Raw genomic sequence first — 115,343 nt, forward strand, 5'->3', positions numbered from 1 at the left:
CACCCAGGCTACCCGAATATAGCACGACTTTATCCGATGGCAGTAAGCCCAGTTCGCTGCGCAACGATTGTGACCCAGGAACTGGTTTCACGTATTCCCCGTCAACCCAATTCGGAAACAAAGCACACTCTGATTGAAGAACGTTTTTCTGCGCAACTTTCCGAACCATACCTTCACTGATCGTAGAAACCACGGTGCATCGCTTTAGGATATACGCTTCTACATTGAACATGATGTTCAGAAACCGTTTGTTCTTAATCATACCCAACTCTTTAGCCATATCGATCTGCAGGTCCTGAATATGGCACCAGAGTGGAATGGTACGCAACTTGCAATACAGTAGCGGAATCAGCCCCAGATGGAACGGTGGCGATACACAGATAACAACGTCATATCGCTTCCCAAAGAAGATCGGCAACCAATAAATTAGGCTACTGACGACGAAGGAAAATTCATGCAGGATACGCTTAGCTGAAGTTACCTTGGCAGGTACATAAAACGGGCAACGATGCACACGTACGCCTTCTAATTTCTCTGTATACCACCATTTACCTTTGTGAGACGGATGAACAGCCCACTCCGGGTAATAAGGCATTGTGGTTATTACATCAACTACTTCACCTTGCTGAGCCAGCCAACTACCCATTTCACCCGTGTATTTGCCAATACCCGTTAATTCCGGCGCGTAATTAATACCGTAAATTAGTATCTTCATCTAGTCAATACTATGTGTCCAATCTAGATTTTATACAAGGTGTACTCACCCTTATGACTCCCTTATTTTTTGGAATCAGCGAGCAGCTCTTTTGTCTTTAAAACAATAAAATATTCGTAAATAGCTTGCAACAATGCGTATGTAACACCTGCTGTTCCATCAAGAAATCCGCGTCGCCAAACTGCCAAGTAGAACCACTTGATCATAGGACGTCCTGGTAACTTATAGAACAATCCCTTTTGATGATAACGACGCTCGCTGAAATCCTTACTAAATAAAGCTTTACGGAATGAAAACTCTGTCCCCCTATTGAGATCTTGAATACGCATAGATGCCTCCATGTCTGCATAGCCTAGATGACGCTGCCACCAATACCGAAAGCCTTTGCTGAACGGGTAATGATCAAGAAACCCTGCTAATCTTGAAACTTTACCGTTAGGAATTGATATTGGATTCACTAAGCGCTCATAGCGCATTTTATCAGGACGAAATAAACGGAGATAATAAGGCGACATTTGAGCGTGTTTCAGCCAAACACCATTCCACGCGAAATCTCTACGCTGAATCTCATAAGCAACAACATCAATATTCGTAGAACTAAAAGATAACAACGTCTTCTTCAATTCTGGTGATACGCGTTCATCAGCATCAATGTACAACACCCAATCATATTTAAAAGGAATGTTAGCTAGTCCCCAGTTTTGGTGAGCCGACCAATTATCAAAGCAACGATGCGTTACGGTTGCACCAGCGGCTTCAGCAATATCTACCGTTTTATCATTGCTGATAGAATCAAACACATGAATGTCATCACACCAAGCAACTGATGATAAACAGGCCGGCAAATCTTGCTCTTCATTCTTAGTTAGTATGAGTACTGAGATCATAGCCATTTTTGAAAATTCTGGTCTTAACAAATTTTGCGGGATTCCCACCTACGACTGTAAAAGATGCTGTATTTTTAACTACAACTGATCTAGCTGCTACAACAGTACATGCACCAATTTCAATTCCTGGTAGTATATAAGCTCCAGTCGCTATCCAACAACAATCATTAATAATAATTGGCTTTGTAACCATATTGAAACCAGTATCTTCAATATCGTGACTCCCAGTTAACAAGTAAACATCCTTGCCTATACAACATCTATCACCGATTGATATTGATGCAAGACAATAGGCCCAAGCTCCATCACCTAAAGATGATAAATGACCCATTTTTAGATTCCATGGATAATCTATGTTAGCAAGCGGGCTTATTGTTACTGTATTGGCTAACTTTGCACCAAAAATTCTTAACAAGAAAATTCTATACGATCTAACCTGTAAAGGCAATAATCTAAAAATAGTTCTATTAATAATTTTCCACAAATGGGCTTTTAATTTTACATTAAAAGTAAAAGGGGTAGTTTGTACTGGATCGAAAGTTGTTGATGTACTACTCATTTATAGATCGATGTTTTAAAAACTTAGCAGGGTTACCACCTACAACAGTCCAAGGCTCTACATTCTTAAAAACTGCAGATCTAGCACCTACTACAGCGCCCTCACCTATCAATACATTCATCATAATGAATGCTTCTGCAGCAACCCAAACGTAATCCTCAATAGTAATTATTCCAGAAATAAATGGCGTATTTAATGAAGAGATTTCGTGAGATGCACTGCACAAATAAACTCTCTGAGAAATAGTCACTTTCGAACCTATAACTGTTTTCCCAAAATGTAATTTAACCTGTGGTCCTATGCAAGATACACTACCAAGTACTAGATTCCAAGGAGCAGGTATATATGCACTCGCATGCACAATAGATCCAGCACCTATTTCAGCGCCAAAAATTTTTAATAAAGTAATTCTCCAAAAGTTAAAAATAGGCATGGTAAAAGGCCTATACAAAAATATATAAATTATAAACCAAAAATATCTGATAAGTTTATCCCTGTATGGAATATTATCGTAATATTCAAAATACGTTTTTTCCTCCCTCATAACTTAGAAGCGTTTTAATAAATCATATATAATGTAAACTCAATTTTAATGAAAGTGGATAATCTCATTTTATCCTAATTGTCAAAAATTTCAAATAAAAGCGAATTTGATTTATATTTCTCAAAGAAAATCATACATCAAACGTACTTGACTTGCAATGAATACATGTTTTATTTGAAATTATGCTTCTCAAAATTTTTTCTTACGTTATTATTAGCCAATTTCCTACCATTGACTAATAAATCCATCCACTGCTGAATTAATCTATCTGTTATATCCTTCATGTTGTCGTAAATCAAATCGTCCCTAAATCTCAAATTTTCACCAAACATTTACCTGTTCAGACACCAAAATAGGCTTGCATTAAAATAATATTTCAACAACACCTACCTAAAATTTTTCTTTTTATGCTTGTAAAACAGTCTCATCACACCGCGTACATTAGATGTACCTGTTATGATTGATATGACATACTTTACAAATCCAACATCTTAATTAAAATGGTTTGCCGTTTTTCATAAATTAAAATAAATGCAGAAATTTAAAAAAATATTCATGAAAGCACTTTTAAATCATATCTTTAGTTTAAAACTTATGCAATAAAACCAGCTTGTATTATCAACAATAATATATCTTAGCCTAAGAAAATTGCTATAACTTTTTTTCAGTGAATATGCCAAATTTTTAGTCATACAATTGCTAAATTAACAATATTTACTAGTGACATTATATTCAACGAGTCTGACTTGTACAGCATAACAAGCAGAGATCCATAAGCTTACACTTTTTAGTAATATCAAAAGCATTAACTATAATACTTTTTTATATTTTTTCACTAAAACTGGCTTGAGCAAATAAAGAACAAATATTACTACTTATTTTAAATGTTTTCTCAAATCTAAGATACTCTCATCAATTATTCTTGAATCAACAGGATAAAACTTAAAAATAATTTTTATCAATTAATAAAAACTCAAACTACAGCACACATATAAAAAACGATTTTTGATACATATTTATACTGTTTTTCATATTACGTATTAATTAATGTATATGTAATATGAAAAACAATATAAATCCGATAATACGCATTCAAAAGTAAAAAACATTACTGTGTCTATTCTTACAAAAAGAGACAGTAGCATTTAAATATTTAAAAACTAAAAAAACGATTTATTTTAGTGTCGATAAAATGCATTTGTGAATAATTAAGAGTCATATACAAAATCTGGCTTATCACCTAATCCATATATCCATTTGTATAGAGTATCGGTAGATTCTGCTACTTTTCTCCAAGTAAACTTATCGTTTACCAATTTATATCCATTATAGCCAATAATATTCAGTTGATCGCTCGATAGAGCAATCAACTTGTTTATCCCTAAAGCGATACTATCAGGATCAGTACCTATTTTTATAGCTGCCCCCTTTTCAAATCCTTCAGGTATGTTACAAAAAGGTGTTGCCAGAACAGGTAACTTATGAGACCAAGCTTCAAGAATAGCCATCGGTAAACCTTCACTATACGAAGGCAACACAAAGGCATCACTTTTTAAAAAACATTTAGATTTTTCATCACCATATTGTCCACCAATAAAATGCACACTACTACGTATATTCAGCATGTCAGTTAGCTGATTTAAATTAGATAAGTATCTGTAGTCTTTCGTATCTCCAGCAATAACTAGTTGCCAATCATGTGAACTAGGTATTGTCTTGCACCATGCGTTAAGCAACACTTCTAAACCTTTTTTCGGATGAATTCTGCTCAGAAATAATAAAGTTTTGCCTTTTCTTGATGGCAAATTCCACTTATTATCATTTATATGGCTAATACTCGGCAATTCCACTCCATTTGGAATTATGGCAACAGGATTTTTCAATCCAAAGTCTCTAATAGCCTTATACTCTTCATCACATAATGCGTATATACATGAGGCATTCTTCAAGTTCTCTTTTTCGTAGAGAGTCAAGACTATCTTCTTTTTTATTCTAGAACTTTTAAGTTGCCAAATATCAAGCATTCCATGAGGTTGCACTATATATGGTTTACGAAACTTTTTATGGTACAAGCTATTTGCATAAGACATATACATCCACATACATTGCGTATGAACAAGATCAGGACTGATTTTATTCATTAGACCGTGTATGTCTGGCGACAAAGCAAGTTTACTCGTACATTTAAATATTTTGTAATTATATACCGGCATTTCACTGTAATGAATTCTATCTTCTTCACTATACTCGTCTTCACATGTCAAGTATTGTACATCGTATCCATGGTTCTTCACCAAATTACGACCCAGTGATGTAGACGTGTTAAAAATACCTCCAGAGCTCCTAGAACTAGTTCCTCCTAAAAATAGCACCTTCATGTTTTCGTAATTTCTGATAATTGTTGTAAACGAAACATAGTAATCCTGAAAGAAGAAAAAATCTAAAATAGTTTCTTAACGGGTATTGCTGATTAGCAATAAAATAGAAGTAGCCAGGAGCACACAATAAATATCCTACTAATTTATTATGTATTAATGATTTATTCATTTGTCTCAATATCACATATAGTAGAAAAAAATATAAACCAATATACATAAGACCAAATTTATATATCTCTGAATTGGCACCGTAAGGAATATATTCGTGTAACCTCTTTTCATACTTTATATAATCTGTAAAATGATCTATTGATGAAGGAAAAGGAGAAAAAGATAGTATTTTATACATTTCAGGATAAAAATCATTAAATCTATCGGCTTCATAAAAAGTCCAAGCTCCTGCAAATACATTACCTATGATAAAATTATCATCAAATACATTACTGTACTTCATATCGTTTATGTTTAATAGAATCTGTCCAATTCCTTGTAGATCGACTCCTCTCCCGTATATTACTACTGTGTATGATAATAAAACTCCAAAAATAAGAATAGTTAATATAATATATTTCGCTAGTGTATGTTTTCTAAAAAGCATTACTGACAAAAACAAGCTTGCTAATATCAAACCAGATGCTCTAGAGTTAGCCCCTAAATTAAATATGAAAGAAAACAGACCAGTTAATAATAACATTATTTTTTTTTGCAGTGTCAAATTCATTTTATCCGAAGATCCAAACAAAAATAAAGAAATCATACCATTTAGAATAAGACTTTTGTGATACATAGATAATAACTCATTGCTTATACCCATTTTCTCAGAATTTACCATCAATAAATATTCATTATTTTTAAAAATAAGTTTAAAATCAATATTCAAGCAAAATATTATAAATAAAACAAAATTCAAAGACGCAAATATATTAGTAAAAACCGACATCGATCTGAAATCAACTTCTGATTTTTTTTTAAGTTTATTAATATTAATATTAATGCTAGATACTATGCTTATTATCAATATACAAGAATAAAATATGTTTGTACTAAATAAATCATAGTACTTTGTTTTACTATCGTATATTAAATAGTAACAATTGAGTAACGAGATAGAATTTATTAAAAAAAAATGATTTGATGGCAAATACCACCAGTATTTTTTATTCAAATGAAACAAAAAGTACAATATCAAAAAAAGAGACAATAACATATCTATTAATATTTCAGAGAAAATGATGCTTTATCTATCATATTTTGCGTCATTAGGTTATCTTTAACATATTTTTTACAATTCAAGCTAAAGTAGTTTAAAGTATATGAGTTTTGGTTATTCATTGATTGAATCAAATCATCAATATCCTTGGCTATGTATCCATTATAATTATGTACAATATAACTATACTCGACGCATTGAGGTATTTCTTTAGATCGCTCAAATGTGAAAATAGGTTTTCCGTAAGCCATAGCTTCCACGATAGACAAGCCTACCCAGCCCGGTTGGAAATAAATATCAGATAGCTGAAACAGATCGTCTTTTAAATTCTGATCATATATGGCACCAAAATCTTTGACATTAATGTAATTAGAAAAGTCTGGTTTAAATCTTCCGTCTCCAATAATTATGTATAAAATATTCATGCTAGCAGTCTTTTCAATTACATCTTTTAACAAATCTGTCCTTCTAGCTTTTTTATCAAATCTAGCACAATATATCACCACCAATGAATCTTCTATATTATGTTTTTTTCTTAGAAGGTCTCTTTCAATAGATGGCTTCTCTAAAAGCGAGGAAATATTGGATATTGTGTTATCCAACGATTTTGCTGAAATACTGGGAATACGACTCTTCCACAATTGCAGCTCTGCATCAGTGTAAAACCACACTTCATCGGCTAAGTATATCATCATTTTCTTTATGATGTTAATTTTATGAGTCTCGTACTCGTAGTTTTCTATTGATATACCATGTCCCCATAAAATTATTTTTTTTCCATGAAGAAACTTAGTTATCAACAATATCCATGTACTTATGTGATATGGAGTTAACATAAGAATTAGTATTTTGTATTTTTTAACTAATAATTTGGTTATACTATAATATATAAATTGCCCAAAAGAAATTTTAAAAATAGGATTAGAACCCATCTTTGACTTATCAAAGATATTCTTTTTTATATAATGCTCGCTTTCATAGCAGTATATATCTATTTTATATATTTTTTTCAATTCAAAAAAAAACGTATGTCTATAAGACGGAATTAGAGGTTGTATTATCGCAATCATTTTTGATTATATTTTTTTCTCGGAAAATCTTTTTAACTTGAAACAAGAGTAGTACTAGCATAATAATATCAATGAATAATATTATATATCCTGTAAAATTTATGCCAATATTTTTTATGTAAAAAAACTGTAAAACAAAACCTAACACACTCACAGCGGGAAAACAGAGCAATATATTTGATTTATTTATTGATAGAGGTAACATACTCATCGTATTCCAGACAGTATGGATAAGGGCACTAATTACCATCGCCATTATAAAACCATCAGATATACTTAAATCTTTGTGAAGCCATAGAACAAATAGTTTTTCGTAGTTAATTATTATAAAAATACTAATTAAGGTTGATAAAAACAGTACTTTATATAAAGTATGTCTAAATATAATCTTTGCTTCTAATAGTTTATTGTTTAACAATAATATATTGTACTTAGACATAGTTGGCAAGTACATGACACTCATTAATGACCGAATAGTGTTGACCATTGTTCTTGTGGTATTAAATTTTACTACCTCGCTAGGTCCCAACACCTTTCCGACAATGAATGTATTACCTTGTATTATCAGACCAAAACCTAAGTTGTATACAGTATGATTCATGGCACTAAAGAACAAAGATTTTTGAAATTTCACCTCTCTTAAAAATCCATATTCATAATTATCATATTTACTTAACTTTGCAATAGTCATAATTAATAATAATATTCTAATAACAATAAATAAACACGACATAAAAATCAAGCTCATATTCAACAATAAAGAAGAAACAGTAACTACTAAGTCTAAAGCGTAATTTATCAGTAAAAACTTCTGATACATATAATATTTATCCAGTACTCTATAAAAAGATATATTAAAATTGAATAGTACAGAAACTACCACATTAGATAATAGTAATAATAGTATCAAATTTACCTCAAAAATATTCATTACTTTAATATTTAGTAGTTTTGAGAAATTAATAAATATTGTACTTACAAAGAAGAGCACAATGACTACTATTCCTACTATCAAAATTATATAATTCGTAGATTTGAAAAGCTTTGACATTTTTTCATATTCTTTTGAAATGTTGTAGGCGGATATTTGGTTGGAAACTGAAGCTGTTAGTCCCATATCGCTTAACATCAGATAATTAGGGATTGTCGTAAGCATTATCCATTCACCATACATTTGTTCTCCCAACACTGAAATAAATAGTGGTATAACCAGTACCTGTGAAAAAATCAGTAGAATTTTTATTAGAATTCCATAAATTAAATCTTTCGAAAATAGACGAGTCAAATTATCTGAAGTAATCATCTACTCAAATCAATAATTACGTATTGAAGTATATTTATGAAGTACACTTACCATGCATTTCTGTCTCTTTTAATCATTGAAACAATTGTGAGCCAGCATACCCATAAATCTAGCATAAATGACTTTTTTCTATTGTAGAAGCGATCATATTTAACTCTATGTTTCATCTTGATCAATAGATCAGTTTCTCCTCGACATCCTCTCACTTGAGCAAGACCAGTTATACCAGGTTTTACTCGGTATCGTTTACGATAGTCTGGCATTGTATTCCAGAATTGAGCGCTGTGTGGTAATGCATGAGGGCGTGGGCCCACAATACTCATTTCCCCTTTTAATACATTTAGGAACTGTGGCATTTCATCCAGATTGGTTCTTCGTAAGAATCGGCCAATAGGTGTCACTCGATCATCGTTCTTAATAGCCTGCCTGAATGACGCAGTAGGATTATGTGTCATGGTCCGAAACTTCAGGCAATTAAAGGCCGCACCCCGATACCCTGTCCGCTTCTGCACATATAGAATAGGGCCTTTTGAGGTTAGCCGGATGATAATCCCCACGAGGGGGATCAACCAAGATAAAATCATCAGCGTAACGAGCAGGGAAAAGCATATATCAAAAATGCGCTTCCCGGTTTGCTGATACGTAAACTCGCTGCGCTTTGACCCTAGCTCAGCGTATACATACAAGGGCTTGTAATGTGAGTCAAGACTAAGCATATCAGTTTAAGAGGCTATGTGGATATAACAGTATTTTACATGCTAGAAACTCAGCCGGCTTCAAGCGCCACTATTCAGTTGGCCTTTTTTACTAGAGCCACCATAGTAGTCACCATAGCTGTAATTGTAGTAGTATGATTCGCCCTCGCCCACACCATTCAGAATGATACTCAGCTTTTGAAAACGGTTTTCCTTATACAGCGTATCGACCATTTTCAGGTGGTTCTTCGGCGTGTGATCATGCCGCACCAGGAACATGGTCGCATCGGCAAAAGGAGCAATCAATTGCGAGTCGGTGACCAAACCTACCGGTGGCGAATCGACGAGGACATAATCGAACCGCTCTTTCAGATCGCTAAATAGTTGAGTCATACGGGGAGAACTTAATAATTCAGCCGGGTTTGGTGGTAGCGGCCCCGCCGTAATGATGTAGTAGTTCTCGTACCCCATGATCGGCTGTAACAACTCGTCGACGGTTGCCTCACCAATCAGATAGTTGCTCAGCCCTACCCGATTTTCCATGTGCAGGCTCTTGTGTAGCTTGGGCTTGCGCAAGTCCATTTCCAAGATCACCGTCGGGCGATCAACCAGCGCCAGACTAGCACCCAGATTCAGCGAGATAAACGATTTACCCTCGCCACTGATGCTCGACGTAAAAAGTAGCACCTGACTTTCGTGCGGGTCGGACCGTAAAAACTGAAGATTCGTCCGGATGGCCCGGATTTGTTCACCAACGACCGATTGTATCCGGGGTCTGAACACCAGGTTGTCGGCCGTCAGTTGACGACTTTTCACCACTTCGCCCACGATGGGAACCTGCGTCGCTTCTTCAACGTCCGACCGACGCAGTACCCGGTTATTCAGGGCATCTTTAGCGGTAATGAATCCGATGGGAATCAGCATCCCAAAAGCAGCAAATAGGGCAAATATCGTCATCTTGACCGGCTTGATGGGTTTGCTACCGGTACGGGCCGTATCCACCGTTCGGCTATCCGATACCGTCGAAGCCGCCGATAGCGCTGTTTCTTCCCGCTTTTGTAGCAGGTAGGTATACAGCCCGTTTTTGATGGCCTGCTGCCGGGTAATGTTCAGGAGCGCACGCTCCTTGCCGGGCACAGTACGAATCATGTTCTCAATCCGCTTGTTGTTGGCAACCAGTTGGCTCTGATTACTGGTCAGCTGCTGCCGAATCGTCTGCACGTTTTCGCCGATGCTGGCCTTCATCGTTTTCAACTGACTATCCAGCGATTGCAACAGCGGGTTGTTCGGCGACATGGTGCGTGATACCTCTTCCCGCTTCAACTCCAGCTCGGCTACTTTCGTCAGTAGACCCGTCAAAATGGGGTCACTAAATCCTAGCGTGGCCGGGGCCAATCCTTTTTCGTTCGATTGGTTTTGAATGTACCGCTCAATATCATTCAGGGCACCGAGCCGCATATTCGTCTCCGTAAGCTGCGTATCATTTTCTTTGACCGTCGTCAGAAACGTTTGTGCCTGAACGCTCAGGTCCGTAATCCCCTGCGTTGATTTATAGAGTTCAACCTCTTTCTCCACGGTCGACAGTTCGCCCGAAATCAGCGCCAGTCGATCTTCGATAAAGTTGAGCGTGTTGTTTGCTTCTTTATTCTTATCAACGATAGCTTCCCGATTGTACTCGCTGATCAATTGGTTCAGAATGGCTTCGCCCTTGTCCGGCACGGTTTCTTCAAGCGTCATCACCAACACTGTCGATTGTTTCGTCGTTGGCTCCACGTTCAAATCAGCCAGATAGCCCTCCACCGCCCCTGCGTGGGCAGTTACAGTTACGATGATAGGTTTCAGGGCACTCGCCAGCGGCTTGCGAGCAAATACGCGCAGTTGGCCGTAGGGTGTCCTGATACTTTGATTGATGGGGTAAGCGGTTCCGTTCAGCTTAACCGTCTTCCCATCCACGAAGGAGATTTCCAGTTCTTCATTATACAGCTCCGACACCGGCTTTTCTACCAGCAAGCGAATCGGCGATTCATTGTAGATCTCTTCGTTAATGGTCTTTGTCGGGTGGTAATAGCGCACGTCCAGCCCCAGGTTCTTAACGACCCGATCCATCAGTGTGAAGGACTTCAGGATTTCCATTTCGTTCTCCACCACCTTGCTGCCGCTGAACAGATCGAGCTCTTTCATCAGACTCTCCTGCCCCATGCCTTTCTTTTCGTCTTTGATCAGCAGGCTCGCCTGTACCTTATAGACAGGTGGCTGGTATAGCGAATACACGTAGCCGGCCCCCAGTGCCAGTAGCAGCGACGCCACAAACCAGGGCCAATTGCGCACATAGCGCATGAGCATGGCCCGCAGATTAACCTGTGGCTCGATCTCGTAAGCCTGGTAAGGAATATATGAGTTTGGATTCGTAACCATATCGTTGGTGTTAGAAGCGGCTGGCAATGATGGCAATAAAGGATAGAGTACTCAGAATAATTGGCAACACCTGATAGGTACGGTCGGCGTTGGCAACGCGTGCTTTACCAGGCTCGATGTACACGACATCGTTGGGATGTAAATAGTAGTAGGGTGATTTGAACAGGTCCCGTTTTGTCAGGTCGACGCGGTTGAACGTCCGCAGTCCATTCTCTTCGCGGATGATCAGCACGTTGTCCCGACGACCGTAAATAGTGATATCACCAGCCAGGCCCAGGGCTGCGGGTAAGGTAATCTGCTCATTAGTAATCGAAAAAAGCGACGGCCGGGCAACCTCACCCGTGACGGATATCTGAAAATTAAGATTTCGTACGTTTACGGTCGGTTCTTTCAAAAAGTCAAGCAGTTTCTGACGGATCTGCGCTGCTGCCTGCGTGTTTGTAAGTCCTGCTACTTTTTGACGCCCGATCAGTGGCAACTCAATCTGACCATCCTCACCAACCAGGTATCCTGGCGTATAAGGCATAGACGCAGTTTGTGAATTTTGTCCAGCCGTCGTTCCCGACATAGCCGTAATGGCAGCGTATGGATTAAAAAAGGCAGTTGCTTCCGGACTTAAACTACTCACCTGCACGGATAAAACATCCCCTACTTTAACGGTCGAAACATAAGGAGTGGCCAGTGCAATCGTGTCTTTGCCCGAAGCATCTTTCTGGTACAGGGCGAGTTCTTTACTGGAAATGCAGCTCGAAAAACTCACGCACAAACCCAAAAACCAACAAACTGCCTGTGCCCGCATGTTGCGCAAATTCATACTATCGCGTCAATTAACTACTGATACTGATTTTGTAAATAATGCTGTTGGTACTGCCGAAGCAGCGCATCCAGTTGATAGCCGACTCGATAACGAGTGGCAATACTATAGCCCCGAGTATACGCATATTCCCAGCGAAACTCTTCGGTAGTCCGAAGACGAACACGGTTGGTCTGTGCGATACGTCCGGGCGGAATTGGAATCGCGAAGTTGAAACCACCCGTTGTTCCATCCCCCGTTTTTACGGCGAAAAAGCCTACTTCTACATTGCCCATTTGCCGAATGACGTCCAGTCGCGCACCCCGGTCCTGGTACATGTATTGCCCCCCCGACAGTTTGATGGTTACATCGCGCGATGGAATGCGGTAGGCTACATCAGCCAGCACGATCAGGTTTTGCAACGACTCATAGTAGAAACCGCTTTGAGGAAAGTAGTAGAACCCGGTATAACCTGATTCAAGGCCAAATGACCAGTTTTTTGTCAGATCAGTATGGCGATACTGTACATTGACACCGTACTGATCATTGTAAAACAGCCCCGCCGACAGACTCATGAAGTTCGCTCCATCCAACGCCAGAAACTGATTCAAAAACGTTGGGGCCGGTCGCACGTTCAGGCTTTGGTTGTCCAGGTGATTCACGATTGGAAACAGCACGCCCCAGTTCAATACCAGCCCACGGCTCAGATACAACTGGCTTTGCAACAACAGATTCGTTTTACTTTCAAGGGGGCGCTCACGAAAACCAAATTGAGCAATGAACTCTGGTTGAAGCCGAAAATCAAGTTTATACCGTCGGCTGTCGAATTTCCGTTCCCTTACCCAGTCTGCTCTCTCTTTTCGGGAAAGAATCGTCGTTGTAATTGTTTCGCCTAATCGATAGCGAGCAATCGGCACGCCCTGGTAAAGCGGTATAAATTCGTTTACACCTAGCGGGGCCAGTAACTCAGACAATTCCAGCAAACCAACCACAGGATTGCGGTACAATCGTTGTTCATAAGCCACCAGATGCCTTGCGCTATCGACCGATACATTTTCAAAATGCTGCAACGTATTACGCTGCTGCGCAAAACCGATCGTGACAAAGCAAAGCCAGACCACCCATAGTATCGATGTCTTTCGCATCCACGCGCCTACCTGATCACGATCACGCCTTCCCATGTTTCCGAATTCGTTTTGGTAGCTGGAATACGTTTAAAGAGTAGGAAGTACTCATGGTAAGCTGATCACCGTTCAATAGCCCGGCCTGCACGGTCCAATGCTTAAAGAGTAAGGCGTAAGCCCCTACGTTCAGATGTTGCGAATCCCACTCGACCATGACGCCCCCCTTACTGGCAAAGTTGATGTTCACGCCACCAAATGGACCAGTTAAATAGTGGTACGGCAAGTCACGCTTGTCTTCCAATGCAAAATCGGACAAGATGTCGTTTGTGTTGGTACGTCGACCTACTGAGTAAGGACTACCCAATCCCACCGTAACGATAGCCGTAATCGATTTCGCGACAGGAAGATGTTTGGTCGCTATGACGGCATGCGTAAGCAATGAATTATCCACCCCGAACGGAGCCGAAAGAATCACTGCTACCGACGGACGTTTTGCCTTCTCCGTGAGAAATACATACTTCAAATCCAACTGTCTATCCCCTATGCCACCTTCCATGAACGGGATCGTTCCGTTAGGACGTAACAGGTTTACATTTACCTCAAACCGAGGCAGCACCACCAAATTCACGAAATAGATACTTTCGGAATTTCGCTTGTTGAACTTGATCGCATAGTTTATGGGGTTATAAATATACCCCGCTGAAAACGTTCGATCATCCTGTACTTCAGCCGTTGGAATGTAGATCAATCCTGACTTACCGGACACGTTTACCTGCGCGCAAAGCCGGGTCGAATACAGACCGCCAAGCAGCAGCAGCCCCACCATAAAAACCTTTTTACCGGCCTTCTGGAGCTGTGCTTTCTTGAACGTGTATGTATATACGTCGTTAGTCACGGTGGGTAATTGCTTGCGCGTCAATCGGAATCAATTCATACGCTGGTTTAGTTGAACTTGAACCGCGCTGAGAGTCCAGCTTCGAGTCCGTTCAGGCTAACCTTCTCCGTCGTGCTGGTCGTTTCCGTCCGAACCGCCTGGCTGTAATTGCCCAGGTGGTAACGCACGTCGAGCGCGAGGTACAGTTTCTTCACTAGTTTCTTCTCGGCCCCAACGAATACCTGTGCGCCGTAGGTGTTACCCGCCTGCGTTTCGTTCAGCGAACCCGTACCGCTGGCAACCTGGCGGGAAAAGTCATTGTTAACAAAATACCGCGCCACGCTTACCCCAATGTAAGGCGTCAGAAAAGGGGCTTTCGCCGTTTCGTCGGTCACTGGCTTGGCGAATGTGTATTTCAGATCCAGCGAAACCGGGATGATCGACAGCTTGAACGTTTCGTTTCGACTGATGCCGCCACTGCTCAGCGCACTAGACACCGACTTCGACCAGTAGCCAACGCGGCCACCTACCGAAAACCCTTTCGCAAGGCCAATTTCAAGCGCGGCAGTCGGCATAACCGCGCCCGATAGTTTAGCGCCTGCTCCGCCATTGTACTCGGTGAGAAACGAACGATTGTTCCAGTAATCCAGCGACGGGCTCCAGTAACTGGCCCCAACACTGACAGATTTTAGATTAACCTGCGCCTGGCTGGTCGCGGGTTGAATGAAGAAGCTAAGCGCTAGTGTAGCAACTGCTAAAGCGGGGTATCTTTTTTTCATGAGGTCGGTTTTCGATTACGTGTGGTGCGAATACGCTTACTAGTTATTCTGGTTCGTCGGCACCTTTCCGACCTCCGTTACCCTGGTTATGGCAACTGGCAATAGCCGTGGCTCTGGCCTTTTGAAGCGAAGCGACAGCCGTCGTATAATTGCTGTTTATCTGACTGAGGTCGGCATCCCGCGCAGCCTGGGCATTGGCGATTTTAGCCGTAGCAACCGCATCACACGTGTTCGTATCGGCCGCCTGAAGTGTATTGATACCGGTTACGGCCTGACTGTAAGCCACGTAGTAGAGTACAGAAAGCAGGTTGTACGTAGACTCGCCCAGTATGGACTTAGCCGCACTCAGCGTGGCGATACCCTGGTTGAGCTGCTGTAACGCAACGGCCCGGTACGCGTCGTAGGTAGCGGGTTTGCTGCTCTTACAGGCAGTAGCATCGGTCTGAATGCTTGTTTGCGCCTGCGTAAACTGTGCGTTTATAGGAGCCGACTGCGTTTGCTTGGCCGCATCGAGTGTGGCAACCGCCGACGCATAAGCCGTATTGGCCGCAACCGTGCAGGCATCATCCATCGTCGCATTGGCAATCGCGACAGGAACTGTTACATCGGTAGCACCTACACGGCCACCAACGGTTTTGCCGTTTACCTGGGGCAGCGTGAAGGTGGGCAGGTAAGCCTGGAGCGCTGGATTGCTCGCAATAGCCGCTACTTCCGTTTTTAGATTCGCCGGCAGCGTACCCGTCGATGCCAGGTTGCTGATTACGGTCGGGGTAAATGCAGCGGCAATGGCGGTGGCTTTTTCGGGCGAAACGGCCTTACTGACATCGGTAGCCGCCTGTTGCACAGACGCAGGTACCTGTCCCGTAGCTGTTATACTCGACAAACCACTGGAAACAGCGGCAGCAACCGTCGACGAATTGACAGAAGCCGCTACTACTGACACGGAAGCCGGCGTCGTTGGCTTGACCTCGGGCAAGGTCACGTTTTCAAGTCCTTTAAATGTGTAGGTGAACGGCGTTACCGATTCTACTTCTTTCGTCTTACAGTTATACAGAGCGGCTACCAGGCATAATCCGTAAGCGAGCAACCTAATGCGGGAATTGATGGTTTTCATAGACAGGTTTGTGTGTGGTAATCGTGGCAGGCGGGATTGATTGGAGAAATTGATGAGGAAAAGCCGTAGTAATTTGTCATCCGCTAAAAAAGACCGGACACAAATTAGCGTAGCTGCATCGGGCTTAACCCGTAGCGGCATCAGAATTGACCATAGCTATCCTCGTTCCCACTATCGCAGGTTTCGTGAATAGAGTAATACCTATGCTGTTGGAAGATCACGCGCAGCCGTTGACTGCGCTAGCTGAATGCTGACCGGCTTCTATCTCGCAAGGATTGATAGTGGCTGTCTCGTCGACTTGATTGACTGAAATCAGGTTCTAAGTACGAGATCAGTTTTCGTTTGTGAGCAGACTACGAGCGGCCTTGACTAAGCGGGTCAGAAGCGAACGTTCTGTTCGTTCTACCGGGGAAGAGAATTGTACTTTTCGGAGTATAGTAGAGGAAAGTCATGGGATGGATAGTTAATTAAGTTACACGTATCGTGGCATCTTTCTTGTACCATCTTGCTTGAACAAACTTAGCTATTACTTCGCCAATAATGCGTTTTTAATAGCACTGACCGCTTAAAAATTTATTATCCGACATACGTTGCTGAGAAGAAAATTATCGTGTGCCGCCATTTCTTATCTATAGATTTATTAAACAAAACAAATATATAAACAATGTATAATATTTTCCTTTTTGGTAAACTAAAGCACTATTGAGGTTCTATAGGCAAACCTAAGACTGGTTGGAAGCAGTTATTGAATGCATTAGCTTTGCATCATACATCCCCTGCCAACCCATGAAGAACATACCTGATAGCCCTCTGACGCGCATCGTCGTTTCGCAACTACCTACATCCACCATTGCGTCAACAGAGCCAGCCCGTACGCTGGTTGCAAGACTACTGTAACGTGTCGTAACAACTGATACGAACTAAGTCTTCAGGGCTTGTCCGTCTGTTGGGGCGGGGCATTAATAAGCACTCATTACGCTGAACAAATTAGTGCTGGGCGATATCCCGTGTGCCTTACCGCCCGTATAACAACAAAGCATACTAGTTTCGCTGTAAAGTCAACGCTATGTCGTTAGCCGCATCCGCTAGTGTAGGGGTCGGGCCTTTACCGGTACAGGCGATTCCGGCTCGGTTTAGCCGCTAACATACAGACCAGTTTATGCGTGCATACCGTCAGCTTAATATTGCCCGATTACTCATCCACACCAAGATCATGTATGAAAACTCGTCCAGAAGCAGGCATACACCATAAGTTCGACATTGAGCAGGTAGTAGCAATCACCGCCGATATAAATTACAGTTACGTTTACTTCTCGAATGGCAGTTGTTTGCACCGCAGCCGTACGCTCAAATGGTACCTGGAACGATGGCCCATTCTACTCCGCATCCATAAGAACGCCCTTATCAACGTAGACCATATCGCTGACTATCAACTCATAAGCGGCAGGCAACCATCGGGTTACGTAGTGATGAAGAATGGTCTGCGCCTGGATGTTTCCCACCGAAATATTAAGAAAGCGGCTGCCTTTCTCGCCCAGCGGAAAGAAGCCTCGGAACGGTAGCTCCGGCCCAGTACCATGTCCGGCTTCGGGTGGAATTCCGCCACACACTTACGGCAAATGAAAAGCCAGCACATTCAGGAGATGAGCGACGACGCTTTGTTTATCTCCTGAAAATGACAACGCTTGTGACAGGTCTACTATCCGCAATGCTAAGGGCATTTCTTCTACCCACCCGATACGGCACCAGGTTCGGAAAAGCCCTGACTGAAAATGCAGTAGCGTTAGTGTCGCTCAGTGCGTCAGCAGCGCACGCTCAGGTTCCACCCGCCAACAAGTACGATACGTCGTCCTATCCCGAAGACCGAAAAGCCATTGAACAGCTAGGTCGGAAAAATGACAGTACCCGGTTCCACAACGACGACGATATCGCCGTCGGGCCGGAAGGGCGCATCTCGTACGGCTTCGACGATTGGAAAAAAGGGTTTGTCGAAGAAGGGGCTACGTTCAAGTCGGTCAAGCCGGTACCAGGCACTGCGATCCTGCGCATCTACAACGGCGATGCAGCGGTGAAAAATATTGTCCTGGACGTCGTTTTCGCGACCACAAAGGGGACTTTCCGATACGCGTTGCCCGAACGGAAACGTACATCAAGCAAAACGGCACCTGGTATTTTGTGGCCGGGCAAGGGACACGAATTCTGTCCAGGGCAGAATACGATGAACACATGAAGCGATGACAGGTAGGTAAACCAAACGCAACTGGTACCCAGCAACTCACTATTCGTACTACGTGGCTCAAGGAAACAAGTAGCCACTCCTCAGCCCTGGCCACCCATTACCCACAAGTACGGTTGACGCATCTGTCAGTGTCCCTTTCGGCTAAAGCGCTTGCGTTGTTTTCGGTCGGTTGGTAATTGTCGGCTTGTCTGGCGATATTGGCCAGGCTATGCAACAGACTACGTTTACCGGTATCCGTCCTGCCACAACCGCAGACCGTCAGGCGGTCATTGCTATCATCAGCAGTTCATTTCAGGACGACCCCTGCTTTGCCTGGTTACTGGAACCGTCAGACCACCCGGAGAAAGTACGTATCCTGACGACTTATCTGGTCGATGAAACGTTTGCCAACGGGCAGGTTTATATCACCGACGATCAGATGGGTGCAGCGTTGTGGCATACGAGCAAAGCCGAGCCGATGAGCTGGCTCTACGTAAAACGCAATCTGTCGCTGCTGTGGCAACTCGGCATCGGTAGCATCCGCCGTTGCCTGCGCATGCAGCACTACAAAACCGATCATTTCCCGACGGAAGGTTCCTATGCTTATCTAGCCTGCATCGGTGTGCTTCCCCAAGCGCAAGGGAAAGGACTGGCCAATCGGCTGTTGACCCCCGTCTTACAACAGTATACGGCCCAGCGCATACCGATCTTTCTGGAAACGGCCAATGCAACGAACGTGGACATTTACGAACGAAAGGGCTTCAGCCTGACCGACACGGTGCAGGAGAACGACTTGTCAATCTATTTCATGCGGCATAACTGAGTACATGCTGGTCGTTCGGCCACCAGTTGAAAAAGCCGGTTCGCTGAATGACCAGACCGGTGTACCAGGTTACTGTCTTGGCCCCCGCCGTTGCCGGCGATAGCCGCGATCCCAGGGCGTCCGAATTACGTAAACAGCCCGTAGGGACAGGATGAAATAACCGTCGTTCTTATCGGCATTACCCCGCTTGGCACCCGGCCGGTTGGGCGGTAACCCAATCTCGGAACGGCGGTCGGACAGGGCCGCTGCCAGCGGACTCATCTGGCTAAAATCCGGGTAAACCGTACTCAGATCATCGAGGTAATCGCTTCGTACGTGCGTGTACGTACCCTCGACGTGCAACTTCCAGCGATCGCGGGCGCAAATTGGGTAGCCGACGCCATATCGGATAATCAGCGGAAACCGGTTATAGTCGACGCCTTCGGTATGCAGCGAAGCCAGATCGTAACTCTTACCCTGGTAATTGGCCCTGGGCGACATATACGTCAGGCCTACCCCCGCCAGCACATACGGGCTGCGCGGACGAGTCCGGTGATCGGTCGGCCAAAAATCGACTTGCGCACCGACCCATACATCGGGGTTCAGGCTGTGAAACGACAGGTTATTGTAGTCGATGCGGGTATATTTGTGACTGCCGTAGATGTAGTACAGTTGCGCTTCGGCCCGCAGCACGACCCGGTTTGACAGGCGATAAGCTCCCGACAGAGCCAGCGATGCCCCCAGTCGCAGGTGTGCCAGATTACCGGGCTCATTCATATCGCCGGTATACCGGGTCGTTCCCAGACTGACGGATGCCAGCCACGTACGGGGCTTTTCCTGATAGATGGCTGTTTTCTGAGCGGTTGCGGGTTCCAGAACAAACAGTCCGGCCAGCCCGATATAAAGCGGGAGTAGATAAGAACGCACTTGCTGATTACTATAATGGTGGGATACTTGCCCATTAATGTAATCATTTAAGTTTGTTCATTCGTACAATGACTTTTTAAACGGTCGTTTTACCTCTTCCCACGTCATAGCCACTTCAACAAACTGACGGTCAGATCATTAATCAATTTGTACAATCAACATACTAGGCTACCAGTGTATCGATCAGCGTCGCCAGCTGTCGGTCGCGCTCCGTAACGGTATTCCCGGCATCGTGCGTCGTCAGTTTGATGGTAACATTGTTATACACGTTCGACCACCAGGGGTGATGGTCCATCTTCTCGGCGGCCAGGGCCACGCGGGTCATAAACGCGAACGCTTCCGAGAAATCGGCAAACGTAAAATCACGCACTAATTGGTTGTTTTCTTCGCGCCACATTGCGGTAGTCGGTTTACGGTTTAGCGTTTTCGGTTCTGCTGTGCGCATTACCTGATGCGGGTAACGCATAGTCAAACCCCTTGTACTACTTACTCCTCTTCTTCACTATTGTTCAACTTGGCCAGCAGGTTGTAGGCACCGTTTACAACGATCGGTGTTTTAGCCACATCGATCGTGGCCGGCAGCGTCACGGCGACATACCCCTTTTCCCGCACGCCGGTCGTCACGGCGACCTGCTGAAATGCATACGAGCCGTTCGTCTTGTTCTCCAGCACGTACACGTAGTGCTTGCCGCCAAAGCTGACGACAGCGGCTTCGGGCAGCGTGGGAAGCGGCCGATTTTTCACATCGACCTGCGCCGATATGTAGCTACCGGGGATGTACTGCTCCGGCGGACCGTCGGGGTGGACGAGTACCGAGATGGTCCGGTCGGGGGCGATCGACTTGCCGATCAGAAACACCTCACCCCGGTGCATCGTCGGACTGCCGCCCAGCGAGAACTGAACGATCTGCCCCAGCCGGATACTGCTGATATCTTTTTCGAATACACTCAACCGGACGTGTGGGTGACTCAGATCCGAAATCTGCACCAGCACATCGGCCGGGTTCAGGTAGCGCCCGTTATTGACGGGAATGTCGGTCACGAAGCCCGACACCGGCGCGGGCACCCGAATCGTACGGGTCAGCGTAGCGGGCGTCAGCGTAGCGGGGTTGATGTGTAGCAGGGCCAGCCGTTGGGTCATTCCGGCGAGTTGCGCCTGTAGGCTCTGCCGGTTGGCGCGGGTCTGCTGAAATACTTTCAGCGCGTTGACATTGTCGCGACTCAGTTCCTGCTGCCGGGCAAAATCCAGATCGGCGTATTCGAGCCGGGCCTTGGTATCGAGGTAGTCCTGCTGCAACTGAATGTAGTCCGGATTTTCGAGTACGACGAGCGTCTGCCCTTTGCGAATCCGCATACCCGGCTCCAGATCGATACTGCGGATATAGCCACCAAACGGCACCGATACCGACACCTGGTTCTGCGCCGGCACATCGAGTACCCCGTTGACTTTCAGGCGCGTACTCATCATTCGCTCGGTCGGTTGCCCCAGCGCGATACCGCCTACGGTATACTGGGCCTGCGTCAGCGACACCCGCACGGGTTCGCCCGGCTTGGGTGCATCTTCTTTGGGTGCGGCCTGCGCCATCTCAACAGCAGAACCGCTTTTTTCGCCCGACTGACAGGCAGTGAGCAGCGTTATACCGACCAGCAACGTGCTTAGGGGCCGGGTTAGATTTATGATCGAAGTAACAGACATGGTATGTAGTTATTGAAAGGGCGGTTACTGGGCATTCCCCGCCAGGTAGTTGATGTAGAGAACGGATTGGTTGTACTGGTTGAGCAGGTCGAGGTAGTTGAGTCGGATGGTGAGCGCCTGCTGGATAGCCAGCGAGAACTCCACGTAACCGATGTCGCCACTGCTAAACGACCGGCGTGCATTGGTCTGAATCAGTTGCGCCTGACTCAGCCCGGTCTGCTCGTAATAGGTCAGCGCATCGCGGTACTGCCGAAACTGTTCGACCGCCTGTATCACCTGCTGACGAAGGGCGAACTGCTGCGACTGCAACTGTTTCTGCGCCAGATCCTCCCCCACCCGCGCCGACTCGATCCGGGCTTTACTGGCCCCCGACAGCAGCGGTAGGGTAAGCCCGAGTTGCCCACCCCAGAATCGGTAGCCGGGGCCGAAATACAACTCCTGCCCGCCAATCAGCTGGTTGCCGATCAGGGTTTGGGAGAATACGCCAACCAGAAAATCGGGTTTGCGCCGGGCCTCTTCAACCGATCGGGTCTGCCGGGCCACGCGGGTTTGTTCGTCGAGCTGGCGCAGCAGTGGGTTCTGCGCGATGGACACGCTGTCAGTCGGGATGAGCAACGGCAATTTGGGCAGGGCCTGCTCGGTAACATCGACGGGATCGGGCCGGTACAGCAGCGTTTGGAGTCGGCTCCGCGTAGCCGTAGCCGTGGCTTCGTTCTGCGCCAGCCGAACCCGCTGATCGGCCAGTTGACTTTCGGCCGTCGCTTTTTCCAGACTGCCCGTCTCCCCCGTTTTGAACCGCAGCGTTGCCGCTCTGACAAAATCCGTCAGCACCGTATCCTGCGCCCGGAACAGCCGCGACTTCTGGTGCAGATACACCAGCTCGTAATAATTCGATTTGACCTGATACACCACGTCGTTGCGCGTGACGAGCGTTTCGGCCTGCCGTACGGCCACCGTCCGGTCGTTCAGATCCGCCAGCCGACGCATCAGGGTGGGGTTCGGAATGACCTGCGTCACCGTCAGGTTGTTGTCGAACCGGCGGCTATTGTATTGCCCCAGCTGTGCCACAACCGACAAGCGTCCGGCGTCGTAGGCCGTTCGGCGGAGGGCCTGCTGCTGACTTACATTTAGTCCGGACAGCTGTATCTGCGCGTTCTGACTCGTCGCCAGTTGCAGTGCCTGATCGACGGTCACGGTTGGCAGCGGCTGCGCCTGACTGAGCAACGTACTCAGCAGCACCAGCCCGGCAATCGTCGCCAGCGTCGATGCCGGTTTCACGGTCGTTTGTCCTTTCTGGCTGGCTTCCCGGTCTACAGCCCCTTTTTCCAGCAGTGCGTACAACACTGGCAGAATGAGCAGTGTCAGCAAGGTTGCCGTGAGTAGCCCACCGATCACGACGGTCGCCAACGGCTTCTGCACCTCCGCTCCCGCCGAGTTCGACACGGCCATCGGGATAAAGCCGAACGACGCCACCAGGGCGGTCATGACGACGGGCCGCAACCGGATTTCAGCGCCCTGCCGGATAATCTCGACCATATCGGTCAGGCCTTCTTCGTGCCGGAGTCGGTTGAACTCAGCAATGAGCACGATACCGTTCAAAACCGCCACGCCGAAGAGGGCAATGAAGCCGACACCGGCCGAAATACTGAACGGCATTCCGCGTAGTAGCAGGGCGAACACCCCGCCGATAGCGGCCATCGGTATCGCCATGAAGATCAGCAGGCTTTGCCGCACCGATCGGAACGTAAAAAACAGCAACGTAAAAATCAGGGCCAGCGCAATCGGCACCGCGATACCCAACCGCTTTTTGGCGTCGACCAGGTTCTGAAACTGACCGCCATACGTGACGTAATAACCCGCCGGAAACTTGATCTGCTGACCGACCTGCTGCTGTAGTTCGGCGACGATGCTTTCCACGTCACGGCCACGTACGTTGAAGCCCAGCGTAATGCGCCGGTGCGTATCGTCGCGCTGAATCTGGTTGGGGGCCTGCTCCATCCGGACCTGCGCGATCTGCGAGAGGGGTATCTGCTGGCCGGTACGGCCCATTGCCGTGGGTATGCCGATGTACAGATTCTGCACATCCTCAATGTCGGCGCGTTTGTTTTCCGCCAGCCGCACCACCAGATCGTAACGCTTTTCACCTTCGAATACCAAGCCCGCCGATTGCCCCGCGAAAGCCGTGTTGATCGTCCGGTTAACGTCCGACACGTTCAGTCCGTAGCGGGCCAGTTGCGCCCGGTCGAGCCGAACGATGATCTGTGGTTGCCCGACAACCTGTTCTACGTACAGGTCCTTTGCCCCGTCGATACGCCGGACGATACCGCCAACCTTGTTGGCCAGTTGCTCCAGCGTCGCGAGGTCTTCTCCGTAAATTTTCAGCGCCACATCCTGCCGCGCACCGGTCATCAGCTCGTTGAATCGCATCTGCACCGGCTGCTGAAAACCGAATGTGACGCCCGGAATTACGGACAGTGCTTCGGCCATTTTCCCCGCCAGTTCGTCGCGGGTAGTCGCCGACGTCCACTGATCTTTTGGTTTGAGAATCACCATCTCGTCGGCCGCTTCGATGGGCATGGGGTCGGTCGGGATCTCCCCCGACCCGATCTTCGCCACCACCTGCTCGACCTCCGGAAACTGCTTCAGCAGAATCTGTTGCGCCTTGGTCGTCGCGTCAACGGTTTCGGACAGCGAACTACCGGTCAGCGTACGCGTATCGACGGCAAAATCGCCCTCGTCAAGTTGCGGTATGAATTCGCCCCCCATCCGGCTGAACAGAAAGCCGGCCACGATCAGCAGCCCAACGGCACTACCCAGCACGATGGCTTTGTGGCGCAGGGCCCACAGCAATACAGGCTCGTACGCCTGCTGAATGCGGGCAATGAGCCGACTGGAGAACGTTTCCTTGTGAACGACTTTCTTGCTCAGCAGCAGCGCCGACACCATGGGTACGTACGTCAGCGACAGGATAAACGCGCCCAGAATGGCAAACGCTACCGTCAGTGCCATGGGCCGGAACATCTTGCCCTCGATACCCGACAGAGCCAGGATCGGCAGATATACGATCAGGATGATAATCTCGCCGAAAGCCGCCGACGAGCGAATCCGACTGGCGGCACCGAATACTTCATCGTCCATCTCTTTCTGGGAGAGCGTCTGGTCTTTGTTGCGCAGCACGATATGGTGCAAGGTTGCCTCGACAATGATCACCGCACCGTCGACAATCAGACCGAAGTCGATGGCTCCCAGACTCATCAGGTTACCCGACACGCCGAACAGGTTCATCATACCCAGCGCGAACAGCAGCGCCAGCGGAATCACCGACGCGACCACCACACCGGCCCGCCAGTTGCCGAGCAGGAGAACCAGCACAAAAATAACGATGAGGGCCCCTTCCAGCAGGTTGCGTTCAACGGTTCCGATCGCACTATCGACCATCTTCGTCCGGTCCAGGAAGGGGATGATCCGAACCCCTTCCGGCAGCGTTTGCTGAATCTCGGCAATCTTGGTTTTCACCCGTTTGATCACTTCCGATGAGTTGCCGCCTTTAATCATCATCACGACGGCCCCGACGGTTTCGCCCTGTCCGTTCCGGGTTACGGCACCGTACCGCACTGCGGAACCGATGCGCACCTGGGCCACGTCACGAACGCGTATGGGCAAATTCTGGTCGTTGAGTTGCACGACGATGTTGGCAATGTCGTCGGGAGAGCCGATTAGCCCGTCGGTGCGGATGAAATAAGCGTTCGGCTTCTTGTCGATGTACGCGCCACCCGTGTTCTGGTTGTTCTGTTGCAGCGCCGTGAACAGGTCCGTAATGGTCAGCCCCATACTCCGCAGCCGGTCGGGGTCGACGGCGATTTCGTACTGTTTGAGCAAGCCCCCGAACCCGCTGACGTCGGCCACGCCGGGCGTTCCGAGCAGCCCCCGCCGGATTACCCAATCCTGTATCGACCGCAGTTCGGTGAGCGAGTATTTGTGTTCGTATCCTTTGGCGGGCGATACGGTGTACTGAAAAATCTCCCCGAGCCCCGTCGTTACGGGGGCCATCGTGGGTGTACCGATCCCCGCCGGTATCTGCGTCGTCACAGTTTGCAGGCGCTCAGCAATCTGTTGCCGTGCCCAGTATACGTCGGTAGCGTCGGAGAAAACGACGGTAACGATCGACAGGCCGAAACGGGAAAACGAGCGGAGTTCGATCAGGCCGGGAATGTTCGACATACCCACTTCGATCGGGAACGTAACGAGCCGCTCGATGTCTTCAGCCGCCAGCGATGGGCTACTGGTAATGACCTGCACCTGGTTGTTGGTGATGTCGGGGACGGCATCGATCGGCAACTGTGTCGCCGACCAGCTTCCCCAGCCGATCAACGCCAGCGTCAGCAAGCCAATGATCAGTTTGTTCTGTATGGAAAATCGGATGATTGCGTTCATTGGACGGTATACGGTTTTACGGTATTCGGTATTTGGTTTCCGTTTTACCGCTTACGGAAGCTGCTTACGGTACTGTATAGAGCAGTATGCTACTCGGAAAAGCATACGGTCTGCCTATACGAGTCATCACACCACGAAATGGCACACGTAGACGGTGCAACCGAGGGGAAATCAGTAGAAAGAGCAAGCCACATGTGTAGCTTGAGCGGCTGTGCTTATGGACTTAGTTACGCGAGGAACTCCAGGGTCTACGTCTTCACCACGCTATTGAGGAAGACCTCGGGCGGTAGTGTTTACAACTCGGTTACGCAACGGGACATTGTCTGAAAACTACGTTCAGAAGCTGTGTCGGGAGTTTAGTCCAAGGTCCGTGAAGACACAGACCCTGGACTCCACCGTAAACTGAATACCGAAAGCTGTAAACTAAGTACCGTAAACCGCCCCCTACCGTCGGGGCGGGTTGATCAGCGAGAAGACGCCCAGAAACGAGTACAGGTTGGCATAGCCAAAGCAGGTTTTCTGCGGCAATCGGATGAAGGAAGAAAGCGGAACGTCGATCAGACGCAGAAAAGTTGGCGCGAACGCGACGATCGAATGGCCGGCGACCGGCAGATTGTGATGGCAATGATTGGGATGCTTCTGGTGCTCGGAATCAGGTCCGTAGTGCATGCCCAGAAAGTCCAGAAACCCCAGACTGGGTTGTTCGATCCGGTGGTGCCCATAATGCTGTATCAGCTCGACCATCCGGGCCGACTGATCGAGGCCGAAGCCGGGAATCAGACTGTTTCCCAGGATCAGGCCAACCAGTAAATAGGCAACAACAGCTTTCATCAGGTTCAACCGGTCGAACGACCTGCCGAAAGTACAACGGAAACCGGTGGTTTGTTCCGACAAAAGGGAATTTAGAACCAGTCCGGGTTACGGGTTACAGTTCACGGTATTCGGTTTACAGGTTTCGGTGGGTCGGCAGTTCGATGGCCACTAGTACGCTCACCACAAAACCGCCCGCCGTATCGCTACAGCGGGCGGCACGACAATCCGCCAGACAGACCACCGTAAACCAAATACCGAATACTGTAAACCGAATACCTACCTATCCATAAACCGGATACTACTGACCGACATCAGCGGCTGCATGGCTTTGGCTTTGTCGTTTTTGAAGACAAAATACAGGTCGTGCACCCCATTGGTTGCTTTAACCGGCAATACGACGGGCGGAGCCGCAAACCGGTTACGGGGTGCTGGCGGGGCCGCTTTGGTTGTTGCCTGCGTGGATACGCCGGTCGTTGAGTTGGGGGCAGCTGTGCCGGGAGTCGCTTTATTACCTGATTCCATTTCGGCCATCAGCTTCGTCATGTCGACTTCGGGAGCGATCTCCAGCACTTTCTCGGCGACAATCGGGCCGGTTGGCGAGTCAAGGTGCAGCTCAATCGTACCACCGGCACTACCCTCCCGCCGTTGCGCCTGCGCGCCCAGACTTACCTGTTTGATACCCGTCAGGTCGATCTTCTTGAAACCCAGGTAGCCATTGTCGTACGGAACAGCGGTAAAATCTTTCCGCATGATCTGGGTTTTCATCTCGACGTTTTTGGTCAGCGGTGCATCCGACGGTTTCACGTCCGGGCTACGCAGCACGATCAGCTCTTCACCCGTCTGCATCGGAACGGCTTTTCCACCCCGGTCGGTATAGGCCGCGCGAATCAGTACCGAACCCCGTCCGTTGTCGCCTTCGGGTAGGCTGACGGTGTACGTTCCCTTGGCGGGCAACGTACTAAACGGTTTGTCGGTGATGTGCAGAATGTAGCGGACAATCGTGCTGGCGTCGGCGGTCGACATGGCCGGGTGGCCCGGCATCGCGACCTCGCCCCAGACGCCCACGCCCCCGGCCTGAATCTTTTTCACCAGCTTCATCGCAGCCGACTCGTCACCTTTGTACTTGGCCGCGATGTCGGTGAACATCGGACCAACCGACTTCGTATTGACCTGGTGACACACCTTGCAATCGCTCTGATTGATCAGCGCCTGCGCCACGGCGTATTGCGTACTGGCGTCGACACTACGGTGCCCCTGCTTGATTTCGGCGTAGTCGAACCCTTCCGACGCGTAGTCGATGCTCATCGCTACCCGCGCCGGGGTGATCTTGCCGTTCGACAAGCTGCCATCTTCCTTGTCATCGACGGATACCGCGTAGTGAATCGGCTGGTCGGGGAAGAAGAACGAGCGGTTGTTTGTCAGGTTAAGGGCTACCGCAGGTGCTTCGTTGCCGGCGATGATCTTCACCGACTGACTGTTGGCGGCCCCTTTCGCATCTTTCACCGTCAACGTAGCCGTATACACGCCCGGCTTCGCGAACGTCACCGACGGGCTGGCGGTGGTGAACGTACGGGGAGCCGCACCAGCACCCGTTACTTTCCACTGATAGGTCAGTGCATCGCCGTCGTAATCTTTGGTGCCGTCGGCCAGCAGATTCAGCGTCAGCGGTACGGCCCCACCGGGTTTACTGGTCGATGCCATGACCACCGGCCGCCGGTTGCCGCCATTGTATTCGATGCGGATCAGCCGGGCGTTGTCGCTTTTGCGGAACCAGTTGCTGCCGTATTCAAGCACGTACATATCGCCCGACGGCCCGAATTTCATATCGATTGGCTCGACAGGATGGTAGTTCGGCGTTACCCGCTCCATCGACTTGTAATTCCCCTGCTCATCCATGGTGATGGCCATAATCCAGCCCCGCGAGAAGTCGGTTACGAGCCATTTATTCTCGTAGTACGCTGGCCACGGGCGGGCCGCACCTTTAAAGTCCGACTGATGATAAACCGGCCCACCCGTCGCGCTGCGTGCCCCGGTACCGACCAGCGGAAACTCCTCCGAGACAGCATACGGATAGTATACGAACGACGGGGCTACGGGCGGCAGTTCTTTTAATCCCGTATTGTTAGGCGACTCATTGACCAGGTGCTTCGGGTCTTTTTTCGCCAGTGGCTTATTCGTCGCGTAATCGAAGACGGGAAACGCCTGATCGTTACCGACAAACCAGGGCCAGCCAAAATTACCCGGCTTCCGGGCCTGATTCAGCTCATCGTAGCCGCGCGGGCCGATCTCCGAATCCGTCGTCGCGTCAGGACCGACTTCACCCCAGTAGACGTAGCCCGTTTTGCTGTCGACGGAAATACGCCAGGGATTGCGGTGGCCCATGCTATAGATTTCGGGACGGGTTTTGTCAGTCCCTTTCGGAAACAGGTTCCCGGCGGGAATGGTGTAGGTCCCGTCGGTTTCAGGGTGAATGCGCAGAATTTTACCGCGCAGGTCGGCCGTATTACCCGCGTGCCCCTGATCGTCCCAACTACTGCGGCCGGGCCGCTCGTCGGTTTGGGCCGCCTGCTGGTTTCCCGTGTTGTTGCCTACGGTCAGATACAGATTCCCCGACCGATCCCAGGTCATCCCCCCGCCCGTGTGGCAGCAGACTTCCCGCTGTGTCGGCACGTCGAGCATTACTTTCTCCGACCCGTCGACCAGCTTATTATCCTTCACCACCCAGCGCGTCAGCCTATGCTTCTTCTCCGTCGGATGTGCGTAGTAGAGGTAGATAAACTGATTTTTGGCGAAGTTCGGATCGAGCGTCATGCCCATCAGCCCTTCTTCTGCTTCACTAACTTTTCCCTCCGCTGAGGTGTATTTCGTGTTGACCGGGATCGTGGCGATCAGGTCGACGGTTTTAGTGGCGGCATCGTATTTCTTGAGCGCGCCTTTTCGTTCGATGATAAAGGCCGACCCATCGGGCAACACCTCAAACGTCATCGGTTCGTCAAGGTCTTCGGCCACCGTCACGGGTGTAAACCGGCTATCGTCGGGCTTCTGATTTGCCGGTCCATCCTGCGCCACAAACGACGCCAGACCAACCACTAAGGCCAGACCGAGGGGGTGGAGTAGGGTATGTTTCATAAAGTTTTCCGTTTACGGTTTTCAGTATTCGGTTTACGGTGGCCTGCGTATGACGGACTGCACCACGATGGCCACCGTGCGATAGACTAGCGCTAGGCCTGTGTCTTCACAGACCTCATATGCGTCAGCTATAGACGGCCTGTCGGGCGTAATGTCTGTGTCTTCACAGACATTGGTGAGGACGCAGACCTTGGTGCAGTAGGGACCGCACTACGATAGCCACTGTAAACTGGATACCGAAAACCGATCTTATGCCTGAATCTTCTTGAGGTTGTCGAAGCTGGTGCGGACGTCGGCGATGCCGTTGGGGGCCATGTCCTGCTCTACGAAGAAATACTTCATGCCCGCGATGTTGGCCGCAGCAAAAATGCGTTTGAAATCAACGACGCCATTGCCCACTTCGGTAATCGTCTGCCGGTCGGCTTTGATGTCTTTGACGTGGAAAAGCGGGAACCGACCGGGGTGCTCTTTGAACAGCGCGACGGGGTCTTTACCGGCTTTGGTCGCCCAGGCCAGGTCCAGCTCCATCTTCACCAGTACCTTGTCGGTCTGCGACAGAATCAGTTCGTAGGGTGTCTTGCCGCCCGCATCAGCAACGGGGTCGAACTCGGTCGCGTGGTTGTGGTAGGCAAACTGAATCCCGGCTTTCTTACAGGCTTCCCCTGTCTTCCGGAATACCTCGATCGACTTGTCGATCTCTTCCTTGGTGCCAACGGGTGTACTGGCGCAAACCAGGTAGGTCAGTCCGCCCTCAGCCGCCTGATCGACCAGTTGCTGGTAGTTGTCGCGCAGGCTGAGCATGGGCGGCATCTTCGAGAAGTCCATGCGCGGACGAGCTGGAGCCGCTGCTCCGGGTGTCGCTGCACCGGAAGCTGGCGCACCGGCCGACGGTTGTGCCGCCTGAGGTCTGGGACCATCCGGTCGGGGACGAAACGGCGCGCCCATCGCGTGGTGTGCCCGCCAGTGCATGCCCAGGCTTTCGACCAGTGCCTTGAACTCTTTCGCGGAGTAGCCGTAGTAGCCCCCGCGCAGGCTGAACGCCGACTCGATTTCCTTGTACCCTACTTTGGCGACCTGTTCGAGCGTCCCTTTCGGATCGTCGTTCATGGGTCCGAAGAGGGTAAACAGCTGGATACCCACCGGACGCGCGGCCTGTGGGGCACTTAACCAATCGGTGGCTTCGGTCAGGCGGGGCAGCATCAGCCCGCCGAGGGCGAGGGTGCCGGAAGTACGTAGAAAGTCTCTGCGCGTGGTCATGCGGGGTTGGGTAAACGGTTTACGGTTTTCAGCAAAACGATTCGATCGGGTGCGGTGAAGCGAAAAGCACGGCACCAAAATTGTCCTTTTTACTGAATATATCGGATTAAACCCGACCGTTCACCCGTTTTTACCGACCGAATCCCTCCCTGAGTCGACCAGTTACTTCACCACCGGAAAGGCAACGACGCGTAACTTGGTACAGCCATACGGAATCAGCATCAGGCTGTCGACTTTCGGGCTGACGTCCCCCTGGTAGATCCCTTCGCGGGTCGAAACCGGCTGCCGGGCCACGCCTTCCACAATTTGCCAGCTGGGTATGGCCCGACCGGTCGTGCGAATTTCAATGGGCGCGTTAGTCTCGTTCCAGATGAACCGCCCCGGCATCGTTTTCTCGATTACCGTCGTTTGCTGCACCGGCGTTTTGACCACTGCCTGCGGCAGGCCGTAATTCCACGCGCTTGCCGGCTTGTATTCGTAATAGATTCCCTCCGTCTTTTCCGTCTCCTTATTGACGTTGGCCTTTACGTTCAGCGCGTACACCAGCGGCCCCCGTTCGATCGCCCGCGAGTTGCGCGCCCAGTTGGTCGTCGTCACGGTCATGGGCAGTTTCAGCGTCAGCCTGTCGCCGGATTTCCAGGTACGCAGCAGCCGGATTACCTGTCCGCCTTTGTCGCTGCGAAGTTTCTGTCCGTTGAGCAGCACGGTCGCTTCGCGGCACCAGCCGGGAATGCGCAGGTCGAACGGAAACGTAGCCGGCTTGGTGAGTGAAATGGCAAAGTCGATCTGATCGGAGAACGGATAGTTCGTCATTTCCTGAATTGTCGCAACAGCGCCACCCGCCACCGGCATCGTTATGGTATTGGGCGCGTACTCCAGAGCCGCGAGTCCCAGACTGGATGGTCCCGGACTGGATGGTTCCCGACTGGATGGTCCCCGACTGGATTGGCTTTTTGTAGCCCCAATCGCATACCAGAGGTGAGACGCGAATTTGGTCCAGCCCTGGTGCATATTGGCCGTGCAGCAGGTGTAGCCCGCGTACGGCCCAAATACGTTGTTCATCCCCCGGCCGAAGGGCAGCGAAAAGTCGAACGTACCACGCGACACCTGCACCTGGTTGGCAATCTGAAAATACTGACGGCTGTTGTAATCGTCGGTGGTCTGCGTAGGCAGCGCATTGTACGTGATTCGCTCCAGGGCATCCATGTACAGCGGATCACCAGTGACGGCAATAGCCTGTTCGAGCGAAAACATTGTTTCTACAATCGCGCACAGCTCCACACCCTGCGTCGGTTCGTTACCGTGCAGGTCTTCGTCGCCCGAAAACATACCGTGGGGCAGCCCATGCAGCGTCATCAAATCCGTCCAGCCGGTTTTGAACGCGACCAACGCCTTCGGGTCGCACTGCCCCTGCACGACGGGCAGTTTCAGCCCCATCCCCACGTTGACGGCGTGGCGATCCATCCAGTGCTCCCCGTTTTGCTGCGCAGCCGCTTCCATCACCCAGTTACGGCCCGCGAAGTGCTGGGTCCAGGGTGTCGTCTGCTGGTTGATGAGCCGGGCCAGTTCGAGCAGAAATTTGTCGCCAGTCTGATTGTAAAGCCAGTAGACGGTCATCAGGTTGTCACCCCCGCGTGCCGTCGACCATTCGCTGAATTGTCCAAGTGGCGCCTTCGTCAGGTTCGCCAGCTGGTAGCGGAAATAGCGGGTCATGAAGGGCACTACCCGCTTGTCGCCCGTAGCCTGGTAATACTGCTGCAACACCTTGAGCATGACCATGCGCGGCCACCAGTCCTCACCCTGCAAACCCGCCACCACGGGCTTACCCGATTCGCGCTCATATTTCGACAGCGGTCCGAAATAACCCGACGGCCGCTGCCGATCGAGCGACCAGTCGACGTATTGTTTCACCTTGGCGATCAATGCTTTGTCGTCGAGCAGATACGCCAGTGGCAGCGCACCGTCGAGCCAGTAGGGCGTTTCTTCCCAGTTGTCGCCTTTACCACCCAGCCAGCCATTGTCGTTTTTCAGCTTCGGGTAGAACTCGTCCAGGTGACCGGTTGTCCCGTCGCGCATGATGGCAAGCTGATCGCGCAGCCAGCCTTCAGGCCGGATGCGTCCGAGCGGTACCTCCAGATAGCGAGCGGGTGCCAGTGGGGCGCGGCTGGCCACAGGACTGGTCGGTTGGCCAACAACAGCACCGACTGTAAGCAAGGTTGTCAGGGCCAGAAACAAGGCAGAAGTAGTACGCATAGCAAGTAACGTCGACTCCGGTAAAGAGACCTGACTGACCGTTCTCTACTGCTGTCGACGTACTAGCAACCCCAGCCTTTTTCGTATCAAAACGGGCGATTCGGTAGTTATACCGTTCGATCAACCCCTGCAAACGAATGCTTGTTGAATTATATGCAGCCCCGGCGGCAGCGCCCCAGCCGACCGAATCGCCCGTTTCCAACGCCGTCGGCGAACTCCCTGAACAGGAACCCAGCCTGTCGCCCGATCAGTTGCTGGGCAGCTTCGACTCGCGCGAAGAAGCAATCACATTCGCCAAAGAACAGCTTGCCGGCAATGGTCAGTCCCTGACCGACACGCAGTTGGGTATGTTCGACGAACACACCCACATCGAATGGCTGACGTTGACCACGACGCAAAATGATGCAGCGACGCACACAACGTACTATCTCGTCACCGACGAGGGGTACTAACTAGTATCGGCGGTGTCTACGCTATAGCAAAAACGGGCGACCTTGACTGGTCGCCCGTTTTGTTGCTTATTGTAGCTTTTGATAAGCCTTTTTAATCATTCAAATACCCCGCCTGTATGCGAACACGACGCGTTACTAGCTACTTACTTTTGGGATTGGTAGTGGCCGCTTGTCCAACACCAAGTGCTTCGGCACAGAACAGATCAGCCGATTCGTTAGACGTACGTTCAGCTAACGAACTCGTTGCTGAGATGGCGAGACTGATTCGAAAAAAGGCCAACTTCCGTGGAGCTACCCTGCCTGACGTGTGTTATCGATTGGCTTATTACCAACAGAACAAAACCTTTCGAACTTTCCAGTCGGATGCCTTGCTTAAATATTCCTAAAAATCTACAGCGAAACCGTTGCGGACTTGATGGTACTTACCATCTTTTTCATATGGCAGACCATTACCCACAAAGCCAAACAGGTATCGTATCAACAGTTAGTTATTCTAATCAACAATCTTAAAGCTTAACCAAGCCTCATTATCCGCATATTCGCTATTCATTGCTTCTCTAAATTGGTCGTATGAAATTATTAAATCCCGCATAGAACTAACTAATTTTCGCTTGCGATCTTTATCGGCATTTGTAACATCTACGCTTTCATTCAAAATTTCCATTTTTGTTATGAAGCTTGACGAATATTGTTTATCATTCCATTTTCTCTTCGAAACCCAATACAGTGCGGCTTGCCTACAGAAGGCTAACAGCAACGTATCTTCTTTATTGTCAATCGTTTCATACAGCGCACTGCTTTTTGTATTTAACTCCCAATTGATAGCCTGCCTGTTAACATAAACTCTGTTAAAGAATTGGGCACACATAACATGATAAACTGATCTGTTGATGTTGGTTTTAGTTCTATTCCACCCATCGACACGTATTCCTTTAGAAACGAGATAAAAAGCGACAGCATCAGTAAAGTTCCTGATAAAATTTGCGTCATTCATCAGGATTTCATGGTAACGCGCATTCGCATCGTCAACACTCATTCCAGCAAACAGCGTATCGCTTATTTTTGTACTAATACCCTCATTGAGAATATAATCCAGATACGGCTGATTATATTTAGTTAAGTCATGGAGTGGGCTATTACTAGCTAGTGTATTTATCGCAGGCAATTTGAAATTGTTGGTTATTGCTTTAATCTCATAAATTTTCCGAATTTGATCGTGAATGTTAGCAACCGTCCAATGTTGAGAAAAGGCAGTAAACGGCATCAGCAAACATTGCAATGCAAAAATTATCGTTTTCATAATTCATTTTTCATTTACAAGTTTGTAGCCGTATGAGTATATGGTTCAGCGACTACCGTGCGGTTCCTGTCGGGAATTAGATCAATCTGTACATCTGAAGCATCTTCAGCCCTGACCCTCAACCGGCACACTATAATCTTTGGCCGACGTCCGGACGCCTTTTTCCCGCAGCATCTCCCCTACTTTCGTGGTTATATAGATGGAGGCTTCGATCTCCGCTTTGCGAATCGCCACGCTTTCGATATTGAAGCCGAACGGGATCGCACGCTCCATACAGAAGGTCGTCAGGTTCGACGCTATATCGAGACACAACTGCACCGATTTTTCCAGCATATCTGCCGACGTTTTAAGCTCTTCTTTCAAGGCTTCCGGCACATGAATGCCCAGCCATTCCATGAAATGAAGCGTCTTTTCCGAGCCGCAGGCAGTAAGCGTGAAAATAATTGTCGGCGGGGCCGTTTGCTGTTTGTCGCAACGGAGCGCCAGGTCGTCGATCACCTGCCGGGCGTAGTCGATGTTAAAGACACACTGGGAGATGAAGTACGATACGCCACAGTTCATCTTATCCAGTATGCGGCTATCCTCGTCGTTCAGCACGTTGTGTCGTTCCGGGATGGTTACCGCGCCAACGACCGATGTTTCCTGGTGGCGACTCCAGAGCTGGTAAGCCTGGGCAAGCGTCGTTTTCACTGGATAGTCAGGGGCTGGGACGCCCACAAAAACGGGATAAAAACGGTGCTGATGGAGTTGGTCCAGCCAATCGGATAGCTCTTCGGGGGGAAATTTACCGGCAGGACGATAAATCAGCTTGGGAATCGCCAACGCAGTCAGGTAGCCGGAGGCAAACACAAACGGATCGAGGGCTGGCAAAAAAGGAAAGGGCCTTTCCTCGGTAGTGCGGGCCGATTCATCCTGCACGTCATAGACCACGAGCGCATCGATATCAAGGCTAGTCAGCCGCTCCAGGGTATTTTGAGCAATCTCGGCTACCCGTTCCGGTTGGGTGCTGGCTTTCGGCGGAGTAATGCCGTACAAGAGTATACCGGATTGTGCGGATTTAATTTTCTCCAGAAACATTGTCAGGTGATTGAATTATACATGGCGGGCGACTACCCAAAACCGGAAGCAGCCAGGACGCTTTCTATACTGAAGCGGTAAAACTAGTCATAACCTGAACCGGACAGGCATCCTGACCACGGAGATTTTTCGTCCGGTCTTCTTCCTGCCCATCCCCGTCAGGGCAATCACCGTGACCCTCTGCTCCCAGGGATACACCTGACAGGTTCGGGTATTTTACAACCCTTCAGCCCGTACAGCACTAACGGGGTGATTAATGTAGTACGTACAGTATTGACAGCCCGGTTAGTGAGTCCATCGACTTTAGCGTATTTTTACCAGCAAAACTGTAACCCGTACCCTGGATGGACACACGTTCGTCGGACGAGGAGATCAAGCGCCTGGCAGCGCTGAATAGCTACGACATTCTAGATTCCTTACCCGAGAAAGACTACGAAGACATTACCTTGCTGGCGTCGCAGATCTGCGGTACGCCGGTAGCCCTGATTAGTCTGGTCGATCAATCCCGGCAGTGGTTCAAATCCAACCGGGGTCTCTCCTTTCGGCAAACGCCCAGGGAGCAGTCGTTCTGTGCCCATAATCTACAGGCACTGAACAGCCCGCTGATTGTCGAAGATGCCCGGCAGGATGCGCGTTTTCAGGACAATCCGCTGGTGACCGACGCGCCGAACATCGTTTTCTACGCGGGTGAACCCCTCGTTGACGAAGACGGGCAAACGCTCGGTTCGCTGTGCGTGATCGATTCGCAGGTGCGTCAGCTCGACGAAGGGCAACTGAGCGCGCTGAAGATCCTGGCCAAGCAGGTGGTTATCTTACTGTCCTACCGCCGGAAGACCCTCCAGGCCATCGCAGCGCAGCGGCAGCTGGCAGCCAGTGAAGCGCAGTATCGGCTACTGATCGAACAGTCGCCCATGGCCATGTGCCTGTTCGTGGGTCGGGACTTGCGCATCAACATTGCAAATGATCGGATGGTGGGCTTTTGGGGACGGGGGCGCTCGGTAATGGGCAAGCCGCTTCAAGAAGCGGTTCCTGAATTGCAGGGGCAACCTTTCCTAGACATTCTGGACCAGGTATACACCACGGGCGTGCCCTACTCAGCCCGGGCGACGCCCGCTGATCTGCTCGTCGATGGGCAGCTAAAAACGTCCTACTTCGACTTTACATACCAGCCAATCCGGAACGCGCAGGATGAGGTGTACGCCATTCTGGAAGTAGCTACGGACGTGACCGACGAGGTGATCCTGCGTTCGCAGCTCCAGGAAACGCAACGGGCGCTGGAAAGCGCGGTGGCCCTAGCGCAACTGGGCATCTGGAAAGTCGACGTGGTCAACCAGACGGCTGAGTTTTCCCAATTGGTGCAGGACTGGGTAGGCAGCCCGGAGCCGCTGACACTGGCAAGCGCCGTCGCGGCCATCGAACCCGCCGACGTTCCCACATTCCAGGCGGCTTTCGCCAAAGCCCATATCGCCGGACTGGGGGGTGGGCTGGACGTGCAGTATCAGCTGCGCAATCAACAGACCGGCCAGGTCTACCTGCTCCACTCGAAGGGGCAGATGCAGTTCGATGCTGCCGGTAAAGCGGTGTCGCTCTACGGCTTCAGTCAGGACATTACCCAGCTCCACGCGGCCCAGCTCGCCCTGGAAACCAAGGTACGGGAGCGCACTGAAGACTTACAGCGGGCAAATCTGGACTTGCAGCGTTCCAACGACAACCTCCAACAGTTCGCGTACGTGGCCAGCCACGACCTACAGGAGCCTTTACGTAAAATTCAGGCGTTCAGCGATTTGCTAACGACGCAGTATGCCAATCAACTGGACCAGTCGGCCAACGATCATCTCCAGCGCATCATGAATGCAGCGGCCCGGATGTCGGCGCTGATACGCGATCTGCTGGCCTATTCCCGTATCGCCACCCATCAACAGGTCTTCGGGCCGGTTTCACTGAACGCAGTTGTGGCGGACGTATTATTAACCCTCGACTGGACGATTCAGCAGACCGGAACGCAGCTTACCCTCGCAGACCTGCCCACGGTCAACGGCGACGAAGCCCAACTAGCGCAGTTGTTTCAGAACCTGCTGACCAACGCCATCAAGTTTGTCGAACCCGACCAGAAACCCTATGTGCAGGTGTCGTATGCCCACCGTTCCGTCAATGAACTGCCCGAAGACGTTCGGCCAACCGCCATCGTTCCGTTCTACCATCAAATCGACGTGACCGACAACGGTATTGGCTTCGATCCAAAATACCTGGACCGCATTTTTCAGGTATTTCAGCGACTGAACAACCGGAAAAATTATCCGGGTACGGGCGTAGGGCTAGCGATCTGTCGGCGGGTCATCGAAAACCACGGCGGGGGACTCAGCGCCCACAGTCAGCCGGGGCACGGCGCTACGTTCAGCGTGTATTTGCCAGCTTGATAGGACCGTGTCGCTCCTGATTCAACAATCCCTTTTTCCTACATCAATCAATGGTTGATTCGCCCAAGCTTATTCCGTTTGATCTAATGCCGATCATTCACATCGAGAACGACGTTGACGATCAATGCCTGGTTGCAGAAGCGCTCAAGGCTTCGTCGATTCACAATCCGGTCCGCTACTTCGCCGACGGTCAGCAGGCGCTCCTCTATTTACAAACAACCGACGAGGTACCGCTGGTGATCCTGTGCGACGTAATCATGCCGGGCATGAGCGGTTTTGCGTTACGCGACCGGATCGACGCGGACCCGGTACTGCGGATGAAGGCCATTCCATTTGTTTATTTCTCGACCTGGGCCAATAAAGAACTCGTTGAACAGGCCTACCAGGGTACCATACAGGGGTATCACCTGAAAGGAAAAAGCTTCGCCGATCTCCAGGCTGAGCTTAGCCTGATCGTGACCTACTGGAAGCATTGCCTGCACCCGCGCAGTTTTCAGTAGATCGTTTGTTTCCGGCAATAGGGTGTTAAGTTATAGTCTGCTCACCCCCCGCTCCCTGAAGGGGGTGTGGCCAGCCAGCACTTAACAACCTATTGCCAACATCCCTGCTACCGGGAACAGGCTGTTCATTTACAGTTCATTACGACAGCGCAACGGCGGGTTCCGAGTGAATCGTTTTCGTGTCCTTCCGGTAGAACAGCCGGTAGATAATCGGGAACACGAGCAGCGTCAGTACGGTGGCCGTGATGAGTCCGCCGATCACGACGATTGCCAGGGGTTTCTGCGTTTCGGAACCGATCCCCGTCGAGACAGCGGCCGGGAGCAGACCGATCGCGGCCATCAGCGCCGTCATGACGACGGGGCGAACGCGGGACTGTACCCCTTCGCGAATAGCCTGGTCGAGGGGCATCCGTTCTTTGCGGTTGTTGTTGAAGACCGTAATCAGGATCACGCCGTTCTGCACACAGATACCGAACAGGGCGATAAAGCCGACACCCGCCGAGATACCGAAATTCATGCCCGTCACGTGCAGCGCCAGTATACCGCCGATCAGCGCGAAGGGCACGTTGAGCAGCACCAGCCCGGCGTCTTTGGCGTTGCCGAACAGGATGAACAGAATCACGAAAATGGCACCGATACTGATGGGCACCACCTGACTCAGCCGGTCGGTCGCCCGTACCTGATTCTCGAACTCCCCAACCCAGTCGACGGAGTACTCACGGGCGGGCTGTAGCTTCTCACGGACGCGCTGCTGGGCTTCGGCAATGGTGCTGCCCAAATCCCGACCGCGCACAGAAAACTTCACCCCGATGAAGCGTTTGTTGAGGTCGCGGTAGATGAAGGCCGGCCCCGTCACCTGCCGGATCGTCGCAATCTCTTTCAACGGAATCTTCCCCCCGGTCATCGTCGGCACCATAAGCCGCATGATGTCGGCTTCGCTTTGCCGGTACTCGGGCAGGAACCGCACCCGGATGTCAAATTTACGTTCGCCCTCGTACAGCACCGACGCCGTTTTACCGCCAATTGCCATTTCGATTACGGCCTGCGCGTCGGCCGTCGACACGCCGTAGAGCGCCATCTGCCGGTCGTGGAGCAGCACGCTGATTTCGGGTTGCCCCACGTTGCGAATGATCCCGAGGTCTTTGATGCCGGGTACATTTTCGATCGCGGCCATGGCCTGCGCTGCGTATTTTTCCAGTTCGTAGACATCGGGGCCGAAGATTTTGATCCCGTTACTGGCTTTATAGCCCGCCACGGCCTCAGCCACATTGTCGACAATCGGTTGCGAATAGTTGTAGAGGACGCCCGCGTAATTTTTCAGTTTGGCGTCCATCTCATCGGTCAACTGTTCGGTGGTGATCGTTCTCGACCACTCCTCCTTCGGCTTCAGATCGACCTGAAACTGGCAGAAGTAGAAACCGTTCGGGTCGGTACCGTCGTTGGAGCGGCCTACCTGCGAGAGCACCTGCCGCACTTCGGGGAATTTTTGCAGGTCGTCCCGAATCGTTCTGGTCATCTTCACGCTTTCGGGCAGCGACATGCTCATCGGCAGTTCAGCCGTTACCCACAACGCGCCTTCGTTCAGTTGGGGCAAAAACTCCGTGCCGAGCAGCGACGCCGAGAAAAACGTAGCGCCCATGAAGCCCAGCGCGGCAACCAGACTTGTACGCTTATGCCGGAAACACCAGCCGAAGCCGCGCATGACAAGCCAGTCGAAGAAGCGGACGAGCGGGTTATTTTTCTCGCGGACGTTCTTTCTGAGCAGGATCGAGCAGAGTACCGGTACCAGCGTCAGCGTGTAGAGAAGGGCACCGAGCAGGGCAAACCCAAGGGTCCAGGCCAGGGGCGAAAACATCTTACCTTCTACTTTCTCAAAGGAGAAAATAGGCAGCAGCGCCGTGATGATGATGAGTTTGGAGAAGAACACGGCCTTACCCATCTCCCCCCCCGTTTTGCGAATCAGGCCCAGCTTGGCAAGTTGGTTGAAGCGCGCCATCCCGACCTTGTGGGCCTTGTGATCGAGGGCGACGAATATCCCCTCGACCATGACGACTGCGCCGTCGATGATAATGCCGAAATCGACCGCGCCCATGCTCAGCAGGTTGGCCGACATACCGCGCAACCGCAGACACATAAAGGCAAACAGCAGCGCCAGCGGGATAATGATCGACACGATGATGGTCGTGCGCCAGTCGGCCATGAACAAAAACACGATCACCGTGACGAGCACGATTCCTTCGGTGAGGTTGTGCAGCACCGTGCGGGTACAGTATTCGATCAGGTTATCGCGGTCGTAGAACGTGGCCATTTTTACGTCCGACGGCAGCACGCTCGTGTTCAATTCCTCGATCTTGGCTTTTACCCGTCCCAGCACTTCCGACGGATTTTCGCCCTTGCGCATCACCACGATTCCTTCGACAACGTCGTCCTGCGCATCGAGTCCGACCTGTCCCACGCGTGGCAGTTCCGATTCGATTACTTCGGCGACGTGTTTGACCAACACCGGGTTACCACCCGCTTCTTCGATCAGGATGTTTTCGATGTCGGGAATCGACGTCAGCAGGCCGATACCGCGTACTACATACGCCTGCCCGTTCCGCTCGATCACGTCGCCCCCGACGTTGACGTTGCTACGGGTCACGGCCTGGTAGACTTCCAGCGGGGTGATGTCGTATTTGGCAAGCTGGGTCGGGTTGACGCGGAGTTCGTAGATTTTGTCGCGCCCCCCAAAGGCGACAATGTCGGCGACGCCGGGTACGCTGCGCAGTTGCCGGTCGATTACCCAGTTTTGCAGCGTCAGCAGTTCGCGGCTGTCCCGGTTTTTGCTTTCGAGCGTGTAGCGGAAAATCTCCCCGGTCGGGCCATAGGGCGGCTGAATTTCGGGGTCGACGCCGTCGGGCAGCGATACGTTTTGCAGGAGGTTATTGACCTGCTGCCGCGCAAAGAAATCCTCGACACCATCGTCGAAAATAATCTTCATCACCGACAGTCCGAACATGGTTGTCGAGCGGACGTTGCTTTTGCGCTGCACCGAGTTCATGGCCACCTCGATGGGCACCGTCACGAACCGCTCCACTTCTTCCGCCGACCGGCCATGCCACTGGGTCACGACCACGATCTGCGTGTTGGTCACGTCGGGAAACGCTTCGAGCGGGGTACGCAGGTAGCTGACCACGCCGGCAATGACCAGCGCCCCCGTCATGAAGAAGACGAAGAAGCGGTTCTTCAGCGAAAAGCCGACGATCGAACGAATGAATTTAGACATGGATTGCGAAAGATTGAATGACTGAGTGATAGAATGATTGAATGAATGAGCGATTGCACCGGGCGGAGCGATTTCGCCTATTCTATCATTCAATCATTCTATCACTCAGTCATTTATTTAGTGCGTTGAAAACCAGCAGCTGATCGCGGGAAATGATCCGTTCACCCGGCTGCACACCCTGTTGTATGTACGCGACGTCGCCCAGCGATTTCAGGACGTTTACTTCGCGCGTTTCGATGTTAGCCCGGTCTCGAAAGACCATGACGTACTGCTTCGACCGTTCGAAAATGACCGACTGCGCCGGCACAGTTGCCAGTCGTCCACCGTCTTCGTAGCGCAGCGTTACGGTCGCGTGCATCTCCGGCTTGAGCTTGCTACCGGGGTTCGGCAGCCGAATCCGTACGGTCATGGCTTTGGTGTTGGGGTCAAGGACGGAATAGATCTTGTCGACCTTGCCCCGGAAGCGTTCATTCGGGTAGCTGAGCGTTTGGATGCTCGCGTCCATGCCGGTACGCACGCGCCCGATGTCGCTTTCGTTGACGTTGGCCAATACCCAGACATCGCTGATCTGCCCGATGGTGAACAGGTTGTCGGCGTTGTCGGAACGGAGCTGTGTGCCCCGGTTCACATTCTTCTCGATCACGTAGCCGTCGATGGGTGCCTTCACCGTGTACATCGACCCTTTGCCGATGCCGTAAATGCGCGACACAGCCGCTACCCGGTCTACCTCGGCCTGCGCTTTCTCGACTTCTTTCTGAGCCGCGACGACTTCACGCTGCGAGTTCAGCTTGGTCTCGAACAGGTCCTGTGCGACCCGCAGGTTTTTTTCGGCCAGCAACAGGTCCGATCGCGCCTGTATGCCCTGCCGTTCCAGATCGGCCACTTCGCCCGACCGGATCGTCGCCAGCGACTGCCCTTTGCGCACGTAGTCGCCCAGTTCGACGCCGACCGCTTCGACGTCGCCCCCGACCAGCGGGAATACCTTGATTACCCGATTTTCGTCGGCCGTCACTTTCCCGACCAGCGTCAGTTCGCTATGCACCGGCCGACTGACGACCGAGTCCAGTTTGATCCGGCGCATCATCGTGTCCGACAGCCGGAACGCTTTCTCACTGTCGGTTTGCGCTTCCTTCTGTTCCGGTGCGCAGGCCGTGAGCAGGGCCAGGCATGCCAGAAAAATTTGACTATTTTTTTTCATGATAAGACGTAAACCAATCTCATAATTAGCACACCCCCAACCCCCTGAAGAGGGCTTAGTTCACTAGCGAGAAAAGCCCCCTTCAGGGGGTTGGGGGTATGTATATCCTGTGTGTATGTCACCCGCCCTAAAACAGCTCCTCCCCGACCAGGTAATTCAGTTCTTCGTACGCACTGACACGGTCGGCTTTGAGCCGGTTGAGCTGCTGCACACTGTTGTTGTAGGCTTCGATCAGGTCGACAAATTCGATCAGGCTCAGATTCCCTTTCTGAAAACTGACAACCACACCCCGGTTGAGTTGGTCAAACTGCTCGCTGAAAGTCGATTCCATCGTCTGCATCCGCCGTTCGACTTCGCGCACTTTCAGCAGGGCCGCATCGACTTCATTAATAATCTGAATAGCCCGTTGCCGGTGCAGCTCCCGCTGATAGCCGATCTGCGATTTAGCCGCCCGGATAGCACCCTGATTTCGGTTGAATACCGGCAGATCGGCCGATACCGATACGCCCACGTAATTCTGCACATAGCTGCCAGCCTGATCGTACAGTCCACCCACCCGTAGGTCGGGTACCGCCAGCGCCCGTTGCAGGTTATGGTTCAGTTCGGCCTGTCGCGTCAACGATTCGGCCGCCCGCAGATCGGGTCGACTACGCAGGGCCTGTTGCCGCAGCGAATCGTCGGGCAGAACCGGCAACCGATAGCGCGTCAGCGTCGCGTCGGTTACGACAGGCCGGACGGGAGTTGTGATCGAGAGTAATGTTTGCAGTTGCTGCTGATCGTCAGCCAGTTGGAAGCGGATGGCGGTGCGCTGATTGTTTAGTTCAAACAGGAGCGCTTTCAGGCGCAGCAATTCCCGCAGCGATACGTTGTTCCGCCCATACTGCACCTCGTAGGCCGACACCGTCGTTTGCAGCGTGTTGATCTGCTGATCGAACCGGCTAAGTGTTTGTTGCTGGAAATAAATCGCGTAGAAGCGGCTGCGCAGGTCGAATCGCAAGCCCCGCAGCAGATCCAGCAACTCGTATTCCGTTAATCGGGTCGCTTCGGAAGCCAGGGCAATCCGTTTGTTTCGCTTTCCTGCCGTATACAGCAACTGCTCGATCGACACGATTTTCTGCCCATGCCGACCGATGTCGAGCGCCCGCCGGGTTTCCGGATTGTAGGTGCTTAACTCGACGCCGACGGTCGGGTTGTCGTACAGACTTGCCTGTAGCACCTGCGCCTGACTCGCATCGATGCGAAAGCGTTCAGCCAGCAACAGCAGGTTGTTCCGCAGAAACAGGCTATCGGCCTGTCGCAGCGTCAAGGCCAGCGAATCGGGGATCGACGTAAATTGAGCATGCCCCGGCCGGGCCATGAGCAGACAAAGGAAAAAGGCAATGAGTAGCCGCATACGGTGAGTACAATACAGCTACAAAGCTCTATCGCCAACCTTGCAGGAGACTTAAAACCAGTTTAGAGGTCGCTTAGAAATCGCTTAGAAAATTATTAGAAGAGTTTCCGGGCGCGTGTGCCAGCGGTCAGTTTGCCTGTCCGTTCAGCTGGTAACTCAGCGCAACCAGCACCAGTAGCAGCGATACGAAGCCCAGCGCGACACTCAGCGAAAACTGCTCGGCGATAAAACCGAGCAGGGCCGGGCCGGTCAGCAAACCGGTATAGCCAATCGTCGTAATGGCAGGGATACTGATTGTCGGTGCAACCCCCGGCAGGCGACCAGCCGCACTAAAGAAAATGGGCACGATATTGGCCACGCCCAGGCCTAGCAGCACAAAGCCCAGCAGGGCACCGTATACACCCGGAATCAGCACCGCCATCGCTATACCGGCCGCTCCCAGCAGGCTACCACCAACGACAACCGCCCTGCCACTCAGCCGGGCCACCAGTTTATCGCCAATCAACCGCATGATGGCCATGGCGACCGAAAAAGCCGCGTATCCGGCCCCCGCCAGGGTTGGGTCCATGCCTTTGGTATCGCGTAGATAGATAGCACTCCAGTCGAGGATAGCGCCTTCCGACAGGAAAACGGCGAAGCACATCAGGCCCAAAAACAGGACACTGCCTTTGAGCCAGCCTAACCGGGTCCGGCCCGCTGTCGGCTGGTCGGTAGTCTCTGCAAAACGGGCCATAATCTGCCGTTCAGTATCGGCGGCAAACAGCTTGTTGTATTGCGTCAGTACGATGAGCACCATCAGCGCGGCAATACTGCCGATGGCGTAGGTCGGGTTGAGTCCCAGCCGGACCAGAAAGCCCAGTCCCAGCGAGCCAAACAGACCGCCCACACTGAACAGCCCGTGCAGCGACGACATGATGGGGCGGCCATACAGGTTCTGCACCTGTACGCCGTGCGCATTCATGGCCACGTCGATCGCGCCGACGCCCGCGCCGAACAGAAACAACGTCACAGCCATAGCTATCGGTGATGACAGTATAATCAACAAGGGTAGCGTCAGCGCCATGAGCAGGGCGGCCCCGGCAATGACCGTACGGCTTCCCAGTCGGCTCACCAGCCAGCCCGACGTGGGCATCATCACCATTGCCCCCGCCCCCAGCATAAGCAACAGCAGGCCCAGATCAGCATCGTCCAGCCCCAGTCGGTCTTTCGCGAACGGAACCATCGGTGCCCAACTCGCCATCCCCAGTCCGCAAACCAGAAAAACCAGTTGCGTTGCGGTGCGTGCTTTTGTTTGCTGATCGGATGGAATGGCGATGGTCATGGCGACGTAGGGCGTACTGGTCGCTAAATGTACGCCTGATTTTGACCCCACCCGCTACAAATTTGTATTCAGCCAACTTAACCGCCCGCTATTCGTTAGTCTAGATGGAGCCATAGCGAACGGAGAGATGATTGCCACCAGTGAACTAAAAGATAAGTCGATTCAGGGGATTGAGTGGCTGGCGCGGGGAAGCTATATAGCGAAAGGGATTCTGTACGGGACCATCAGTCTGTTTACGTTCGAGTTTGCGCTCGGTTCGCGCGGAGCCGATCCCAACCGGGAGGAAGTGCTGCATCAGCTGATGGATAACACGCTGGGACAGATTCTGCTTTGCCTGATGGTGCTGGCACTGGCCGGCCATACGCTGTGGCGCATTGTCGAAATCTGGAATGATCCCTACGAAAAGGGCTGGGGCCCGTGGGGAATTCTGTACCGGATGAATTACCTGCTCAGTGGCATCACCTACGCCGGACTGGGCTACACCGCCCTCCGCCTGCTGACGGGACAGGGCAGCGGCCCTGACGCCAAGAAACTCTGGGTTACCCGCCTGCTCCAGATCGACGGGGGCGACTGGCTGATTATCAGCGTGGGCGTGATTTTCCTGCTGTGGGCGGGTTTGCAGGCTTACAAGGGGTTGTCGGGCAAAGTGTACAAAAGCCTGGAGCTGCCGCAGGAGTCGAATCAGTACCTCTGTAGTTTTCTGCGCTTCTGTAGCCTTGCTGGCTTTCTGACCGTTGCCGCTACCCTATGCATTACCGGCTGGTATCTGATCAAAGGCGCGCTGGAAAAAGACCCCGATTGGGTACGCAGCACCGACGATCTGCTCAAAGCCATGGAACACCTGCCCGGCGGCTGGGGCGTTCAACTGGTTGCGGCCCTCGGCTTTCTGCTGATGAGCCTGTTCATGCTGGCCATGGCCCGCTGGTTTCCTCTCAAAGCCGTGGACTAGTTGGCTACAAATGCGGCAACGACACGGTAAACGTACTTCCCTGCCCCGGCTGGCTCTCGACCCGAAGTGAGCCGTGGTGCAGGTCGATTAGCTTTGCGGTAATCGACAGACCGATGCCGAACCCCTGATAGTCGAGCGCGTTGGGGGCTCGGTAGAACGGCTCAAAAATACGCGCGATGTCAGCTTCGGTCATGCCGATACCCTGATCGCTGACGGCCACGTAGCAGTGCGTATCGTCGGTACTGATGCGTACGCGGGCCGTATGATCCGGTGAATATTTACAGGCGTTGTCGAGCAGGTTGATGAATACCTGTTTGAGCAGTTTTTCGTTACCGGCGACCAGTGTTTCGCGTTCCGATTCGGGGACGTGTTCGTAGTCGATGGCGATTTTGTAGTTCGGCCGGGCGGCTGTCAGTTCGTCGCGGGCGGCAAAGAGCGACTCATCACTACGGATCGGATGCAACGGCAGCAGGTCGATGGTTTCCAGCGTCCGGGCCAGCTGTAACAGACTGTTGGTAAGCCCGATAAGGCGATCCGCATCGGTCAGCAGGTTTTGTAGGATGGCTTCGTGCTCGGGTACCGTCAGCGGGCGCAGCAGGCCCAGTTGTATTTCTGATTTGAGCGCAGCCAGGGGAGTTCGTAACTCGTGCGACGTCTGCGATACGAAGCTACGCTGCTGTTCAAAGGCTTGTTGAAGTCGCCGGAGCAGATCGTTGACGTTGATGGCCAGCCGGGCAATTTCATCCTGCCGGTTACCCTCATCCAGTCGACGTTGCAGGTTACCCGCCGTGATCGTCGTCACCTGTTCGTTTAGCTGACTGATGGGGCGCAGCGACTGTCCGGCGAAGAAAATACCCAACCCGATCGTAATGCTGATTCCGACGAACAGTCCCCAGCCGAGCGTCAGTTGCAGGTTATCCAGTTTACTGCGCCCGAACTGATCGTAGGCGGATGCCAGAATAACCAGATCACGTCCGTTCTGCCGGTACAACAGTCCAATCAGTTCGTTGCGGCCGTTGTGCGTCTCGATGTCTTTTTCCTGGCGCACCCGATTCAGCAGCGACGGTGAATAATTGATCACCTGGTCGTCGACACTGCTATAGATCAGTCGGTTTCGCTCGTCGAAAATCAGTACTTTCTCGTCGAACAGGGCTGTCAGCGTATTCCGGTCGATGATTTTGAGCAGGTCGCGGTCGACTTCCTTGACTTCAACCAGAAACCGTACCGTTGTCCGCCCCTTGTTCTTCAGCCGGTCGTAAAACTCCTCGCGCCGGTACGTGGCCGACACAACGTAGATCACGATGGAAAAGACGATTAGTATCGACGCGACGATCAGCGAGAACTGGAGCGCAATACGGTTGCGAATCGTCATAGCTCTTCCTTTAAGACATAGCCCATACCCGGCCGGGTATGGATCAGCTTCGGCTCGAAGTCCCGGTCGATTTTTTTGCGCAGGTAGTTGATATACACTTCAACGACGTTCGTTCCGGTGTCGAAGTTCAGATCCCAGACGGCTTCGGCGATGTCGGGTTTCGACAGCACACGCCCCCGGTTGCGCAGCAGGTGTTCAAGCAGAGCAAACTCACGCGCCGTCAGATCAATGGTCGTTTCGCCCCGGCAGACTTCTTTTGTCGCCGGATTGACGGTCAGGTTAGCAACCTGAAGCACCGTTTCTATGGGAGCAGGCGTATCGTGGATCAGGGCTGACCGACGCAGGCAGGTAGCGACGCGGGCAATCAGTTCGCGAAAGTCGAAGGGCTTCACCAGATAGTCGTCGGCCCCCAGCGCCAGTCCTTCCACTTTGTCTTCGATTTCGCCCAATGCTGTCAGCAGAATAATGGGCAGTTGGGGTCGTTCGGCCCGTACCGAGCGGCAAACCTCGAAACCGTTGATTCCCGGCAGGTTAATATCCAGAATCACAAGATCAACACCGGGTTGCAGCGCCATCTGTCGCCCGTTGACACCCTCATAAACAACCTCCGTTACGTAGCCCTCCTGCTGAAGCCCCCGGCTGATGTTCTGCGCGATGCGCCGATCGTCTTCGATAATCAGGATTTTTTTCATTGGCGAAGCAAGAGCACAGACAAAAGATGAAAGACGCTGCCTGCACCACGGGCGGCAGCTTATTCCCGGCCCCACCCTCATGTGACCGAAACTTTTCCAGTAACGTTCACTTTTCTTTCTTCTTTCGTCTATCCTCTTTCTTCCTACTAATTCGGAATCCGCCAGGGGCTGCTGGCTCCCGTCGAACCACGACTTTGTCCGCCGGCCCGACGCATACGCACGGTTTTACGCAGGCTGGCGAAAAAGCCGGTTGCGTTATAAAACAGTTTGCCCTGATCGTAAGCAGCCGAAGCCGACAGGTCACAGTCGCCTAGTACGGGCAGCGTCAGCGGTGCACCGGCCGACAGAATTCCCGAAAACTGGTTGGTGTTGGCCGGATATGGCGAATCGTACGTACCCAGGTTTTGGCTGTACGACAGTTTCAGCTGCCATTGTACCCGTTGCGCCAGCCGCCCCGACAAACCACCGTGCCACAGCGCCACCCGGTTGTTGACGATAGCCCGTCCGGTTTGCAGGCCGGGTCGCACATCGGTTTGGGGCGTCAGAAACGGCGTACCGATCGTATGGTTCTGGTAAATCCACCCGTCCTGATACTGACTATGATTGAAGTAGTTGACCTTACCCCGTCGCTGCGGGTCCTCAAGAACGAATTCGGGCCCACCCTGACTTTTTGAATAGAAAAACTCGAACAGCACATTGTCGACGGTTAGCAATCCGTCGCCGGGCTGGTTATTACGCAGCCGGATACCATTCAGGCCGTCGATAATACTGGTCAGGTAAAAAATCGACCCTGACTCGACCAGACTCTGCCGGTACATGAGCAGGTTAAACGAGCCGATGTTGATATCCGCTCCGACATCGATCGAGCCCAAGTGATTACCCACCCGGTTAAGAACGTCAATGGTCGACAGGTTCGGGTCAATGATGAAGTCGGGATACGCCTGCGCCGTCACGACGTATTGATACGCCCGCAGACTCGATGGTAAATCACCATTGTTGGCAAGCCCGGCCGGTAGCGACGGTGCATAGCCGCCCCATTGCACCTGATGGTTTACGCCCCCATACAGCCGAAAGGCCCAGGTGGGCTTGCCGAGCCGCACGTACAACGTTTTCTGATGCAGGTACGAATTGCGGACGATCAACTCCCGGCCCGATGCATCCGTATTGGCGAACCAGCCATGGTTATAGCTGGCGTTGAACGCCAGCACGCCTTTAAAAATAGGCACATAACCGATGGTCCCAAACTGAATCTTGGGCAACGGCAACGCATTCCCTGACCAGATGTACGAACCCGACGTAAGCAGGGTGTCGCACAAACCAACGATCTGCCGACGCCGGCCGGCGAATAGTTCGAATTTACCAAACCGTATTCCGGCGTACGCTTCGGGCAGCAGTACTTTGGGGTTCAGCCCGGAGTTGCCCACCACGTCGAGGCCGTAGCTCCAGCCGAATTTAGAGCCGCTGGCGCTGCTATCAGCCTGTGTACTGCCGGGTCGCCCCCCACCGTTGTAGTCGCCCCAGATACCGGCCCGGACTGTTCCGGCCGAGCCATTTAGCGGCACGGCCCCCCATTGGTTCGAGCGCAGCCAGAACGGCATCTGCGCCCCATTGACGCCGTAACCCCCGATTTCGACACGTACAGTCGTCGCGTTCGGGGTGACGGGTTCGTAGGGCAGGTACGATTGCCCGTACTGCGCCTGCACGGCCGGTGCTGTCAGACTGGCTATCAGCAGCGCGGTGGCCCAGCCCCTTCCTAGTTTCGAATGGCGTCGTACGGTCGACGCGTCGTTGCCTGCGCGTTGGATTTGTGTCTGTCGTGTCAGTGTTTGCATTCGTTTGTCTACCACCTGCCGGGATACACCAGTTAAGGGCGCAAGAAGCATCGGTTCGGCGGAACCATCGATTTCGGCCGGCAATCTACAGCATTAAACGTCAATTAAATCCGATTAATACACGTTCAAACAAAACTCGTTTAAACAAATATCAGTTATACCTTTACGCCACCAAGACGAATCATGCATAAGACCTATCGTAACGAATACCAGCGACTGATCGGAAACATCCATCGAACCGACGGCTACATTTTCAACCATTTTTCGCAGAAACTGGCTCCGTTTGACTTATCGGTGCAGCAATACGTAGTGCTCCGGTTATTGTCGAACGACTACCCCAACAGCCTGTCGGCGGGTGAATTGAAAGAGCGGATGACCGAACTGAACTCCGACGTTACCCGCCTGACCGACCGGCTGGTTGCCAAGAATCTGATTATACGCGAAGTAGACCCGCAGAACCGCCGGCGCGTGAATCTGCGACTGACCGAACACTCGAAGCAGTTTATTGATACCGTAGCTGTCGAGTTCAGCGATTTTGAATCGATTGTCAGTCACCTGACCGACGACGAAGTCCACACGTTGAATACACTCCTGGATAAAATTAGAAACCGTTAGTATGAAGAAGTACCTGATTGGGGCGGGCCTGGGGCTATCGCTGCTGGGCGGGGCAATTGCCCAACCGGCACCGATGCTGATGCCGCTGGACAAGGCCGTTCAGACCGCCCTGCAAAACAACAAAGGCATCCGGCTGGCCGATGTCCGTACGCTGGCGGCCGAAGCCCGGTCGCAGGAAGCCAAAGACCGCAGTTTGCCCACGGCCGCTGCCTCACTGGCTTACTCGCGCTATAGTTTGACCGGTCCGTTTGCGTTCGGTGAAGGCAGCGATGGTAAACCCCTGTTCGGCATCCCGGCCGGTGCGTTCAACGCCACCATCGGCGGGGCTACGATCAGCAAGGAAATCTTCGGTGGCTTTGCCGAAAAGTCGGCAGAGAAGTCAGCGGAGTTGCTCGCGAAAGCCAGCCGGCTCGACGCCCAGCGGAACCGCTCGGAACTGGTCTATACAGTTACCGATGCGTACTACAACATCGTCAAGCTAATCCGGTCGACGGCGGTGATCGAGCAGAATATCCGGCAATTCGACGAGCGGGAACGCGAAGCGCGCAATCTGGAAAAAGAAGGGGTCGTCACGGCCAACGAAGTGCTGAAAATTCAGTTGCAGAAAAATAACCTCAACCTGAGTCGCCTACAGGTCGACAAAGCGCGGCAAACGGCGCTCTACAATTTCAACCTCCTGCTTGGCCTCCCCGACGACCAGTCGGTTACCGTCGATACGACGCTGGCGAACCCGGCGGCTATGACCCAGCAACTGGGTGCGTTGCTGACGCAGGCCCAGCAGGTCCGGCCCGAAGTGGAAGCCAACGCCCTGCGCGTACAATCAGCCCAGGAGCAGCTACGCAATACGAAAAGCGCCATGTACCCGCACCTGGGCGTATCAGCGGGCTATAACTACATCAACCCGTCGGCCCGCCTGATTCCGCAGGCTAATTCGTTTATCAGTGCCTGGAACGTCGGGGCCGGTCTAAGCTATAACATCGGCTCGTTGTACAACATGAAGGGCCGCGTCAACACGGCGAAAACGGCCATCGACCAGGCCACGATTCAGGGGCAGCAGCAGGCCGATCAGATTCGGTCGGAAGTGGTAACGGCTTACAACAACTACCAACTGGCCCTCGAACAGCAAAGCGTGATTCGTACGGCCGTCGGGCAGGCGCAGGAAAACTACCGGCTGACCGAATCGCGGTTCCGCAACGGGCTGGTTGGCTCGACCGATCTGCTCGAAGCCGACAGTTTTCTCTTGCAGGCGCAACTCAATGTCATCAACGCCACCGTCGACGCCCAGCTCGCCTACCAGCGACTCCTGAAAGCCACGGGGACAAATCTATAACTAGTTTGTGGTTTGTAGTTAGTTGTTCGTAGTTCCTCCGGTATCGTGTGGACGCGTCAGCCAACTACAAACCACGAACTACAAACTACAAACCGAATACAACAGTGAACAAGTCAACCATTTTTCGCATTGCGGGCGTCGTCGTCCTGGTCGTCGCGCTCTTCTTTGGGTACAGCGAATTTCGCTACCTGCAACGGCATGAAACTACCGACGATGCACAGATCGACGGGGATGTAAACCCGGTGATTCCGAAAGTCGGCGGCTACGTTAAGACCATTCGTTTCAACGACAACCAGTACGTAAAAGCGGGCGACACGCTGCTCGTAATCGACGATGCCGACTACCGCATTCGGGTCGAGCAGGCCGAAGCCGCCCTGCAAAGTGCCATGGCCGCTGCCGGTGTCAGTCGCTCGCAGGTGGGCGTTGCCTCGGCTACGATCCAGAGTTCACAGGCCAGCGTCCTGACGGCCCGCAATCAGGTCGCTACCGCACAGGCTAACGTCGTGGCGGCTCAGGCCCGCGCCCGGAAATCCGGTCAGGATTTCGAACGCTACAGCCGCCTGCTGACCGAGAAAACCGTACCCCAGCAGCAGTTTGATGCGGTTCAGGCAGAACGCGATGCCGCCAACGCCCAGCTTCAGGCCGCGCAGGCACAGCTTCAGACCGCCCAGGCCCAGGTAGCCGCAGCCGGTACGCAAACCGGCGTTACCAGCTCGCAGCGTCGGGCTACGGAAGGACAGATTTCAGTGGCGCAGGCCGCCGTTAAACAACGGCAGGTTGACCTCGACCTGGCCAAACTCCAGCTTTCCTACACCATTGTTCGCGCACCGATCTCGGGGGTCGTATCGAAACGGGCGGTGCAGTTGGGTCAGCTGGTTCAGGCCGGTCAGGCCGTTTGCTCGGTAGTCGACAACAGCAATATGTGGGTAACGGCCAACTTCAAGGAAACGCAGCTGGCGCAGATGCAGCCCGGTCAGACGGTGACGATCGATGTCGACGCTTTCGACGGTGCCAAACTGACGGGTAACGTTGGTTCGTTTGCCGGTGCCACCGGTGCTAAATTCTCGCTACTACCTCCCGACAACGCAACCGGCAACTATGTAAAAGTCGTGCAACGCATTCCGGTGCGGATCGCCCTCGACAAGAGCAGCGCGCTCTACGCAAAACTCCGCCCCGGCATGAGCGTCAACGTCGCCGTGGATCTGCAGAAATAACAGTCGGTATTCAGTATACGGTTTTCGGTTGGCTGACGCAAGAGGTGCTTTCACGTCAGCTACCGTGTGACGGACCACCGTATACCGTAAACCGTAAACTGAATACCGTAAACCGTCAATCGACTATGAAATTAGGCTTTGATAAATGGATTGTAGTGCTGACGGTAACGACGGCAGCCCTGCTCCAGACAATCGACTCATCGATTGTAAACGTGACCCTGAACCAGATGATGGGTAACCTCGGCGCATCGCTGGGGGACATCAGCTGGGTGGTGACAGGCTATGCAGCGGCCAGTGCCGTAATGATTACCATGTCGGGCTGGCTCAGTGCCAAGCTCGGTCGCCGGAATTACTTTGCGGCTTCGATCGTCGTCTTCACCATTGCATCGGTCCTCTGCGGCCTGTCGACCAATGTGTGGGAGCTGGTTTTTTTCCGGGTGCTACAGGGCATCGGGGGTGGTGGGTTGCTGACAACGGCGCAGTCGATTCTGATTCAGACCTTTCCGAAGGAAGACATTGGTGTTGCCAACGCGATCTTCGGACTGGGGGTCATCATCGGCCCGTCGATTGGCCCGACATTAGGCGGCTACATCACCGACAACCTGTCATGGAACTGGGTGTTCTACATCAACATTCCGTTCGGTATCGTGGCTACGGTGCTGACGTATATGTACATCAAGGAGCCCGCAGAGAAGATCGCGGCCGGGAAGATGGACTGGCTCGCCCTGGTTATGCTCGTTATCGGTATCGGTGGCCTGCAAATCATCCTGGAGAAAGGCGAAGAAAAAGACTGGTTTGAATCGGGCTTCATCACCACCATGACCACGGCTGCGGTGCTCTGTCTGATCGGGTTCATCTGGCGACAACTCACCGTCAGTCAACCCATTCTCGACCTACGGCTGCTGCGCCGTCGCCGGTTTGCCGTCGGCACGCTGTTTAACTTCATCCTGGGCTTTGGGCTGTTCGCGTCGGTCTTTCTGATCCCGGTGTTCTGCCAGACGATTCTGGGCTTTACCGCCAGTCAGACGGGTTTGCTGCTGATGCCCGGTTCGATCATGACGGGCTTTATGATGCCGGTTGTCGGTGGTCTGTTGAAAAAGAACGTGATTTCACCGATCTGGTACGCAGCCGCTGGGTTTCTCCTGTTTTTCGGCTTTAGCTACGGCCTATCGAACATCACCCCCGACGCCGGACCGGATTATTTCTTCTGGCCACTCATCATCCGGGGTATCGGTATGGGCCTGATTTTTATCCCGCTGACGACCGTGACGCTGGCCGACCTGGCCCCCGTCGAGATACCGCAGGGATCGGCCCTGTCGAACACCATCCGGCAGTTGGGTGGTACGTTTGGCACGGCCATCATGACGACCTATATCTCGACCCGGTCAGTATTGCACATCTCGCGCCTGACGGATAACCTGTCGATCTACAATCCGATCTCGGTCGAGCGGATTCGGCAATACACGAATCTGTTTCTCTCGAAAGGCGACGCCCTGGCCGCAGCAACGACCAAGGCCTACCGACTGATACAGGGAGGTGCAATCAAACAGGCGATGGTCATGACCTATGCCGATTCGTTCCTGATTATCGGTGGCTTCTTCCTCGTCTGTATCCCGCTGCTGCTGCTCTTCATCGGCAAGAAGATTGAAGCCCCGGCCCACGCCGAAATGGTCATGGAGTAGTATGTAGCCTGGACGTCCACGTCCGGGTGGGCGCAAAGCGACCTGACAAGCTGCCGCCTGCACAAGTTGCCCTGTCGGGCACCCGGACGTGGACGTCCAGGCTACACGGTTCCAGCCCGATTCTGCACTAGAATCGGGCTGGCGCTTTTTATGACTTTCTACCAATTTCGTCGCATATTGTACGCTTAGCCCGACATCGTATGCACCGACGACTACTCTCCTACTTCATCGCCCTTCTTTCCATTTCGACACTAGCCCCCGCGCAGGACCGACTTAGCGGCAAAACGTTTGCCACACGGGCCGTCGTTATGGCGCGGCATGGTATGGCCTGTACCTCTCACCCACTGTCGACCCAAGCGGCCATCGACGTGCTGCGATCAGGCGGTAACGCGATTGATGCCGCCATTGCCGCCAATGCCATGGAAGGTGTCGTTGAGCCCCACGTCAATGGGATCGGTGGCGATCTGTTTGCCATCGTCTGGGATGCCAAAACCAAAAAGCTGTATGGGCTGAACGCGTCGGGCCGGTCTCCCTACAGCCTGAGTCTGGCCGAGTTCCGAAAACGCGGGCTGACGCACATTCCGTCCGACGGTCCGTTGCCGGTATCGGTGCCGGGCTGCGTCGACGGCTGGTTTGAACTGCACAAACGGTTTGGCAAAACGCCCATGCCGACCATCCTGTCGCACGCGATCCGCTATGCCCGTGAAGGGTATCCCGTCCACGATGAAGCCGCTTTTTACTGGCCGTCGATGGTGGCCCGGTTCGGCAAATATCCCAATGTAAAAGAAGTTTATGCCCCCACCGGCAGCGCGCCCAAACGAGGTGACGTGTTCAAGAATCCGGCCTTGGCCAACACCCTGTCGCTGATCGCCAAGGGGGGACGCGATGCGTTTTATAAAGGCCCCATCGCCCAAACGATCGATGGGTTCATGAAGCGCGTGGGTGGCTTTCTCTCCGCCAAAGACCTGGCCGACCATACCTCCGAATGGGTCGAGCCGGTATCGACCAACTACCGGGGCTACGACGTCTGGGAATTACCACCCAACAGTCAGGGTATTGCGGCACTACAGATGCTGAACCTGCTGGAAGGCTATGATTTTTCGAAGATTCCCTGGGGGAGCGCCGAGCACATTCATACGTTCGTGGAAGCCAAAAAACTGGCGTTTGAAGATCGGGCTAAATACTACGCCGACCCAGCCTTCGCCAAAATTCCGGTTAAGGAACTCATCAGCAAACCTTATGCAGCCGAACGGCGGAAACTGATCGGCGAGCGCGCTGCCACGCGCGTCGATGCGGGGAATCCAGCCTTGAAAGACGGCGATACAATCTACCTGACCGTCGCCGACGATGAGGGCAACATGGTGTCGCTGATTCAAAGCAACTACCGGGGCTTTGGCTCCGGCATGGTTCCCGACGGGCTGGGCTTCACACTGCAAAACCGGGGTGAGCTGTACAACCTGGCGGAAGGCGAAAACAACAGCTACGCGCCCCACAAGCGCCCTTTCCAGACGATCATTCCGGCGTTCGTGACCAAAGACGGACAACCGTTTATGAGCTTTGGCGTGATGGGCGGTAGCTTTCAGCCGCTGGGTCACGTCGAAATTCTGATGAACATGATCGACTACGGCATGAACCCGCAGGAAGCGGGCGACGCCCCCCGCATCGACCATCAGGGGTCGTCGGAACCGACGGGCGAACGAATGGTCGACGCCGGGCAGATTACGCTGGAGTCGGGCTTCCCCTACGAAACCATCCGCGACCTGATGCGCCGGGGCCACCGGGTCGGGTACGGACTGGGTGGGTATGGCGGCTACCAGGCTATTCGGTACGACGCCGTCAACAAGGTCTACCACGGGGCCACCGAGTCGCGGAAGGACGGGCAGGCAGCGGGCTACTAAGCGGCCCGGAGCCGCGCTTCAGGAATGTGAAGCCGGCATAACGCGCCGTCCTGCTGAATGAATTCAACCTGCCCGTCGAGCTGATTGCTCAACGACGTTACCAGTCGCTTTCCGAACGACGGACGGCCACTGCGTAGCACCCAGTCGTCGGGGTTGATACCGGGGCCATTGTCCTGCACCTCCAGCGTTAGACCGTTCTGCGTGTGCAGGCCAATCCGCAGCCGGGGATATTTGCTCTGGGCGTAGGCATATTTAAACGCATTGGTGATTAACTCGTTGGCGATCAGTCCCAGCGGTATCGCCACATCGACGTCCAGCTTCCGGTCTTCGGCATCGATGACCAGATCGAAATCGCGGTCGCTGTAGCCGTAGGCATACATCAGGCTCCGCGCCAGATCGGTCAGGTACGACCGGATGTTGATCGTCGTGATCCCATCGGTCTGGTACAGGCGCTGGTGGATAAGCGCCATGGCCTCGACCCGCTGCTGCCCAACCCGCACCGCCTGTACCGCTTTTTCGTCCTGTAAATTACTGGCCTGTAGCGATAGCAGACTCGACACGATGGCGAGGTTGTTCTTCACACGGTGATGCAGCTCTTTCATCAGCGTTTTCAGCTGCTCGGCCTGCGTCGCCAGTTGCTGACTGTTCGCCGTGATGACACCGTTCTGCGTGGCCAGCTTCCGGTTCGAGCGCCGGATCAGCAGGTATTGGCCGATGAGCAGACTGATTAGCAGCGCCATCAGGCCCAGGCCACCGCTCATGTATTCGACCTGCCGGGTTTTTTCCAGGTTCCGCGATCCCAAATCGGCAATCTGCCGCTGTTTCGCCTGGGTGTCGTACTGCGCCTGTAGTTCGAGGATAGCCCGCGTTTTTTCGATGTCGGCCACCGTCCTGATCTGCGCCAGCCGCTGGGCTTCAGCCGCCTGGATAGCCGCAATTTCCCGTACTTTATTAGCCTCTACCTGCGCGACGGCCTGCGTTTTGGCCAGTTCGGCACTCGCCTTGATACTGGCCAATTCGCTGGCCTGCTGCACGGCATAATGCCCTTCCAACTGGGCAATCGTCCGGGTTTTGGCCTGGTTGACGAGCGAATCGCCAATCTGTTTGTATTGCACGGCGGCATCATAGGCTTTCTGGTACTGCCCCGCAGCGGCATAGGCGCGCGACAGCGTACCGTGCACGGAATACGACAGTGGCGCATCGCCCGACCGTTTGAGCTGCTCCAGCGACTTTTCTGCATACGCAACCGCTTTGTCCGGCTGCTTCAATCCGATATAGGCAGTTGCCAGATTGCGGTAATTGTGCGCCAGACTGCTGTATCGCTTCAGATTCAGATTGATAGCCAGTGCTTTTTCCAGGTATTGAATCGCCAGTGAATACTGCTTCTCGACATTGTAGTTCTTACCCAGGTTGTTGTAGAATATTCGGGCATCTTCGGGCTCTACCTCCGTATTGTTCATTGGCGCCAGTCCTTTCAGGAAGCATTCCCGCCCCTGTCGAATTTCGCCCAGATCTTCGTATAGAATACCCAGATTAATGTAATTACTTCTTAATGAATGGGTCGCTTTCAGTTGCTGATTAAGCGCAATGGCCTGCTGCATGTACGCAATACCCTGCTGTGTGTAGGCCTTAACCCCCTGACTGTTCCCCATCAGCTTATACAGCAGACCCAGGCTATGGTAAATCTTCGCCGTCGAGTGCAGGTTGTTCGCTTTGCCATACTGCTGTATGGCCTGCTGAAAACAGGTTAGTGCTTCTTCGTACTGCCCCTGATGCGTTCGTATCGTTCCCATCAACCGGTTATAGTCACCCAGACCATCCCAGTACTTTTTTTTCGTACTAATTGCCACGACAGGCTTCAGATACGCCAGTGCCGAATCGGTCTGACTTTGCTTGTAAAAGGCGTTGGCAATGTCGTAGTAGGCGTGAACGCGGCTTGTGTCGGGTAGCTTGCGGGTCAGCGCCGTCTTCAGACTATCGATCAATCGCTGCTGGGCCACAGCCGATCGGCAACAGGCGACGGCGACGAGCAGGCCAATAAACCAGCGGTTGCGTAAAGAAGTCATTCAAGGGAGAGATTGATTGGTTGGGATAAAAAACACTGGCAGCAATCAGCATTTTACAACGCGACAGCCTACACTGTTAATGACAGCGACCTTAAAAATAGGCAATTATCGACTATGCTTATTCTATTTTATCTGTATGTATGGCCGGATTAAAAGCAACGATTGCCGTTTGATTCGCTACCGCTGCTGATTAGCTCCTAACCGCCCCCCTGCGCGTATGTTTGCACGTACGGCAAAAACTCGATTCGCCGGTAGTAAAACCGCTCATAGACAGGCTTTCAGGCAAGACACAGCAACAGGTTTTACGCAGCTCTTTCTTTCCTAAATCCGCTTTTATCATGAACGCATCGAGACGTACGTTTCTACACTCACTTGGGGTCGGTGCAGCCAGTTTCGGCACAGCCAACGCAGCCGTCGCAAAGACACTACCGGCTTCAGTACCACCAAAAGCAGTTGCCGACGATCAGGTACTGTTTGTGGGCGACGACATCGCCGTTGTCAACACGCAGTATGGCCGGGTACGGGGCTTCGTCCTGCGTGGTATCAGCCAGTTTCTGGGTATTCCGTACGGTGCCGACACGGCCGGTAAAAACCGGTTTATGCCGCCCCAGAAACCCGAACCCTGGTCCGATATACGACCGGCCTTATGGTGGGGCAACTCGGCTCCGCAGATCATGGAGAAACGCTACGCCAACCCCTACGCGTCGTTTGTCGATCACTGGAATTACGACGATGTATCGGAAGATTGCCTGAAACTAAACGTCTGGACGCCCGCCCTCGACAGACAGAAACGCCCGCAGGATCGCCTGCCGCAGGATCGCCTGCCGGTAGTCGTGTGGTTGCACGGCGGTGGGTTTACCAATGGCAACGGCATCGAGCAGGATGGCTACCACGGCGAAAACCTGGCGCGTAAGGGTAATCTGGTGTTCTGCTCGCTCAACCACCGGCTTGGTCCACTGGGCTATACCGACCTGAAAGCTGCCGGTGGTCAGGACGCCGAACGGTTCGCGGCTTCGGGCAATGTGGGTAACCTGGATATGGTAGCGGCTCTGGAATGGATCAAAAACAACATCGCCAATTTTGGCGGTGATCCGGCTAACGTGACCATTATCGGGCAATCAGGCGGGGGGGCCAAGGTGACGACGCTACTGAATATGCCATCGGCGAAGGGACTGTTTCACAAAGCCGTAGCCCTGAGTGGCAGTTCATTGGCCGGTGTAAACAAGGCATACGCCGAAAAGCTGGGGCAACAGGTGCTGACCGAAGCGGGGCTGCAACCCAGTGAGATCGACAAACTCCAGCAGATTCCGTGGCGGCAATACATCGACATTGCCAACCGGGCCGTCGACAAGCTGGCCGACGAAGCGAAGCGGATGAACATACAGCGGGGCGGTTTTTCACCCGTATCCGATGGTACGTACCTGAGCGACAAACCCTTCTTCAGCGATGCGGGCGATTTCTCGGCCGACATTCCGCTACTGATCTGCACGACCTTTCACGAGTGGAATCCTGACCGGACGGAAGCCGAGCTTGAACGCATTTCGCTGGATGGTGTCAAGGAAAAACTGACGCCCCGTTTCGGTGCGAAGACGAATGAGATTGTCGATGCCTATGCGTCGACTTTTCCCAAAGCGCGTCCCGTCGAACTCTGGGCGCTGATCGTGTCGAACCGAAAGAATGCCGTTGCTGCGGCCGATGCCAAAGCCTCACAGCAGAAAGCGCCGGTGTACATGGCTTGGTTTGGCTGGCAGCCGCCCCTGTTCGACAATCGAATGCGGGCCTTTCACTGCGACGACATCTGCTTCTGGTTCTACAACACCGACCTGATGCTGACCCACACGGGCGGGGGCAAGCGGCCACGCGCTTTGTCGGAAAAAATGGCCGGCTCGTTTATCAACTTCGCCAAAACCGGTAATCCCAACGGCGGGGGACTACCGACCTGGAAACCGTACACGACCCAGAACGGCGAAACGATGATTCTCGACGATACCTGCGCCCTCGTCAACGATCCCGACCGCGAAGCCCGCAAATCGCTGGCGTAAGGTGTGGGCAAGCAGCAATTTACACCGCCGACAAGGTCAGCGTTTACCGTTCTACAAATTACAAGCTTCTGTCATCCCGACGGAGGAGGGATCTTCGGAGTTGGCTAGAAAGTCGCATGGTACCGCACCGGCGAACCGGCGAAGATCCCTCCTCCGTCGGGATGACAAAAGGACGACCTTTTAGCCCCCTACTATTTCCCCCAAACGTCCAGCTTCCACGCGTCTGTCCACTGAACGACTGGCTGATTGGCGTCGAAGGATATGGGAAGCCACAGGTATCGGCTGTCCTTGAGGTCTTTGGGATTCCACCGATCAGCAATGAAGATGAATGCGTTTTTCTTGCCCGGCACCGGCTGGATGTAGGTCGACTGACCGTCGAAGGTTTTGTCGGCCATTGGTCCTTTCATTGGATCACCCAAAGGTTGCCACGGACCGAACAGCGAGTCGGCCACATGCAGACTGGCCCGGTTGGGTGCCCAGCCCGTGCAGCCGCTGGTGATCAGAAAGTATTTGCCATCTTTTTTGAACACGGCCGGGGCTTCGCGGTGATCACTGAAGAGTAACGTATCCTGCGAGGTAGCCGAGAGGTAATCGTCGGTCAGTTTCACGATGCGCAGGTCGTAATTCTCGCGGGCTGAATAGATTTCGTAGGCGGAGCCGTCGTCGTCAACGAAAAGCGTCATATCACGCGACATGTGGCCGTTGGGGCGGAAGCTTTTCACGTAAGTATATGGTCCCGTCACGTTCTTGCTGACGGCCACACCGGCACGAGCCGCTTTGTAGCCCTGTCCCGGCAGTTCGAGGTGAAACCACATGACGTACTGCTTCGTACGTGGGTTGTAAATTACCTTGGGTCGCTCCATCAGTCCGTGGGTAGCGATTTCACTGGTCGTATCGGTGGATTTGGCCAGGGCCAGCCCTTCCATTTTCCAGTTGTACAGGTCTTTCGACGAATACACATTGACCCCCTCGGAGGCTGACTTGCCCCGTTTTTCGCCGAACCAGTAGTAGGTACCTTTGTCGAAGAGCAGGCCGCCCCCGTGGGCATTAATGACCTCGCCTTTTGTGTCGAGCCAGACTTCGCCCGGTTTGAAACTGGTTTGGCGTTTGGGAACGTCCTGCGCCTGAACAACCCGTAAAGTAGTCAGGCAGAGAAGCGAAGAAAACAGTAAGAACCGCATGTGATGGCAGTAAGTAGTTGATCGGTTGATTAGCAAGTGGTAGACGAATGTACGTACGATTCGCCGGGTAGGCTAACGCCCGGCATCCATGTTCATTCATGGACACCGGGCGTTGGTTAACTGGCACAAGTTATGGTAAGTACGACTTAATAGCCTGGGTTCTGCGCCAGCACAGCGTCTTTGTTGAGCTGGATTTCGTTCAGCGGAATCGGCATCAGCAGGTGTGTCGTTGTCAGGCTACGGATCGGGTTGACCGGGTTGTTGCTGTTGAGCCGGGTCGCCCGATCGACCAGCGTTTTGGTCCGCATAAGCGTCATCCGCCGGTTTTCTTCGCCAATCAGTTCGCGGGCGCGTTCGTCCAGAATAAAGTCCAGGGTGATGTCAGCCGACGATACCTGCCCGGTGGTCGGGTAGTTCGCGAAGGAACGTTGCCGCAGGGCGTTGATGCTATTGGCGGCATCGCTCAGTTTGCCCTGCCTGAACTGCGCTTCCGCCAGCAGCAGATAGGTTTCGCCCAGCCGCATCAGTATGAAATCTTTAATCATCGCAAAGCCAAACGCATCGGCAGGATTGTACTGATACCACTTGGTCGTATGCGGAGCAATGCTGAACAGCGTGTCGGTACCCGTGTATGGCACCACTTTACCGAAGGTCGCTGGTTTGCTGGGGTCGTTATACACAAACCGGCGACGGATATTGTACTGCGAGTTGCGAATGTCGCCCGATCCGTACAGCCCGTACAGCACCCAGTTGCTGAGCCGCAGCCGGCCGATACCGCGTCCGCCCGTCGAATCCGACAGCGACATACCCGAGATGTTGTAATAAGCAGGTCCCCATACCCGACGCTGCTGCGGGTTGTTGGTAATCCCCCCTACGACGGTGTTGGGGTTCTCCTGTTCCAGCACCCAGATGGCTTCGGTGTTACCCTGCGCCCGGCGCTGATTACCGTAGATAAACATATCGTGGTAGAAGTCACCCGGTTGGCTGGTGCCAACACCGTACCGCTTCTTAATCAGGCTAAATCGGCCACTGCTGACGATACCCTGCAATTGAGTCTCGGCCAGGTCGGGCTTTCCCATTCGCAGATACGCTTCGCCCAGCAATTGCATAGCCATGAACTTGTTGGCCCGGCCGTACAGTTTGGCACCACCCGCATTGGCCCGCACGCTTTCGATATCCGGCAGGTTCGCCACGGCGAATGTCAGGTCGTCGACAATCAATTTGTTGACATCGTCCAGCGTAGCCCGTACGAAATCGGTTTTGGGTGCGGTCAGCGCCTGCGTCAGAATCGGAACACCGCCGAAGCAGGTCGCCAAATTGTTGTATGCATAAGCCCGGAAGAATTTCGCTTCGGCGCTGGCCCGTGCTTTCCCGCCGGTACTCAGCCCAGTCATGGTGGGCGAGTCCATACTGTTGATAATGATGTTGGTCAGGTTGACCAGGATATAGTTCCGGTTCCAGGTAAAGGAAGCTGCGCCATCGGTTGGTGTCAGTAGCGCGTAGTTGTAGTACGGAATCTCAATCCCTTGCTGGTTGGTCGTGGCATTGGCGACATCCGTACCAACCTGCCATACGCTGGGCCACCCCTGCTGATCGGAGTAGGAAAAAATCGTGCTGACATGGGTGTACAGTCCCACCAGCGACGCGTCGGTACCGAGCGAATCGTTGAGCGTAACCGGCGTATAGCTTGAATATGGCTTCTCGGCGAGGAAGTCGCTTTTGCAGGCCGACGCCAGTCCTAGCAACGCCAGCGCACCGAATTTTATGTATGCTTTCATGAATCTAAAGAGCGAAAGAGTACCGCAATGGAATTGAAAGCGCGAAAGAGTGATTCTCCTGGCCCTTTCGCGCCTGATCGTTAGCGGAGGCTGATGTTGATACCACCTACGAACGAGCGCGTAAGCGGGTAGTTATTGGTCCAGTCGCCACTACCGCGCGGGGCCTGAGCCGCTTCGGGGTCCCAGCCGATCCAGTTGGAGAACGTATAGAGATTCCGACCACTGACGTACACAGTCACGCTACCCAGGCCCAGCCGGTTCAGCAGTGGCTGACCAAATACATAACTAAGCGTAACGTCTTTGATGCGGGTGAAGCTGGCATCCGACGCGTAACCGTAGCCGCGTGGGTTGTTATACGCCAGCGACGGCCGGGTCTGACTCATGTTATCGGGCGTCCAGTAACCAACCACCTGTGGCGTGTTGCGCCGGCCGCTTTCGTCGCCGTAGCTCAGGTCGTTATTGTTCCGGGTGATTCCCTGTACTGTCTGGACAAACACGTTCAGGTTGAAGTTACCAAAGTGGAACGTGTTGGTCAGGCCACCCTGCCACTTGGGTGCCGTCTGCCCCAGAATAATCCGGTCGTCGGCGGTGATTTTGCCATCGTTGTTGGTGTCGGCAAATTTCAGGTCACCGGCTTTTGCACCGGGGTCCTGCGACGATGCGTCTTCGCCCCGTTGCCAGACACCCGTCATCTGGTAGTCATACACGACGCCGATTGGAGAGCCGATAAACCAGCGGTTACCCAGGTCGCTTTTCCCGTCACCGTACAGGTCCAGAATGCGGTTTCGGTTCGACGAGAAGACAACGGTACTCTCCCACTTCAGCGGTCCTTTCACCACGTTACGGGTATTCAGCGTTACCTCGATACCCTTGTTAGATGTTTCGCCCAGGTTGTCGAACACACTGCCGTAGCCCGTGATGATCGGCAGGCTCCGCAGCAGCAGCAGCCCTTTCGTGTTGTTCTGGTAGACGTCGATGCTACCGTTGATGCGGTTGTTGATAAAACCGAAATCGACACCCAGGTTACGGCTGAGCGTGGTTTCCCATTGCAGGTTGGCATTACCCAGGTTACCCGCTACGGCACCGATGGTGCTTACCCCGTTGAAGGGCGACCGAACAGTGCTGCTCGTCGTGATGGTCCGGTAAACGCTGATGGCTTCGTTACCCGCCTTGCCGTATGAGAAGCGCAGTTTCAGGTTCGATACACCCCGCATATCTTTCATGAAGCCTTCGTTGCTAATATTCCAGCCGACAGCCACCGATGGGAACAGTCCGTACTTACTCGTGTTCGCGCCGAATACGGACGACCCATCCCGCCGGGCGGTCACGGTCAGTAGGTAGCGGCTGTCGTAGCTGTAGTTGATACGGCCCATCTGCGAGTTCAGTCGGTACAGATCGGCATACGAACCGCTCGTCTGCGTCGCGCCCGCGCCCAGGTTGTCGAAGCCCAGTTCATCGTTGACGAAGCCAACCGCATTGGCCCGCGACTCGCTGTAGCGTCGTTGCTGCGCACTGTACAGTCCGGTGAAATCGACGTGATGCTTACCCCAGTCTTTTGCGTACGACAGGATATTTTCGATGGTATAGCTGTTGGTCTCCGAATAGAACGTGTTGGCGGTACCCAGCAGGTCGTTGGCCGCGCGCCCGACGTAGCTTCCCGAGCGGGCCGGGATAAACGAGTAGCCCATGTTGAGCCGGTATTTCAGCCCGTTCAGTTTACCCGGCAGCTTCAGTTCGAGGTAGCCGTTCCCGTTCAGGTTGGTGTTCCGATCGACGCGCTCCGTCACCAGGCCCAGCATCGGGTTGGTATACAGCAATTCGGGGTACATCGGATAAATAGCGTACGTGCCATTGGGATTGTAGAGTTGCCCGTAGGGACTCATGGCCGTAGCAAACAGGAAGTTCGACCGGCCGCCGTCGCGATTGTTGTTGGCGATGAACAACGAGGTACCCACCGACAGGTAGTCGGTCAGATTCACGTCGAGATTCGAGCGGAAGCTGGCCCGCTTGTACTGGTAGCCTTTGATAACCCCTTTCTGATCGAGGAATTCACCCGAAACGAAATACCGTACCTTATCGGTGCCGCCCGAAATGCTCAGGTTGTGGTCCTGCAAAATACCCGTCTGCGTAGCTTCCTTGAACCAGTCGGTCGTGATACCGGCATTATAGTTCGGTAATTCGCCGAAATTCGGTACCGGGTTTACCTGCTTCTGATTCGTCTGCGACAGCCAGTCCGCATATTTCTGCGCGTATTCAGGGCCGGTACGTGGCGTCAGTACGTTGGCGAAATTTTCAACGCCGACGTAGTTGCTGTAGCGGATGGTTGGTTTGCCAGTCGTTCCGCGTTTGGTCGTGACGAGAATGACCCCGTTGGCCCCGTTGGTTCCGTAAATAGCTACCGCCGATGCATCCTTCAGAATCTCGATACTCTCGATGTCGTTGGGGTTAATGTCAGCCAGGGAGCCCCCCGTTTTACTGATCGGGATACCATCGACGACGACAAACGGACCGGAGTTGGCATTGATCGAGTTCTGGCCCCGCACCGTTACCGACGGCGCGGTTCCCGGCACCGACGACGACTGAGTAATGTTCAGGCCGGCCACTGCCCCCTGGATAGATTGCAGTACGTTGGTGACGGGCAACTGGGCCAGTCGACCCTTCGGCACCGAGGCTACCGCCCCCGTAATGTCAGACCGCTTCTGCGTTCCGTACCCGACGACGACCACCTCGTTGAGTGACTTAGCGTCACCCTGTAGTTGTACGTTTACCGTCGTCTGATTACCGATGGCCACTTCCTTCGCCTGGTAGCCAATAAAGGAGAACACCAGTACGGGGTCATTCGTACCGTCGGGAATTCGAATGGTATAGGCACCATTCGCGTCGGTGTTCGTGCCAATCGACGAGCCTTTGAGCGATACGGTAGCACCCGGCAGGGCACCTCCTTTTTCGTCGGTTACCGTCCCGGTGACAGTAATGGCGGCTGGTGCATCAGCCTCGTTACGTACGCTCCGGACCGATGCGTAGAGCGGAGCCGCAGCCGGGCTCGGCCCCTGCGCCAGAAGCCCCTGAGCAGATAGCATGACACCATATAAAAGTAGCCATTTGTGATTCATAAGCAGGTTTCGGTTCTTTCGTTTTTCAATGATTAACTTGACATCAGCCACTTGACCCAAAAATCAAATGTTTGAATAGTACAAACCTAAGGGTTGTGTTTTGAACCGGTGGGTGACGTTTTCGCCAAAAAAAGGGGCTAAATTCGCCAGATCATGTCCGGTAAAACAGGCATAACATTGGTAAATCGGTGACTCGGGCCGTTTCAAGGGGGTACACAATCAGATAATCGCTACACAGCGTCGATTGTAGCCTGTCAGCACGATACCCGGAAAGTTCAACACTACAGTTACGTAGACTATCGACACCGACGAATACCGCGTCGCCCGGCCTGAACCGATTTACGTATCGCCCCTATGTGGTTTCGCAAATACATACACTGGCTGACACTCGTCTTCGGAACAATCCTTCCCAGCCTGGCGCAGCAAAGCCCGGATCAGTTCCGCTTCGAGCACATCACCATCGACCGGGGGTTGTCACACAGCGATGCCATGTGCGTGGCGCAGGACCGCAGCGGCTTCATCTGGATTGGCACCAACAAAGGCATCAACCGTTACGACGGCTATGCATTGAAAACCTACAACCTGCCCGTCGACACGGCACGGGGCGTATCGGCCAATCGAATTCGGACGCTACACGTCGACAGTTACGGCACTTTGTGGGCCGGGGTCGAACGGGCGGGGCTGTTCTGGTACGACGCCGATACTGATCGCTTCCGCAGCATCACGAACTGGCAGTCGTACCATCCCGGCGGTACCGAATCCGGAACTGCCATTGCGACAGCAGCGCTCGATCTACTTTGGCAGACCAACGTACACGCCATTACCAGCGATCGGCGGGGGCGGTTGTGGGTAGCCACGCAACGTAACGGGGTGGTCATGCTTCAGTTTGGTCCTGGTGGCAGGCTTCTGGCAGCTAGTCGCATTCGACTGACGGGTCAGGCCGACAAGGAACCGACGATCAACAAACTTGCCCTCGACAGTGGGGGCACACTCTGGATCGGTACGCTGGGGCACGGACTCTGGCGATTCAACACAGCCACCGGTCGGCCAGCGATTCCCTTGCAGGCTGTACCCGTTCCAGCCGTTGGGGGACAGAACATCCGGGCCATCCATAGTGACCGGCAAACTGGTCTCTGGGTCGGTACCGACGATCGCGTCTACTGGGCCGCTGCGCCAAATCTCCAGTCAGTCAGCCCTCCCGCTTTTCAACCGCTCCACCGCACGTTCGCCGACGTCGAAAGTTTATTTCTCGATTCGTTTCACCGGCTCTGGGTCAGCACGCACTACGGCCTGCTACTGATGGAAGGCAAACCCCGAACGGCGGATATGCCCCCCATCGATGAAACCCAAGTCCATGCTTTTTTGCCCTCCGATGCCGATCCGTACAGCATCAACTCCGTACGGATACATGACATTCTGGAAGATCAGTTTCATAACCTGTGGCTGGCTACGTCGGCCGGGGGGCTGAATCAGCTGCGGTTACGGGCCAAGCCGTTCCAGGAGCTTCGTCAACCCATCACCGGCCCGGTGACACCGGCCAACGACTACATCAACGCTATCTGCAAAGACGACGCTGCGAACCGACTATGGATTGGCACCCGTAATGGCCTGGCCAGTTACGACCTGTCGACCCAAACCTACCACAACTACCTGATGCGGCCCGGTTTCGCCACCGCAAATGGCCTCGACGTATCGGCACTATTTCTGGCGGCTGACCATACCCTCTGGATCGGCACCCGCTACGGCGGGCTGTACACCTTTCGGCCCGGCCAGGATCGGCCCGGCCAGGATCGGCTCCCCAGGCGGCTTTCCGCTGGCAGACCGGGACTCAACTGGCGGGGCGTCAGTATCGAAAGCATCACCGAAGATCGCTTCGGGACAATCTGGGTGGCAACCTTCAATGCGGGTATGCATCGGTTTAGTCGGCAGGGTCGCTATTTGATGCATTACGATCGAACCAACAATATACTGCCTACTCATCAGCTGACCGCCCTACTCTACGATACCAGCCGAAACGTGCTTTGGGCCAGCACCCGCGACGCCGGGTTGCTCAAACTTCGCCCGCAGGCCGACTCACTACTTGTGCTCAATCAGTTTCTACACCAGCCCGGCAATCCCAATAGCCTGCTGGTCAACTACACCTGGCCCTTGCTCGATGATGGCCGGGGAAACCTATGGATCGGTACGATTGGCGGGGGGCTACACCGGCTGACGACCGGCGCGGGCGGGCAGGAACACGTTGTCCGGTATCAGCAGCGGATTCCCGAAACCGACATCGAAAGCCTGCTCGCCGACAATGCGGGTAATCTCTGGATCGGGGGCGCGGGCCTGTACAAGTTCAGCCCCAAAACGGATCAGCTGCTTCATTTCGACGTGACCGACGGGCTACAAAGCAACTCGTTCAAAGTGGGCGCGGCTTATCGCAGCACCGACGGCACGCTCTATTTCGGCGGCACCAACGGTATCACGGCCTTTCAGCCCCGATCGATTCATCCCAACCCCTATCCGCCACTGGTTCAGATTACGGGCCTTCGTGTCCAGAATCAATCGGTAGCACCCGGCGACACGGTCAACGGGCGGGTACTCATCGCCCAGGCGTTTGCTCAGCATCCAGCGATCCGGTTGAACGCGTCGGAAAATGACTTTGCGATTGACTTCGTCGGGCTCAACTACGCCAACCCACAGAAGCAGCGGTATGCGTACCAGCTCGAAGGGTACAACGATACCTGGGTGTACCCCGCACCGGACCAGCGGGTGGCTACGTTTTCCAACCTCCCCGCCGGTGCGTATACGTTTCGGGTGAAGGCGAGCAACGACGACGGCATCTGGTCGCCGAAAGAAGCCCGTCTGACCCTCACCATCCTGCCTCCCTGGTGGCGCACCTGGTGGGCGTATCTTCTCTATGTCAGCGCCTTTCTGGGCACGCTGTGGTTCTACCGACGAACCGAACTACGTCAGCAGGCACTGCAAAACAAGCTGGCACTGGAGCAGTACAAGGCTGAAAAAGAAAAGGAGATGACCGATAGCCGACTGCGCTTCTTCACGAACGTATCCCACGAACTCCGTACCCCGCTAACGCTGATTCTGGGGCCGATGGATGAACTGGTGTCGACAGCAGGACTGCCGGGAGCACAGGTGCGTGAACGCATCCTGTTGATGCAGCAGCAAACCCGGAAACTCCTCGATCTCGTCAATCAGTTGCTGGATTTCCGCAAGGCTGAAACCGGTCACATCACTCTGCGCGCTTCCCGCGACAACGTGATCCCGTTCCTGACCGAGATCGTCCTGATCTTTAAACTGAAAGCCGAAGAACTACGGCTTGACTACGCGCTACATGCGCCTGCCGAACCCATATGGCTGTATTTCGATCGGAGCAAACTCGAAATCATGCTGACCAACCTGCTGTCGAACGCATTTAAATACACACCGGAAGGAAGTCGGATTCGGGTAACAGTAGCCTGTGTCGGTTCGCCTGACAGTCCGGCGACGTTTCTGAACGACGTTTTGCAGGACAATTACCTACAGATAATCGTGCGCGACTGGGGCATCGGGATGCCGGCCGATCAGGTCGATAAAGTTTTCGATCCGTATTATCAGGCATCGCATACCGAGACGCTGCGCGTAACGGGTACTGGTCTTGGCCTATCACTAGTCAAGCAATTTACGGACGCGCACCGGGGAACCGTGTCGGTCCAAAGTACCATCGGTATGGGTACTACATTCATCATGCGACTTCCCTTCGGTCACGCGCACCTCCCCCCCGATGCCATCCGCGCCGAAAAAACAGCTGATGAAACCGCTATCCCGGCAACGCTGACCGCCAGTATCCCCCTGCCAGACAATGCACCCGTTAGCTCGCCAGTCAGAGCGGCCCATGTGCTGCTGGTAGAAGACAACGACGAACTGCGGCACTATCTGACGAACCTGCTTTCCCCCGCCTTCACCGTTCATTCAGCCGTCGACGGGCTCGATGGTTGGGTCAAAACGCTCGACCTCCTGCCCGATATCGTCGTCAGTGATATCATGATGCCCCGCAGCAACGGTCTTGAGCTGTGCCGTACGATCAAGCAGCACCCTAAAACCAGCCATATTCCGGTGGTGCTGCTAACGGCGCGGGTTGCGGCCGTCCACGAGCTGGAAGGATTAGAAACCGGGGCCGATGAGTACATGGCCAAGCCGTTCAATCCACAGGTGCTATTGACCAAGCTGTCGGTCATGCTGCAAGACCGGTTCCGGCTCCGTGATTACTACCACCAGCAGATCCTGCTCGAACCCACCGACATTGTCATTCCGGATGCGGAACGGCAGCTACTCGAAAAGGCCATGCAGATCGTCGAAGCCAACCTCAGCGACCCCAACTTTTCCGTAGCAGTACTGGTACGGGAAATGGGCATGAGTCAGTCTGTACTCTACCGGCATATCAAAGCGATTACGGGACAAACGGTGATTGAGTTTATCCGGGACGTGCGGATGAAACACGCGGCACAGCTGCTAACATCCAGTTCGCTCCGAATCAGCGAAGTAGCGCAACTGGTGGGATTTGAGGATGTCAAATACTTCCGAAAAGCCTTCCAGCACTTGTTTAAACTGTCGCCCTCAGACTACGCCAAGCAGCACCGCCCATCAGCCGTCGACTCCGGCGAATAAGGCATCCGGCAACAGTGATTCTCGACCACAGTTGCGCGCAGACATAGGTTGTATTTGACAGGATTGGCGGATTGACAGGTTTTTAAACTATTCGGCAAAATCCTGTCAATCCTGTAATCCTGTCCGAAAAAGAAGCGGCTAACTACTCCCAATCGATGCTGAAGACGGTCCAGCCGTCGGATTTGGTCTTCAGGGAGAACGTAAAGCCGTGATTCAGCAGAATGTCGCGGACAACCATCAGGCCAATGCCCTGCCCGGTCGCTTTTGTACTTAGGAACGGGTCGAATAAGCGGTTCGCCAGTTCGGCCGGAATGGGTTGCCCATTGTTACGGACCTGAAGGCGACGCGGGTCCAGTTGGATTTGCACCTGATGACCAGCCGCACAGGCTTCCAGGGCGTTCTTGACAATGTTGACCAATGTCTGCTCCAACTGCGCCACGTCGGCCGACAACCAAACGGGTTGGTCGGGCACATCGACGGAGACCGCTACGCACAGTTTCAACGCTGGTGGTCCCATCAACTGACCCACCTGCTGTACGACATCCCGCAAATCGACCCGCGTTCGGACGGGCGGGGGAATACGCACCACGTCGGCAAACCGGCGCATGAACCCGTTCAGCCGGTCGTTGCGATCGATCGCGACGCGCATGGCTCGCTGCGAATCAGGGTCGGGCAGTTCCGGCGTCAGCGTCTGCATGATGGAATTGACCGCGCCAATGGAATTGTTGACCTCGTGGGCCATCATCCGGATTACCTTACCGTAGGCGTTCTTCTCCGTAGTAATCAGTTCGGCCGTCAGTTCTTCGATCAGCAGAAACTGCCGCGCGAAGCCCCGATCCATAAACGTCGCCCGTAGCACCCGGTACCGCTCGATACCGGTCTGTTGCACCAGTTGGGGCTGTTCAGGCGGCAGGCTCATAAACTGACTCAGCAGCGGATGGGCTACCTCGTCGGGCAGTTGATTAAGCAACGCGTCGAGCGGTCGCCGTAGCAGGGTAATGGCTTTGGGATTGGCGGATGTGATGCGGCCGTCGTAGTCGAAAATCAGCAGGGCGATGGGCGACGCGTCGATCAGTTTATCGAGAAACGACTGTTGTTCAGCCTGATGCGTCCGTTCCTGCCGGAGCTGGTCGATCATCAGGTTGTAGACCCGAATCAGCTCGTCGACGTCCCGATTACCCGTCGGCACGAACTTGATGGTAAAATCCTTGTCGCGAATGGCCTCGATACCCGACCCGATATACTGACCCGGCCGCCGAAAAGTCTGGTACATATCCGCACCCAGAAACAGCGACCCCAGCAGCACGACCTCGCTGCCGACAAGCCAGATCGACTCCGCTTTGAAGGCCGTATACGCCAGCCAGGCTAGAATCAGGTGTAAACCGATCAGGTAGAGCAGGTAACGCGTTAGAAACCTCATTCGTCGGCGGAGTAAGCGATGCCGAATTTATCCAGTCGGCGGTAAAGCGCAAAGCGGGTGATGCCCAAGGACCGGGCTACTTTACCCACCCGATTCTGGTGAAAGGCCATAGCCTGCTGAATCATCTGCTGTTCCATCTGATCGAGCGTCAGGCTCCCGACCTGCGGCAACCGCACGGCGGCTGTCGTCGGTGCAGATGGCGGGACGTATTTTTCGAAGTCGGCGACGGTCAGTTCGTTGCCGGAAACAAGCAGCGCGGTTCGCTCGACCAGATTTTTCAGTTGGCGAATATTACCCGGCAATGGTAACGTTTTCAGCCAGTCGAGAGCCTCGTCGCTGACGCGCAGATCGGGCCGGTTGTACAGTACTTTCAGGTTGTCGAGAAAAAACCGGACCAGCGTGGGAATATCGTTGGGCCGTTGGCGCAGGGCGGGTAATGGTACCGTAATCAGGTTGATCCGGTAAAACAAATCTTCCCGAAACGTCCCCTGCGCGACCATCGCTTCCAGATTGCGGTTCGTCGCGCAGATCACCCGCACGTCGACCGTTTTGGGTTTGCTGCTACCCAGCGGCTCGAACGTCCGGTCCTGCAATACGCGTAGCAGCTTGACCTGCGAGGCCGGGGCCAGATCGCCGATTTCGTCCAGAAAAATACTGCCCTTATTCGCCAGTTCGAAACGCCCGACGCGGTCGGCTTTGGCATCGGTGAAGGCTCCGCGTACGTGACCGAAGAGTTCGCTCTCGAACAGCGTTTCGGAGATGCCACCCAGATTGACCTTGACGAAGGGTTGCCGCTTTCGGCGGCTATTCTGGTGTACGGCCTCGGCAATCAGCTCTTTACCCGTACCACTTTCGCCCGTGATCAGCACCGGCGCATCAGTCGGGGCAATCCGGCCGACGGTCGTCAGCACGTCGAGCAGTTTCGGATCGTTGCCCACGATATTATCGAACTGAAACTGCTCATCGAGTTGCCGTCGGCTGACCGAGCGGGTGTCGGTTCCCGCCAGTTTGATGGCCGTTTCGGCGGCCTGTAGCAGGTAATCGTTCTGCCAGGGCTTGGTGATGAAATCGCTGGCACCGGCTTTCATCCCGTCGACGGCCAGTTCGATCGTCCCCCAGCCCGTCAGCAAAATCACCGGCACGACGGGCAACCGCTCCCGGATACGTCGCAGCAACCGTAAGCCGTCATTGCCCGAGGTGTCGATCGAGAAATTCATGTCCAGCACAATCAGCGCGGGCGTTTCCAGATCCAGCACCTCATTCGTTTCGAAGGGGCCGTCGGCTACGCGCACGCGGTACCCCGCCTTCCTGAACAATAAGGAAAGCGAGGTTTGAATGGCGGTATCGTCATCAATGATGAGAATCATACTGAGTTGGTCAAATTGATTCCCTATTACCCCCCGCCCCCTGAAGGGGGAGAAATTTGTGAGTGGATTTCTCCCCCTTCAGGGGGCGGGGGGTAAACTGGCGATTGTCAAAGTCAATTAAACTTCTAATTTTCAGTCGATTACTCTTCATGCAACGCCGTAGCGGGCTGAATCAGCGCAGCCTGCCGACTGGGGAACAGGGCGCAGAGCGTCACGATCAGGTAGATAATCAGGACAGCAATGCCCATCGCCGTCAGATACACACCCGCCTGTAGGTCGAACACATTCAGCAACGGAAACTGCACCGCCAGCAGCAGCCCGATTAGCATGGCAAAGGTAGCCAATACCCAGGTTTCACCCACAAACTGGGTCGACACCCCGCTGCCGGTAGCCCCGATAGCCCGACGCAAGCCGATCTCACTCCGACGCCGGGTGATGCTCAGGTTGAGCACCCCGAATAGCCCCAGCGCGACGTTGATGAGCAGAAAGCCGCAGACGATCGACGCGATGATGATCGGCACCAGCACCAGGTTGTGCTGGTTCTTGCGCGAGTCGGTCAGGTAATCGACTTCGACACCCCAACCCGGTAGCTGCGACGCGATAGCTTTAACCATCGTTGACTCAAAGGCGGCATCGGTTCCGGGCTTGACCCGAACCAGTATCGTGTTATTGGCTTTGGCTAATTCAAACAGCGCAGGCTGGTTAGCCATGAACTCGCCCTTCGCTTTGAAATTGTCGATCACCCCAACGACTTTGTACTGATCGCTGATAATCTTGCCCAGTGGATTTTCGGTCGCGAACAGTTCTTTTCTCGCCTGTTCATTGATAACGACGGGCCTGTATTTACCCACGCTATCGGCACTGCGGTACCAGTGGCCCGTAGGCACGGCGATACCCAGCGTGTTTGCAAAGTTGTCGTCCGTTGCGTAATAGTCAGCCTGTACGTCATGCTTTTTATACGTAATAGTGCTACCGTTCTGATAAGCCGAAAAGGGGAAATTATCGCCCATACTCGACGCTGATTCGACCGCCGGATATGTTCTGACGCGTTGGATAATACGCTGTAATTTACCGCCTACGTCCGTCGTATCCTGATTGTTGTGCAGTTGAACGGCCCATACGTTGGCATAGGTAAAACCCAGCGGCTCCCGGTACTTACTGACGTTAACCACAATCAGGGTAGCCAGCCCAAAGAGCACCATGAACGACGCCCAGATCTCGACGATCAGCAGCGTGTGCGCCCGCTTTTTATTCCAGATAAGTTTAAACAGATGACGGAGCATAAGATAAAAGAGTGAAAGAGTGAAAGAGTGAGAGAGCGAAAGAGCGAAAGTTACTGGCCGATACGGAGCAGGATGAACGAGTGGACAACTGATACGCTCTTTCATTCTTTCGCTCTTTCGCTCTTTATTGTTTTAGTGCGTCGGCGATAGAGAGTTTCGACATGCGCAGGGCCGGTACGACGCCCGACAGAAAGCCGAACAGCAGGCAAACCAGCAGGCTGATGATGAAGACGCTCAGGTTAATGGTTAGGTCGGCGTAGGCAATCCAGCCACTCTGATTGATGAAGTGAATGACAACCCCGGTCAGCACCAGCGCAATGACGCCACCGATAAACGTGATAAAAATGTTCTCGATGATGAATTGCCAGACCAGCGTTTTGACGGACGCCCCAAAGGCTTTTCGAATGCCGATCTCGGACGCCCGCTCCATAATCCGGCTGACGTTTACGTTTACCAGATTGATGGCGGGCAGACCCAGCAGCATAAACAGCACAAACGCAAGGACGCCGAAGAGAATCGTGCGTAGACCAGTATCTCTTGCCAGTACGGGCCGGAGAAAATTGTTGGTGTAAGTCTCCGCGTTCAATTCCAATGTGGTGTATTTGGCACCATAGTACATGATCGGCTTTGGAATCCGAGCCATTCGCTGCTGGAATTCAGCCTGAACAGCGGGAATATCGGCCCGCTTTTTAGCCAGGATAATGCTGATGTAGTTACCCCGAATGCCGCTCTCCTGGTAGTTACTTTTGGGCGTGGTGTACGGAAAATACACGTCGGCATAAGAGAAAGGCCGGGTAAACGGGCTGCCTTTGACAACGCCAATGACGCGGTAGCGTATGTTTTCAATCTCAATCGGTTTCCCAACGACCGATTCATTCCCCCGACCGAAGTACTGATTCCGCAGGTCATCGTTAATCACTACCACATAGTCACCATTGGCGATGTTCTGCTCCGTATAGGGTTTCCCGTCGATGAACGTAAAGTCCATCACCCGCCAGAAATCAGCGTCGGTGAACTTTGTATTCAGCTTGATCTTTTGCGACCCGACATACGCATTCGAACTATTGACGAAGGTGCAGATCGTCGCCCGTTCGGGCGTCTTAAGGCTTTTGACGTTATCGGTCAGAAACCGGAAACTCATAGGCCCCGAGCTTTGCCCCTGCTGCGCCGAATCCCGCAGCGCCATCTGCATGATGTACAGCGACCGGTCGCGTTTCGTTTCGGGGTAATGCGGCCCGAGCAGGTGGTCGAGAAATGAGGTCAGCACCATCAGGACGGTTAGCGTCAGGCTGATACCGAAGAGTGTAATGAAGGTATACACCGGGTGCCGCATCAGCACCTTCCAGGCAATTTTGATGTAGTTGGTTATCATAAGATTGAATGAGTGAGTGATAGAATGATTGAATGAATGCTTGCGCGCGGCTTTTCTTCTGATCACTGGCTGCCCGTCTGTTTACCCCTAAATCCCCTAAAGGGGACTTAATCCGCCAGTGAGCAAAGTCCCCTTCAGGGGATTTAGGGGTGAAACGAGCATGAAAAAGAGCACTAGATTCCTATAGCACATCCCCCGCGCCAGCCGTTTCGCTCTTTCATTCTTTCGCTCTTTCGCTCTTTAGTACTGCGTCCCCGACCATCGAGCCGTCGAATAGCCGCACGAGCCGGTGCGTTTTTTTGGCCATCGCTTCGTCGTGCGTCACCATCACGATCGTACTGCCGTCGGTGTTGAGCTGCTGGAGGATGCTCATGATCTCGTTGCCCATCACGCTGTCGAGGTTACCCGTCGGTTCATCGGCCAGTACGATGGCGGGGTTGCCGACGATGGCGCGGGCAATGGCGACGCGCTGTTTCTGGCCACCCGACAACTGCCCCGGGAAATGGGTCATGCGGTTGCTCAGGCCTACTTTTTCGAGGGCTTCTTTGGCCAGCGCCCGGCGCGACGCCCCCGCCGGATCACCTTTCCGATACAGCAGCGGAATTTCTACGTTATCGAGTACCGACAGATCGTTGATCAGGTGAAAACTCTGGAAGATGAAGCCGATCTGCTGATTCCGCAGTTGCGCCAGCTCTTTGTCGCGGTACTGCGTAACGAGTTGACCCGCAATCTCGACGGTACCTTTACTGGGTGTATCGAGCAGCCCCATCAGGTTCATCAGCGTCGACTTACCGCAGCCGCTGGGTCCCATAATCGACAGAAATTCACCGGCGGCAACGTGCAGGTTGATGGTGTTCAGGGCCAGCGTTTCGATGCTGCTGGTGCGGTACACTTTTTCGATGTTAGTCAGTTTGATCATCGGGATTGTGTCAGTTTCTGGTTGGTTTCAAAATCGTATAAGGTCAATAGCCGGATGGTATAGTGGGCCTGCCAGTAGTCGCGCAGGGCCAGAATCGCGTCGCGCCGGGCACGGTCTTTATCCTGGGTAGCAATTCCCAGGTCGGTGACGCTCAGGTCGCTGAGTTTAAAGCGGTCCTGCGCAATCTGGTAGCGGTTCTGCGCAATCTGATCGGCTTCGGCGGTGAGCGTTACCTGCTGTCGCAGCATGTCGAGCAAGGTCACCTGCGTGTAAATCTGCTGTTCCATGATCCGCTTGTTCTGCTCGACGGTCTGCACCGTCAGTTGCTGGGTTGCCAGTGCCGTTTCGGTGCGCGCTTTGGCCCGCCCCCAAGTCATGATCGGCAGGACAAACTGAATCTCGACAAACTGACGGTCCTGCGGCTGCACGTACAGATCTGTCGGGCGACTCCCCCGGTTCGACAGGCCGAAGCTGGCGTTCAGCGTGGCATTCAGGCCATTTTCTTTCCGGGCCTTTTCCAGGTCGCGGTCGGCTTCGAGCTGCTGCCGCCGAAAGGTGATCGCCGACGAGCGGTTGGCAAACGCCTGTTCCAGCGCCAGCTTTATGTCGACGGTGAACGGGTTCAGCCGATTGGGAATGGCCAGCGCCAGTGGCCGGTCGTCGCGGGAACCGACGTACGAGCGGAGTTTGAGCGCGGCTACTTCCGCCGTTTGCCGGGCCGACGCGAGGTCTTTCTGCGCGTTCAATACACTGAGTTGCAGTTGAAGCAGGTCGTTGCGGGAGATCCGGCCCAGCGTCAGTTTGTGCTGGGCTATTTTGTAGAGCGTGTCGTTGTTGGCGCGGTTGGTTTCGGCAATCTGGAGATTTACCTGCGCCACCAGCAGGTCGAAGTAGAAGCCCGTTGCATCGAGGGCGACCTGCTCCATGGCTTCGATGTACTGCTGATTGCTTTCGGCGTAACGCAGCGGCTCGGTCAGGCGGTCCCACTTCATCTGGTTGAACCGAAACAGCGGCTGACTCAGGCCGATTTCGAACGGTACGCCGTTGTAGAGCGTGTTTTTCGCCAGAAAATTGTCGAACCGCTGTATCTGCTGCTGCACGTAAATCGACCCGCCCGTCAGGGGAATGTTCTGACTTAGCGACAGGCTTAGAATCGAGTTGTTGTTCGATACGGGCTGAAAGACGATGGTACCGTCGGGCTGGATCACCTGCACGAACGAGCGGGTAAAGCTGGGCAGCGAGCCGCTCAGGCTCAGTTGGGGCCGGAAGCCCGCCATGAATGTTCGGAAGGTCCAGTAATTGGTTTTCTGAAGCGTAGCCGCCTGCTTTCCCGCCAGCGACTGCTCACGGGCCAGCGATACGATGTCGTCGAGCGTCAGCGACACGGGCTGGGCCAGCGTAGCCTGCGCGGTCAGCAGCAGGACCAGTAGCAAGGTAAAACGATGGCTCATGGGTTCGGGTCGATGGTTAGTTCCTGCACGTGTTCAAACTCGCTGAGGTCGGTCAGGATGACGCGCTCACCCGGCTGCACCCCGCTTTTCAGTTCGACCCAGTCGATGTTCGACAGCCCGACGTCGACGTCTCGCCGAATAGCTTTGGTCGGGCTGGTCAGCACCCAGACGAACTGCTGCCGCTTTCCCTTAAACGTCGGTCCGTTGGGCACCCGTACTGTCCTGGCCCGGCGGTTGGTCACGACAAACACGTCGACTTTCTGGTTGGGTCGCAGCGAGGCATGTCGGTTGTTTTCGAGGTCGATGCTGAACTGCACCGTACCGTTCTGTACGGCTGGTTTGACCTGCGTAATCTGTCCCCGCAGGTCCGTTTCGTTGACCCGCACAATGACCGTCTGCCCCGTTTTAAGCTGGTCGGCATACACGTCGGCGCAGGAACCATCGACCCGGAAGCTACCCAGATCGGCCAGTTTCGCCAGCATATCGCCTTCGTTGACGGCCGAACCGATGCGTTCGTTGACCCAGGTCAGCACCCCCGCCCGGTCGGTCAGGATGTCGGCCTGCCGGAGTTTGTGCGCCATCACCCGCAGATTGGTAGCCTCGACCTGCGCCTGTAGCTGCGACTCGCGCAGGCTGGCCCGCATCGATTGTCGGTTGTACGTCAGGCTGTTTTCGAGTTGTTTCTTTTCCAGCCGGGCGATGTTCAGTGCGTTTTCAGCCTGTACGACGTCTTCGGGCGTTTGTCCGCCGACCTGCACCAGCCGACGGGCGTGGTCGAGGTCAGCCTGTAGCTTGTTGATGTTGAGCGACTTGATCTGATCGTTGATATCCGCATCGGCCAGGTCTTTATCCAGTTTGAGCCGGAGCTGATCCATGCCGTTATGCCGGAGGGCGAGCTGATCGTTGATCTTGTCGTATTCGATCTGGGTGAGCGACTTGTCGAGTTCGAGAATCGGCTGCCCCGCCCGGACGCGGGTGCCGGGGGTCAGCAGCACCCGTTTGATACTGGCCTGAATCGGGCTGGTGATGATCTGTTCGTAGGCAGGCATCACTTCTCCCGTCGCCGACAGCGTATTCTCGACCGGCCCGATTTCCGCTACCGCCGAGCGAATTTTACCGGCGTCGACCGACGTATTTAGTAACTGCCGGAAGCCGATGCCGACGGCCAGCAGCACGGCCAGGACGACCACGATCAGCCCCGTTTTCTTTCGGCGGGATTGACTTACGTATTCAGGGGCTAGTTCACGATCCATCTTTGTGCGTTTTCCCTATTACTACGCCAAAGACGGTGCCAGCCAATAACTGATTATTTATCAATCAGTTAACTAAAAGACAACTAGTTCAACCTGTGCGAAATCGCACAAACTGTGCGCTGTTATACTACGAATCGTTGCGATTTTCTGTCATTCCTAGTCTATGAGGGATGGTCTGGGACGCCAGCCCGGCCTTCGTGGTCCGACCTAGATTTGACGGTGGTGTCAGGTCCCTGACCTGACACATTCCCGGGCGAAGCGGCTTGCTGACGCGGGCGTGTCAGGTCGGGCCGGGCTGGCGTTCCAGACCTGACACCACTGAAATTCGGATCAGCCATCTACCTGCCAATGCGAACGGTAAATCCTGTTCATCCTGTAATCCTGTCTAAAAAAATACGCCGATGTTTGCGGGATGAAACACGCGTTTTTGGTTTTCCTGCTGATTCTGTCGGGTCTTACCCACGCGCAGGTCCTGCGCAAACGAACAGTGAAGCTGATGGGGAGCCGATGGGACATCACTATCGTCGCCAACGACTCGCTAACCGCCGAACAACATATCGACACTGTGATTACGGAAGTTACCCGCATCGAAAACCTGATCTCCGACTGGCGATCGTACACGCAGATAGCGAAGGTCAACCAAAATGCGGGGATCGCGCCGGTACGGGTCGATGCGGAAGTAATGGCCCTTACCGAACGCGCCATCCGCTTGTCTCGCCTGACCAACGGCGCGTTCGACATCAGCTTTGCCGCGATGGACCGCATCTGGAAATTCGACGGCTCGATGACCGAAATGCCCAGCCCGGAAGCCATCAAAAATTCAGTGCGCAACGTGGGCTACCAGAACATCGTCCTCGACAAAGCGAAATCGACCATTTTCCTGAAAAAGAAAGGGATGAAGATCGGCTTCGGCGCACTAGGAGAAGGGTATGCCGCCGACCGCTGCCGCCAGCTGATGCTGGCACGGGGCGTTAAGGCGGGCATCGTCAATGGGTCGGGGGATATGAGTACGTGGGGGAATCAGCCGGACGGTACACCCTGGACTATCGGCATCACCAACCCACTCCACCGGGACACCTTATTTGCCGTCGTGCCGCTGCGCAAACCCGCCGTCGTGACTTCCGGCAGTTACGAAAAATTTGTCGTCTTCAACGGTCGGCGCTACGCCCACATCATCAACCCAAAAACGGGCTATCCGGCCACGGGTGTCAGTAGTGTCACAGTGTTCGGCCCCAGCGCCGAACGGGCCAACGGATTCAGTACGTCGATGATGGTGCTGGGTAAGGCCACCGGGCTGAAGCTGATCCGCCAGCAGCCCGACTACCAGTACATCCTTATCACCGACACGGGCGACGTCATCGCATCCCCCAGTTTGACGATCAAGCAACGCCGACTGTCGATTTAGTAGCTAACGTTATCCCCCGCCCCCTAAGAGGGTGTTTGAGGAAGGATTTTTGTCATTCCGACGTAGGAGGAATCTTCGGTAACGGGCGGTTTTGTTTGCTTTCACCGAAGATTCCTCCTACGTCGGAATGACAAAAAATGCGATTTTTCGCCCCAAAAATTATTTCCCAAACAACCTCTGGAGGAAGAGAAAATCGCGCGCCAACATCTTCCCCTTCAGGCCGGGCCGACGCTTCGGGGCGGGGGTAACGCTAGCCCGGTATTGGCGATCCTGCCCTGGCGCACTTACTTCTTCACGGGCTTTACCAGCCTGACCAGTTTGTCGATGACGAAGCCGAGCGCGAGACCGGCAATGGCACAGGCCAGCGCCTTGGCGAACCAAGCGACCGCCGGCATATTGGCTAAACCGTGCTCCAGCTCGTGCAGCAGATGTGCCGTGAACGGTATGCCGTGGGCAATGATTTCGGCCCCGACCCACAGCATGGCAGCCGTACCGACGTACCCCAGCAGCGTCAGGAAGTACGGCATGAATTTGACGATGCCGCGCCCCAGTTTCTGAATACCCGGCGAGTATTTGTCGCTGGCCAGGTGTACACCCAAATCGTCCGCTTTGACAATCATGCCAACGAATCCGTATACGGCCACGGTAATGAACACAGCCACAGCCAGCAACACCAGCCCCTGATTGACGATCGGTTGATCGGTCACTTGGCTGTAGGCGACGGCCATGATCTCGGCCGACAGAATGATGTCCGTGCGGACGGCACTAGCCACGCGTTGTTCCTCCAGTTCCTGGGGCGTAACCGCTTCTACCGGCTTGTCCTCGGCCTCGCCATGCTGATGCTGGCTGAGAATGGAATGCACTTTTTCGTACCCTTCGTAGCACAGATAAGCTCCCCCGACCATCAGGATGGGCGTGATGGCCCAAGGCGCGAAATACCCGAGTATCAGAGCCGCCGGCCCCAGGATGAGAATTTTGTTGACCAGCGATTTTTTGGCGATCCGATAAATGATCGAGAGTTCGCGGGATGGATCGAGACCCACCACGTACTTGGGCGTGACCGCCGTATCGTCGATCACGATACCCGACACTTTGCCGGTGGTCTTGGCAACCTGGGTGGGTACGTCGTCCAGGCTGGCGGCACTGGCTTTAACCAGGGCTGAAATATCATCTAGTAAGGCAAAAAATCCTGATGGCATAGTGTGCGTTCGCTACTTCTGCGTGCAGTATAGCGGAAGGTGTTCAAAACTGTACCGTTTTCTCTTTAATTTGTTTATCCGAATCGAGGTCATATTTTCGTCAAAGCCGCTTCCTGCCTTGACGTCAGTCGATTTACAACCCGAACTCGACCAGAAATGGTGCGGCTATTGGTAGCACAAACTTCGCCAGCCTGACTAGCAACTGACCGTTCTGGAAGCATCAATGCCCGCGTTGGGCTGTTTGTCATACGGGTATACATGACAAAGTAGGCTAGCGTTGGGGCTTCAATAGAGGATGCGTACAGGCTTACGTTGGGTGAACATACAAGTAGTGCTTGCGGGGTGAGTTCCGTGCGCCAATTTGACTACCCCGGTTAAACAGGTTTAGTATCTCCATTTCCGGGTTTCGGCTAACAGCTTGAACACACCGTTGGGGAGGCTTAGGTTTGTAAGGGTGCGTCTCTGCGACAGGCCAGCCGCCTTAACAGGCAAGGCTTGAAATAGATCCAGCAATACAAATACGCACTTCGTATTGAAAATGCGGCAATCAGCGAGTTAGCAAAAATACCTAAAAAACGACTGTAAATAGATGGACAACAAAATATTATTTGAAGTTTTCAAATACTTAGCGATATTTTTCGTTTCTGTTTTCCTGCCTAAAAAAATAATATATCTAATTAGGAGCGTTTTATTTTACTACTCTAAAAATTTACTAAAATATTGGCACATTATTATTGTAGAAATCACTTTACTATATTACCTACACCTAAAAAAGAATGAATTACTGTTTCAAGATTACAATAATATAAAAACTTATTTTTTAATTTTTATAATTTCGACCTTTATAATTAATTTACTTTGTTTATTAAGAACTTTATTTTCAAAATCAAAAGTGTTCTTTTCGATTTACCCTTCATTTACAATTAAGGAAAATGAATTTATAGTCAATGATATACAATCAGAAAAAATAAATGATATTATTGAAACAAAAATAAAACTTTTGAAATCAAAATTTTTTATATTTAGAAACGATATATTTAAAGTAGAATTAGTAACAGTCCCAGAATTTATTCCAATTATTCTTGGAATAAAAGGATTTTTAAAATATATAGTGAAAAAATTAAATACCCAAAATCCAATTTCACTTTACATTCAAAAGGACTTGTTAGACAGCACTTTAGATACTCAATTCTTTTTTGACAACAAACAATTTATAAACACTTCGGGTTATTTAGAGATAAAAAGAATTACAAATAAAATTTGCAGAGACAAAGATAAAAGTATTGATGAAAAAAATAGAATCAATACTTTTTGTGTATTTATTCGTCAATAGTCAGTCATTTTTAGATATGACGTTAGATTTTAAATCTTACGAAGAGACTTTCCATATATTAAATGACTTAGATGAACAACTACCATTACTTAAATATGATTTAAATTCTTATAAAATAGATGAAACAGAATTAAACAACTTTATTAATACTTGGAAAGGAATGATTTTCAGATACTTTTCAATTGTTTATTTAGAAAAAAATGAAATCGAAAAAGCAATTGATTATATTTTTAAAGCAAATGAAATTAATCCACATTATCCACAATCTGAATATAGTAGAGCAAAACAGCAATATGTAAATACTTATATGTTAGAATTATTACCTAAACTAAATGAAACTACTGAAATACTTGACATTGAAACGGACAAAAAAGAAATTGAGAATCTGATAATAAATATTCAAAATAAACTTGAATTCGAATCTTCTACACACAATTACCAAATCCTAATAGAATTAGTTAACAGAAATATTGACAATAAATTAGTCTTGTCTGATATTGAAAATATCTTAGAGAAAACATTAGAAAATAATAATAATGTTTTTAGCCTAATATTCATAGCAGAAGTATACAAGCATTTACCATTAGGAGAAGAAATGGAGAATAGTATTTATGTTAATAGAATTCCAAAAGTTGTAGAAATTTTACAAAAGGCAATTTCTTTAGACATAGACTTCGAATTACTTCACTTAAGAATTGGATCACTTTTATTGATTTATGGTTTTCACACCTCTGAAATAGAAACCGAAAATGCGATAAAATACATGAAAAAGTATGTTTACGTTTATGGTAAATTTGGACTAAAATGAATACTTCTACTAATGACAGGATGCTAGCCGGGTGTGCAAGGTGGACAGCCCAGCTGGCCACATGTGTAAAGTCTCGTTCCTCGCCATCAACACATGTGGTCGTTGGGTGACGAGCAAGTCCAGCATTCCGGCGACAGGCCGCGCGTCTCGCAGGGTAGCATTTGGGCTTGCATTTCGGGTCCCGGTCGACAGGCGGCAATCCGCAAAGGTTAGGTTTTGGGGTCTCCATTTCCGGGGCCCGGCTGACAAGCCAACCGCCCTTTTCAAGTCAAATTTCAATATTGAATTATGTCAGCATACAAAATTCAAATGGGGAGTAATTATCTACAATTGCACCCTCAAATTCAAAAAAGATTTGATCTCTCCACTGACAATCATACTGCATTCATTGGCCGGGGGGTGATGGAGAAAATTTGGAATGGAAATAAGTTGGCTGTTTTTATACTCAAACTTCTATCGAAAAGTAATATTCTGTTTCCCCGCGTTGGTGAAAATATCCCCTACGAAATTCATAACTATCCTTACATAGACTCAATTGGCCGCGAGGTGCATTCTATGAATCGTGTGTTTTACTTTTCAAACGAGGAGCAACGTTTCGATGGCACAGCTTTGTACAGCACCCAAAAGAAACGAATTGTTGAGTATTTAGGACTTGACCATCGAATGGTTTTTGAAATGGGCTTAGGCGTGGAAGAAAATGGGGCCATTCGGTTCACGTCAGGCCGTCAGTTTATCTTTATCTTAGGACTTCAAATTCCTGTACCTTGGTTTGCCCGAGGAGATATAGAACTCTTGGAATGGTACGACGATGAAAAGCAACGATTTGGCTTGGATTTGCACGTAAAAAGCAAGTTGTTTGGGCCATTATTTGGCTTTAATGGGTGGTTTGACGCAGAGTATGTGGACTTTACATCTGGCATTCTACCCGAAAAATTTCGCCCTATTCGCTTAGAAAGTAACGAGTAAGGCAGTTCCACGGCGACAGCTTACTCGCCCCCGAAGGCAGATTTTCAGCCTAAGATACAGGGGGTGTTAAGGTGCAGGTACGTGTGTTCCGTAAAATAGCATCCTCACCTATCACCCCCCTGGGTCGGAGTCAACGCAGCCTGAAATAAGCTAGTGTTCCAGTACAGGTAACGTACGGCTGTATAAACCAGCGTTTCTACTACTTTTTTTCCCGCCAGCATGCCCCCTGCAACACCAGCCACATCGGCTCCCCAACCAGACCTTAGCCTGACCCAACAGCCTCAGCGCGTGACCTTTATGGATGCCTTGCGTGTACTGGCCTGTTTCATGGTTATTATGGTGCATTCCGGTGAATACTTTTATATCGGTCCGGGCGACGTGATTATCCGCGATCATACCTACGGTGCCGATGTGTACGGTAGTGCCTTACGAGCCTGCGTGCCCCTGTTCGTACTGGCCTCCGGCTATTTGCTGCTGCCGATTCGGGAGTCTACCGGTACGTTCTTTCGCCGACGGTTCACCCGGATACTGGCCCCGTTCGTAGTCTGGTCGGTTATCTATGTCCTTTATTTCCACAAGTACACGGACGCGCTGAGCCTGGGGCAGCAGGTCCTGTTGCTGGGGGTAAACTGGACATCGGGGCACCTCTGGTTTGTGTATATGCTACTGGGTCTGTACGCCTTTGCCCCCGTTATCTCACCCTGGTTACGTGATGCATCAGCCCGGGAAGAGCGTTGGTTTCTGCTAGCCTGGTGCGTAACGCTGCTGTTGCCTTATGTCCGGCTTTACGTTCCACAGGTATGGGGCGAAGCGTTCTGGAATCCCATTGGTGGGGCCTATTATTTCTCCGGCTACCTGGGCTACTTTGTGCTGGGTCATTACCTGCGGGTGCATCTACAGCTGTCGCCCACGCGATGTCGCGCTCTGGGCCTTGGGCTACTACTGCTCGGCTATGGCCTGACGTACTGGGGTTTTGCCAGTCGCCTGCCCTGGGCCCGCTCGGTTTCTGAGCTGGAGTTGACCTGGGCGTATCTGACCGGCAACGTGGCGATGATGACCGTGGGCTGGTATCTACTACTGCGTGATCTGCCCGCGCCGGGAGCCCGCGCCCAGCAGTGGCTGGCGAAAGGCTCCCAACTAAGCTTTGGCGTATACCTGGCCCATATTCTGGTACTGGAGCAAGTACACCACTGGCTCGTAGACTATATGCCCCCCGGCCTGTTGGTCATTCCTGTACAGGCAACTCTTACGTTCGCCCTGACATACGTTTTAGTAGCCGCACTTTCCTACCTGCCAAACAGCCGTTACCTTATCGGCTAGACGACAGCACCAGTATTCATGCAGCTTTGCCCTGGGTAGCGATCCCCCCCGTGACTAATCTATGTAACGGGCGTAAGACCAACCAGAAACCGGCTTGACAGTCTTTTCCAATCGTCTGATTACTACGGCTTGGCGTGGCGCAGCTCCAGCCCGACTGCCATACGCGGCTTGAAACCGGGCCATCCCTCCGCCGGGTCACCCGTCGGCACCGTCAGGTACTTGGCGTAATCCAGCCCCTTCAACTGCATGCCCAGAAATGCGGTTACGAAGTGCTGATTGATATTATTGATCCGGTGCTCGTTCCAGGCCGGTTCGGCATAATGCATATACTCATCGGCGGCTACGCCAGGCTGCATCGAGGCTGCTGGCGGTGGATTGGGCGCTACGTTATGGCGGGCGTTGAGGTAAGTAAGCATATACCGGTCGGCATTGACGGCTCCCTCATAGATCGCCTTGACGCCTTTCTCGTAGCCCGATACATCGTCTTTACTACCAGCTATGAACAATGTCGGCAATTTCAGTCCCGCCAGTCCGGTGGCATCCCAGACACCACGCTCCATACCCCAGGGCGCAAAGGCAACGACGGCTTTGATGCGCGGGTCCGGCGAGGCCGGGTACGCGGGTGAGCCCTGCGTACGGGATTCGAGCGCCGTGCTGCCCCCACTCATCTGCCCAAACAGTTTCAGTGCCTGCGGACTGTAGCCAGCACCGGCCGCATTCAGTACACCGTAGCCCCCCATCGAATAGCCGACCAGGGCCGTGTTGTCGGCGTTGAGCAGACCCGACAGGAAACTTTTGCTGCCTTTACCCGACAGGCGAGCCATTTCGTTCAGCACAAACCCATCATCCAGCGCGCGGTTCAACAGTGTGCTCGGGAAAGCGGCCAGGTCGCTGTACGTCGATTCGGTATGGTCGATGGCTACCACGACATAGCCTTTAGACGCCAGGTTTTCGGTCAGGTAGGTTAGCAGCAGGCGCGAGCCGGGGTAGCCGTGCGACACGATCACCAACGGATAGGCCCCGCCACTGGGGTCGGGCTGCGCGTCACGTGAGGCACGTCCCTGGAAGGTGAACGGAATCAGCGGTCGCTTGGGATCGTTGGACCGGCCCAGGGTAGACTGATAGGTGACGGTGGCCGGTTTGTTGGCCGGCACCCGCGCCGGATACCAGACTTCCAGCGTCAACGGGCGGTCGTACTTCGGATGCTGGCCTGCGCTACCGTGAAGTACGTCAACCTGAGCCGGGTGAACCACCTTCAGCGTCTGCACGCCCACTCCGTAACTACCTCGTGCGGCTAGTTCGGGCGCATTGGGCAACAAATCGCCATTGATAAAACCAGCGTCGACGGGCTGGGCGCTTACCAGGGTACCCGTCAGCAGCAGGAAAGCCAGGACAAACTGAAAGGAGCGTTTTTTCATGGATTTACGAATGAGTGAGTCTGTTAATCCGCCAGACTCGATGGGTTACGGAATTGACAGCGCGAAATAATGCGTTTCTACTCGTTCGCCCTAGCGCCTGCTGTTAATCATTCGTGACGTTACGGAGCCGCCGATCCGGTAGCGGTCAGTAACAGTGCCTTCACGTCGGCAACCTGTCCGTTCGGAACCGCTTTGGCCCGCAGCAGAATCCGGTGATTCCCGGCCGACAAATCGAGCTTACCCAGCGGTAGCCAGGCCCAGCTTTTTTCGTACACTTCCTTGCGGGGGATTCGGTCGGGGCTGGGTTTCAGGGGTGGATCGAAACCACCCGGCACGGTTTGCTGGCGTGTCTCGCTACCCGCCGTGACGGTCACGACTGCCCCACGCGCTGCGGCCGGAGCGGTGTATTGCAGACTGAGCTGGTAGGTACCCGGTCGCGCCACCGCAATATCCCACCAGATCGAGTCGGCCGGCGACTGCCAGTTGATGAGCCAGTCATTCGCCCAGCCGTTGCCCTGTTTGTACCGTATGCCGCCCGAAAAGCGGGCTTCGGGTGCCTGCAACAACACCCGCCGAGCCGAAACCGGTGCCGGACGGGCGAACTGAATCGACTGAGTGACGTCGGTAAACCAGTGGTCGTACGCCGTTTGCAACCGGTGTACCTGCTCGGGCTGGTTAGCCGCCAGATCCGTCGTCTGGGTTGAATCCCGAAACATATCATACAGCATCGTTTGCCCCCGCTGCCGCACCAGCCGATACTGCGCCGTACGGACACTGCCCGGCTCGGCCGGAAGCCGGTTGTCGTTCATGCTCGTCACGTGTGTAAACAGCAGTCGGTCGGCCAGCGTGTCGCTCCGACCCAGCAACAGATTTGTCAGGCTGCGCCCGTCGAGCGGGTGAGCCGGCATAAAGCGTAATCCGCATAAATCGACCAGCGTCGGCAACAGGTCGATGTGGGCGGCATTGGGCCGAATCCGAGTTTGGGGACGTATCTGACCCGGCCAGCGTACGAACAACGGCACGCGAACGCCCCCCTCATCGACCGATCCTTTGATGCCCTTCATGCCGCCATTGAACCGATGGCCGTTGGGTCCGTTATCCGTCGCAAACACGACAATCGTGTTCCGGGCCAGGTTGAGCCGGTCCAGCGCCCGGAGTAGTCGCCCTACATTGTCGTCCACGTTTTCGACCATGCCGTAGATACTGGCCCGTTCATCGTCGAGCCCTTTGGCCTTGTACTTGTCGAAGTAGCGGTCGGGTACCTGATGCGGACTGTGGGGCGCATTGAACGGTACATAGCAGAAGAACGGCCGGGCCTTGTGCCTGCCCATAAACGCCAGGGCGGCATCAGTCAGTACGTCGGTGATAAATCCTTTCGTCGGCACCATCCGGTCGTTGTGTTGCAGCTCGGTGTCGAAGTAGTTATTCCAGTGACCCGCGCAGAAGCCCAGAAACTCGTCGAAGCCCTGACTGTTCGGGTCTTCGGGCGCGTGTTCGCCATTGTGCCATTTCCCGAAACAACCGGTCGCGTAGCCATTCTGCCGAAACACTTCGGCCAGCGTAAGCTCATCGCCCCGCATGCGCTCCCAGCCCTGCGACACCGACACCGTACCCGTACGCAGGTGATAGCGGCCCGTCAGCAGGCTGGCACGGGTGGGCGCACACAGCGGGCTGACGAAAAAGCGGTCGAACCGGGCTCCACTGCGGGCCAGCCGGTCGAGATTGGGCGTCTGAACGACGGGGTTGTCGTGCAGACTCAGGTCGCCCCAGCCCTGATCGTCGGTCAGGATAAACAGGACGTTGGGCCTGATAGCGGCTGTATCAGCTGCGGGTCGATGGGCAACCCAGGCCCCCATGACCAGCATTCCCAGGGCAATCCAGACAGATGGTTTCATAACATCAGTACTTCGTTCGTTCGGCCCGGCTCCCGGTACGTTGGCTTGTTCGACTGTGGTATGTGGCACACGCTTGCAACAACGCTTGTTATCCCACAGGCTAACAGAAAAGTAGTGACCTGAGATTTATACTTCCCCGTGAACCAGTCAGAAAGCTTACCATCAGCAGCCTACCAACCAATAGCTTGCTGGACGAATCGGTAGTCGCTCCGGTTTGGCTACAACAAACCGCAATCGGGCTACTTTATGCGCAGCCAGTCGGGCGACCTTTGTGTTGTTCATACGACGGACAGCAGACCTTGTAACCGACCACTCAGCCGAGTCATGAAAAAAGCCGAACCAGCCATCCGCACCGTACAGTCGATCAGCGAGCTACACCGGCTGCTGCACCTACCCAAACCCGTTCATCCGCTGGTCAGCCTGATTCACCTGAACCAGCTGGACGCGTCGGTACAGTCGGCCAGTGGGCAGGTGATATACCCCTTCTACCAGGTGTGCATGAAGAAAAACTACGCGGGTGGCCTGCGCTACGGCCAGAACCGCTACGACTTCGACGAGGGGATACTGTCGTTTATCGCGCCCGGTCAGCTGCTGTCGGCGGAAACGGCCGCTACGGAGGGGTGGGTACTGATGATTCACCCCGACTTTCTACAGGGCTATCCGTTGGCCAGAACCATTCGGCAATATGGTTTTTTCGGCTATGAACTGACCGAAGCGTTATTTGTCTCCGACCGGGAAGAGCAGGTAATCGACGGATTACTGGCGAACATCGAAGCCGAGTACCAGGCCAATCTCGACCGACACAGTCAGGATATCATCGTCACGCAGATCGAGTTACTGCTGCACTATGCCGACCGCTTTTACAGCCGCCAGTTTCTCACGCGCAAGCCCGTCAATAACGACCTGCTCACCCGACTGGAAACGCTGCTTACGGGCTATTTCACCAGTGAACAGGGTCTGACGATGGGCCTGCCAACGGTCGACTACGTAGCCGGTCAGCTCAACGTATCGCCCCACTACCTGAGCGACATGCTCCGTAGCCTGACGGGGCAGAGCGCGCAGCAGCATATCCAGCAAACGGTGATCGAGAAAGCAAAGACGATGCTGAGCACAACCACCCTGTCGGTCGGCGAAATCGCGTATCAACTGGGCTTTACCTACCCACAATCGTTCAACAAGCTCTTCAAAAGCAAAACCAACCTGTCACCCCTGCAATTCAGACAATCGTTTAATTAACCATGACAACCAACACGCTAAAAACCACCCTGACGCTGGGTGGCGATCTGGAAGTAAACCGCGTCGGCTTTGGTGCCATGCGCATCACGGGACCATCCATCTGGGGGATGCCCGACAACCCGCAAAACTCGATCGACCTGCTCCGCCGGGCCGTTGAGCTGGGTGTTACCTTCATCGACACCGCCGACATGTACGGGCCGTTCACATCAGAACAGTTGATTGCGGACGCCCTCCACCCCTACGCCGATAAACTGGTGGTCGGTACCAAAGGCGGACTGGTCCGCTTCGGTCCGTGGGCCGAGTTCAATAACGACGCTACACCACAGCACCTGCACGACGCGCTGAACGGTAGCCTGCAACGCCTGAAACTCGACCACATCGACCTCTACCAGTTGCACCGCATCGACCCGAACGTGCCCGCCGAACGATCGTTCGGTTTTCTGAAACAGGCGCAGCAGGACGGCAAAGTCCGGCACCTTGGCCTGTCGGAAGTCTCGGTCGATGAAATTCAGAAAGCGCAGGAATTTTTCACCGTCGCATCGGTACAGAACCGGTACAGCGTGTACAACCGCGAGTGGGAACCGGTGCTCGACTACTGCCAGCAGCAGGGCATCGTCTTTATCCCGTGGTTCCCGATCGGGGGCGGTATGGACGCGAAAAACGATGCGATCATGCAGCGCGTTGCCGACGCGCACGGAGTCACTACGCATCAGATTGCCCTGAGCTGGCTGCTGCACCGCGCCGACAACATTCTGCTTATTCCGGGTACGTCGAGCATCGAGCACCTCGAAGAAAACATGCAGGTTGGCCGCATCGCGCTCAGCGACGACGACATGGTTATGCTCAACAGCATCGCCGGCTAGTTCGGACAGCCGGTCCCATCAGGTCACGCATGATGCAATTTTCGTTTCTTGCCTGACTTGCTGCTTTTCCCCTGCCCTTTTTTCTTTTTGTTCGGTTTACTGTCGGCTTGCCGGCTATCCAGCCAGACAATCAGTACAGCCAATACCGATACCATGATGGTAATCAGTAGTACGTTGTAAATGCCCATTTCTGTCTGTATTCATGCTGCTGACCAGCACCAATTCTTGTCAGCAACGCGTGGTTGGCGTAAGCGAACGATGCGCCATTAACTGACTTAGCGCTAACGGCTTACTCAAAACGTAATTCGGTCCTGTTTTCGTCATTCCATCTAACTGGCCGGTGCTGAAAATGTACAGGTACGCGGTTGTTTGCCCTACGAAACGGTTGTTGACCCCTAAATCTCCTGGAGGGCAGGGCTGTTACGTTATTGGTCTGAATCTGATTTTGTCTGGCCTGCTTACCCCCCAGCCCCCTGAAGGGGGAGCATTCCGCAACTAAATCGCTCCCCCTTCAGGGGGCTGGGGGGTAAACAGGCTAGAATCTAACACCCCTATCCTTCAGGGAATTTATAGGTAAAACGGGCTACTCCATAGTACACTAAGCTACTAAACAACCTTTATTATAACAACCAACCCCCTGTAATCATTCCCGCGAACGGTACGGTATACACGCGGCTGACCGCCAGTAGCTATAGCCGACGATTACATCAGCTTTTGAAGCACCGTCCAGTAGCTGACGGGCAGCAGGCGTTCGAGCCACGCGATGAACCGGGCATCGTTGCCGACCAGTATGCGGGCTTTGTTGCTCTCGATGCCTTTGACGATGATGTCGGCCGCCCGCTCCGGTGCCATGCGGAGCATCTTTTCGTGAGCCGCCAGCTTCTGCCGTACCTCAGCTTCGGTCGCGCCTTTCGGCATGCGGGCATGCCGGGCAATGTTGGTCGCGATACCACCCGGATGCACAACCGTCACCCCCACCGTCGATCCGGCCAGTTCGTGTCGCAGGGCATTGGCGAAGCCGCGCACGGCGAATTTGCTGGCGGAATAGGCCGTCTGTTCCGGTGGCGCAATCAGTCCGTACAGGCTCGACAGGTAAACCAGCCGGGCGTCGTCGCGCTGATGCAGGTGGGGCAGAAACTGACGCGTCAGCTGTACTACGGCCCCGAAGTTTACGTCGATGATCCGATCAAAGTCCGTTTCGCTTAGCTGTTCGAAGGTACCCCCCGACGCAATGCCGGCATTGTTGATGAGCAGATCGACCCGACCGTACGCCGTCAGCACGGCAGCGGGTAAGGCACGCACGGCAGCAGCGTCGGCGACGTCGAGCGGCTGACCGGCGACCCGAACACCGTAGCGCCTTACCTGCTCCATCGTGTGGTTGAGCCCGCGTGGGTTGATGTCGACCAGAAACAGATGGCAGTTCCGCTGCGCCAGCGCATGCGCCAGGGCCCGGCCGATACCGCTACCCGCCCCGGTGACGACAGCGACCCGATTCGCTACGTTCATGGTAATACGCCTTTAGCGCCGAAACGCAGTACCCCATCGACCAGTCGGCTGTACCGGATGATCATACTGTCTCGTAGATAGTTTTGATGCACCCGCCACGGTCGGCGCGACCCTTGTTTGGGTAGGCTGCCCCCCGCCCGCTGCACGTAGCCGGACGTAAAGTCCAGAAAAGGCTGGGGCGTTACATCTTTCTCCCGACGCGGTACGGCAATCGTATAATCGTGTTTGTCCATGTAGCGCAGCAACCGGCAAACGTACCGGGCCGTCAGGTCGGTTTTCAACGTCCACGATGCGTTGGTGTAGCCAAAAGCCATCGCCAGGTTAGGTACGTCGCCGAACATCATGCCCTTGTACGCCATCAGTTCGTCGGTCTGGTACGTCTTGCCATCGACGGTCAACTGCATCCCACCGAATAGTTGAACCGTCAGTCCCGTCGCCAGTACGATGACATCGGCGGGAAGCGTCTGTCCGGATTTGAGCAGCAGCCCGTCGGTAGTAAACCGCTCGATTTCGTCGGTAACGACCGATACCTGCCCCGCCCTGATGACGTCGAACAGATCGCCATCGGGTACCACGCAGATACGCTGGTCCCAGGGATTATAACGCGGGGTGAAGTGTTTTTGCACGTCGTAGTCGGGGCCAAGCTGTTTAGTCACGTCCTTGAGCAGCTGCCGTTTCGCCAGCTCGGGACGACTCCGGGTCAGCCAGTACATCACCACCCGCAGCAGCGTGTTTTTCCAGCGCGTCAGGCGGTAGGCCGCTCCCTTAGGTAGCCAGCGCCGGAGTGTCTGCGACACCTTGTCCTGGCTGGGTAGGGCCACCACGTAGGTTGGCGACCGTTGCAGCATTGTGACGTGTTCCGCCGATTTAGCCATCGCCGGCACAAGCGTCATGGCCGTAGCACCACTCCCCACCACGACGATTCGTTTACCGCTGTAGTCCAGACCGCTGGGCCATAGTTGCGGCAGCACGACGGTTCCGGCAAAGTCAGCTTCACCGGCGAAGGTCGGCCGGTGGGGCTGCGTGTAGCTGTAGTAACCGCTGCACATGTACAGAAACCGGACGTATACCTGTTGGCGTATACCGATAGCCGTCTGCTCAACCACAACAGTCCAGCAGGCATCGGCGCTCGACCAGGAAGCCGCGACGACTTTATGCCCGAACTGAATATGCCTGACAACATCGTTCTCGCGGGCGGTTTCCTCGATGTAGCTGCGAATTGTTTCCCCGTCGGCAATGGCTTTGTCGGCCAGCCACGGTTTGAAGGCGTAGCCCAGCGTGTACATATCCGAATCGGATCGGACACCGGGGTAACGAAACTGATCCCAGGTGCCGCCCAGGGCATTACGGGCTTCCAGGATGATATATTGTTTACCGGGACATTCCTTTCGCAGCCAGCAGGCCGCGCCGATACCCGCCAGGCCCGCCCCGACGATCAATACATCGAGCGGTTTGTCCGTCGTAAACTGAGAAAGGACCATGCGTACGTGAGCGTAAATACGACAAACTACGTCATTTTGGCCAATTTGTCCAATTGCGTTACCCTGTTCTTCTGACTACCGGTAGGCTTACTTAAACGACTGCCGAAACGCAACGGGCGACTGGCTGGTCTTGCTCTTAAACAGCTTACTGAACGACTGTGGGTGTCCGAAACCCAGCGCATACGCAATCTCGTTGACCGACAAATCCGTTGTCGACAGCTTCTCTTTCGCTTTGTCGATCAGCTTGTCGTGAATGTGTTGCTGCGTGCTTTGCCCGGTCAGCACCTTCAGCAGACTGCTCAGGTAATTGGGCGACACGTTGAGTTGATCGGCCACGTACTGCACCGTGGGCAGGCCTTTCTCGATGAGATCGTCGCCCGCAAAATAAGTTGCCAGCACGGTCTCCAAGCGGTTCAGGATCGTATGATTGCTGATCTTGCGGGTGACGAACTGGCGCTGGTAAAACCGCTCGGCATAGGTCAGTACCACTTCAAGCTGAGCAATGATAATGCTGTCGCTAAACTGATCGATGCGAGCCTGATACTCCTGCTGAATCGTCTGGATAAGGCCAACGATAGTCTGCTCCTCTTTCTCCGACAGGAACAAGGCTTCGTGAACGGCATAGTCGAAATAAGCGTATTGCCGAATGGTTTTCGCCAGCGGTGTATCCCACAGAAAATCAGGATGTACCAGCACAATCCAGCCCGACGGACGGGTGGCATCGGCGGGTTGTTCGGGGACCGGCTCAATGCTGAACACCTGCCCCGGCGCGATAAAAAACAGGATACCCTCGTCGAAATCGTACGGATGCTGCCCGTATTTCAGTTTGCTGTGCGGGTTCCGTTTCAATGCAATGGAATAAAAGTCGAGCACCAGGCTAACCGCTTCGCAACTGTACGCGGCATCGACCTGATCGAGGTTAATAACGCTGATCGACGGATGCTCCGGCCGGGGCAACCCTCTGACCTGATGGTATTCGCTGATCGTGCTGATCCGACGTGGCTGCATACTGATTGGCTTTTTACGTTTGTCGGTTTCCATGACGGCCATAAGAAAGCCGTTTTAGGATTTTTACTACACTTACCAACGAACCCATCTCTTTGTCATCCCGACGCAGGAGGGATCTTCGCTCAAAGGCATTTTTCTTTGCTGTTTCCGAAGATTCCTCCTGCGTCGGGATGACAAAAAATCTTACGTAATAACAAGGTAATCAATCCTTAGGACCGGTTGTATGCCGTAGCAAAGTCAGCCGCAAAATCGCCCATTTTCACCAGACCCAGCGCGGGTTTGTTGCGGTTGTAATCTGTCTGCAACCGACCGCTGTGCAGGGCTCCATATAGTTCAACCAGGCCCTCGGCCAGTTGGGCGGGCATGCCGGCGGCTATCAGGCCAGCCAGTGCTTCTTCATCACTGATGAGTACCCAGTGCAGGTCAGGTTTGCCAATCGCAGCACCCAGTTGAGCAGCCACCTCGTGCCCCGTCGGCTCGTCGCTGCTGACGTAGCGGACTTTCCGGTGCTCGGCAGATAACCCAATTTCGTTGGCAATGGCAGCGGCAATATCGACTGGTGCCACCATCGGAATAACGTCATCAGCGCCGTAGTTAGCCGCTATGCGCCCCGTGTGTTTGATCTGTTCGATGAAGCCAAACAGATTGTAGTAGAACGACGTCGGGCGGATGTGGGTGATGGCGACCCCGGTCAGTTCATTCAGGATGGCTTCGGCCTGATGCGAACCCAGGATAAAGCCGGTACCGTGATCAAGGTCGGCCCCGAAGCTACTCAGGTGAATCGCCCGCCTGACGCCCGCCTGCCGAATGGCCTGCGCATAGGCCGTGGCCGTGTCTCGGTAGAAGGCCATCGGTTCGATCGTCGGATTCGTGTAGTACGCTGGCGGTATCATGCAATACACCATGTCGGCCCCGGCGAAGGTACTGGCCAGAAAATCCGCATCGGCCACCGAGCCAATGGCAGCTGTTGCCCCCAGGGCTTCGATAGCCCCCTGACGGTCGGCGTTCCTACTGATTACCGTGACGGTATGTCCTTGCTGCGTGAGGTGCTGCGTAAGGGGTTGGCTGATATGGCCCAGCGAGCCGGTGACAATGATCTTCATGACGTTGCTTGTTTCACGTTCACAAAGGTCTGTCGTTATAGCTGGCCCGACGTAACCGAATCTACGGTCGTTCTAACCAAATCAACGGGTAGTAATCCGCACGTTAATTCAGCTAGTTGTTAGCCGTTGAATAGCCGTGCGACACCAAAGGCAGCTGCTGCGGCTGCGGCCCCGATCAGCGCGACTTTAATCGCTCCACTGACTGGCGGCTGGCCGGTAACTTTGGCTTTGAAGTATCCGAAGACAAACAGGCAGACAAGCGTCACTGCGCAGGAATACAGCAGTGCCTGATGCGGTTGAGCCACGAAAAAATAGGGGGCCAACGGCACCAGCCCACCGGCTACGTACGAAGCGCCAATCGTGATGGCGCTCTGGGTTGCCCGGTTCGGATCAGGCTCGTCGAGACCCAGTTCATGCTTCATCATAAAGTCGATCCACTTGTCTTTGTCGTTGGCCAGTTCGTCGGCAACAGTCTGTTGCAACGCCGGACTGAGCCCCATCTCGGCAAACACAGCGCGCACTTCTTCTTTTTCCCGCTCGGGTACCGACTCGACTTCGGCCGCTTCCCGCCGACGTTCGGATTCGTAATGATCGACTTCGGTTCGACCGGCCAGATAACCACCCAGTCCCATGGCAATCGAACCGGCGACGATTTCGGCGATTCCGGCCGTGACAACCAGCGAGGAATTGGCAACGGCCCCACTCAACCCGGCCGCCAGCGCGAACGGCACGGTCAGGCCGTCGGACATACCGATAACAACGTCGGCAATCATGGCCGAACTGCGTAGATGCTGTTCCTGATGCGCGGAAGTCCGGCCTGTCATAGTAGCCTCTGTAAAGCGTGAATCAATACGGCGAGCGACAGGCCCGCCTACAGTCGTAAATATAAGTAAATCGGCTGCCCGACACCAGTGAAGGCACCGGACAGCCGATTTGACTAAACAGCTACTGTGATTACTCGTCTTTGACGTCGTAGCGGTCGAGCATCATCACCTTGTTCCAGGCGGCTACGAAATCGTGTACGAAGCGTTCCTGCGCATCGTCGGCCGCGTAGACTTCGGCGATGTTGCGCAACTGAGCGTTCGAGCCGAAGATCAGATCGCAGCGGGTGGCCGTGTATTTGGTGGCACCACCCTTCCGCTCCCGCACGTCGAACAGCATCTCCTGCTGATCCTGCGGTACCCATTCGTAATCCATGCTGGTCAGCACCTGGAAGAAATCATTGGTAAGCTGACCGGGACGATCCGTAAACACGCCGTGCTTTGCATAATCGTAATTCTGTTCCAGCACGCGCAGCCCACCGACGAGCACCGTCCATTCGGGGGCCGTCAGCGTCAGCAGTTGAGCCCGGTCGAGGAAGATGCGCTCGGGCGGCACCCGGTAACCGACCTTGTCGTTGTGGTAGTTCTTGAACCCGTCCGATACCGGCTTGAGCCAGTTGAAACTTTCGACATCGGTCAGTTCCAGCGTCGTATCGACCCGGCCCGGCGTGAACGGAACGGTGACCGACACGCCCGCATCACGAGCCGCTTTTTCGACCGCCACGCAGCCACCCAGTACGATCAGATCGGCCAGCGACACCTGCTTGTTACCCGACTGCTGGCTGTTGAACTCGCCCTTGATACCCCGCAGCGTTTGAATCACGTGGTTCAACTCGTCCGGCCGGTTCATTTCCCAGTTGTTCTGCGGTTCCAGCGCGATACGGGCTCCGTTGGCACCACCCCGCTTGTCGGAATGGCGGTAAACCGAAGCGGCCGACCAGGCTGCCGATACCAGCGCCGACACGGTCAGGCCACTGTCGAGCAGGCGTTGTTTGAGCGTAGCTACATCACCTTCATCGATCAGGTCGTAATCGCGGTCGGGGCGCGGGTCCTGCCAGATCATGTCGTCGGCGGGCACTTCAGGACCCAGGTACCGTTCTTTCGGCCCCATGTCGCGGTGCGTCAACTTGTACCAGGCGCGTGAGAAAGCATCCGTGAAGTAGTCGAAGTCGGTCAGGAACTTCTCGCAGATCTTCCGGTATTCGGGGTCTACTTTAAGCGCGATGTCGGACGTCATCATCATCAGGTCGTTTAGCTGACCGGGGATGTGGGCATCCGGCGTCTTCGGCGCATTTGGGTCAACGGGTGTCCACTGCGTCGCTCCGGCCGGGCTCTCGACTTTCTTCCACTCGTGGCCAAGCAGGTTTTCGAGATACGAATTATCCCACCGGGTAGGGTTCTGTGTCCACGATCCCTCGATACCGTTGGTCATGGTATTGGCCCCGTTACCCGATCCGACCGGGTTGTGCCAGCCGAAGCCCTGCGCATGGATGGGCGCGGCTTCCGGTGCGGCCCCGATCTTATCCGGTTTTACCATGCCGTGGCTTTTACCGAAGGCGTGACCACCGGCGATCAACGCCACGGTTTCTTCATCGCCCATGGCCATCCGGGCAAACGATTCGCGGATTTCACGGGCCGAATCGTGCGGGTCACCGTTGTTGGCCGGTCCTTCCGGGTTCACGTAGATCAGCGCCTGATGGCTGGCCCCCAGCGGGTTTTCCAGATCGAAATAAGCTTCCTTCGGATTGCCGTGCCAGCGGAGATTATTGTTCACCATCTCGTCCGGATGGCCCTTGTGATGCGTCGAGGCCGGTACCTGGTCGACGGGTTTACCGCCCCAGAATTCGGGGCCCCAGTAGGTACTGCGGTCGGGCTCCCACGCGTCCCGGCGACCACCGCCGAAACCAAAGGTCGGGAAGTCCATGATCTCCAGCGCGCAGTTGCCCGCCAGCACGATCAGATCCGCCCACGACAGTGCCGAACCGTACTTTTTCTTGATGGGCCACAGCAACCGGCGCGACTTGTCGGTGTTACCGTTGTCCCACCACGAGTTGATGGGGGCAAACCGCTGCATGGCCTGCCCGGCCCCACCCCGCCCGTCGGCAATCCGGTACGTACCCGCCGAGTGCCACGCCATCCGAATCATCTGTGGTCCGTAATTGGCGTAGTCGGCCGGCCACCAGTCTTTCGAATCGACCAGCAGTTCTTTGATATCCTGCTTGAGCTGTGGGAAGTCGATCTTGTTGAACAATTCTTTGTAGTTCTCATCGCTCAGCGGATTAGCAGCAGGCTGTTCCTGGTGCAGCAATTCAACCTGCAACCGGTTGGGCCACCAATCGTCGTTCTGCGGGGCCGTACCGATGGCACCACCGATACGGGTTCCTCTAAAGGGACATTCGCCAAACCCTTCCGGGATGTTAAACCCTTCCGGGATGTTCATGGATTTCATAATTGATTGTCGAAATTAAGTGTGATGCCTTTTAACAGGCTAAAACTGGCCTGGTCCGTAACCGGCGGTTGCCGATCGGTCCAGGTAGACCCAGTCCGATCGGCAACCGCCCGAAGAAACGGCAGTGGCTACTGCATATGTACCCGGAATTGCCAAACTTGTTTGTCCAATTCGTAACTCAGGTCCTGAAACTTATTAGATGTAACCTCATCACCGTTCTTCCCGGTGCTGTCGATCCGCGTCCGTATCCGTTTGGCGATGGTGTAGATACGCTCGGTCATCAGGTCCAGCACCTGCCGGTCCGACAACGGACCTCCCGGAAACTGGGGCAGATTTGCCGACTGCACCACCGTCGACGTCCGCCCATCGGCCGACATACCAATCTGCAACTGCCGTTCAGCCAGCAGGTCGGCATACTTCAGGTACAGGTCCGCGTATTCCTGCAGATTTTCGTGCAACGGGAAATAGAGCGGTCCGCGCAGGTTCCAGTGCGATTGTTTGGCATCGTGGTAGAGTTCGAGCAGTTCGACCACGCTGGCTTGCAGGTCAGCGTTGATAGCCGCCCGCTTGTCGGCTTCCAGCGGAATCCAGGCGTCGGCCCGCTCATTGCGGTAGTTCCCGAGCTGCGAGTTGGTTGGCTGGGTCGATTCGGTGGTTGTAGCTGGCCGGTTCTGGCTAGCGTCACCAGCCCGGCGCGTTTGTGCCATGGCAGGCTGCATCAGGAATGGCAGCACACAAAGGCTACCGGCGATGCATAGTTTCAGCGTGTTACGCGTATTCATGTTTGTTTGCGACTTCATTGTACTTACTTGTTAAACAATAGGTTATACTTAAAAAACTGGGTATTCATCGGATTTTCACTACGGAGCAGGCTGCGCAACAGCCTGTTCGCTATCCAACTCCCGGTGCATGATTAGCCCACCCAACCGGCCGACGTTCGCCATCAGACCAAACGTGACCAGTGCACTAACGAGAACGACGGCGGGCAGCAGTCGCCAATCCCGGGCACGCTGCCATACCAACGCCAGCAGCGACAGGCCACCCGTCAGGTACATGCCGATGTTTGCCAGATCGGCGGCTTCCTCATGGGCGTGCAGCCGGGCCCGGTCGAGCGCCTTGATCGACGCCAGATAGTGTTCGGCGGCTTCGCCCGTCTGATCGGTAATCGCCGTGGCCACGCTGACCAGCACGAACAGACCAAAACTGAGCTGAACGATGGCGTTGTTTCGACGAAACAGGCCATAGCCCAGTACCAGGGTGGCCATCAGACTACCGATTATTGGCACGTGGTTTACCAGCAGGTGCCAATGAGCGCCATTGAGTTGCATACTACTGTGAGTGATGAATTAGCGGTAATCGACTACATTATGCGGCCACTGTACCCGTTGCCGGGTAGCCGACGATGGACCACCGATCGGCCCGACGTTTTTTTGCAGTTTCTTACAATGCCGTGGCCAGCGCCCGAAGATCGGCTCGTTACCATCGACGAGACTTGCGTGGAGTTCCGCAGTAGGCGGCCGAACGGCCAGCTAATACTGTGGCGGGTTAATCAGCGCGAAGACGGCGAGGAATGCGTACAGATCCGCCTTCCAGAAGAAAGTAGCCTTCATCTGATAGCCAAGCTGGTGAATGCCAGGCACGGCCAATAGCAGCCCCGTTGGCAGGTAGCTGGTAACGGAATGACTATGAGCGGGCAAGTTGCGATGACTGTGGTTAGGCCGTTTCTGATGGGCCGAATCAGCACCATAGTGCATCGACAGGAACTTGACGAACGAGAGATGTGCGTCCAGCTTTTTGTGTTCCTGATAATGTTCCATCAAATCACCTAAGTGGGCCGACTGGTCAATACCAAAACCGGGCAGCAGACTACCGCCCAGTATCCAGCACGCCAGAAAAAATGCCACAATCGGTTTCATGCGTATCACAACGTTATGCTACTAACCGACAGTTAACCACGAAGTTTTCGGCTTGTCACCGTTTCCCCTAATTTAGAGTGAATCTAACTGTCCCAACGACAAACTAGATTACTCATTTGTGACAGACCGCGCGCCGTTTCCAGGCTTAACGGTTCCGTGTATACGCTCGGCAAACGTACTGAAGTCAGACCAACAGACACCCATAAACCCGCTCCGCAGCAACGCCCCCGCAACAGTATCGATACCGATGCGGGGGCGTTGCTGCGGGGGTCGACGAAAACAGCAAACGAATCGATTCCTCAATACCCGAATACCGACTTCAATCCGTCAGTTAGCCCGGTTGGTTTGCGACCGAGCAACGTTTCGAGATCGGTCGTTACCGAATCTTCCTGTCCGTTGGCGATGTCCGTAATAAAGCCAGTGATGCGCCGGGCCATTACGTCGGACAAACCACGCGCCTGTAGCTGCGCCGTAAACGCGGCTGGCTCCACCGGAGTGTACGTAACCGACTTACCCGACAGGTCGGTAAGCGCATTCGCTATATCGGCGAAAGAATAGGATGCACCACCGGTGAGCTGGTACGTCACATTACCTGCCGACGGACGGGCCAGGGCGTTTGCCATCGCTTCGCCCAGTTCGCTCCGCAGGGCCAGTGCTACGCGTCCCTGCCCGGCTGGCAAAACGATACCCCGCCCGAACACAGCATCACCACCGACAAACTGCGGAATGGCGTCCATGTACAGACTATTGCGAAACAGCGTATACGGCAGGCCGCTGGCTTTGATATAGTCTTCTGTCTGGAAGTGAGCATGCATCAGTTGGTTGACCAGCGTATAGCGATCGTTCAGCTCCCGGCTGGTGTAGGCAATCCGCCTGACACCGGCCCGTTTCGCTGCGTCGATCACGTTCCGGTGCTGTTGCACACGCTTCTCTTCGTCGGTACCCGCGATCAGCAGGACCGTTTCGATGCCTTCCATCGCCCGGTCGAGCGACGCCGGCTCGTCGTACGTGCCGACGCGCAGGCTTATCCCCTGCTCATGCAGTTGCATGGCTTTCTCCGCATCCCGCACGAAAGCGGCTAGCTGATCAGGAAACGCTCGTATTTGTAATTGCCTCATGACGGCCCCGCCGAGTTGGCCGGTGGCTCCGGTTACCAGGATCATAGTTCAGTTGGTTTGTGCTAGACAAAGGTCCTTTCTTGTCGACCAACAGACGTAGCCGGATATACGATTATCGTAGCCAGATCCGCGAACTATCTCGTAACGATTGACTTATCGCCCTGTTCAGGCTGTTTATATATGAGAAGCAGGAGAGGTTTCACCCACAAATGGACAGCATAGACGGGTCGGCAGACACAGCTTCAGTTACCCGACAGCACTATTGACGAAATAAAATAAGTCTATTCGACCTTTACAACTCAGTACTAAGCCCTATCTTCTTAGATTGCTCGTGTATGCAATTCAGCCTGACTATACATACCACCAGGCTACTAACCTCTACCATGAAATACTCTTACTAAAATTAACGTCTGTTACTTTCGGTCGCTTAAACCTGTCCATCGGTACCGAGCTCCTACTTCAATACTCGATCAACCATATAACGCACATTGCTAAATTCTTTATGCCCCTCTTCGTATTTATACTATGCTCCTCTATTTTCTGCTATGCTCATGCTGAGCAGACTAGGCTAACTCAACTAAGTACAGAACAACATAGCGAATTAACTATTAACAAAGAAGCGCCCGACTCAACGACGCTCGTTTTCGACAAAAAGCATAAAAGATCAGATTTTTTTTATTATCAAGATTACTATGATGAAGTATCTGCTCCATTTGATTTAAATGGCAAAAGCACGACCTTTCGTTTTCTATTTGATAAAGATGTCACGTTATTTATTGTAAGAGATGACGGTACAAGTTCATGCACAATTCATCCGGGCGAAACTATTCATATAGCATCAAGTAGGGAATATGGTATAGAAAAGAAAGGTGATAGAACAAGAAGTAATGAGTTAAATTTTATTTCTTCGTTAAACAGAAGTATTGGTACAGAGTTAGAAGGTTTTTACGCATACAAACCCTCAATAAACCAGAAAACGACGCAGATTATTAGTTCTGCAACTGAACTCTACCAAAAAAGGATTGCCTATTTAGAAAAATACATGAAGATTAATACACTTAGCACTGCATTTGAGCGAGCGATCAGAAATAAGCTATATTCAGTTTATTATAATGACGTAACGTCGCTATACGCTAGAGGAGCCAAGCCACTTGACCAGCCGATAGAAAATTTCATAGAACGTGAGCGAAGCAAACCTATTGACACTAGTCAGGTAGACGATAGCGCATTGAACCACACTCAGTACTTAGCGTTGAAAAGGAACAAGGCTAAACCGACTCTGTCAACTATGTTTGAGATTGCATCCAAGGAATTCAGTGGAAAAACGCGTGACAGGGCATTGTACAGCATCGTTCGGCTAGCATTCAAAGACAAGACTGACTCGTTACTCCGATTGACAGAGCGCTTTCAATCAATCGCCACAGATGACTACCTAAAAAGATATGCCCAAGAGAATTTTGCGTTAACTACACTTTCCGAAGCGACAAAAGATTATAGTCAAAGCGAATTAGTCTCTCCCGATGGTCGCATTCTTACTTGGTCTGATTTTATTTCTTCAAAGAAAGATACGGTTGTATACGTAGATTTTTGGGCTAGCTGGTGTGCCCCTTGTATTGCTGAAATGCCCAACTCTTATAAACTAAGAGAGACGTTTAAGGGCAAAAAAATTTCTTTTGTGTATATATCGATCGATGACATTAATACCTCGTGGAAAAATTCGTTAAGTAGCGTTGGGCTTATACCGTATAAGACTAACAATTACAGAATGCGTCTAGGAAGTAAGTCCAAACTAAAAGAATCATTGACGATTTCAATGATTCCTAGGTATATGGTCATTGGTATGGATGGTAAAATAGAAATCAATAATGCAACCCGCCCCTCAGACCCTGCAACGGCTCGTATACTAACCATACTTTTGAAAGAATAATATGTTAGGTCTTGGAAGTTCATTTAACAACGTGCCACAGTAAACGCTTCTTACGCGCTACAAATACTGGGACTTGTTAATCGAGAACAGGTTATTTCTCCCCACGAATTACCACAATATAAATCAATTTCTTCTTATTAATAAAAAGCCTGAATTTTGACTTCCCTTACAGGCCTTTTGTTTCTTCAAGGACCACTGTGGTCAGTTTTTCTAAGTTGGTACACACCTGACTTCCGAGCTTCGCTTTAGATGGATTCAAGCCCATTCTGTTCGGCTTCTTACTGACGAAAACAGCTTTTCGCGTACTCTTACGCAACCGCCAAGACTGATTCATTTACCATATCGAAAATAAGCTTCAGCTACCTTTTCGGCAGGCCCGGAGCCGTCTTTATGAGTTGCAGTGTGAAGTCCAGCACGGTGTCGTGATTGCGCAAGAAACTTTCTTTCGTCTCCTTAATGGTATAATCAGGGAATACACCACGCCCACGGGGGATGAATGGCAGAACCCGCACGTCCTGATCCAGGTCGATGATTGAAAACTTGACGCGTATTTGGGTATAGGGGAGCCGGTATGCAACCGATTCGTGGCCCGTGTGGCCGTAGTACCCACCCATGGTTTCTTCACCGATCACTACGGCCTCCGGGTCACTACGCACCAGACTGGCAAACAGCGATCCCGCCGAAGCTGTCTGTGGACCAATCAACAGAACGAGTTTACCCCGAAACCGATTTGGATTCGGTAGCCAGCGCGGATTTTCTTTTGTTCTCAGGTAGTACTTGCCCTGCCGCGCCCTAGCGTAGTGTTCGGTCCGCAGTTCGTCGGCCAGTTCCTGCCGTTCGCCCGCTGTCTCTTCCACGAAGTATGCTGGAAGAGGCACGTTCCGGAAAATCGTATACGCCCGTTTGTTTTCCCGGAAACGTTGTCTGGCCAGGTAAGAGTACAATAACAGGTCGTTGGGGTCGTTGCCACCGCTGTTTTGCCGAACATCCACGATCAGCGAGCGAATGTCCGGACGCCGGTTGAGCAGCCGGAAAGTAGAATCCAGAAATCGACGATACTCCTTCTCCTGCTTATGGTCCAGATCAAATGTTCGGACAGTTACGCATGCCGTTGCCAGTGAATCGATCAGGGTGAGTTCATACGCCGGCAGATCTTTTTCCAGCGGTAAGGAATATCGTTGAGCGAAGGCTTTCTGACAGTTACTATACGCTACCGCTGGTATTCTACACCGGCTAGTATCCGTCCGACCCGGTGCCAGGTAGGTAAGATCATACGTAGAACAAGGGCCGTAGTCGAGCCGATAATACCACGCAAAATGCTGGCTGATCAGAAAGGACTTCCCCGTTTTGTTGTACCCGTCGGTCGTGGCGTACTTCCCCAGTCGCCCGAGTACATCGCTGACATGCTGCCCGTTAATGGCTAGCAAACGGCTACCGACGGGTAAAGTCCCATGGGTCGTATTGATCAGTAATGCCCCATCGATGATTTTGACGGGATGCGGGAAGAAGCTGACCTCGCTTTTCAACAGAGAGTCGATGCGCGCCGGTAAATAATTATCGCTATGCAGGCTACCGGTATAATCGGTAACCGCGTATAAACGTTGGTACAGATCAAGTACAGTAGCGCCCGGTCTGATCTGCTTCCGGTTGGCCGCAAACACACTGTCGATATTCTTTTTTGACCGGTATCGGTACAAGCCAGAGTTAGCCGTCTGGTAAATACGCCGGAACGTATCGAAGTCGGCCAGCAACTGGTGTTGCGGGATTGGCTGCGTCACCGAGATCAGCGTAGGCTGGCCTATCCCCCATAACGGACTTAGCAACGCCATGCTTAAAACCAGTTTTCGACCATAAGCTAGTACAGGGATCATACGCATTGCTTGGGGTACGTATCCGGCAATCAAAGGCGCCAGACAATCGACAAAAGTAGCCACGTTTGCGTAGTGGCGCTAGCCCGTCATCCGGTCAACTGATAGCCCGGCTTCCACTTGTCCTGCCTGCTGCCCCCCTGTCGAAAAAGCAAATCGACACATAGACGATCCGTTACTTTTAGTCAATCGCCTTCTTAATCGCGTTCGCTATGCTAACTAACTATTCCCGACGTACGTTTCTCGAAACCATCGGCTTGAGCATGGGGGCCTCTATCCTGCTACCTGCCTCCACCCTACCTGACCGGGCGCGGGCAGACCGAAAGCTGAACGTAGCCCTGTGCGGGCTGGGCCGGTACGCCAACGTACTCAAGCGGGGCTTTGCTGAATCCAGACACTGCCGCCTGGCGGGTATCGTCACGGGAACGCCCGCCAAGGCCGCGCAGTGGCAGCAGGAATTCAAACTACCGGCCCAAAATGTGTACACCTACGAGACCTTCGATCAGCTCCGCAACAACCCCGACATCGACCTGATTTACATTACCCTGCCCAATGGGCTGCACAAAGACTACACGATTCGGGCGGCTCAGGCCGGGAAGCATGTCATCGTGGAAAAGCCGATGGCGTTTACGGTGCCGGATTGCCGGGCCATGATCGACGCCTGCCGAAAAGCCGGGGTTCAGCTTGCCGTTGGCTACCGACTGCATTATGAACCGCACCACATCGAACTGAAACGGCTGGGTCAGCAAAAGGTGTTCGGCCCCGTCCGGCTGATTGAAGCCTCGCTGGGTTACCAGCTGGCCGGTACACCACCCGACGACTGGCACCTGAAGAAAGCCATCGCCGGTGGGGGCGCGCTAATGAATCTGGGCGTTTACTGCATTCAAAGCGCGCGTTACGTACTGGGCGAAGAACCAATCAGCGTCACGGCGCAGTACAGCCCGGTTACGATGCCGCAGTTGTTTCGGGAAGTCGAGGAAAACATCACCTGGCAGCTAACATTTCCCAGCGGGGCCGTGAATACGTCAGCCACCACAGCCAATTGCAACATCGACCGGTTCTATGCGTCGGCCGACAACGGTTTCTTCGAACTGAGTCCGGCGTTGAGTTACGGCCCGTTCCAGGGACGCAGTAGTCAGGGACCGTTCAACTTTCCCGTCGTCAACCAGCAGGCCGCTCTCCTCGACGACGTGGCCAGTCATATCCTCGCCCACAAACCGTTGCCGGCTCACATCGCGGGCGAAGAAGGACTCAAGGATATGCGCGTCATTGAGGGCATCTATCGGGCGGCCGACAGTGGCAACAAAATTACCCTGCCCCCGCTCTGACGGTATGCCCGGTGGTCGGTTTGTGTTGACGGTACAGAGGGCTTTATTCTACGTCCTGAATCACCCGGATCGCCCGTTCCAGCACCTCATCCCGACGCGCCCGTATACCCGCTGCGGTTGGCGTTACCCGTACATTCGGTTGCACCCCGATTCGCTGCGTTTCCCGACCATCCGGGTAGTACACGCCGATGCCACTGAAGGCCGTACGGTAGCCCCCCGGCAGGGGAACCGTTGAGGTATTCCCATCAGCGCCGGCGGTCGGGCTGCCCACCAGAACGACGTTTGTTGCCGCCTGAAACGCCATTGTGGTAAATTCGGCCTGACTCTGCGTTTCTTCGTCAACCAGCACAAGTACCTTCCCCGTATAGATCTTCTGATTTCCCGCTGGCGATAAGGCCGATTCACCACCCCGATGAAACACGCCGGGGAATCGAAGATCAGGGCCGGTAAAGTAGACGAACGTGTTAGGTTTATCGGTCAGGTACCGGGCCACCTGCCAAAGCGTTCCCTTCGGGTAGTTACGCAGGTCAAGAATAAGTGCCTTCGCTCCCATCAGTGGCCGCATGACACTGTCGACCTGCCGGCTCGTCAGCTTCCCCATGTTCACATAGCCGATGCTGTCGGGTAACCATCGACTGAGGGGGTTTTGCGCATTAACATCCAGCCGGGCTTTTTCGACGAACGTTGTATACGGATAACGCGCTGTGGTCAGCGTCGTGTCACGGCCATCCCGCTCGATCGTTAGCCTGGCCTGCTGCTCGTGACCAACACCGATGTGCCATCGCACATCACGAAGTAGGGTTTGGTTGTTCGACGCCGGCACGTAAGGCCGCAGGCGTTCTATCCGCTGGTGAACAGTCTCGCCATCGATGTGCGTGATCACGGTGCCCACCCGCAACAAGGGCGAGCTAACCAGCGAATCGCCGTACACTTGGGTGATGACGGCTTTAGTATCAATCAGCTTTACCGCAAACGGTAGCCACAGCAGTCCCAGGTCACACCGCAGACAACGTCGCTTGCCGTCGGACTTCAGAAAACCGTGACTATCCTGAATACGGCTCACGACCCGGTACAGCGCGTTTTGATAGGCCTGTTCGTCGGTCGCCCGCTGAAATACCGGAATCAGATCCGGCAGCACCTGATTCCAGTTACCGTCGATGGCGTATTTGTAGGGATAAAAGTACTGGATGATGTTCCAGTACCGGAACAGGGCCAGCAGCCGGTACGACGCATCGGGCACGTCCATATCGGCGTACGCGTTCTCGTTATCGAAATTCGGATTCCCCCCTCTTGACGCCGTTCGCACGTACCGATTCGATTTCTGATTGCGGTTGTCTTTGATATACACCAATCGCTCCCGCAGGGCATCGGTCAACAGGGTCGTGTCGCGCAGAAACGTCAGGTCGAGATTGCGCCGGTCAGCCGTTGGCACAGTGCTCTCCGACTGGCATTGACGACAGGGCTTTACCGGTCCCAGCTCGTCCAGCAACCGACTGTACACGGTAGCCAGTTCCTCACGGTTGCGCGCCTGCTGCACGACGGGTATGAGCCGGATCAGTTCGCCATCCCAATCCTGCCTGCCGGTAGCCACCGCCGGATGGTAGTATTTCAGAAAACCCCAGACCTGGGCCAGGGAGGTCAGCTTTTGCGTCTCGCTCAGCGACTGAGCCCAGCTTGCCGACGACAGTAGTACCAAAACGAATACGTAGCGCATAGTGCAGATCTAGTTCGGCGTAAACGTACGCATCTGTCCGCTATGCGCTGATCGGCAAGCCGTTAAGATATGTTAAACGAGTCCTTCATACGTTGATTCGGCCTTTCAGATAATTTGCAGCGTGGTGTCAGGCTACGAACCTGACACGTTCGCGTCAGCCATTGCTTCGCCCGGAAATGTGTCAGGTTACGAACCTGACACCACGTTAACGTACTTAATTGCGCTGCTTTACCAGACAGTGATTCTATCCTTTTCGGGCTTGTACATCTTGTCGCCGGGCTGCACGTTGAAGGCGTTGTAGAACGGGGTGAAGTTCATGAGCGGGCCGTTGACACGCCACTTGGCCGGCGAATGCGGGTTGGTATTGACGTACATGCCCATGTACGCATCCCGCGTCTTGACCCGCCAGATGCGGGCGACCGAGATAAAGAACCGCTGATCGGGCGTGAAGCCGTCCAGTTTTGTATTGCTTTTGCCCTGCTCGGTCAGCTTAAACGCGTCATACGCAATGGCGACCCCAGCAATGTCGGCGGTGTTTTCGCCCACGGTCAGCGCGCCTTTTACATGGACCGAATCGAGCACCGTAAACTGATTGTACTGGTCGATTACCTGCTGGGTTTTGGCCTTGAACTTGGCGTAATCGGCGGGTTGCCACCAGTTGCGCACGTTGCCGGACTTGTCGTACTGCGCGCCCTGATCGTCGAACGAGTGGGTGATTTCGTGCCCGATCACCATACCGATACCGCCGTAGTTGAGGGCATCATCAGCATTCACGTCGAAATACGGCGGTTGCAGGATTCCCGCCGGAAAGACGATTTCGTTGAGCGGGGGATTGTTGTAGGCGGTCACCGTCGGCGGGGTCGTGTGCCACTCGGTCCGGTCAACGGGTTTTCCCAGCTTGGCCAGGTCGTGCTGGTAATCATTTTTTTCGGCCAGCAGCTGATTCTCGAAATACGCATCCCGTTTTACGGTCACGGCCGAGTAGTCGCGCCACTTGTCAGGGTAGCCAATTTTCTCCGTGAACGCGTACAACTTTTCTTTCGCTTTCGTCTTGGTCGAGTCGCTCATCCAGTCGAGCCGGTCGATACGGGCTTCAAAGGCTTTTTTGAGATTATCGACCAACACGCGCATGCGTCGTTTGGCTTCCTCCGGGAAGTATTTTTTTACGTATAGCTGCGCCAACGCTTCGCCCAGCGCCCCGTCGACGGCCTGCACCATTTCTTCGGCGCGGGTTTTCTTCACGGCCTGCCCGGTCAGCGTTTTTGCGTAGGCAAACGACGCGTCGACAAACGGCTGACTCAGGTAATTGGCGTAGTTGGTCAGCGCGTGGGCTTTCAGGTAGGTTTTCCAGTCGGCCAGGGGCACGGTCGTCAGCAGCGTGTTCAGCTTATCGTAGTACCCCGGTTGCCCGACGTTAATCGTGTCAACGCGCGCGCCCAGATTCGTCAGCAGGGTCGGCCAGTGCAGCGCGGGCTGTTTCTTAGCCAGATCGGCCACCGCCAGTTTGTTGTAATTGACCTGCACGTCGCGAAGTTCGATGTTGGTTCGGTGCGACAGGGCCAGTTGCTTCTCCAGTTCATACGTGGTGGCCGCGTTTTTCTGTGCGGTGGCCGCATCGGTACCTGTCAGTTCAAACAACCGGGTGAGGTAGTCCCGATACGCTTTCTGAATCGCCAGCGTCGACGAGTCGGTCTTGACATAATACGCCCGTTCGGGCAAGCCAATGCCCGTCTGCCGGAACTGCGCGATGTTGACCGTACTGCGTCGGTTGTCGGGTCCTACGCGGAAGCCGATGATCGACCCGTTGCCCGCTTTCTGCTCGTCGGCAACCAGTTTCAGCAGCGCCGGTACATCAGCCACGGCATCGATACGCTTCAGCAATGGTTTAATAGGGTCGTAACCACGTTTGTTGATCGCAGCCATGTCCAGCCCCGACGCGTAAAAATCGCCGACTTTCTGTTCAAGGCTACCCGCCGGATACTTGCCCCTGGCAATGCTGTCCAGAATACCCTGCATCCGAAGGCGCTGCGGATAATTCATAAACGAGTACGACCCAACGCCCGTCTGACTAGCCGGTATCCGGGCTGTATCCGACCAGATACCGTTGGCGTATTTGAAAAAGTCGTCCCCCGGCTTCTTCGACGTATCGATACCAGTGATAACCACGCGTTTCGCGTTCTGCGCAAAAACGGGTTTATGCATTCCTGCCAACAGCAGTGCTGTCGAAACGTAGATCAGTTTTTTCATCGCGTAAATCGGGTACAGGTTCTATTC

At 53.4% G+C, this 115,343-nt stretch carries 83 protein-coding genes (1 of these 83 running past the window's edge); 23 read left to right on the forward strand and 60 right to left on the reverse strand.

Annotated elements, in window-relative coordinates:
• The 15 genes from CLV58_RS04535 to CLV58_RS04600 form a co-directional block, all read right to left on the reverse strand.
• Positions 1-715, reverse strand: the 5' portion of a protein-coding gene (locus CLV58_RS04535) for a WcaI family glycosyltransferase (protein WP_106136593.1). Its footprint begins 581 nt before the window's first position; only the first 715 of its 1,296 coding nucleotides appear in the window; it begins with the start codon at positions 713-715; the stop codon falls past the left edge of the window.
• Between the two features lie 62 nt (positions 716-777).
• On the reverse strand, positions 778-1,602 hold the full coding sequence (locus CLV58_RS04540; RefSeq protein WP_106136731.1) for a glycosyltransferase family 2 protein: 825 nt from the start codon (positions 1,600-1,602) through the stop codon (positions 778-780).
• Positions 1,577-2,161 carry an LbetaH domain-containing protein gene (locus CLV58_RS27955; RefSeq protein WP_146141360.1) on the reverse strand — a complete coding sequence of 195 codons (585 nt, stop codon included), beginning with the start codon at positions 2,159-2,161 and terminating at the stop codon, positions 1,577-1,579. The genes CLV58_RS04540 and CLV58_RS27955 overlap by 26 nt, the downstream gene beginning before the upstream one ends.
• Positions 2,154-2,705 (reverse strand): LbetaH domain-containing protein, encoded by a 552-nt coding sequence (locus tag CLV58_RS04545; RefSeq protein WP_106136594.1) that lies wholly within the window; start codon positions 2,703-2,705, stop codon positions 2,154-2,156. Before CLV58_RS04545 ends, CLV58_RS27955 begins: the two co-directional genes overlap by 8 nt.
• Positions 2,706-3,913: 1,208 nt before the next feature.
• Positions 3,914-5,083: a glycosyltransferase gene (locus tag CLV58_RS04550; RefSeq protein WP_106136595.1), complete on the reverse strand. Its 1,170-nt coding sequence runs from the start codon at positions 5,081-5,083 to the stop codon at positions 3,914-3,916.
• Entirely contained in the window at positions 5,055-5,963 is a 909-nt protein-coding gene (locus tag CLV58_RS04555; RefSeq protein ID WP_146141361.1) for a hypothetical protein, read from the reverse strand. The genes CLV58_RS04550 and CLV58_RS04555 overlap by 29 nt, the downstream gene beginning before the upstream one ends.
• A 332-nt stretch (positions 5,964-6,295) precedes the next feature.
• Complete coding sequence (locus CLV58_RS04560) at positions 6,296-7,306, reverse strand: glycosyltransferase (RefSeq protein ID WP_245882206.1); 1,011 nt, start codon at positions 7,304-7,306, stop codon at positions 6,296-6,298.
• A 19-nt stretch (positions 7,307-7,325) separates the two neighbouring features.
• Positions 7,326-8,666, reverse strand: a complete 1,341-nt coding sequence (locus tag CLV58_RS04565) for a lipopolysaccharide biosynthesis protein (protein WP_146141362.1) — start codon at positions 8,664-8,666, stop codon at positions 7,326-7,328.
• A gap of 47 nt (positions 8,667-8,713) precedes the next feature.
• Complete coding sequence (locus CLV58_RS04570) at positions 8,714-9,382, reverse strand: sugar transferase (protein WP_106136599.1); 669 nt, start codon at positions 9,380-9,382, stop codon at positions 8,714-8,716.
• Between the two features lie 60 nt (positions 9,383-9,442).
• Positions 9,443-11,776 (reverse strand): GumC family protein, encoded by a 2,334-nt coding sequence (locus CLV58_RS04575; protein WP_106136600.1) that lies wholly within the window; start codon positions 11,774-11,776, stop codon positions 9,443-9,445.
• 10 nt (positions 11,777-11,786) lie between these two features.
• Positions 11,787-12,590: a polysaccharide biosynthesis/export family protein gene (locus tag CLV58_RS04580; RefSeq protein WP_106136601.1), complete on the reverse strand. Its 804-nt coding sequence runs from the start codon at positions 12,588-12,590 to the stop codon at positions 11,787-11,789.
• A 17-nt stretch (positions 12,591-12,607) separates the two neighbouring features.
• A complete protein-coding gene (locus tag CLV58_RS04585) occupies positions 12,608-13,750 on the reverse strand; it encodes a YjbH domain-containing protein (RefSeq protein ID WP_245882207.1) in 1,143 nt (380 codons plus the stop codon).
• A complete protein-coding gene (locus CLV58_RS04590) occupies positions 13,737-14,588 on the reverse strand; it encodes a YjbH domain-containing protein (protein WP_106136732.1) in 852 nt (283 codons plus the stop codon). Before CLV58_RS04590 ends, CLV58_RS04585 begins: the two co-directional genes overlap by 14 nt.
• Before the next feature lie 47 nt (positions 14,589-14,635).
• Entirely contained in the window at positions 14,636-15,346 is a 711-nt protein-coding gene (locus CLV58_RS04595) for an OmpW family outer membrane protein (RefSeq protein WP_106136602.1), read from the reverse strand.
• Positions 15,347-15,389: 43 nt separating this feature from the next.
• Positions 15,390-16,460: a hypothetical protein gene (locus CLV58_RS04600; protein WP_106136603.1), complete on the reverse strand. Its 1,071-nt coding sequence runs from the start codon at positions 16,458-16,460 to the stop codon at positions 15,390-15,392.
• A 1,217-nt stretch (positions 16,461-17,677) separates the two neighbouring features.
• Between CLV58_RS04600 and CLV58_RS04605 the strand changes: the two genes are divergently transcribed.
• From CLV58_RS04605 to CLV58_RS04615, 3 genes are all read left to right on the forward strand, one after another.
• A complete protein-coding gene (locus CLV58_RS04605) occupies positions 17,678-18,022 on the forward strand; it encodes a LytTR family DNA-binding domain-containing protein (protein ID WP_106136604.1) in 345 nt (114 codons plus the stop codon).
• A 146-nt stretch (positions 18,023-18,168) separates the two neighbouring features.
• On the forward strand, positions 18,169-18,690 hold the full coding sequence (locus tag CLV58_RS04610; protein WP_146141363.1) for a hypothetical protein: 522 nt from the start codon (positions 18,169-18,171) through the stop codon (positions 18,688-18,690).
• 217 nt (positions 18,691-18,907) lie between these two features.
• Positions 18,908-19,501: a GNAT family N-acetyltransferase gene (locus CLV58_RS04615; protein ID WP_146141364.1), complete on the forward strand. Its 594-nt coding sequence runs from the start codon at positions 18,908-18,910 to the stop codon at positions 19,499-19,501.
• Positions 19,502-19,570: 69 nt separating this feature from the next.
• Here CLV58_RS04615 and CLV58_RS04620 read toward each other — a convergent pair whose 3' ends face one another.
• From CLV58_RS04620 to CLV58_RS04655, 8 genes are all read right to left on the reverse strand, one after another.
• Positions 19,571-20,407, reverse strand: a complete 837-nt coding sequence (locus CLV58_RS04620; protein WP_245882208.1) for a hypothetical protein — start codon at positions 20,405-20,407, stop codon at positions 19,571-19,573.
• A 163-nt stretch (positions 20,408-20,570) separates the two neighbouring features.
• Entirely contained in the window at positions 20,571-20,804 is a 234-nt protein-coding gene (locus tag CLV58_RS04625) for a 4a-hydroxytetrahydrobiopterin dehydratase (RefSeq protein WP_106136607.1), read from the reverse strand.
• An 89-nt stretch (positions 20,805-20,893) separates the two neighbouring features.
• Entirely contained in the window at positions 20,894-22,102 is a 1,209-nt protein-coding gene (locus tag CLV58_RS04630; protein WP_106136608.1) for an efflux RND transporter periplasmic adaptor subunit, read from the reverse strand.
• Positions 22,103-22,126: 24 nt separating this feature from the next.
• A complete protein-coding gene (locus CLV58_RS04635; RefSeq protein WP_106136609.1) occupies positions 22,127-26,536 on the reverse strand; it encodes a CusA/CzcA family heavy metal efflux RND transporter in 4,410 nt (1,469 codons plus the stop codon).
• A gap of 444 nt (positions 26,537-26,980) precedes the next feature.
• On the reverse strand, positions 26,981-27,367 hold the full coding sequence (locus tag CLV58_RS04640) for a hypothetical protein (protein WP_106136734.1): 387 nt from the start codon (positions 27,365-27,367) through the stop codon (positions 26,981-26,983).
• 258 nt (positions 27,368-27,625) lie between these two features.
• Positions 27,626-30,478, reverse strand: a complete 2,853-nt coding sequence (locus CLV58_RS04645) for a PQQ-dependent sugar dehydrogenase (protein ID WP_106136610.1) — start codon at positions 30,476-30,478, stop codon at positions 27,626-27,628.
• Positions 30,479-30,727: 249 nt separating this feature from the next.
• Positions 30,728-31,735: a sugar phosphate isomerase/epimerase family protein gene (locus tag CLV58_RS04650; protein WP_106136611.1), complete on the reverse strand. Its 1,008-nt coding sequence runs from the start codon at positions 31,733-31,735 to the stop codon at positions 30,728-30,730.
• A gap of 162 nt (positions 31,736-31,897) precedes the next feature.
• Positions 31,898-33,988 carry a beta-L-arabinofuranosidase domain-containing protein gene (locus tag CLV58_RS04655; protein ID WP_106136612.1) on the reverse strand — a complete coding sequence of 697 codons (2,091 nt, stop codon included), beginning with the start codon at positions 33,986-33,988 and terminating at the stop codon, positions 31,898-31,900.
• 137 nt (positions 33,989-34,125) lie between these two features.
• Between CLV58_RS04655 and CLV58_RS04660 the strand changes: the two genes are divergently transcribed.
• The gene (locus CLV58_RS04660; RefSeq protein ID WP_106136613.1) at positions 34,126-34,440 is read left to right on the forward strand and encodes a hypothetical protein; all 315 of its coding nucleotides are present in this window, start codon (positions 34,126-34,128) and stop codon (positions 34,438-34,440) included.
• 493 nt (positions 34,441-34,933) lie between these two features.
• On the opposite strand, the gene CLV58_RS04665 is transcribed toward CLV58_RS04660, so the two are convergent.
• Positions 34,934-35,740 carry a hypothetical protein gene (locus CLV58_RS04665; protein WP_106136614.1) on the reverse strand — a complete coding sequence of 269 codons (807 nt, stop codon included), beginning with the start codon at positions 35,738-35,740 and terminating at the stop codon, positions 34,934-34,936.
• Between the two features lie 105 nt (positions 35,741-35,845).
• Entirely contained in the window at positions 35,846-36,817 is a 972-nt protein-coding gene (locus CLV58_RS04670; protein WP_106136615.1) for a methylenetetrahydrofolate reductase, read from the reverse strand.
• 344 nt (positions 36,818-37,161) lie between these two features.
• On the opposite strand from CLV58_RS04670, the gene CLV58_RS28730 reads away from it, so the two are divergent.
• Entirely contained in the window at positions 37,162-39,234 is a 2,073-nt protein-coding gene (locus CLV58_RS28730; RefSeq protein WP_245882209.1) for a GAF domain-containing sensor histidine kinase, read from the forward strand.
• Between the two features lie 50 nt (positions 39,235-39,284).
• The gene (locus CLV58_RS04690; protein WP_106136616.1) at positions 39,285-39,734 is read left to right on the forward strand and encodes a response regulator; all 450 of its coding nucleotides are present in this window, start codon (positions 39,285-39,287) and stop codon (positions 39,732-39,734) included.
• 139 nt (positions 39,735-39,873) lie between these two features.
• Here CLV58_RS04690 and CLV58_RS04695 read toward each other — a convergent pair whose 3' ends face one another.
• The 4 genes from CLV58_RS04695 to CLV58_RS04710 all read right to left on the reverse strand — a co-directional run bounded on the left by CLV58_RS04695 (position 39,874) and on the right by CLV58_RS04710 (position 46,911).
• Entirely contained in the window at positions 39,874-42,999 is a 3,126-nt protein-coding gene (locus CLV58_RS04695) for an efflux RND transporter permease subunit (protein WP_106136617.1), read from the reverse strand.
• 109 nt (positions 43,000-43,108) lie between these two features.
• On the reverse strand, positions 43,109-44,197 hold the full coding sequence (locus CLV58_RS04700; RefSeq protein WP_106136618.1) for an efflux RND transporter periplasmic adaptor subunit: 1,089 nt from the start codon (positions 44,195-44,197) through the stop codon (positions 43,109-43,111).
• A gap of 127 nt (positions 44,198-44,324) precedes the next feature.
• The gene (locus tag CLV58_RS04705) at positions 44,325-45,590 is read right to left on the reverse strand and encodes a TolC family protein (RefSeq protein ID WP_106136619.1); all 1,266 of its coding nucleotides are present in this window, start codon (positions 45,588-45,590) and stop codon (positions 44,325-44,327) included.
• A gap of 127 nt (positions 45,591-45,717) precedes the next feature.
• A complete protein-coding gene (locus tag CLV58_RS04710) occupies positions 45,718-46,911 on the reverse strand; it encodes an MFS transporter (protein ID WP_106136620.1) in 1,194 nt (397 codons plus the stop codon).
• A gap of 127 nt (positions 46,912-47,038) precedes the next feature.
• On the opposite strand from CLV58_RS04710, the gene CLV58_RS04715 reads away from it, so the two are divergent.
• A complete protein-coding gene (locus CLV58_RS04715; RefSeq protein WP_106136621.1) occupies positions 47,039-47,860 on the forward strand; it encodes a DUF1206 domain-containing protein in 822 nt (273 codons plus the stop codon).
• A gap of 4 nt (positions 47,861-47,864) precedes the next feature.
• Here the strand turns inward: CLV58_RS04715 and CLV58_RS04720 are convergent, their stop codons facing one another.
• The 3 genes from CLV58_RS04720 to CLV58_RS04730 form a co-directional block, all read right to left on the reverse strand.
• Positions 47,865-49,232, reverse strand: coding sequence for a sensor histidine kinase (locus CLV58_RS04720; RefSeq protein WP_106136622.1), 1,368 nt, complete (start codon positions 49,230-49,232; stop codon positions 47,865-47,867).
• Positions 49,229-49,924 (reverse strand): response regulator, encoded by a 696-nt coding sequence (locus CLV58_RS04725; protein ID WP_106136623.1) that lies wholly within the window; start codon positions 49,922-49,924, stop codon positions 49,229-49,231. Before CLV58_RS04725 ends, CLV58_RS04720 begins: the two co-directional genes overlap by 4 nt.
• A gap of 146 nt (positions 49,925-50,070) precedes the next feature.
• Entirely contained in the window at positions 50,071-51,756 is a 1,686-nt protein-coding gene (locus tag CLV58_RS04730) for a capsule assembly Wzi family protein (protein ID WP_170108643.1), read from the reverse strand.
• 183 nt (positions 51,757-51,939) lie between these two features.
• On the opposite strand from CLV58_RS04730, the gene CLV58_RS04735 reads away from it, so the two are divergent.
• The 5 genes from CLV58_RS04735 to ggt all read left to right on the forward strand — a co-directional run bounded on the left by CLV58_RS04735 (position 51,940) and on the right by ggt (position 58,495).
• Positions 51,940-52,371 carry a MarR family winged helix-turn-helix transcriptional regulator gene (locus tag CLV58_RS04735; protein WP_106136625.1) on the forward strand — a complete coding sequence of 144 codons (432 nt, stop codon included), beginning with the start codon at positions 51,940-51,942 and terminating at the stop codon, positions 52,369-52,371.
• Position 52,372: 1 nt separating this feature from the next.
• Positions 52,373-53,701, forward strand: coding sequence for a TolC family protein (locus CLV58_RS04740; protein WP_106136626.1), 1,329 nt, complete (start codon positions 52,373-52,375; stop codon positions 53,699-53,701).
• Between the two features lie 104 nt (positions 53,702-53,805).
• Positions 53,806-54,915, forward strand: coding sequence for an HlyD family secretion protein (locus tag CLV58_RS04745; RefSeq protein WP_106136627.1), 1,110 nt, complete (start codon positions 53,806-53,808; stop codon positions 54,913-54,915).
• A 125-nt stretch (positions 54,916-55,040) separates the two neighbouring features.
• Positions 55,041-56,597, forward strand: coding sequence for a DHA2 family efflux MFS transporter permease subunit (locus CLV58_RS04750; RefSeq protein ID WP_106136628.1), 1,557 nt, complete (start codon positions 55,041-55,043; stop codon positions 56,595-56,597).
• A 200-nt stretch (positions 56,598-56,797) separates the two neighbouring features.
• Positions 56,798-58,495, forward strand: coding sequence for a gamma-glutamyltransferase (gene ggt, locus CLV58_RS04755; RefSeq protein ID WP_106136629.1), 1,698 nt, complete (start codon positions 56,798-56,800; stop codon positions 58,493-58,495).
• On the opposite strand, the gene CLV58_RS04760 is transcribed toward ggt, so the two are convergent.
• A complete protein-coding gene (locus CLV58_RS04760; RefSeq protein WP_106136630.1) occupies positions 58,492-60,561 on the reverse strand; it encodes a tetratricopeptide repeat-containing sensor histidine kinase in 2,070 nt (689 codons plus the stop codon). The genes ggt and CLV58_RS04760 overlap by 4 nt on opposite strands.
• A 338-nt stretch (positions 60,562-60,899) precedes the next feature.
• Between CLV58_RS04760 and CLV58_RS04765 the strand changes: the two genes are divergently transcribed.
• A complete protein-coding gene (locus CLV58_RS04765; RefSeq protein ID WP_106136631.1) occupies positions 60,900-62,603 on the forward strand; it encodes a carboxylesterase/lipase family protein in 1,704 nt (567 codons plus the stop codon).
• A 191-nt stretch (positions 62,604-62,794) separates the two neighbouring features.
• Here the strand turns inward: CLV58_RS04765 and CLV58_RS04770 are convergent, their stop codons facing one another.
• From CLV58_RS04770 to CLV58_RS04780, 3 genes are all read right to left on the reverse strand, one after another.
• A complete protein-coding gene (locus CLV58_RS04770; protein ID WP_106136632.1) occupies positions 62,795-63,784 on the reverse strand; it encodes a glycoside hydrolase family 43 protein in 990 nt (329 codons plus the stop codon).
• 146 nt (positions 63,785-63,930) lie between these two features.
• Entirely contained in the window at positions 63,931-65,562 is a 1,632-nt protein-coding gene (locus CLV58_RS04775) for a RagB/SusD family nutrient uptake outer membrane protein (protein WP_106136633.1), read from the reverse strand.
• An 80-nt stretch (positions 65,563-65,642) separates the two neighbouring features.
• Positions 65,643-68,675, reverse strand: coding sequence for a SusC/RagA family TonB-linked outer membrane protein (locus tag CLV58_RS04780; RefSeq protein WP_106136736.1), 3,033 nt, complete (start codon positions 68,673-68,675; stop codon positions 65,643-65,645).
• A gap of 354 nt (positions 68,676-69,029) precedes the next feature.
• Here CLV58_RS04780 and CLV58_RS04785 point away from each other — a divergent pair, with 354 nt between their 5' ends.
• Positions 69,030-73,322, forward strand: coding sequence for a hybrid sensor histidine kinase/response regulator transcription factor (locus CLV58_RS04785; protein ID WP_106136634.1), 4,293 nt, complete (start codon positions 69,030-69,032; stop codon positions 73,320-73,322).
• Between the two features lie 142 nt (positions 73,323-73,464).
• Here CLV58_RS04785 and CLV58_RS04790 read toward each other — a convergent pair whose 3' ends face one another.
• From CLV58_RS04790 to CLV58_RS04820, 7 genes are all read right to left on the reverse strand, one after another.
• Complete coding sequence (locus tag CLV58_RS04790; RefSeq protein WP_106136635.1) at positions 73,465-74,742, reverse strand: sensor histidine kinase; 1,278 nt, start codon at positions 74,740-74,742, stop codon at positions 73,465-73,467.
• The gene (locus tag CLV58_RS04795) at positions 74,739-76,109 is read right to left on the reverse strand and encodes a sigma-54-dependent transcriptional regulator (RefSeq protein WP_106136636.1); all 1,371 of its coding nucleotides are present in this window, start codon (positions 76,107-76,109) and stop codon (positions 74,739-74,741) included. The genes CLV58_RS04790 and CLV58_RS04795 overlap by 4 nt, the downstream gene beginning before the upstream one ends.
• A gap of 140 nt (positions 76,110-76,249) precedes the next feature.
• The gene (locus tag CLV58_RS04800) at positions 76,250-77,392 is read right to left on the reverse strand and encodes an ABC transporter permease (RefSeq protein WP_106136637.1); all 1,143 of its coding nucleotides are present in this window, start codon (positions 77,390-77,392) and stop codon (positions 76,250-76,252) included.
• Positions 77,393-77,516: 124 nt separating this feature from the next.
• Positions 77,517-78,764 (reverse strand): ABC transporter permease, encoded by a 1,248-nt coding sequence (locus CLV58_RS04805; RefSeq protein ID WP_106136638.1) that lies wholly within the window; start codon positions 78,762-78,764, stop codon positions 77,517-77,519.
• Between the two features lie 217 nt (positions 78,765-78,981).
• Positions 78,982-79,683: an ABC transporter ATP-binding protein gene (locus CLV58_RS04810; protein ID WP_106136639.1), complete on the reverse strand. Its 702-nt coding sequence runs from the start codon at positions 79,681-79,683 to the stop codon at positions 78,982-78,984.
• Complete coding sequence (locus CLV58_RS04815; RefSeq protein WP_106136640.1) at positions 79,680-81,134, reverse strand: TolC family protein; 1,455 nt, start codon at positions 81,132-81,134, stop codon at positions 79,680-79,682. Before CLV58_RS04815 ends, CLV58_RS04810 begins: the two co-directional genes overlap by 4 nt.
• Positions 81,131-82,387: an efflux RND transporter periplasmic adaptor subunit gene (locus CLV58_RS04820; protein ID WP_106136641.1), complete on the reverse strand. Its 1,257-nt coding sequence runs from the start codon at positions 82,385-82,387 to the stop codon at positions 81,131-81,133. The genes CLV58_RS04815 and CLV58_RS04820 overlap by 4 nt, the downstream gene beginning before the upstream one ends.
• A 412-nt stretch (positions 82,388-82,799) precedes the next feature.
• On the opposite strand from CLV58_RS04820, the gene CLV58_RS04825 reads away from it, so the two are divergent.
• Positions 82,800-83,792: an FAD:protein FMN transferase gene (locus CLV58_RS04825; protein ID WP_106136642.1), complete on the forward strand. Its 993-nt coding sequence runs from the start codon at positions 82,800-82,802 to the stop codon at positions 83,790-83,792.
• Positions 83,793-84,076: 284 nt separating this feature from the next.
• On the opposite strand, the gene CLV58_RS04830 is transcribed toward CLV58_RS04825, so the two are convergent.
• On the reverse strand, positions 84,077-84,991 hold the full coding sequence (locus CLV58_RS04830; RefSeq protein ID WP_106136643.1) for a DUF808 domain-containing protein: 915 nt from the start codon (positions 84,989-84,991) through the stop codon (positions 84,077-84,079).
• 589 nt (positions 84,992-85,580) lie between these two features.
• Between CLV58_RS04830 and CLV58_RS04835 the strand changes: the two genes are divergently transcribed.
• From CLV58_RS04835 to CLV58_RS04850, 4 genes are all read left to right on the forward strand, one after another.
• Entirely contained in the window at positions 85,581-86,324 is a 744-nt protein-coding gene (locus CLV58_RS04835; protein ID WP_106136644.1) for a hypothetical protein, read from the forward strand.
• Positions 86,278-87,132, forward strand: a complete 855-nt coding sequence (locus CLV58_RS04840) for a hypothetical protein (RefSeq protein ID WP_170108644.1) — start codon at positions 86,278-86,280, stop codon at positions 87,130-87,132. Before CLV58_RS04835 ends, CLV58_RS04840 begins: the two co-directional genes overlap by 47 nt.
• Before the next feature lie 288 nt (positions 87,133-87,420).
• Positions 87,421-88,098 carry a DUF4166 domain-containing protein gene (locus tag CLV58_RS04845; protein WP_106136646.1) on the forward strand — a complete coding sequence of 226 codons (678 nt, stop codon included), beginning with the start codon at positions 87,421-87,423 and terminating at the stop codon, positions 88,096-88,098.
• Positions 88,099-88,317: 219 nt separating this feature from the next.
• Positions 88,318-89,418, forward strand: coding sequence for an acyltransferase (locus CLV58_RS04850; protein ID WP_106136647.1), 1,101 nt, complete (start codon positions 88,318-88,320; stop codon positions 89,416-89,418).
• Between the two features lie 122 nt (positions 89,419-89,540).
• Here CLV58_RS04850 and CLV58_RS04855 read toward each other — a convergent pair whose 3' ends face one another.
• Both CLV58_RS04855 and CLV58_RS04860 read right to left on the reverse strand, forming a co-directional pair.
• The gene (locus CLV58_RS04855; RefSeq protein ID WP_106136648.1) at positions 89,541-90,836 is read right to left on the reverse strand and encodes an alpha/beta hydrolase family protein; all 1,296 of its coding nucleotides are present in this window, start codon (positions 90,834-90,836) and stop codon (positions 89,541-89,543) included.
• Positions 90,837-90,955: 119 nt separating this feature from the next.
• Positions 90,956-92,731: an arylsulfatase gene (locus tag CLV58_RS04860; RefSeq protein ID WP_245882210.1), complete on the reverse strand. Its 1,776-nt coding sequence runs from the start codon at positions 92,729-92,731 to the stop codon at positions 90,956-90,958.
• 324 nt (positions 92,732-93,055) lie between these two features.
• Between CLV58_RS04860 and CLV58_RS04865 the strand changes: the two genes are divergently transcribed.
• Positions 93,056-93,967, forward strand: a complete 912-nt coding sequence (locus tag CLV58_RS04865) for a helix-turn-helix domain-containing protein (protein WP_106136649.1) — start codon at positions 93,056-93,058, stop codon at positions 93,965-93,967.
• A gap of 2 nt (positions 93,968-93,969) precedes the next feature.
• Positions 93,970-94,830: an aldo/keto reductase gene (locus CLV58_RS04870; protein ID WP_106136650.1), complete on the forward strand. Its 861-nt coding sequence runs from the start codon at positions 93,970-93,972 to the stop codon at positions 94,828-94,830.
• A gap of 23 nt (positions 94,831-94,853) precedes the next feature.
• Here CLV58_RS04870 and CLV58_RS28275 read toward each other — a convergent pair whose 3' ends face one another.
• From CLV58_RS28275 to CLV58_RS04920, 11 genes are all read right to left on the reverse strand, one after another.
• Entirely contained in the window at positions 94,854-95,018 is a 165-nt protein-coding gene (locus CLV58_RS28275; RefSeq protein WP_170108645.1) for a hypothetical protein, read from the reverse strand.
• Positions 95,019-95,532: 514 nt separating this feature from the next.
• Positions 95,533-96,336 (reverse strand): SDR family NAD(P)-dependent oxidoreductase, encoded by an 804-nt coding sequence (locus CLV58_RS04875; protein WP_106136651.1) that lies wholly within the window; start codon positions 96,334-96,336, stop codon positions 95,533-95,535.
• Positions 96,333-97,817 carry a flavin-containing monooxygenase gene (locus CLV58_RS04880; RefSeq protein ID WP_106136652.1) on the reverse strand — a complete coding sequence of 495 codons (1,485 nt, stop codon included), beginning with the start codon at positions 97,815-97,817 and terminating at the stop codon, positions 96,333-96,335. Before CLV58_RS04880 ends, CLV58_RS04875 begins: the two co-directional genes overlap by 4 nt.
• Before the next feature lie 87 nt (positions 97,818-97,904).
• Positions 97,905-98,867, reverse strand: coding sequence for a helix-turn-helix domain-containing protein (locus CLV58_RS04885; protein WP_425443493.1), 963 nt, complete (start codon positions 98,865-98,867; stop codon positions 97,905-97,907).
• A gap of 167 nt (positions 98,868-99,034) precedes the next feature.
• A complete protein-coding gene (locus CLV58_RS04890; protein ID WP_106136653.1) occupies positions 99,035-99,928 on the reverse strand; it encodes an NAD(P)H-binding protein in 894 nt (297 codons plus the stop codon).
• Positions 99,929-100,047: 119 nt separating this feature from the next.
• Entirely contained in the window at positions 100,048-100,752 is a 705-nt protein-coding gene (locus CLV58_RS04895; RefSeq protein WP_106136654.1) for a VIT1/CCC1 transporter family protein, read from the reverse strand.
• 130 nt (positions 100,753-100,882) lie between these two features.
• Entirely contained in the window at positions 100,883-103,198 is a 2,316-nt protein-coding gene (gene katG / locus CLV58_RS04900; protein WP_211300815.1) for a catalase/peroxidase HPI, read from the reverse strand.
• Positions 103,199-103,326: 128 nt separating this feature from the next.
• Positions 103,327-103,980, reverse strand: a complete 654-nt coding sequence (locus CLV58_RS04905) for a Dps family protein (RefSeq protein WP_106136739.1) — start codon at positions 103,978-103,980, stop codon at positions 103,327-103,329.
• A gap of 78 nt (positions 103,981-104,058) precedes the next feature.
• Positions 104,059-104,526 carry a hypothetical protein gene (locus tag CLV58_RS04910; protein WP_106136656.1) on the reverse strand — a complete coding sequence of 156 codons (468 nt, stop codon included), beginning with the start codon at positions 104,524-104,526 and terminating at the stop codon, positions 104,059-104,061.
• A gap of 201 nt (positions 104,527-104,727) precedes the next feature.
• The gene (locus CLV58_RS04915) at positions 104,728-105,114 is read right to left on the reverse strand and encodes a hypothetical protein (RefSeq protein WP_106136657.1); all 387 of its coding nucleotides are present in this window, start codon (positions 105,112-105,114) and stop codon (positions 104,728-104,730) included.
• Positions 105,115-105,413: 299 nt separating this feature from the next.
• A complete protein-coding gene (locus tag CLV58_RS04920; protein ID WP_106136658.1) occupies positions 105,414-106,277 on the reverse strand; it encodes an SDR family oxidoreductase in 864 nt (287 codons plus the stop codon).
• A gap of 457 nt (positions 106,278-106,734) precedes the next feature.
• Between CLV58_RS04920 and CLV58_RS04925 the strand changes: the two genes are divergently transcribed.
• The gene (locus CLV58_RS04925; RefSeq protein WP_146141366.1) at positions 106,735-108,159 is read left to right on the forward strand and encodes a TlpA family protein disulfide reductase; all 1,425 of its coding nucleotides are present in this window, start codon (positions 106,735-106,737) and stop codon (positions 108,157-108,159) included.
• Positions 108,160-108,518: 359 nt separating this feature from the next.
• Here CLV58_RS04925 and CLV58_RS04930 read toward each other — a convergent pair whose 3' ends face one another.
• On the reverse strand, positions 108,519-110,030 hold the full coding sequence (locus tag CLV58_RS04930) for a S41 family peptidase (RefSeq protein ID WP_170108646.1): 1,512 nt from the start codon (positions 110,028-110,030) through the stop codon (positions 108,519-108,521).
• Between the two features lie 209 nt (positions 110,031-110,239).
• On the opposite strand from CLV58_RS04930, the gene CLV58_RS04935 reads away from it, so the two are divergent.
• A complete protein-coding gene (locus CLV58_RS04935) occupies positions 110,240-111,355 on the forward strand; it encodes a Gfo/Idh/MocA family protein (protein ID WP_106136661.1) in 1,116 nt (371 codons plus the stop codon).
• A 43-nt stretch (positions 111,356-111,398) separates the two neighbouring features.
• On the opposite strand, the gene CLV58_RS04940 is transcribed toward CLV58_RS04935, so the two are convergent.
• Positions 111,399-113,069, reverse strand: a complete 1,671-nt coding sequence (locus CLV58_RS04940; RefSeq protein WP_106136662.1) for a S41 family peptidase — start codon at positions 113,067-113,069, stop codon at positions 111,399-111,401.
• Positions 113,070-113,297: 228 nt separating this feature from the next.
• Positions 113,298-115,316 carry a M13 family metallopeptidase gene (locus CLV58_RS04945; protein WP_106136663.1) on the reverse strand — a complete coding sequence of 673 codons (2,019 nt, stop codon included), beginning with the start codon at positions 115,314-115,316 and terminating at the stop codon, positions 113,298-113,300.
• Positions 115,317-115,343 lie beyond the last annotated feature (27 nt).

Source organism: Spirosoma oryzae (assembly GCF_003002825.1).
Classification (GTDB): domain Bacteria; phylum Bacteroidota; class Bacteroidia; order Cytophagales; family Spirosomataceae; genus Spirosoma; species Spirosoma oryzae.

What these genes read in the sequence shown, in the direction of transcription:
- CLV58_RS04540 (WP_106136731.1), bottom strand. Translation starts at nt 1,602, where the DNA reads ATGATCTCAGTACTCATACTAACTAAGAATGAAGAGCAAGATTTGCCG.
- CLV58_RS27955 (WP_146141360.1), bottom strand. Translation starts at nt 2,161, where the DNA reads ATGAGTAGTACATCAACAACTTTCGATCCAGTACAAACTACCCCTTTT.
- CLV58_RS04545 (WP_106136594.1), bottom strand. Translation starts at nt 2,705, where the DNA reads ATGAGGGAGGAAAAAACGTATTTTGAATATTACGATAATATTCCATAC.
- CLV58_RS04550 (WP_106136595.1), bottom strand. Translation starts at nt 5,083, where the DNA reads ATGAAGGTGCTATTTTTAGGAGGAACTAGTTCTAGGAGCTCTGGAGGT.
- CLV58_RS04565 (WP_146141362.1), bottom strand. Translation starts at nt 8,666, where the DNA reads ATGATTACTTCAGATAATTTGACTCGTCTATTTTCGAAAGATTTAATT.
- CLV58_RS04570 (WP_106136599.1), bottom strand. Translation starts at nt 9,382, where the DNA reads ATGCTTAGTCTTGACTCACATTACAAGCCCTTGTATGTATACGCTGAG.
- CLV58_RS04575 (WP_106136600.1), bottom strand. Translation starts at nt 11,776, where the DNA reads ATGGTTACGAATCCAAACTCATATATTCCTTACCAGGCTTACGAGATC.
- CLV58_RS04580 (WP_106136601.1), bottom strand. Translation starts at nt 12,590, where the DNA reads ATGAATTTGCGCAACATGCGGGCACAGGCAGTTTGTTGGTTTTTGGGT.
- CLV58_RS04585 (WP_245882207.1), bottom strand. Translation starts at nt 13,750, where the DNA reads ATGGGAAGGCGTGATCGTGATCAGGTAGGCGCGTGGATGCGAAAGACA.
- CLV58_RS04595 (WP_106136602.1), bottom strand. Translation starts at nt 15,346, where the DNA reads ATGAAAAAAAGATACCCCGCTTTAGCAGTTGCTACACTAGCGCTTAGC.
- CLV58_RS04600 (WP_106136603.1), bottom strand. Translation starts at nt 16,460, where the DNA reads ATGAAAACCATCAATTCCCGCATTAGGTTGCTCGCTTACGGATTATGC.
- CLV58_RS04605 (WP_106136604.1), top strand. Translation starts at nt 17,678, where the DNA reads ATGAAAACTCGTCCAGAAGCAGGCATACACCATAAGTTCGACATTGAG.
- CLV58_RS04610 (WP_146141363.1), top strand. Translation starts at nt 18,169, where the DNA reads ATGCTAAGGGCATTTCTTCTACCCACCCGATACGGCACCAGGTTCGGA.
- CLV58_RS04615 (WP_146141364.1), top strand. Translation starts at nt 18,908, where the DNA reads ATGCAACAGACTACGTTTACCGGTATCCGTCCTGCCACAACCGCAGAC.
- CLV58_RS04625 (WP_106136607.1), bottom strand. Translation starts at nt 20,804, where the DNA reads ATGTGGCGCGAAGAAAACAACCAATTAGTGCGTGATTTTACGTTTGCC.
- CLV58_RS04630 (WP_106136608.1), bottom strand. Translation starts at nt 22,102, where the DNA reads ATGTCTGTTACTTCGATCATAAATCTAACCCGGCCCCTAAGCACGTTG.
- CLV58_RS04635 (WP_106136609.1), bottom strand. Translation starts at nt 26,536, where the DNA reads ATGAACGCAATCATCCGATTTTCCATACAGAACAAACTGATCATTGGC.
- CLV58_RS04640 (WP_106136734.1), bottom strand. Translation starts at nt 27,367, where the DNA reads ATGAAAGCTGTTGTTGCCTATTTACTGGTTGGCCTGATCCTGGGAAAC.
- CLV58_RS04645 (WP_106136610.1), bottom strand. Translation starts at nt 30,478, where the DNA reads ATGAAACATACCCTACTCCACCCCCTCGGTCTGGCCTTAGTGGTTGGT.
- CLV58_RS04650 (WP_106136611.1), bottom strand. Translation starts at nt 31,735, where the DNA reads ATGACCACGCGCAGAGACTTTCTACGTACTTCCGGCACCCTCGCCCTC.
- CLV58_RS04655 (WP_106136612.1), bottom strand. Translation starts at nt 33,988, where the DNA reads ATGCGTACTACTTCTGCCTTGTTTCTGGCCCTGACAACCTTGCTTACA.
- CLV58_RS04660 (WP_106136613.1), top strand. Translation starts at nt 34,126, where the DNA reads ATGCTTGTTGAATTATATGCAGCCCCGGCGGCAGCGCCCCAGCCGACC.
- CLV58_RS04665 (WP_106136614.1), bottom strand. Translation starts at nt 35,740, where the DNA reads ATGAAAACGATAATTTTTGCATTGCAATGTTTGCTGATGCCGTTTACT.
- CLV58_RS04670 (WP_106136615.1), bottom strand. Translation starts at nt 36,817, where the DNA reads ATGTTTCTGGAGAAAATTAAATCCGCACAATCCGGTATACTCTTGTAC.
- CLV58_RS28730 (WP_245882209.1), top strand. Translation starts at nt 37,162, where the DNA reads ATGGACACACGTTCGTCGGACGAGGAGATCAAGCGCCTGGCAGCGCTG.
- CLV58_RS04690 (WP_106136616.1), top strand. Translation starts at nt 39,285, where the DNA reads ATGGTTGATTCGCCCAAGCTTATTCCGTTTGATCTAATGCCGATCATT.
- CLV58_RS04695 (WP_106136617.1), bottom strand. Translation starts at nt 42,999, where the DNA reads ATGTCTAAATTCATTCGTTCGATCGTCGGCTTTTCGCTGAAGAACCGC.
- CLV58_RS04700 (WP_106136618.1), bottom strand. Translation starts at nt 44,197, where the DNA reads ATGAAAAAAAATAGTCAAATTTTTCTGGCATGCCTGGCCCTGCTCACG.
- CLV58_RS04705 (WP_106136619.1), bottom strand. Translation starts at nt 45,590, where the DNA reads ATGCGGCTACTCATTGCCTTTTTCCTTTGTCTGCTCATGGCCCGGCCG.
- CLV58_RS04710 (WP_106136620.1), bottom strand. Translation starts at nt 46,911, where the DNA reads ATGACCATCGCCATTCCATCCGATCAGCAAACAAAAGCACGCACCGCA.
- CLV58_RS04715 (WP_106136621.1), top strand. Translation starts at nt 47,039, where the DNA reads ATGATTGCCACCAGTGAACTAAAAGATAAGTCGATTCAGGGGATTGAG.
- CLV58_RS04720 (WP_106136622.1), bottom strand. Translation starts at nt 49,232, where the DNA reads ATGACGATTCGCAACCGTATTGCGCTCCAGTTCTCGCTGATCGTCGCG.
- CLV58_RS04725 (WP_106136623.1), bottom strand. Translation starts at nt 49,924, where the DNA reads ATGAAAAAAATCCTGATTATCGAAGACGATCGGCGCATCGCGCAGAAC.
- CLV58_RS04730 (WP_170108643.1), bottom strand. Translation starts at nt 51,756, where the DNA reads ATGCAAACACTGACACGACAGACACAAATCCAACGCGCAGGCAACGAC.
- CLV58_RS04735 (WP_106136625.1), top strand. Translation starts at nt 51,940, where the DNA reads ATGCATAAGACCTATCGTAACGAATACCAGCGACTGATCGGAAACATC.
- CLV58_RS04740 (WP_106136626.1), top strand. Translation starts at nt 52,373, where the DNA reads ATGAAGAAGTACCTGATTGGGGCGGGCCTGGGGCTATCGCTGCTGGGC.
- CLV58_RS04750 (WP_106136628.1), top strand. Translation starts at nt 55,041, where the DNA reads ATGAAATTAGGCTTTGATAAATGGATTGTAGTGCTGACGGTAACGACG.
- ggt (WP_106136629.1), top strand. Translation starts at nt 56,798, where the DNA reads ATGCACCGACGACTACTCTCCTACTTCATCGCCCTTCTTTCCATTTCG.
- CLV58_RS04760 (WP_106136630.1), bottom strand. Translation starts at nt 60,561, where the DNA reads ATGACTTCTTTACGCAACCGCTGGTTTATTGGCCTGCTCGTCGCCGTC.
- CLV58_RS04765 (WP_106136631.1), top strand. Translation starts at nt 60,900, where the DNA reads ATGAACGCATCGAGACGTACGTTTCTACACTCACTTGGGGTCGGTGCA.
- CLV58_RS04770 (WP_106136632.1), bottom strand. Translation starts at nt 63,784, where the DNA reads ATGCGGTTCTTACTGTTTTCTTCGCTTCTCTGCCTGACTACTTTACGG.
- CLV58_RS04775 (WP_106136633.1), bottom strand. Translation starts at nt 65,562, where the DNA reads ATGAAAGCATACATAAAATTCGGTGCGCTGGCGTTGCTAGGACTGGCG.
- CLV58_RS04780 (WP_106136736.1), bottom strand. Translation starts at nt 68,675, where the DNA reads ATGAATCACAAATGGCTACTTTTATATGGTGTCATGCTATCTGCTCAG.
- CLV58_RS04785 (WP_106136634.1), top strand. Translation starts at nt 69,030, where the DNA reads ATGTGGTTTCGCAAATACATACACTGGCTGACACTCGTCTTCGGAACA.
- CLV58_RS04790 (WP_106136635.1), bottom strand. Translation starts at nt 74,742, where the DNA reads ATGAGGTTTCTAACGCGTTACCTGCTCTACCTGATCGGTTTACACCTG.
- CLV58_RS04795 (WP_106136636.1), bottom strand. Translation starts at nt 76,109, where the DNA reads ATGATTCTCATCATTGATGACGATACCGCCATTCAAACCTCGCTTTCC.
- CLV58_RS04800 (WP_106136637.1), bottom strand. Translation starts at nt 77,392, where the DNA reads ATGCTCCGTCATCTGTTTAAACTTATCTGGAATAAAAAGCGGGCGCAC.
- CLV58_RS04805 (WP_106136638.1), bottom strand. Translation starts at nt 78,764, where the DNA reads ATGATAACCAACTACATCAAAATTGCCTGGAAGGTGCTGATGCGGCAC.
- CLV58_RS04810 (WP_106136639.1), bottom strand. Translation starts at nt 79,683, where the DNA reads ATGATCAAACTGACTAACATCGAAAAAGTGTACCGCACCAGCAGCATC.
- CLV58_RS04815 (WP_106136640.1), bottom strand. Translation starts at nt 81,134, where the DNA reads ATGAGCCATCGTTTTACCTTGCTACTGGTCCTGCTGCTGACCGCGCAG.
- CLV58_RS04820 (WP_106136641.1), bottom strand. Translation starts at nt 82,387, where the DNA reads ATGGATCGTGAACTAGCCCCTGAATACGTAAGTCAATCCCGCCGAAAG.
- CLV58_RS04825 (WP_106136642.1), top strand. Translation starts at nt 82,800, where the DNA reads ATGAAACACGCGTTTTTGGTTTTCCTGCTGATTCTGTCGGGTCTTACC.
- CLV58_RS04830 (WP_106136643.1), bottom strand. Translation starts at nt 84,991, where the DNA reads ATGCCATCAGGATTTTTTGCCTTACTAGATGATATTTCAGCCCTGGTT.
- CLV58_RS04835 (WP_106136644.1), top strand. Translation starts at nt 85,581, where the DNA reads ATGGACAACAAAATATTATTTGAAGTTTTCAAATACTTAGCGATATTT.
- CLV58_RS04840 (WP_170108644.1), top strand. Translation starts at nt 86,278, where the DNA reads ATGAAAAAAATAGAATCAATACTTTTTGTGTATTTATTCGTCAATAGT.
- CLV58_RS04845 (WP_106136646.1), top strand. Translation starts at nt 87,421, where the DNA reads ATGTCAGCATACAAAATTCAAATGGGGAGTAATTATCTACAATTGCAC.
- CLV58_RS04850 (WP_106136647.1), top strand. Translation starts at nt 88,318, where the DNA reads ATGCCCCCTGCAACACCAGCCACATCGGCTCCCCAACCAGACCTTAGC.
- CLV58_RS04855 (WP_106136648.1), bottom strand. Translation starts at nt 90,836, where the DNA reads ATGAAAAAACGCTCCTTTCAGTTTGTCCTGGCTTTCCTGCTGCTGACG.
- CLV58_RS04860 (WP_245882210.1), bottom strand. Translation starts at nt 92,731, where the DNA reads ATGAAACCATCTGTCTGGATTGCCCTGGGAATGCTGGTCATGGGGGCC.
- CLV58_RS04865 (WP_106136649.1), top strand. Translation starts at nt 93,056, where the DNA reads ATGAAAAAAGCCGAACCAGCCATCCGCACCGTACAGTCGATCAGCGAG.
- CLV58_RS04870 (WP_106136650.1), top strand. Translation starts at nt 93,970, where the DNA reads ATGACAACCAACACGCTAAAAACCACCCTGACGCTGGGTGGCGATCTG.
- CLV58_RS28275 (WP_170108645.1), bottom strand. Translation starts at nt 95,018, where the DNA reads ATGGGCATTTACAACGTACTACTGATTACCATCATGGTATCGGTATTG.
- CLV58_RS04875 (WP_106136651.1), bottom strand. Translation starts at nt 96,336, where the DNA reads ATGAACGTAGCGAATCGGGTCGCTGTCGTCACCGGGGCGGGTAGCGGT.
- CLV58_RS04880 (WP_106136652.1), bottom strand. Translation starts at nt 97,817, where the DNA reads ATGGTCCTTTCTCAGTTTACGACGGACAAACCGCTCGATGTATTGATC.
- CLV58_RS04885 (WP_425443493.1), bottom strand. Translation starts at nt 98,867, where the DNA reads ATGGCCGTCATGGAAACCGACAAACGTAAAAAGCCAATCAGTATGCAG.
- CLV58_RS04890 (WP_106136653.1), bottom strand. Translation starts at nt 99,928, where the DNA reads ATGAAGATCATTGTCACCGGCTCGCTGGGCCATATCAGCCAACCCCTT.
- CLV58_RS04895 (WP_106136654.1), bottom strand. Translation starts at nt 100,752, where the DNA reads ATGACAGGCCGGACTTCCGCGCATCAGGAACAGCATCTACGCAGTTCG.
- katG (WP_211300815.1), bottom strand. Translation starts at nt 103,198, where the DNA reads ATGAAATCCATGAACATCCCGGAAGGGTTTAACATCCCGGAAGGGTTT.
- CLV58_RS04905 (WP_106136739.1), bottom strand. Translation starts at nt 103,980, where the DNA reads ATGAATACGCGTAACACGCTGAAACTATGCATCGCCGGTAGCCTTTGT.
- CLV58_RS04910 (WP_106136656.1), bottom strand. Translation starts at nt 104,526, where the DNA reads ATGCAACTCAATGGCGCTCATTGGCACCTGCTGGTAAACCACGTGCCA.
- CLV58_RS04915 (WP_106136657.1), bottom strand. Translation starts at nt 105,114, where the DNA reads ATGAAACCGATTGTGGCATTTTTTCTGGCGTGCTGGATACTGGGCGGT.
- CLV58_RS04920 (WP_106136658.1), bottom strand. Translation starts at nt 106,277, where the DNA reads ATGATCCTGGTAACCGGAGCCACCGGCCAACTCGGCGGGGCCGTCATG.
- CLV58_RS04925 (WP_146141366.1), top strand. Translation starts at nt 106,735, where the DNA reads ATGCCCCTCTTCGTATTTATACTATGCTCCTCTATTTTCTGCTATGCT.
- CLV58_RS04930 (WP_170108646.1), bottom strand. Translation starts at nt 110,030, where the DNA reads ATGATCCCTGTACTAGCTTATGGTCGAAAACTGGTTTTAAGCATGGCG.
- CLV58_RS04935 (WP_106136661.1), top strand. Translation starts at nt 110,240, where the DNA reads ATGCTAACTAACTATTCCCGACGTACGTTTCTCGAAACCATCGGCTTG.
- CLV58_RS04940 (WP_106136662.1), bottom strand. Translation starts at nt 113,069, where the DNA reads ATGCGCTACGTATTCGTTTTGGTACTACTGTCGTCGGCAAGCTGGGCT.
- CLV58_RS04945 (WP_106136663.1), bottom strand. Translation starts at nt 115,316, where the DNA reads ATGAAAAAACTGATCTACGTTTCGACAGCACTGCTGTTGGCAGGAATG.